121 protein-coding genes (1 of these 121 only partly in view) are annotated in these 106,521 nt (G+C 70.3%); 43 read left to right on the plus strand and 78 right to left on the minus strand.

Annotated elements, in window-relative coordinates:
• The 12 genes from AAHG03_RS03275 to rplN form a co-directional block, all read right to left on the minus strand.
• A protein-coding gene (locus AAHG03_RS03275; protein WP_342148754.1) for an adenylate kinase crosses the window boundary here: on the minus strand, positions 1-443 show its 5' portion. Its footprint begins 160 nt before the window's first position; only the first 443 of its 603 coding nucleotides appear in the window; it begins with the start codon at positions 441-443; its stop codon lies off the left edge, out of view.
• Positions 444-586: 143 nt separating this feature from the next.
• Complete coding sequence (gene secY, locus AAHG03_RS03280) at positions 587-1,936, minus strand: preprotein translocase subunit SecY (protein WP_342148756.1); 1,350 nt, start codon at positions 1,934-1,936, stop codon at positions 587-589.
• 114 nt (positions 1,937-2,050) lie between these two features.
• Positions 2,051-2,560, minus strand: coding sequence for a 50S ribosomal protein L15 (rplO, locus tag AAHG03_RS03285; RefSeq protein ID WP_342148758.1), 510 nt, complete (start codon positions 2,558-2,560; stop codon positions 2,051-2,053).
• A 13-nt stretch (positions 2,561-2,573) separates the two neighbouring features.
• The gene (gene rpmD / locus AAHG03_RS03290; protein ID WP_096485157.1) at positions 2,574-2,768 is read right to left on the minus strand and encodes a 50S ribosomal protein L30; all 195 of its coding nucleotides are present in this window, start codon (positions 2,766-2,768) and stop codon (positions 2,574-2,576) included.
• 12 nt (positions 2,769-2,780) lie between these two features.
• Positions 2,781-3,359 carry a 30S ribosomal protein S5 gene (rpsE, locus tag AAHG03_RS03295; RefSeq protein WP_056247436.1) on the minus strand — a complete coding sequence of 193 codons (579 nt, stop codon included), beginning with the start codon at positions 3,357-3,359 and terminating at the stop codon, positions 2,781-2,783.
• Between the two features lie 173 nt (positions 3,360-3,532).
• Positions 3,533-3,895 (minus strand): 50S ribosomal protein L18, encoded by a 363-nt coding sequence (gene rplR / locus AAHG03_RS03300; RefSeq protein WP_091947080.1) that lies wholly within the window; start codon positions 3,893-3,895, stop codon positions 3,533-3,535.
• 12 nt (positions 3,896-3,907) lie between these two features.
• Positions 3,908-4,441, minus strand: a complete 534-nt coding sequence (gene rplF / locus AAHG03_RS03305; RefSeq protein ID WP_342148760.1) for a 50S ribosomal protein L6 — start codon at positions 4,439-4,441, stop codon at positions 3,908-3,910.
• Between the two features lie 16 nt (positions 4,442-4,457).
• Positions 4,458-4,853, minus strand: a complete 396-nt coding sequence (rpsH, locus tag AAHG03_RS03310; RefSeq protein WP_342148761.1) for a 30S ribosomal protein S8 — start codon at positions 4,851-4,853, stop codon at positions 4,458-4,460.
• Positions 4,854-4,865: 12 nt separating this feature from the next.
• Positions 4,866-5,171, minus strand: a complete 306-nt coding sequence (gene rpsN / locus AAHG03_RS03315; RefSeq protein ID WP_342148763.1) for a 30S ribosomal protein S14 — start codon at positions 5,169-5,171, stop codon at positions 4,866-4,868.
• A 42-nt stretch (positions 5,172-5,213) separates the two neighbouring features.
• Complete coding sequence (gene rplE, locus AAHG03_RS03320) at positions 5,214-5,780, minus strand: 50S ribosomal protein L5 (protein ID WP_056247424.1); 567 nt, start codon at positions 5,778-5,780, stop codon at positions 5,214-5,216.
• Positions 5,773-6,087, minus strand: coding sequence for a 50S ribosomal protein L24 (gene rplX / locus AAHG03_RS03325; protein ID WP_342148766.1), 315 nt, complete (start codon positions 6,085-6,087; stop codon positions 5,773-5,775). Before rplX ends, rplE begins: the two co-directional genes overlap by 8 nt.
• Positions 6,087-6,455 carry a 50S ribosomal protein L14 gene (gene rplN / locus AAHG03_RS03330; RefSeq protein ID WP_012253654.1) on the minus strand — a complete coding sequence of 123 codons (369 nt, stop codon included), beginning with the start codon at positions 6,453-6,455 and terminating at the stop codon, positions 6,087-6,089. The genes rplX and rplN overlap by 1 nt, the downstream gene beginning before the upstream one ends.
• Before the next feature lie 510 nt (positions 6,456-6,965).
• Here rplN and AAHG03_RS03335 point away from each other — a divergent pair.
• Together AAHG03_RS03335 and AAHG03_RS03340 are read left to right on the plus strand one after the other, a co-directional pair.
• The gene (locus tag AAHG03_RS03335) at positions 6,966-7,238 is read left to right on the plus strand and encodes a DUF4926 domain-containing protein (RefSeq protein ID WP_342148767.1); all 273 of its coding nucleotides are present in this window, start codon (positions 6,966-6,968) and stop codon (positions 7,236-7,238) included.
• Complete coding sequence (locus AAHG03_RS03340; protein ID WP_342148768.1) at positions 7,235-7,594, plus strand: DUF6883 domain-containing protein; 360 nt, start codon at positions 7,235-7,237, stop codon at positions 7,592-7,594. The genes AAHG03_RS03335 and AAHG03_RS03340 overlap by 4 nt, the downstream gene beginning before the upstream one ends.
• Before the next feature lie 130 nt (positions 7,595-7,724).
• Here the strand turns inward: AAHG03_RS03340 and rpsQ are convergent, their stop codons facing one another.
• From rpsQ to AAHG03_RS03435, 19 genes are all read right to left on the minus strand, one after another.
• On the minus strand, positions 7,725-8,009 hold the full coding sequence (rpsQ, locus tag AAHG03_RS03345; RefSeq protein ID WP_342148770.1) for a 30S ribosomal protein S17: 285 nt from the start codon (positions 8,007-8,009) through the stop codon (positions 7,725-7,727).
• A 12-nt stretch (positions 8,010-8,021) separates the two neighbouring features.
• The gene (gene rpmC, locus AAHG03_RS03350) at positions 8,022-8,237 is read right to left on the minus strand and encodes a 50S ribosomal protein L29 (RefSeq protein ID WP_091947101.1); all 216 of its coding nucleotides are present in this window, start codon (positions 8,235-8,237) and stop codon (positions 8,022-8,024) included.
• A 13-nt stretch (positions 8,238-8,250) separates the two neighbouring features.
• Entirely contained in the window at positions 8,251-8,664 is a 414-nt protein-coding gene (gene rplP / locus AAHG03_RS03355; protein ID WP_003597105.1) for a 50S ribosomal protein L16, read from the minus strand.
• A 30-nt stretch (positions 8,665-8,694) separates the two neighbouring features.
• On the minus strand, positions 8,695-9,441 hold the full coding sequence (gene rpsC, locus AAHG03_RS03360; protein WP_017485511.1) for a 30S ribosomal protein S3: 747 nt from the start codon (positions 9,439-9,441) through the stop codon (positions 8,695-8,697).
• Positions 9,442-9,451: 10 nt separating this feature from the next.
• Positions 9,452-9,835, minus strand: a complete 384-nt coding sequence (gene rplV / locus AAHG03_RS03365; RefSeq protein ID WP_056247407.1) for a 50S ribosomal protein L22 — start codon at positions 9,833-9,835, stop codon at positions 9,452-9,454.
• Between the two features lies 1 nt (position 9,836).
• Positions 9,837-10,115 carry a 30S ribosomal protein S19 gene (gene rpsS / locus AAHG03_RS03370; protein ID WP_003597098.1) on the minus strand — a complete coding sequence of 93 codons (279 nt, stop codon included), beginning with the start codon at positions 10,113-10,115 and terminating at the stop codon, positions 9,837-9,839.
• Positions 10,116-10,120: 5 nt separating this feature from the next.
• Positions 10,121-10,957 (minus strand): 50S ribosomal protein L2, encoded by an 837-nt coding sequence (gene rplB, locus AAHG03_RS03375; RefSeq protein WP_342148771.1) that lies wholly within the window; start codon positions 10,955-10,957, stop codon positions 10,121-10,123.
• A 25-nt stretch (positions 10,958-10,982) separates the two neighbouring features.
• The gene (locus AAHG03_RS03380) at positions 10,983-11,279 is read right to left on the minus strand and encodes a 50S ribosomal protein L23 (RefSeq protein WP_003597094.1); all 297 of its coding nucleotides are present in this window, start codon (positions 11,277-11,279) and stop codon (positions 10,983-10,985) included.
• Positions 11,276-11,896 (minus strand): 50S ribosomal protein L4, encoded by a 621-nt coding sequence (rplD, locus tag AAHG03_RS03385; protein ID WP_342148773.1) that lies wholly within the window; start codon positions 11,894-11,896, stop codon positions 11,276-11,278. Before rplD ends, AAHG03_RS03380 begins: the two co-directional genes overlap by 4 nt.
• On the minus strand, positions 11,896-12,639 hold the full coding sequence (rplC, locus tag AAHG03_RS03390; RefSeq protein WP_342148774.1) for a 50S ribosomal protein L3: 744 nt from the start codon (positions 12,637-12,639) through the stop codon (positions 11,896-11,898). Before rplC ends, rplD begins: the two co-directional genes overlap by 1 nt.
• A 51-nt stretch (positions 12,640-12,690) precedes the next feature.
• Entirely contained in the window at positions 12,691-12,999 is a 309-nt protein-coding gene (gene rpsJ, locus AAHG03_RS03395; protein ID WP_003597088.1) for a 30S ribosomal protein S10, read from the minus strand.
• A gap of 88 nt (positions 13,000-13,087) precedes the next feature.
• A complete protein-coding gene (gene tuf, locus AAHG03_RS03400; protein WP_342148775.1) occupies positions 13,088-14,278 on the minus strand; it encodes an elongation factor Tu in 1,191 nt (396 codons plus the stop codon).
• Between the two features lie 60 nt (positions 14,279-14,338).
• Positions 14,339-16,414, minus strand: coding sequence for an elongation factor G (gene fusA / locus AAHG03_RS03405; protein WP_342148776.1), 2,076 nt, complete (start codon positions 16,412-16,414; stop codon positions 14,339-14,341).
• 60 nt (positions 16,415-16,474) lie between these two features.
• Positions 16,475-16,945 (minus strand): 30S ribosomal protein S7, encoded by a 471-nt coding sequence (gene rpsG, locus AAHG03_RS03410; protein WP_342148777.1) that lies wholly within the window; start codon positions 16,943-16,945, stop codon positions 16,475-16,477.
• Between the two features lie 115 nt (positions 16,946-17,060).
• Positions 17,061-17,432, minus strand: a complete 372-nt coding sequence (rpsL, locus tag AAHG03_RS03415) for a 30S ribosomal protein S12 (protein WP_004447775.1) — start codon at positions 17,430-17,432, stop codon at positions 17,061-17,063.
• A gap of 384 nt (positions 17,433-17,816) precedes the next feature.
• Positions 17,817-21,287, minus strand: a complete 3,471-nt coding sequence (locus AAHG03_RS03420; protein WP_342148779.1) for an SbcC/MukB-like Walker B domain-containing protein — start codon at positions 21,285-21,287, stop codon at positions 17,817-17,819.
• Positions 21,288-21,582: 295 nt separating this feature from the next.
• Positions 21,583-22,641, minus strand: a complete 1,059-nt coding sequence (locus AAHG03_RS03425; RefSeq protein ID WP_342148781.1) for an alpha/beta fold hydrolase — start codon at positions 22,639-22,641, stop codon at positions 21,583-21,585.
• A gap of 99 nt (positions 22,642-22,740) precedes the next feature.
• A complete protein-coding gene (locus tag AAHG03_RS03430; protein ID WP_342148782.1) occupies positions 22,741-23,382 on the minus strand; it encodes an alpha/beta hydrolase in 642 nt (213 codons plus the stop codon).
• Positions 23,383-23,602: 220 nt separating this feature from the next.
• Positions 23,603-24,532 carry a ring-cleaving dioxygenase gene (locus tag AAHG03_RS03435; RefSeq protein WP_342148784.1) on the minus strand — a complete coding sequence of 310 codons (930 nt, stop codon included), beginning with the start codon at positions 24,530-24,532 and terminating at the stop codon, positions 23,603-23,605.
• Positions 24,533-24,642: 110 nt separating this feature from the next.
• Here AAHG03_RS03435 and AAHG03_RS03440 point away from each other — a divergent pair, with 110 nt between their 5' ends.
• Positions 24,643-25,599, plus strand: a complete 957-nt coding sequence (locus AAHG03_RS03440; protein WP_342148786.1) for a LysR family transcriptional regulator — start codon at positions 24,643-24,645, stop codon at positions 25,597-25,599.
• Positions 25,600-25,608: 9 nt separating this feature from the next.
• Here AAHG03_RS03440 and AAHG03_RS03445 read toward each other — a convergent pair whose 3' ends face one another.
• The gene (locus AAHG03_RS03445) at positions 25,609-25,992 is read right to left on the minus strand and encodes a hypothetical protein (RefSeq protein WP_342148787.1); all 384 of its coding nucleotides are present in this window, start codon (positions 25,990-25,992) and stop codon (positions 25,609-25,611) included.
• A gap of 1 nt (position 25,993) precedes the next feature.
• Complete coding sequence (locus AAHG03_RS03450; protein ID WP_342148789.1) at positions 25,994-26,887, minus strand: hypothetical protein; 894 nt, start codon at positions 26,885-26,887, stop codon at positions 25,994-25,996.
• 106 nt (positions 26,888-26,993) lie between these two features.
• Here AAHG03_RS03450 and AAHG03_RS03455 point away from each other — a divergent pair, with 106 nt between their 5' ends.
• Both AAHG03_RS03455 and AAHG03_RS03460 read left to right on the plus strand, forming a co-directional pair.
• A complete protein-coding gene (locus tag AAHG03_RS03455) occupies positions 26,994-27,563 on the plus strand; it encodes a nitroreductase family protein (protein WP_342148791.1) in 570 nt (189 codons plus the stop codon).
• Between the two features lie 12 nt (positions 27,564-27,575).
• Positions 27,576-28,187, plus strand: coding sequence for a flavin reductase family protein (locus tag AAHG03_RS03460; protein WP_342148792.1), 612 nt, complete (start codon positions 27,576-27,578; stop codon positions 28,185-28,187).
• 4 nt (positions 28,188-28,191) lie between these two features.
• Here the strand turns inward: AAHG03_RS03460 and AAHG03_RS03465 are convergent, their stop codons facing one another.
• Together AAHG03_RS03465 and AAHG03_RS03470 are read right to left on the minus strand one after the other, a co-directional pair.
• A complete protein-coding gene (locus AAHG03_RS03465; protein WP_342148793.1) occupies positions 28,192-28,779 on the minus strand; it encodes a glutathione S-transferase family protein in 588 nt (195 codons plus the stop codon).
• A gap of 128 nt (positions 28,780-28,907) precedes the next feature.
• On the minus strand, positions 28,908-29,516 hold the full coding sequence (locus AAHG03_RS03470; RefSeq protein ID WP_342148794.1) for an aldolase: 609 nt from the start codon (positions 29,514-29,516) through the stop codon (positions 28,908-28,910).
• 74 nt (positions 29,517-29,590) lie between these two features.
• On the opposite strand from AAHG03_RS03470, the gene AAHG03_RS03475 reads away from it, so the two are divergent.
• Together AAHG03_RS03475 and AAHG03_RS03480 are read left to right on the plus strand one after the other, a co-directional pair.
• Positions 29,591-30,655: a transglycosylase SLT domain-containing protein gene (locus tag AAHG03_RS03475; protein WP_342148796.1), complete on the plus strand. Its 1,065-nt coding sequence runs from the start codon at positions 29,591-29,593 to the stop codon at positions 30,653-30,655.
• Positions 30,652-32,346 (plus strand): DUF2336 domain-containing protein, encoded by a 1,695-nt coding sequence (locus AAHG03_RS03480; RefSeq protein WP_342148797.1) that lies wholly within the window; start codon positions 30,652-30,654, stop codon positions 32,344-32,346. Before AAHG03_RS03475 ends, AAHG03_RS03480 begins: the two co-directional genes overlap by 4 nt.
• 11 nt (positions 32,347-32,357) lie before the next feature.
• Here the strand turns inward: AAHG03_RS03480 and AAHG03_RS03485 are convergent, their stop codons facing one another.
• The 5 genes from AAHG03_RS03485 to AAHG03_RS03505 form a co-directional block, all read right to left on the minus strand.
• On the minus strand, positions 32,358-33,935 hold the full coding sequence (locus AAHG03_RS03485) for a UdgX family uracil-DNA binding protein (RefSeq protein WP_342148798.1): 1,578 nt from the start codon (positions 33,933-33,935) through the stop codon (positions 32,358-32,360).
• The gene (locus tag AAHG03_RS03490) at positions 33,935-35,146 is read right to left on the minus strand and encodes a putative DNA modification/repair radical SAM protein (protein WP_342148800.1); all 1,212 of its coding nucleotides are present in this window, start codon (positions 35,144-35,146) and stop codon (positions 33,935-33,937) included. The genes AAHG03_RS03485 and AAHG03_RS03490 overlap by 1 nt, the downstream gene beginning before the upstream one ends.
• A gap of 104 nt (positions 35,147-35,250) precedes the next feature.
• Positions 35,251-35,922, minus strand: coding sequence for a class I SAM-dependent methyltransferase (locus AAHG03_RS03495; protein ID WP_342148801.1), 672 nt, complete (start codon positions 35,920-35,922; stop codon positions 35,251-35,253).
• Between the two features lie 183 nt (positions 35,923-36,105).
• Positions 36,106-36,537 (minus strand): OsmC family protein, encoded by a 432-nt coding sequence (locus tag AAHG03_RS03500; protein WP_342148803.1) that lies wholly within the window; start codon positions 36,535-36,537, stop codon positions 36,106-36,108.
• 88 nt (positions 36,538-36,625) lie between these two features.
• A complete protein-coding gene (locus AAHG03_RS03505; RefSeq protein WP_342149191.1) occupies positions 36,626-37,090 on the minus strand; it encodes a RecX family transcriptional regulator in 465 nt (154 codons plus the stop codon).
• A 261-nt stretch (positions 37,091-37,351) separates the two neighbouring features.
• Between AAHG03_RS03505 and AAHG03_RS03510 the strand changes: the two genes are divergently transcribed.
• Complete coding sequence (locus AAHG03_RS03510; RefSeq protein WP_342149193.1) at positions 37,352-38,758, plus strand: TAXI family TRAP transporter solute-binding subunit; 1,407 nt, start codon at positions 37,352-37,354, stop codon at positions 38,756-38,758.
• A 12-nt stretch (positions 38,759-38,770) separates the two neighbouring features.
• Here the strand turns inward: AAHG03_RS03510 and AAHG03_RS03515 are convergent, their stop codons facing one another.
• The 6 genes from AAHG03_RS03515 to AAHG03_RS03540 all read right to left on the minus strand — a co-directional run bounded on the left by AAHG03_RS03515 (position 38,771) and on the right by AAHG03_RS03540 (position 44,799).
• The gene (locus AAHG03_RS03515; RefSeq protein WP_342148804.1) at positions 38,771-39,985 is read right to left on the minus strand and encodes a GGDEF domain-containing protein; all 1,215 of its coding nucleotides are present in this window, start codon (positions 39,983-39,985) and stop codon (positions 38,771-38,773) included.
• Between the two features lie 128 nt (positions 39,986-40,113).
• Entirely contained in the window at positions 40,114-41,499 is a 1,386-nt protein-coding gene (gene gorA / locus AAHG03_RS03520) for a glutathione-disulfide reductase (protein WP_342148805.1), read from the minus strand.
• Positions 41,496-42,644: an O-antigen ligase family protein gene (locus tag AAHG03_RS03525; RefSeq protein ID WP_342149194.1), complete on the minus strand. Its 1,149-nt coding sequence runs from the start codon at positions 42,642-42,644 to the stop codon at positions 41,496-41,498. The genes gorA and AAHG03_RS03525 overlap by 4 nt, the downstream gene beginning before the upstream one ends.
• A 53-nt stretch (positions 42,645-42,697) precedes the next feature.
• Positions 42,698-43,264 carry a DUF2059 domain-containing protein gene (locus AAHG03_RS03530; protein WP_342148807.1) on the minus strand — a complete coding sequence of 189 codons (567 nt, stop codon included), beginning with the start codon at positions 43,262-43,264 and terminating at the stop codon, positions 42,698-42,700.
• Between the two features lie 47 nt (positions 43,265-43,311).
• Complete coding sequence (gene rpiA / locus AAHG03_RS03535) at positions 43,312-44,025, minus strand: ribose-5-phosphate isomerase RpiA (RefSeq protein WP_342148809.1); 714 nt, start codon at positions 44,023-44,025, stop codon at positions 43,312-43,314.
• A gap of 261 nt (positions 44,026-44,286) precedes the next feature.
• Positions 44,287-44,799, minus strand: coding sequence for a hypothetical protein (locus AAHG03_RS03540; protein WP_342148810.1), 513 nt, complete (start codon positions 44,797-44,799; stop codon positions 44,287-44,289).
• Positions 44,800-45,020: 221 nt separating this feature from the next.
• On the opposite strand from AAHG03_RS03540, the gene gph reads away from it, so the two are divergent.
• Together gph and AAHG03_RS03550 are read left to right on the plus strand one after the other, a co-directional pair.
• The gene (gene gph / locus AAHG03_RS03545) at positions 45,021-45,731 is read left to right on the plus strand and encodes a phosphoglycolate phosphatase (protein ID WP_342148812.1); all 711 of its coding nucleotides are present in this window, start codon (positions 45,021-45,023) and stop codon (positions 45,729-45,731) included.
• A 232-nt stretch (positions 45,732-45,963) separates the two neighbouring features.
• Complete coding sequence (locus AAHG03_RS03550; RefSeq protein WP_342148814.1) at positions 45,964-46,518, plus strand: hypothetical protein; 555 nt, start codon at positions 45,964-45,966, stop codon at positions 46,516-46,518.
• 85 nt (positions 46,519-46,603) lie between these two features.
• Here AAHG03_RS03550 and AAHG03_RS03555 read toward each other — a convergent pair whose 3' ends face one another.
• A complete protein-coding gene (locus tag AAHG03_RS03555) occupies positions 46,604-47,845 on the minus strand; it encodes an argininosuccinate synthase (RefSeq protein ID WP_342148815.1) in 1,242 nt (413 codons plus the stop codon).
• 193 nt (positions 47,846-48,038) lie between these two features.
• On the opposite strand from AAHG03_RS03555, the gene AAHG03_RS03560 reads away from it, so the two are divergent.
• Entirely contained in the window at positions 48,039-48,665 is a 627-nt protein-coding gene (locus AAHG03_RS03560; protein WP_342148816.1) for a 2-hydroxychromene-2-carboxylate isomerase, read from the plus strand.
• Positions 48,666-48,675: 10 nt separating this feature from the next.
• Here AAHG03_RS03560 and AAHG03_RS03565 read toward each other — a convergent pair whose 3' ends face one another.
• Positions 48,676-49,308, minus strand: a complete 633-nt coding sequence (locus AAHG03_RS03565) for a DUF4194 domain-containing protein (RefSeq protein ID WP_342148818.1) — start codon at positions 49,306-49,308, stop codon at positions 48,676-48,678.
• A 3-nt stretch (positions 49,309-49,311) separates the two neighbouring features.
• Positions 49,312-50,727, minus strand: coding sequence for a Wadjet anti-phage system protein JetA family protein (locus AAHG03_RS03570; RefSeq protein WP_342148819.1), 1,416 nt, complete (start codon positions 50,725-50,727; stop codon positions 49,312-49,314).
• A 484-nt stretch (positions 50,728-51,211) separates the two neighbouring features.
• On the opposite strand from AAHG03_RS03570, the gene AAHG03_RS03575 reads away from it, so the two are divergent.
• Positions 51,212-51,607: a hypothetical protein gene (locus AAHG03_RS03575; RefSeq protein WP_342148821.1), complete on the plus strand. Its 396-nt coding sequence runs from the start codon at positions 51,212-51,214 to the stop codon at positions 51,605-51,607.
• A 64-nt stretch (positions 51,608-51,671) separates the two neighbouring features.
• Here AAHG03_RS03575 and AAHG03_RS03580 read toward each other — a convergent pair whose 3' ends face one another.
• The gene (locus tag AAHG03_RS03580) at positions 51,672-52,568 is read right to left on the minus strand and encodes an HpcH/HpaI aldolase/citrate lyase family protein (protein ID WP_342148823.1); all 897 of its coding nucleotides are present in this window, start codon (positions 52,566-52,568) and stop codon (positions 51,672-51,674) included.
• A 168-nt stretch (positions 52,569-52,736) separates the two neighbouring features.
• Between AAHG03_RS03580 and AAHG03_RS03585 the strand changes: the two genes are divergently transcribed.
• Positions 52,737-53,126 carry a tautomerase family protein gene (locus tag AAHG03_RS03585; protein WP_091942617.1) on the plus strand — a complete coding sequence of 130 codons (390 nt, stop codon included), beginning with the start codon at positions 52,737-52,739 and terminating at the stop codon, positions 53,124-53,126.
• Here AAHG03_RS03585 and AAHG03_RS03590 read toward each other — a convergent pair.
• The gene (locus AAHG03_RS03590; RefSeq protein ID WP_342148824.1) at positions 53,110-54,009 is read right to left on the minus strand and encodes a LysR substrate-binding domain-containing protein; all 900 of its coding nucleotides are present in this window, start codon (positions 54,007-54,009) and stop codon (positions 53,110-53,112) included. The two genes, AAHG03_RS03585 and AAHG03_RS03590, sit on opposite strands and share 17 nt — an antisense overlap.
• Positions 54,010-54,371: 362 nt before the next feature.
• Here AAHG03_RS03590 and AAHG03_RS03595 point away from each other — a divergent pair, with 362 nt between their 5' ends.
• The 4 genes from AAHG03_RS03595 (at position 54,372) to AAHG03_RS03610 (ending at position 56,681) form a co-directional block, all read left to right on the plus strand.
• Entirely contained in the window at positions 54,372-55,577 is a 1,206-nt protein-coding gene (locus AAHG03_RS03595) for an MFS transporter (RefSeq protein ID WP_342148825.1), read from the plus strand.
• 125 nt (positions 55,578-55,702) lie between these two features.
• Positions 55,703-56,044, plus strand: coding sequence for a hypothetical protein (locus AAHG03_RS03600; RefSeq protein WP_342148826.1), 342 nt, complete (start codon positions 55,703-55,705; stop codon positions 56,042-56,044).
• Between the two features lie 118 nt (positions 56,045-56,162).
• A complete protein-coding gene (locus AAHG03_RS03605; protein ID WP_342148828.1) occupies positions 56,163-56,399 on the plus strand; it encodes a hypothetical protein in 237 nt (78 codons plus the stop codon).
• Positions 56,400-56,681, plus strand: coding sequence for a hypothetical protein (locus AAHG03_RS03610; RefSeq protein ID WP_342148830.1), 282 nt, complete (start codon positions 56,400-56,402; stop codon positions 56,679-56,681). It abuts the gene before it with no gap.
• Positions 56,682-56,764: 83 nt separating this feature from the next.
• Here AAHG03_RS03610 and AAHG03_RS03615 read toward each other — a convergent pair whose 3' ends face one another.
• Positions 56,765-57,013, minus strand: a complete 249-nt coding sequence (locus AAHG03_RS03615; RefSeq protein WP_342148831.1) for a DUF3297 family protein — start codon at positions 57,011-57,013, stop codon at positions 56,765-56,767.
• A 193-nt stretch (positions 57,014-57,206) separates the two neighbouring features.
• The gene (locus AAHG03_RS03620; RefSeq protein ID WP_342149195.1) at positions 57,207-57,824 is read right to left on the minus strand and encodes a CatB-related O-acetyltransferase; all 618 of its coding nucleotides are present in this window, start codon (positions 57,822-57,824) and stop codon (positions 57,207-57,209) included.
• 75 nt (positions 57,825-57,899) lie between these two features.
• Between AAHG03_RS03620 and AAHG03_RS03625 the strand changes: the two genes are divergently transcribed.
• From AAHG03_RS03625 to AAHG03_RS03635, 3 genes are all read left to right on the plus strand, one after another.
• Positions 57,900-60,233: an NADP-dependent malic enzyme gene (locus AAHG03_RS03625; protein ID WP_342148833.1), complete on the plus strand. Its 2,334-nt coding sequence runs from the start codon at positions 57,900-57,902 to the stop codon at positions 60,231-60,233.
• Between the two features lie 170 nt (positions 60,234-60,403).
• On the plus strand, positions 60,404-61,144 hold the full coding sequence (locus AAHG03_RS03630; RefSeq protein WP_342148836.1) for an RDD family protein: 741 nt from the start codon (positions 60,404-60,406) through the stop codon (positions 61,142-61,144).
• Positions 61,138-62,196, plus strand: a complete 1,059-nt coding sequence (locus AAHG03_RS03635) for a GYF domain-containing protein (protein WP_342148837.1) — start codon at positions 61,138-61,140, stop codon at positions 62,194-62,196. The genes AAHG03_RS03630 and AAHG03_RS03635 overlap by 7 nt, the downstream gene beginning before the upstream one ends.
• Before the next feature lie 79 nt (positions 62,197-62,275).
• Here AAHG03_RS03635 and AAHG03_RS03640 read toward each other — a convergent pair whose 3' ends face one another.
• Positions 62,276-63,028: a phosphodiester glycosidase family protein gene (locus tag AAHG03_RS03640; RefSeq protein ID WP_342148839.1), complete on the minus strand. Its 753-nt coding sequence runs from the start codon at positions 63,026-63,028 to the stop codon at positions 62,276-62,278.
• Between the two features lie 427 nt (positions 63,029-63,455).
• Between AAHG03_RS03640 and AAHG03_RS03645 the strand changes: the two genes are divergently transcribed.
• Complete coding sequence (locus AAHG03_RS03645) at positions 63,456-63,971, plus strand: hypothetical protein (protein ID WP_342148840.1); 516 nt, start codon at positions 63,456-63,458, stop codon at positions 63,969-63,971.
• Between the two features lie 239 nt (positions 63,972-64,210).
• Here AAHG03_RS03645 and AAHG03_RS03650 read toward each other — a convergent pair whose 3' ends face one another.
• A complete protein-coding gene (locus AAHG03_RS03650; RefSeq protein ID WP_342148842.1) occupies positions 64,211-64,606 on the minus strand; it encodes a DUF4174 domain-containing protein in 396 nt (131 codons plus the stop codon).
• A 78-nt stretch (positions 64,607-64,684) separates the two neighbouring features.
• Between AAHG03_RS03650 and AAHG03_RS03655 the strand changes: the two genes are divergently transcribed.
• Positions 64,685-65,701 (plus strand): NADP-dependent oxidoreductase, encoded by a 1,017-nt coding sequence (locus tag AAHG03_RS03655; protein ID WP_342148843.1) that lies wholly within the window; start codon positions 64,685-64,687, stop codon positions 65,699-65,701.
• A 370-nt stretch (positions 65,702-66,071) separates the two neighbouring features.
• Entirely contained in the window at positions 66,072-66,620 is a 549-nt protein-coding gene (ssb, locus tag AAHG03_RS03660; RefSeq protein WP_342148845.1) for a single-stranded DNA-binding protein, read from the plus strand.
• A 179-nt stretch (positions 66,621-66,799) separates the two neighbouring features.
• Here the strand turns inward: ssb and glnT are convergent, their stop codons facing one another.
• The 4 genes from glnT to AAHG03_RS03680 all read right to left on the minus strand — a co-directional run bounded on the left by glnT (position 66,800) and on the right by AAHG03_RS03680 (position 71,116).
• On the minus strand, positions 66,800-68,098 hold the full coding sequence (glnT, locus tag AAHG03_RS03665) for a type III glutamate--ammonia ligase (RefSeq protein ID WP_342148847.1): 1,299 nt from the start codon (positions 68,096-68,098) through the stop codon (positions 66,800-66,802).
• 92 nt (positions 68,099-68,190) lie between these two features.
• Complete coding sequence (locus AAHG03_RS03670) at positions 68,191-69,519, minus strand: FMN-binding glutamate synthase family protein (protein WP_342148848.1); 1,329 nt, start codon at positions 69,517-69,519, stop codon at positions 68,191-68,193.
• The gene (locus tag AAHG03_RS03675; protein WP_342148850.1) at positions 69,519-70,208 is read right to left on the minus strand and encodes a protein glxC; all 690 of its coding nucleotides are present in this window, start codon (positions 70,206-70,208) and stop codon (positions 69,519-69,521) included. The genes AAHG03_RS03670 and AAHG03_RS03675 overlap by 1 nt, the downstream gene beginning before the upstream one ends.
• Positions 70,208-71,116, minus strand: coding sequence for a class II glutamine amidotransferase (locus tag AAHG03_RS03680; protein ID WP_342148851.1), 909 nt, complete (start codon positions 71,114-71,116; stop codon positions 70,208-70,210). The genes AAHG03_RS03675 and AAHG03_RS03680 overlap by 1 nt, the downstream gene beginning before the upstream one ends.
• Positions 71,117-71,337: 221 nt before the next feature.
• On the opposite strand from AAHG03_RS03680, the gene AAHG03_RS03685 reads away from it, so the two are divergent.
• Positions 71,338-71,943: a helix-turn-helix domain-containing protein gene (locus AAHG03_RS03685; protein WP_342149196.1), complete on the plus strand. Its 606-nt coding sequence runs from the start codon at positions 71,338-71,340 to the stop codon at positions 71,941-71,943.
• 270 nt (positions 71,944-72,213) lie between these two features.
• The gene (locus tag AAHG03_RS03690; protein ID WP_342148852.1) at positions 72,214-72,546 is read left to right on the plus strand and encodes a hypothetical protein; all 333 of its coding nucleotides are present in this window, start codon (positions 72,214-72,216) and stop codon (positions 72,544-72,546) included.
• 1 nt (position 72,547) lies between these two features.
• On the opposite strand, the gene AAHG03_RS03695 is transcribed toward AAHG03_RS03690, so the two are convergent.
• The 7 genes from AAHG03_RS03695 to AAHG03_RS03725 form a co-directional block, all read right to left on the minus strand.
• Positions 72,548-73,168 carry a hypothetical protein gene (locus AAHG03_RS03695; RefSeq protein ID WP_342148853.1) on the minus strand — a complete coding sequence of 207 codons (621 nt, stop codon included), beginning with the start codon at positions 73,166-73,168 and terminating at the stop codon, positions 72,548-72,550.
• Positions 73,169-73,182: 14 nt separating this feature from the next.
• Positions 73,183-74,076, minus strand: a complete 894-nt coding sequence (locus tag AAHG03_RS03700) for an ABC transporter permease (RefSeq protein WP_342148854.1) — start codon at positions 74,074-74,076, stop codon at positions 73,183-73,185.
• The gene (locus AAHG03_RS03705) at positions 74,073-74,822 is read right to left on the minus strand and encodes an ABC transporter ATP-binding protein (protein WP_342148855.1); all 750 of its coding nucleotides are present in this window, start codon (positions 74,820-74,822) and stop codon (positions 74,073-74,075) included. Before AAHG03_RS03705 ends, AAHG03_RS03700 begins: the two co-directional genes overlap by 4 nt.
• Entirely contained in the window at positions 74,819-75,025 is a 207-nt protein-coding gene (locus tag AAHG03_RS03710) for a hypothetical protein (protein ID WP_342148857.1), read from the minus strand. The genes AAHG03_RS03705 and AAHG03_RS03710 overlap by 4 nt, the downstream gene beginning before the upstream one ends.
• 169 nt (positions 75,026-75,194) lie before the next feature.
• Positions 75,195-75,629 carry a cupredoxin domain-containing protein gene (locus tag AAHG03_RS03715; protein ID WP_342148858.1) on the minus strand — a complete coding sequence of 145 codons (435 nt, stop codon included), beginning with the start codon at positions 75,627-75,629 and terminating at the stop codon, positions 75,195-75,197.
• Between the two features lie 29 nt (positions 75,630-75,658).
• Positions 75,659-76,645 carry a YVTN family beta-propeller repeat protein gene (locus AAHG03_RS03720; protein WP_342148859.1) on the minus strand — a complete coding sequence of 329 codons (987 nt, stop codon included), beginning with the start codon at positions 76,643-76,645 and terminating at the stop codon, positions 75,659-75,661.
• Between the two features lie 166 nt (positions 76,646-76,811).
• The gene (locus AAHG03_RS03725) at positions 76,812-78,038 is read right to left on the minus strand and encodes an ABC transporter substrate-binding protein (RefSeq protein WP_342148861.1); all 1,227 of its coding nucleotides are present in this window, start codon (positions 78,036-78,038) and stop codon (positions 76,812-76,814) included.
• Positions 78,039-78,690: 652 nt separating this feature from the next.
• Here AAHG03_RS03725 and AAHG03_RS03730 point away from each other — a divergent pair.
• The 7 genes from AAHG03_RS03730 (at position 78,691) to AAHG03_RS03760 (ending at position 84,719) form a co-directional block, all read left to right on the plus strand.
• Positions 78,691-79,227 carry a DUF3280 domain-containing protein gene (locus AAHG03_RS03730; protein WP_342148862.1) on the plus strand — a complete coding sequence of 179 codons (537 nt, stop codon included), beginning with the start codon at positions 78,691-78,693 and terminating at the stop codon, positions 79,225-79,227.
• Positions 79,228-79,291: 64 nt separating this feature from the next.
• Positions 79,292-79,990, plus strand: coding sequence for a (5-formylfuran-3-yl)methyl phosphate synthase (locus AAHG03_RS03735; RefSeq protein WP_342148864.1), 699 nt, complete (start codon positions 79,292-79,294; stop codon positions 79,988-79,990).
• 206 nt (positions 79,991-80,196) lie between these two features.
• A complete protein-coding gene (locus AAHG03_RS03740) occupies positions 80,197-80,721 on the plus strand; it encodes a uridylate kinase (protein WP_342148865.1) in 525 nt (174 codons plus the stop codon).
• Positions 80,718-82,295 carry a DUF6513 domain-containing protein gene (locus AAHG03_RS03745; protein ID WP_342148867.1) on the plus strand — a complete coding sequence of 526 codons (1,578 nt, stop codon included), beginning with the start codon at positions 80,718-80,720 and terminating at the stop codon, positions 82,293-82,295. Before AAHG03_RS03740 ends, AAHG03_RS03745 begins: the two co-directional genes overlap by 4 nt.
• Before the next feature lie 4 nt (positions 82,296-82,299).
• Positions 82,300-82,884 carry a DUF447 domain-containing protein gene (locus AAHG03_RS03750; RefSeq protein ID WP_342148869.1) on the plus strand — a complete coding sequence of 195 codons (585 nt, stop codon included), beginning with the start codon at positions 82,300-82,302 and terminating at the stop codon, positions 82,882-82,884.
• A gap of 153 nt (positions 82,885-83,037) precedes the next feature.
• Positions 83,038-83,568, plus strand: a complete 531-nt coding sequence (locus AAHG03_RS03755) for an SRPBCC family protein (RefSeq protein ID WP_342148870.1) — start codon at positions 83,038-83,040, stop codon at positions 83,566-83,568.
• A gap of 29 nt (positions 83,569-83,597) precedes the next feature.
• On the plus strand, positions 83,598-84,719 hold the full coding sequence (locus AAHG03_RS03760) for a YncE family protein (protein ID WP_342148872.1): 1,122 nt from the start codon (positions 83,598-83,600) through the stop codon (positions 84,717-84,719).
• A 170-nt stretch (positions 84,720-84,889) separates the two neighbouring features.
• Here the strand turns inward: AAHG03_RS03760 and AAHG03_RS03765 are convergent, their stop codons facing one another.
• Together AAHG03_RS03765 and AAHG03_RS03770 are read right to left on the minus strand one after the other, a co-directional pair.
• Complete coding sequence (locus AAHG03_RS03765) at positions 84,890-85,090, minus strand: hypothetical protein (RefSeq protein WP_342148873.1); 201 nt, start codon at positions 85,088-85,090, stop codon at positions 84,890-84,892.
• Between the two features lie 56 nt (positions 85,091-85,146).
• Entirely contained in the window at positions 85,147-86,181 is a 1,035-nt protein-coding gene (locus tag AAHG03_RS03770) for a hydantoinase/oxoprolinase family protein (protein WP_342148875.1), read from the minus strand.
• A gap of 3 nt (positions 86,182-86,184) precedes the next feature.
• Here AAHG03_RS03770 and AAHG03_RS03775 point away from each other — a divergent pair, with 3 nt between their 5' ends.
• Positions 86,185-86,886 carry a HisA/HisF-related TIM barrel protein gene (locus AAHG03_RS03775; RefSeq protein WP_342148877.1) on the plus strand — a complete coding sequence of 234 codons (702 nt, stop codon included), beginning with the start codon at positions 86,185-86,187 and terminating at the stop codon, positions 86,884-86,886.
• Between the two features lie 7 nt (positions 86,887-86,893).
• On the opposite strand, the gene AAHG03_RS03780 is transcribed toward AAHG03_RS03775, so the two are convergent.
• From AAHG03_RS03780 to AAHG03_RS03820, 9 genes are all read right to left on the minus strand, one after another.
• Positions 86,894-87,091, minus strand: a complete 198-nt coding sequence (locus AAHG03_RS03780) for a hypothetical protein (RefSeq protein ID WP_342148879.1) — start codon at positions 87,089-87,091, stop codon at positions 86,894-86,896.
• A gap of 290 nt (positions 87,092-87,381) precedes the next feature.
• Positions 87,382-87,819: a hypothetical protein gene (locus AAHG03_RS03785; protein ID WP_342148880.1), complete on the minus strand. Its 438-nt coding sequence runs from the start codon at positions 87,817-87,819 to the stop codon at positions 87,382-87,384.
• Between the two features lie 177 nt (positions 87,820-87,996).
• Positions 87,997-88,509, minus strand: a complete 513-nt coding sequence (gene fae / locus AAHG03_RS03790; RefSeq protein ID WP_342148881.1) for a 5,6,7,8-tetrahydromethanopterin hydro-lyase — start codon at positions 88,507-88,509, stop codon at positions 87,997-87,999.
• A 231-nt stretch (positions 88,510-88,740) separates the two neighbouring features.
• Complete coding sequence (locus AAHG03_RS03795; protein ID WP_342148883.1) at positions 88,741-89,592, minus strand: triphosphoribosyl-dephospho-CoA synthase; 852 nt, start codon at positions 89,590-89,592, stop codon at positions 88,741-88,743.
• Positions 89,589-90,503 (minus strand): ATP-grasp domain-containing protein, encoded by a 915-nt coding sequence (locus AAHG03_RS03800; RefSeq protein WP_342148884.1) that lies wholly within the window; start codon positions 90,501-90,503, stop codon positions 89,589-89,591. The genes AAHG03_RS03795 and AAHG03_RS03800 overlap by 4 nt, the downstream gene beginning before the upstream one ends.
• Before the next feature lie 274 nt (positions 90,504-90,777).
• Positions 90,778-91,749, minus strand: coding sequence for a methenyltetrahydromethanopterin cyclohydrolase (mch, locus tag AAHG03_RS03805; protein ID WP_342148885.1), 972 nt, complete (start codon positions 91,747-91,749; stop codon positions 90,778-90,780).
• On the minus strand, positions 91,679-92,956 hold the full coding sequence (locus AAHG03_RS03810) for an ATP-grasp domain-containing protein (protein ID WP_342148886.1): 1,278 nt from the start codon (positions 92,954-92,956) through the stop codon (positions 91,679-91,681). Before AAHG03_RS03810 ends, mch begins: the two co-directional genes overlap by 71 nt.
• Positions 92,957-93,054: 98 nt before the next feature.
• Positions 93,055-93,948, minus strand: a complete 894-nt coding sequence (gene mtdB, locus AAHG03_RS03815) for an NAD(P)-dependent methylenetetrahydromethanopterin dehydrogenase (RefSeq protein ID WP_342148887.1) — start codon at positions 93,946-93,948, stop codon at positions 93,055-93,057.
• Between the two features lie 110 nt (positions 93,949-94,058).
• Positions 94,059-95,054, minus strand: a complete 996-nt coding sequence (locus tag AAHG03_RS03820; protein WP_342148889.1) for a beta-ribofuranosylaminobenzene 5'-phosphate synthase family protein — start codon at positions 95,052-95,054, stop codon at positions 94,059-94,061.
• Positions 95,055-95,575: 521 nt separating this feature from the next.
• Between AAHG03_RS03820 and AAHG03_RS03825 the strand changes: the two genes are divergently transcribed.
• From AAHG03_RS03825 to AAHG03_RS03855, 7 genes are all read left to right on the plus strand, one after another.
• Positions 95,576-96,652, plus strand: a complete 1,077-nt coding sequence (locus AAHG03_RS03825; RefSeq protein WP_342148891.1) for a formyltransferase — start codon at positions 95,576-95,578, stop codon at positions 96,650-96,652.
• On the plus strand, positions 96,646-98,292 hold the full coding sequence (locus AAHG03_RS03830) for a formylmethanofuran dehydrogenase subunit A (RefSeq protein ID WP_342148892.1): 1,647 nt from the start codon (positions 96,646-96,648) through the stop codon (positions 98,290-98,292). Before AAHG03_RS03825 ends, AAHG03_RS03830 begins: the two co-directional genes overlap by 7 nt.
• A 12-nt stretch (positions 98,293-98,304) precedes the next feature.
• Positions 98,305-99,240 (plus strand): formylmethanofuran--tetrahydromethanopterin N-formyltransferase, encoded by a 936-nt coding sequence (fhcD, locus tag AAHG03_RS03835; protein ID WP_342148893.1) that lies wholly within the window; start codon positions 98,305-98,307, stop codon positions 99,238-99,240.
• Complete coding sequence (locus tag AAHG03_RS03840; protein WP_342148894.1) at positions 99,237-100,034, plus strand: formylmethanofuran dehydrogenase subunit C; 798 nt, start codon at positions 99,237-99,239, stop codon at positions 100,032-100,034. Before fhcD ends, AAHG03_RS03840 begins: the two co-directional genes overlap by 4 nt.
• Positions 100,035-100,342: 308 nt before the next feature.
• Positions 100,343-100,549, plus strand: coding sequence for a hypothetical protein (locus AAHG03_RS03845; RefSeq protein ID WP_056247344.1), 207 nt, complete (start codon positions 100,343-100,345; stop codon positions 100,547-100,549).
• Between the two features lie 110 nt (positions 100,550-100,659).
• Positions 100,660-102,309 carry a sensor histidine kinase gene (locus AAHG03_RS03850; protein WP_342148895.1) on the plus strand — a complete coding sequence of 550 codons (1,650 nt, stop codon included), beginning with the start codon at positions 100,660-100,662 and terminating at the stop codon, positions 102,307-102,309.
• On the plus strand, positions 102,306-103,010 hold the full coding sequence (locus tag AAHG03_RS03855; RefSeq protein ID WP_342148897.1) for a response regulator transcription factor: 705 nt from the start codon (positions 102,306-102,308) through the stop codon (positions 103,008-103,010). Before AAHG03_RS03850 ends, AAHG03_RS03855 begins: the two co-directional genes overlap by 4 nt.
• Here AAHG03_RS03855 and AAHG03_RS03860 read toward each other — a convergent pair.
• Entirely contained in the window at positions 103,000-103,287 is a 288-nt protein-coding gene (locus AAHG03_RS03860) for a hypothetical protein (RefSeq protein ID WP_342148899.1), read from the minus strand. The genes AAHG03_RS03855 and AAHG03_RS03860 overlap by 11 nt on opposite strands.
• Positions 103,288-103,486: 199 nt before the next feature.
• Between AAHG03_RS03860 and AAHG03_RS03865 the strand changes: the two genes are divergently transcribed.
• The 3 genes from AAHG03_RS03865 (at position 103,487) to AAHG03_RS03875 (ending at position 106,264) form a co-directional block, all read left to right on the plus strand.
• Positions 103,487-103,705, plus strand: coding sequence for a hypothetical protein (locus AAHG03_RS03865; RefSeq protein ID WP_342148901.1), 219 nt, complete (start codon positions 103,487-103,489; stop codon positions 103,703-103,705).
• 148 nt (positions 103,706-103,853) lie between these two features.
• Positions 103,854-105,305, plus strand: a complete 1,452-nt coding sequence (locus AAHG03_RS03870) for a Do family serine endopeptidase (protein WP_342148903.1) — start codon at positions 103,854-103,856, stop codon at positions 105,303-105,305.
• An 11-nt stretch (positions 105,306-105,316) separates the two neighbouring features.
• A complete protein-coding gene (locus AAHG03_RS03875) occupies positions 105,317-106,264 on the plus strand; it encodes an alginate O-acetyltransferase AlgX-related protein (RefSeq protein ID WP_342148905.1) in 948 nt (315 codons plus the stop codon).
• Positions 106,265-106,521 lie beyond the last annotated feature (257 nt).

Consider the following 106,521-nt stretch of genomic DNA (forward strand, 5'->3'; position numbering starts at 1 on the left):
TTGAAAACCTCCGGCGTGTCGTCCTTGCGCACCGGCTGGCCGCGGGCCGCGGTCTCCTCGGCGCGCTTGGCGATGCGGCCGACCAGGGCGTTCTCGTCCACCACGAACTCGACGACAGTGTCGAGCGCGATGCCCTTCTCGGCGAGCATCTTGTCCAGCGCACGCGCCTGCTCGACGGTGCGGGGGAAGCCGTCGAGGATGAAGCCGCGCTTGGCGTCGGCCTCCTCGACGCGGTCGGCGACGATGCCGACCACCACCGCGTCCGGCACGAGGCCGCCGCTCTCCATGATGGACTTGGCTTCCAGGCCGACCGGCGTACCGGCAGCGACCGCGGCACGCAGCATGTCACCCGTCGAGAGCTGCGGAATGCCGTAGCGCTCCACGATACGCTCGGACTGGGTGCCCTTTCCCGCTCCCGGCGGTCCGAGCAGGATGATCCGCATGGCGTCTCCTCGTCATCAGGGCCCGGCGCCGGGCTCGTTCTTCACTGTGGGCGCCCCTTATGGACGGGCGCCCCGATCGCATCGACGTTGATGCGAGAATTCGCGCGGCCCGTCCACCGAACCTTTTGCCGAGAGATGACGATTCAGCGACGTCGTGGCGCGCCGGCGGAGGCGCCGCGCAGCTTCGCCTTCTTCACGATGCCCTCGTACTGGTGCGCCATCAGGTGCCCGTGGATCTGGGCGACCGTGTCCATGGTGACCGAGACCACGATCAGCAGCGAGGTGCCGCCGAAGCCGAGGGCGGCCGAGGTGTAGGAGGCGACGATCTCCGGCACGAGGCAGACGAAGGTGAGGTAGGCCGCGCCGATCACGGTGATGCGGGTCAGCACCTTGTCGATGAAGGCGGCGGTGCGCTCGCCGGGGCGGATGCCGGGGATGAAGCCGCCCTGCTTCTTCAGGTTGTCGGCGGTCTCCTGCGGGTTGAAGACCACGGCCGTGTAGAAGAACGTGAAGAAGATGATCATCGCGGCGTAGGCCAGCATGTAGAGCGGCCGGCCGTGGCCGAGATAGGTCGTCAGCGTGCCCAGGATGCCGGTCGAGCCCTGGTTGGCCGAGAAGCTCGCGATCGTGGTCGGCAGCAGCAGCAGCGACGAGGCGAAGATCGGCGGGATGACGCCCGAGGTGTTGAGCTTGAGCGGCAGGAACGAGGACTGGCCCTCATACATGCGGTTGCCGACCTGGCGCTTCGGGTAGTTGATCAGGAGGCGACGCTGGGCGCGCTCCATGAACACGATGAAGTAGACGAGGCCGACCGCGGCCACGCCCGCGCCGAGCAGCACGGCGGGCGAGAGCGCACCGGTGCGGGTGAGTTCGAGCGCGCCGAAGATCGAGGCCGGCAGGTGGGCGACGATGCCGGCGAAGATGATGAGCGAGGAGCCGTTGCCGATGCCCCGCGCGGTGATCTGCTCGCCGATCCACATCAGGAACAGCGTGCCGCCGGTGAGCGTGACGACGGTGGAGAGGATGAAGAACGGACCCGGGTTGATCACCGCGTTCGAGCCCTGCAGGCCGAAGGCGATGCCCCAGGACTGGACCAGCGCCAGCACCACGGTGAGGTAGCGGGTGTACTGGTTGATGACCTTGCGGCCGGACTCGCCCTCCTTCTTCAGCGCCTCCAGGCTCGGCACCACCGAGGTGAGGAGCTGAACGATGATCGAGGCCGAGATGTAGGGCATGATGTTAAGCGCGAAGACCGCCATGCGCTCGACCGCGCCGCCCGAGAACATGTTGAACAGACCGAGCACGCCGCCCGCCTGGTTCTGGAAGTTCCGCGCGAACTGCTCCGGATCGATGCCCGGAATCGGGATGTAGGTGCCCAGCCGGAACACGATGAGCGCGCCCAGGGTGAACCAGATGCGCTTCTTGAGCTCGTCGGCCTTGGCGATGGCGCCGAAGTTCAGGTTTGCGGCGAGCTGCTCGGCGGCTGAGGCCATGTCATCAATCCCGGAGAATTGCCGTCGGGACGCGTCTGGGCGGTCCCTGAAAGCGGAAGCGGCGGCCGCGTGCGAGCACGGGCCGCCGCTTCGGCGTTGGATTTAAGGGTCGGCTCAGGCCGACGCAACCGCGTCCTTCGGCGTGCCGCGATGGGCCGCGCCCGCAGCGTAGGCCGTGGTGACCGAGCCGCCGGCCTTCTCGACGGCCTCGACGGCCGACTTGGAGGCGCGGGTGACTTCGAAGCTGAGCTTCGCCGTCAGCTCGCCGACGCCGAGCAGCTTCACGCCGTCGCGGGGGCGGGAGATGATCCCGGCCTTGATCAGCGCCTCGACCGTCACGGTGGCGTTGGCGTCGAGCCGACCCGCATCCACCGCCTGCTGGACGCGACCGAGGTTCACCTCGTTCAGGTCGTGGGCGTGGATGTTGTTGAAGCCGCGCTTCGGCAGGCGACGGTGGAGCGGCATCTGACCGCCCTCGAAGCCCTTGATGGACACGCCGGTGCGGGCCTTCTGACCCTTCACGCCGCGGCCCGCGGTCTTACCCTTACCGGAGCCGATGCCCCGGCCGACGCGCATGCGGGCCTTGGTGGCGCCCTCATTGTCGCGGATTTCGTTGAGCTTCATGGTTAAGCCCTCCTCACGCCGCGGCGTCGTCGAGGACGCGCACGAGATGCGCGACCTTGCGGATCATGCCGCGCACCGAGGGAGTGTCCTCCAGCTCGGAAACGCGGTGCAGCTTGTTCAGCTTGAGGCCGATCAGCGTCGCGCGCTGGGAGGCCTCGCGGCGGATCGGCGAACCGATCTGCTCGACGCGGACAGTCTTGGTAGCCATGCTGTCCTCCCCTTACGCCACGGCGGCTTCGGAGGTGTCGGCCGGATCCGCGTCGCGGCGGCGCGACTGGATGGCGGAGACCTTGAGACCACGACGGGCCGCGACGGCGCGCGGGCTGTCCTCGTTCTTGAGCGCGTCGAAGGTGGCGCGCACGAGGTTGTAGGGGTTCGACGAGCCGAGGCTCTTGGCCACCACGTCCTGCATGCCGAGCGTCTCGAACACGGCGCGCATCGGGCCGCCGGCGATGATGCCGGTCCCCTGCGGGGCCGCACGGAGGATCACCTTGCCGGCACCGTGACGACCGTTGACGTCGTGGTGCAGGGTGCGGCCCTCGCGAAGCGACACGCGGATCAGACCGCGCTTGGCGGCTTCCGTCGCCTTGCGGATCGCCTCCGGCACCTCACGGGCCTTGCCGTGGCCGAAGCCGACGCGGCCCTTCTGGTCGCCGACGACGACGAGCGCCGCGAAGCCGAAGCGACGGCCACCCTTCACCACCTTGGCGACGCGGTTGATGTGGACGAGCTTGTCCACGAACTCGCTGTCGCGCTCCTCGCGGTCGTCGCGGCGACGACCCTCGCGTTCACGTGCCATGCTTTTTTCCCGTTATCTCACTGGCGCGGATCGGAAAGACCCGCTCGCTCGATGATTCCCCTCCCCCTTGCGGGGAGGGGTTAGGGGTGGGGGTAGTTCAGGAGGCACCGGAGCGCCTCATCCTGATCGACCCCCGCCTCCGGCTCCTCCCCGCAAGGGGGAGGAGAGGTGCCTCAGAAGTCCAGGCCACCCTCGCGGGCGGCGTCGGCGAGAGCCTTGACGCGGCCGTGGAAGATGTAGCCCGAGCGGTCGAAGACGACCTTGGTGACGCCCGCGGCCTTGGCGCGCTCGGCGACGAGCTTGCCCACGGCCTCGGCCGCCGCCTTGTCGGCACCGGTCTTGAGGCTGGCGCGCAGGTCCTTGTCGAGGCTCGACGCGGCGGCGAGCGTGCGGCCCGCGGCGTCGTCGATGACCTGGACGTAGATCTGCTTGGACGAGCGGAACACCGACAGCCGCGGACGGCCGTTGGCGGTGGCTTTAAGGGCCCGACGGACCCGCGCCTTGCGGCGCAGGAGGGCTTCGTTCTTGTTCGACATGAATCGCCCTCCTTACTTCTTCTTGCCTTCCTTGCGGAAGATGAACTCGCCAGCGTACTTGACGCCCTTGCCCTTGTAGGGCTCGGGGCCGCGATACTCGCGAATCTCCGCCGCGACCTGACCGACGCGCTGCCGGTCGATGCCCGAGATCACGATCTCCGTGGGCTTGGGCGTCACGATGGTGATGCCGGCCGGGATCTCGTACTCGATGTCGTGGCTGTAGCCGAGCGACAGCTTGAGGGCCTTGCCGGCCATCGCCGCGCGGTAACCCACGCCGGTGATCTCCAGCTTCTTCTCGAAGCCCTTGGAGACGCCCTCGACGAGATTGGCGACCTGAGCGCGCGAGGTGCCCCACAGGGAGCGCGCGACCTTGGACTGGTCCTTGGGCTGCACCGAGACGGCGCCGTCCTTGAACTCGACGTTCACCTGGGGCGGGACGACGAACTGGAGTTCGCCCTTCGAGCCCTTCATCTTGACCGTCTGACCCGTGACCGTGGCGGTGACGCCACTGGGAACGGGGACGGGCTTCTTGCCTACGCGAGACATGGAGCTGTCCTCCGGATCAGAACACTTTGCAGAGCACTTCACCGCCGACGTTGCGCTCGCGCGCCTCGTGGTCGGCCATGACGCCCTGCGGGGTGGAGACGATGGTGACGCCGAGGCCGTCGGCGACGCGCGGCAGCTCGCCGACGGACGAGTAGACGCGGCGGCCGGGCTTCGACACGCGCTTGATCTCCCGGATGACCGGGCGACCGTCGTAGTACTTGAGTTCGATCGCGAACTCGGTGCGGCCGTTGCCGAGGTCCTGCACCGCGTAGTCGCGGATGTAGCCCTCGGACTTCAGCACGTCGAGGACCGAGGCGCGCAGGCGCGAGCCGGGGGTCTGGACGACGTTGCGACGGCGCGACTGGCCGTTGCGGATGCGGGTGAGCATGTCACCCACGGGATCGTTCACCATGGATGCCTCCCCTTACCAGCTGGACTTCACGAGACCCGGGATCAGACCCCGGTTGCCGAGATCCCGCAGGGCGACGCGCGAGACGCCGAGCTTGCGGTAATAGGCGCGCGGGCGGCCGGTCATCTCGCAGCGGTTGCGAATGCGGGTGGCCGACGAGTTGCGCGGCAGCTCGGCGAGCTTGAGGCGCGCCTCGAAGCGCTCCTCCATCTCGCGGGACTCGTCGTTGGCGATGGCAAGCAGGGCCTTGCGCTTCTCGGCGAAGCGCTTGACCAGCTCCTTGCGGTGGTTGTTCTTCTCGACTGAGCTCTTCTTAGCCATGTCTTTCTCCAGTGTCCGCGTCTAAGCGGCGTCTTGCGCCGCTTACTGCCGGAACGGGAACTTGAAGTGGGCGAGGAGCGCCTTGGCCTCTTCGTCCGTGGTGGCACTCGTCTGGACGACGATGTCCATGCCCCAGGTCTGCTCCGCCTTGTCGTAGGAGATCTCCGGGAACACGAGGTGCTCCTTGAGGCCCATGGCGTAGTTGCCGCGGCCGTCGAAGGAGCGCGGGTTCAGGCCGCGGAAGTCGCGAACGCGCGGCAGCGCGATCGTGACGAGGCGGTCCATGAACTCGTACATGCGGGCCTTGCGCAGGGTCACCTTGCAGCCGATCGGCATGCCCTCGCGGACCTTGAAGGTCGCGATCGCCTTGCGGGCGCGGGTGATGACCGGCTTCTGGCCGGCGATCAGGGCGAGGTCGCCCGCCGCCACGGTGGCCTTCTTGGAATCGGCGGTGGACTCGCCGACGCCCATGTTGATGACGATCTTCTCGATCTGCGGCACCTGCATCGGGTTCTTGTACCCGAACTGCTCGATGAGCTTCTGCCGGACGACCTCGTCGTAGTGCTTGCGCAGACGCGGGACGTAGGCGTTCTTGTCGGCCTCAGCCATCGATCTGATCCCCCGTCGTCTTGGCGAAGCGGACCTTGCGGCCGTCATCGAGGATGCGGAAACCCACGCGGGTCGGCTTGCCGTTGGCGTCCTGGACCGCGATGTTCGAGAGTTGGATGGCGGCCTCCTTGGAGATGATGCCGCCTTCCTGGGTCTGGCTCTGCTTCTGGTGCTTCTTCACGAGGTTGACCCCGCGCACGAAGGCCTTGCCCTCCTTCGGCAGCACCTGGATGACCTCGCCGGAGCGACCCGAGTCGCGGCCGGTGAGGACGACGACCGTGTCGCCCTTCTTGATCTTGGCAGCCATCACAGCACCTCAGGAGCGAGCGAGATGATCTTCATGTGGTTGCGGGCGCGCAGCTCGCGCGGCACCGGCCCGAAGATGCGGGTGCCGACCGGCTCCTTCTGATTGTTGATCAGGACGGCGGCATTCTTGTCGAAGCGGATGACGGAGCCGTCGGCGCGCTTCACGTCCTTGGCGGTTCGCACGACGACCGCCTTCATGACGTCGCCCTTCTTCACGCGGCCGCGCGGGATCGCCTCCTTGACGGAGACGACGATGATGTCGCCGACGCCGGCATACTTGCGCTTGGAGCCGCCGAGCACCTTGATGCACATCACGCGGCGCGCACCCGAATTGTCGGCGACGTCCAGATTCGTCTGCATCTGGATCACGGGAGTGACCTTTCCTTGTTTCAGGCGGGTTTCCGCACGCGGACGGTATTGCCCGGCGGACGACGCCTGATGGGGATCTGACGTCCCCGGATGTAACGAACCGCGCCACGGCGTCGTTAAAACGCCGGCGCGGTCACCGCGTGTGCAAGGGTGAGAAAACCCCGGCCGAATGTCGCGAAGACCGGCCGCTTACACCGGTCTGAGGGGGAGCGCAAGGCGGGACGCGCAGATCACGCCGCCGTTTCGCGCGACCTCGGGCGTCCCGCGCCGTCATTGCGAGGCGAAGCCGAAACAATCCAGGGCTCCGCATTGGCCGGAGGGGTGCGACGCAGCCGATCAGCGTGACAAGGCTCGAACGTTTCCGCCCTTTCCGGCAGCGTGGCGCCCTGGATTGCTTCGGCTCCGCCTCGCAATGACGATGCGGGTCGAAGATTCGGAGCGATCAACCGGATATGCGCCTCGTCGGCCTGACGCGTTGGCAATCGGACCCGCTGGGCGCATAGTCCCGGCATGTCCGGCCGAAGCCACACCATCAGGCGAGACGGGTCTTGGCCCGAGCGACGCTCGGCGCCACCGGCGGCGTTCCGTGAACTCGACCGCGTCCGCACGCTGGAAGTCGTCGCGGGCGAGGACGGCGAGACCATACCCGTGGGCAGCGAAGGGACCGTCGTCGCCGTCTGGAACGGCGGCGAGGCCTTCGACGTCGAGTTCATGCGGCCGGTCGAGACCCTGGCGGCGATCCTGCCGACGGCGTTGCAGTTGGTCGAGCGCAAAGACGGGTGATCGGGCCGGCGCCGATCCCGACGCGGTTCGTGATCGAGGACGCCAAGGTCCGCGCGTATCTCCTCGACCCGAGTCACGTGGAGGGCGGCGCCAAATGCGCCTTCCTCGTCAGCGTCGGCTTCTCCATCGACGATCCGGAGCCCCTGAAGCAGGCGCTCCTGCGTCATCCAACGTCTGATGGCCTGATACGCACCGTCGTCACGCCGTTCGGGCGCCGGTTTCACTTCGACGGCCCCCTCCCCTGCCCCGGCGGAGCTTTTGCGAATGTCCGGACCGTCTGGCAGGTGGACCGCGACCCGTCGGCGGACATCGCCCGGTTCATCACGCTCAAGCCGCTGCCGAAGCCCACTCGATGACGGAGTTCGAACCGGCATGCCGCGCCGCCGAGGGCGCGAGGAACAGGTCCGCCGAGACGCAAAGAACAAACGAAAAAGGCGGGCGCCGCAGCACCCGCCTCTCACGATTCCAAAAACCCGGCGAAGCCTATCAAGCCTCGACAGTGGCCTCGACGCCGGTGCCGGAGGCTTCGGCCGCGGCGGCCTGGTCCTCGACCAGCTTCCAGGTCTTGGTCTTGGAGTAGGGCCGCGACTCCTCGATGAACACCGTCTGGCCGACCTTGGCGACGTTCGCCTCGTCGTGCGCGTGGTAGTTCTTGGAGCGGCGGACCGTCTTCTTCATCACCGGGTGGGTGAAGCGGCGCTCCACCTTGACGACGATGGTCTTGTCGGTCTTGTCGCTGACGACGACGCCTTGCAGGACGCGCTTGGGCATGGTCGTAACTCCTCAGGCCTTGGCCGCGTCGAGCGTCTTCTGACGCTGCAGCGTGCGGACGCGGGCGATGTCGCGGCGGACCTCACGGACCCGGGCGACGTTTTCGAGCTGGCCCGTCGCGCCCTGGAAGCGCAGGTTGAACTGCTCCTTCTTCAGGTTGACGAGCTCGTCGGAAAGCTGATCCGCCGACAGAGCGCGCAGATCAGACAGTCTCTGATCGGACTTCATGATCTTCCTTCCTTCAGTCGGCGATGCGCTGGATCACGCGGGTGCGCACCGGCAGCTTGGCCGCGCCGAGACGCAGGGCCTCGCGGGCGATGTCCTCGGCGACGCCGTCGACCTCGAACATGATGCGGCCCGGATGGACACGCGCCGCCCAGTATTCGGGGGCGCCCTTACCAGAGCCCATGCGGACCTCGGTGGGCTTGGCGGTGACGGGCAGATCCGGGAAGACCCGGATCCACACGCGGCCCTGACGCTTCATCTCGCGGGTGATCGCGCGGCGAGCCGCCTCGATCTGGCGCGCGGTGATGCGCTCGGGCTCAAGGCACTTGAGCCCGAACTGGCCGAAGTTCAGCTCGAAGCCGCCCTTGGCCGCGCCGCTGATGCGCCCCTTGAACTGCTTACGGAACTTGGTCTTCTTGGGTTGCAGCATGGCAGCCTCTCAAATCCTGCGGTGGCCGGATCACGCGTTGGCGTGATCGCGGCGGCCACGGCCCCCGCGGTCGTCGCCGTCACGCTCGCGGCGCCCGCCGGAACGGCCGCCCTCTTCCTGGGCCTTCTTGTCCTGAGCCATGGGGTCGTGCTCGAGGATCTCGCCCTTGAACACCCACACCTTGATGCCGCAGGTGCCGTAGGTCGTGAAGGCCGTGGCGGTGCCGTAATCCACGTCCGCGCGCAGGGTGTGCAGCGGAACGCGGCCCTCGCGGTACCACTCGGTGCGGGCGATCTCGGCGCCGCCCAGACGGCCGGCGCAGTTGATGCGGATGCCCTCGGCGCCCAGACGCATGGCCGACTGCACGGCGCGCTTCATGGCGCGACGGAAGGCGACGCGGCGCTCGAGCTGCTGCGCGATGGATTCAGCGACGAGCGTCGCATCCACCTCGGGCTTGCGCACCTCGACGATGTTGATCGTCACGTCGGCCTTGGTCATCGTGCCGACGAGCTTGCGCAGCTTCTCGATGTCCGCGCCCTTCTTGCCGATCACCACGCCCGGACGGCCCGAGTGGATGGTGACGCGACATTTCCGGTGCGGGCGCTCGATGACGATCTTGGAGACGGCGGCCTGCTTGAGCTGCTTCATGAGCGCAGCGCGGATGGCCACGTCCTCGTGCATCAGCTTGGCGTACTCGCCCTTCTCGGCGAACCAGCGGGAATCCCAGGTCCGGTTGATGCCGAGACGCAGGCCGATCGGATTGATCTTCTGACCCATGGGTAACTCCTCAGGCCGCTTCAGCGCGCACTTCGCGAACCACGATCGTGAGGTTCGAGAAGGGCTTCAGGATGCGCGCGCCGCGACCGCGGGCACGGGCGTGGAAGCGCTTGAGCACCAGCGCCTTGCCGACGAAGGCCTGGGACACGACGAGATCGTCCACGTCGAGGTCGTGGTTGTTCTCGGCGTTGGCGATCGCGCTCTCGAGGCACTTCTTCACATCGCGGGCGATGCGCTTGCGGGAGAACTCGAGGTCGGCCAGCGCCGACTCGACCTTCTTGCCGCGGATCAGCGCCGCCACGAGGTTGAGCTTCTGGGGCGACACGCGGAGCATCCGCGCGACGGCCTTCGCCTCGTTCTCGGGGAGCGCGCGGGGGGTGGCAGCTTTGCCCATCTCAGCGCCTCTTCGCCTTCTTGTCGGCCGCGTGACCGGGGAAGGTGCGGGTCGGCGAGAACTCGCCGAACTTGTGACCGACCATCTCTTCGGTGACGTAGACCGGGATATGCTTGTGTCCGTTGTGCACCCCGAAGGTGATGCCGACGAACTGCGGGAGGATCGTGGAGCGACGGCTCCAGATCTTGACAACCTCGTTGCGGCTTCCGCCGCGCGCGGCGTCGGCCTTCTTGAGGAGGTAGCCGTCGACGAACGGCCCTTTCCAGAGGGAACGTGCCATGGCGGTTACTTCTTGCGGTTATGGCGGCTGGACAGGATGAACGTGTCGGTCCGCTTGTTGGACCGGGTCTTCTTCCCCTTGGTCGGCACGCCCCAGGGCGTGACCGGGTTCCGGCCGCCCGAGGTGCGACCCTCGCCGCCGCCGTGCGGGTGGTCGACCGGGTTCATCGCGACGCCGCGGACGTGCGGGCGCTTGCCGAGCCAGCGGTTGCGGCCGGCCTTGCCGAGCGAGATGTTCATGTGGTCCGGGTTCGACACCGCACCCACGCTCGCGAAGCACTGACCGTGCACGAGGCGCTGCTCGCCCGAGTTCAGGCGCAGCGTCACGTAGCCCTGGTCGCGGCCGACGATCTGGGCGTAGTTGCCCGCGGACCGGGCGATGGCGCCGCCCTTGCCGATCTTCAGCTCGACGTTGTGGACGATGGTGCCCACCGGCATCGAGCCGATCGGGCCGGCATTGCCCGGCTTGATGTCGACGCCCTCGCCGGCCACCACCTTGTCGCCCGGCTGCAGGCGCTGCGGAGCCAGGATGTAGCTCTGCTTGCCGTCCGGGAACGAGATGAGGGCGATGAAGGCGGTGCGGTTCGGATCGTACTCGATCCGCTCGACCGTCGCCGACACGTTCAGGTTCTCGCGACGCTTGAAGTCGACGTTGCGCAGGACCCGCTTGTGACCGCCGCCGCGGAAGCGGACGGTGATGCGACCCAGGTTGTTGCGGCCGCCCGAGGAGCTCTTGCCCTCGGTCAGCGCCTTGACCGGCTTGCCCTTGTAGAGCTCACGGCGGTCGACGAGCACGAGCTGGCGCAGGCTCGGCGTGACCGGTTTGAATGTCTTCAAGGCCATCGGCTTGATCCTAACGCTTCTCGTCTCAGAGGCCGGTCGTGACGTCGATGGTGTCACCCTCGGCGAGGGTCACGATCGCCTTCTTCACGTCCGAACGCTGCCCGCGCTGACCGCGGAAGAACTTCTTCTTGCCCTTGGTCGTGAGCGTGTTCACGCCCGTGACCTTGACGTCGAACAGACGCTCGACCGCTTCCTTGATCTGCGGCTTGGTGGCCTTCGGGGCGACCCGGAAGACGACCTTGTTCTGCTCGGTGAGGTTGGTCGCCTTCTCGGTGATGACCGGGGAGACGATGATGTCGTAGTGGCGCGGATCGGCACTCATTTGAAACGCTCCTCCAGCGCATCGACGGCCGCGCGCGTCAGGACGAGCGTGTCGCGGCGCAGGATGTCGTAGACGTTGATGCCCTGGACCGGCAGCACGTCGATCTTGGCGACCGAGCGGGCGGCGCGACCGAAGTTCTCGTCGACCTCGGGGCCGCCGATGATCAGCGCGCTCGACCAGCCGAGCTTGCCCAGACGCTCGACCATCGCCTTGGTCTTATGGTTCTCGACCTTGAGGTCGTCCACGACGATCAGGGTCGAGGTCTTGGCCTTCGACGACAGGGCGTGCTTGAGGGCGAGCGCCCGGACCTTCTTGGGAAGGTCGTGGGCGTGGTCGCGCACCACCGGACCGAAGGCCCGGCCGCCGCCGCGGAACTGCGGAGCGGAAGCGGCGCCGTGACGGGCGTTGCCGGTGCCCTTCTGCTTGTACAGCTTCTTCGAGGTGCGATCGACGTCCGAACGGTTCTTGACCGCATGGGTGCCGGCGCGCCGCTTGGCGAGCTGATAGCGCACCATCCGGTGCAGGATGTCGGCGCGCGGCTCCAGGCCGTAGATCGCCTCGTTCAGCTCGACCGAGCCGGCGGTGCCGCCGTCGAGCGTGGTGACATCGAGTTTCATCACGCGTTCTCCTCGGTTGCCGGAGCCTCGGGGGCCGCCTCGGTCTGCGAGGAACCGTTGGACGAGCCGTTCTCACGGAACTTGCCCGGCAGCGGCACCTCGGCGGGCAGCTTGCGCTTGACCGCATCGCGAACCTGAATCCAGCCGCCGGCGACGCCGGGGACGGCGCCCTCGACGAGGATCAGGCCGCGCTCCGGATCGGTGCGCACGACCTTGAGGTTCTGCGTGGTGACACGCTCGACGCCCATGTGGCCCGGCATCTTCTTGTTCTTGAAGGTCTTGCCCGGGTCCTGGCGGCCACCGGTCGAACCGATCGAGCGGTGGGAGACCGACACGCCGTGGGTGGCGCGCAGGCCGCCGAAGTTCCAGCGCTTCATGCCGCCGGCGAAGCCCTTACCCGAGCTGGTGCCCGTCACGTCGACGAACTGGCCCGGGATGAAGTGGTCGGCGGTGATCTCGGCACCCACCGGGATCAGCGCGTCCTCGGACACGCGGAATTCGGCGAGCTTCTTCTTGGGCTCGACCTTGGCGACCGCGAAGCGGCCACGCTCGGCCTGCGACACGTTCTTCACCTTGGCCTTGCCGACACCGAGCTGGAGGGCGACGTAGCCGTCCTTGTCGCTGGTGCGATGTGCCACGACCTGGCACTGATCGATTTGGAGCACGGTCACCGGGACATGCTCGCCAGCGTCCGTAAAGACGCGGGTCATGCCGACCTTCCGTGCGATGACGCCTGAGCGCATAGGTCACTCTCCTCGCGCGATGAAACGGTAAGCTCTAAGCCCCGGATGGGCTCAGAGCTTGATCTCCACGTCCACGCCAGCGGCGAGGTCGAGCTTCATCAGCGCGTCCACGGTCTGCGGCGTCGGGTCGACGATATCGAGCACCCGCTTGTGCGTGCGCATCTCGAACTGCTCGCGCGACTTCTTGTCGATGTGCGGCGAGCGATTGACCGTGAACTTCTCGATGTGGGTCGGCAGCGGGATCGGGCCCCGGATCTGCGCCCCGGTGCGACGCGCCGTGGAGACGATCTCCTTGGTCGACGCATCGAGGATGCGATGATCGAACGCCTTGAGGCGAATGCGGATGTTCTGACCGTTCATGACCTGACCTCGGCGGAAACGTTGGGAAGGGCGTGCGCGAGGGCCCGCCCCTCTTTGCGTCCCCTGTCGATGATGCCTCGAGGGGCTGTTAGTCGTTGATGGCGGCGACGACGCCGGCACCGACGGTGCGACCACCCTCGCGGATGGCGAAGCGCAGCTTCTCTTCCATGGCCACCGGCACGATCAGGACCACGTCCATCGTCACGTTGTCGCCCGGCATCACCATCTCGGTGCCCTCCGGCAGCGTGCAGATGCCGGTCACGTCCGTGGTGCGGAAGTAGAACTGCGGGCGGTAGTTGGTGAAGAACGGCGTGTGGCGACCGCCCTCCTCCTTCGTCAGGATGTAGGCCTCGGCCTTGAACTTGGCGTGCGGCTTCACCGAACCCGGCTTGCACACGACCTGGCCGCGCTCCACGTCCTCGCGCTTGGTGCCGCGCAGCAGCACGCCGACGTTGTCGCCCGCCTGGCCCTGGTCGAGCAGCTTGCGGAACATCTCGACGCCGGTGACCGTCGTCGTCGTCGTCGCGCGGATGCCGACGATCTCCACCGACTCGCCGACCTTGACGATGCCGCGCTCGACGCGACCGGTCACGACCGTACCGCGGCCCGAGATCGAGAACACGTCCTCGATCGGCATCAGGAACGGCATGTCGATCGGACGCTCCGGCTGCGGGATGTAGGCGTCGACCGTCTCCATCAGCTTCAGAACGGCATCACGGCCAATCTTCGGCTCCTTGTCCTCGAGCGCCATCAGGGCCGAGCCCTTGGTGATCGGGATGTCGTCGCCGGGGAAGTCGTACTTGGAAAGGAGCTCGCGCACCTCCAGCTCGACGAGCTCGAGGAGCTCCTCGTCATCGACCATGTCGACCTTGTTGAGGAACACCACCAGCGCCGGCACGCCGACCTGACGGGCGAGCAGGATGTGCTCGCGGGTCTGCGGCATCGGGCCGTCGGCGGCCGACACGACCAGGATCGCGCCGTCCATCTGGGCGGCGCCCGTGATCATGTTCTTCACGTAGTCGGCGTGGCCGGGGCAGTCGACGTGGGCGTAGTGGCGGTTGGTGGTCTCGTACTCGACGTGGGCGGTCGAGATCGTGATGCCGCGCGCCTTCTCCTCGGGGGCCTTGTCGATCTGGTCGTAGGCCGTGAAGGTCGCCCCGCCCGACTCCGCCAGCACCTTCGTGATCGCCGCCGTCAGCGACGTCTTGCCGTGATCGACGTGACCGATCGTGCCGATGTTGCAGTGCGGCTTCGTGCGGGAGAACTTTTCCTTGCCCATCGGGGCCTCCTCAAATGCGAATACGGTTAGGGAAGAAGAAGTGCGGTTAGGCGTGAAGCCTTAGGCGTACTTGGCGATGACCTTGTCGGCCTCACCGCGCGGCACTTCCTCGTAGTGATCGAACTGCATCGTGAAGTTGGCGCGACCCTGGGAGAAGGAGCGCAGCTGGTTCACGTAGCCGAACATGTTGGCCAGCGGCACCATCGCGTTGATGACGTTGGCGTTGCCCCGCATGTCCTGGCCCTGGATCTGGCCGCGGCGGGAATTGAGGTCGCCGATGACCGAGCCGGTGTACTCCTCGGGAGACACCACCTCGACCTTCATGACCGGCTCGAGCAGGACCGAGCCGCCCTTCTGCAGCGCCTCGCGGAAGGCGGCGCGGGATGCGATCTCGAAGGCCAGCGCCGAGGAGTCGACGTCGTGGTAGGCGCCGTCGATCAGCTCGACCTTCACGTCCACCACGGGGAAGCCCGCAAGCACGCCCGCGCCGAGGACCGAGTTGAGGCCCTTCTCGACGCCGGGGATGTACTCCTTCGGCACCGCGCCGCCGACGATCTTCGACTCGAAGGCGAAGCCGGCGCCCGGCTCGTTCGGCTCGACCACGAACTTCACCCGGGCGAACTGACCGGTACCGCCGGTCTGCTTCTTGTGGGTGTAGTCGATCTCCTGACGGCGGGTCAGCTTCTCGCGATACGCCACCTGCGGCTGGCCGATATTGGCATCGACCTTGTAGGTGCGGCGCAGGATGTCGACCTTGATGTCGAGGTGCAGCTCGCCCATCCCGCGAAGGATGGTCTGGCCGGATTCCTGATCGGTCGAGACGCGGAAGGACGGGTCCTCGGCGGCGAGCTTCGAGAGCGCGATGCCGAGCTTCTCCTGATCGGCCTTCGACTTCGGCTCGACGGCGATCTCAATGACGGGCTCGGGGAACTCCATCTTCTCGAGGATGACGGCGTCCTTCGCGTCGCACAGCGTGTCGCCGGTGCGGGTGTCCTTGAGGCCGGCCAGAGCGACGATGTCGCCCGCGAAGGCTTCCTTGACGTCCTCGCGGTTGTTGGCATGCATCAGCAGCATGCGGCCGACGCGCTCCTTCTTGTCGCGCGACGAGTTGATGACGTTGGCGCCCGACTCGACCTTGCCCGAATAGACGCGGCAGAAGGTGATCGTGCCGACGTGGGGATCGTCCATGATCTTGAAGGCGAGCATGGAGAAGGGGTCGGTGTCGAGCGGACGGCGGACCGTCTCTTCCTCGGTCTTGAAGTCGATGCCCTTGATCTCGCCGCGGTCGGCGGGGGACGGCAGGTAATCGACGACGGCGTCGAGGAGCGGCTGGACGCCCTTGTTCTTGAAGGCCGAGCCGCAGAGCACCGGGTGGAAGGCGCGCAGCTGCACGGCGCGGCGCACGAGCTTGCGCAGCGTCGCCTCGTCCGGCTCCACGCCGTCGAGGTAGGCCGTCATGGCGTCGTCGTCGAGCTCGACGCAGGCCTCGATCATCTTGGTGCGGTACTCGGCGGCCTGATCGGCGAGATCGGCCGGAATCTCCTCCTCGGAGAAGTTCGCGCCGAGCGCCTCGCCGGACCACACGATCGCCTTCATCTTGATGAGGTCGATCACGCCCTTGAAGTTCGACTCCGCGCCGATCGGCAGCTGGAGGCAGACCGGCTTGCCGGCGACGCGGCCGATGATGTCGGCGACGCACTTGAAGAAGTCGGCGCCGATCTTGTCCATCTTGTTGACGAACACGACGCGCGGCACGTCGTACTTGTCGGCCTGACGCCACACGGTCTCGGTCTGCGGCTCGACGCCCTGGTTGCCGTCGAGCACGCACACGGCGCCATCGAGCACGCGGAGCGAGCGCTCCACCTCGATGGTGAAGTCGACGTGGCCGGGGGTGTCGATGATGTTCAGGCGCTTCTCGCGCCAGAAGCACGTCGTCGCGGCGGACGTGATGGTGATGCCGCGCTCCTGCTCCTGCTCCATCCAGTCCATCGTGGCGGCGCCCTCGTGGACTTCGCCGATCTTGTGGGACTTTCCGGTGTAGTAGAGGATCCGCTCGGTCGTCGTGGTCTTGCCGGCATCGATGTGGGCCATGATGCCGAAGTTACGGTAGTCCTCGATCGCGTGCGTGCGGGGCATCGGGGTCTCTCCGGGAGAAGGGCGGACGGGGCGCGCCGCGGTCGGCGCGCCCGAAGCGAATTACCAGCGGTAGTGCGAGAAGGCGCGGTTGGCCTCGGCCATCCGGTGGGTGTCTTCGCGCTTCTTGACGGCGTTGCCGCGGTTGTTGGCGGCGTCGAGCAGCTCGGCCGACAGGCGCTCGATCATGGTGCGGTCGTTGCGGCCGCGGGCGGCCTGGATCAGCCAGCGGATGGCCAGAGCCTGACGGCGCTCGGTGCGGACTTCGACGGGGACCTGGTAGGTCGCGCCGCCGACGCGGCGGGAGCGGACTTCGATCGCCGGCGCGACGTTGTCGAGGGCGGCGCGGAACACCTCGATCGGGTTGGCGCGGGCGCGGCTCTCGACGATGTCGAAGGCGCCGTACACGATCCGCTCGGCGGTCGACTTCTTGCCCTCGTACATGATCGAATTCATGAACTTGGTCAGGACGACATCGCCGTACTTCGGATCGGGGATGATCTCGCGCTTCTCGGCAGAGTGACGACGGGACATCTTTTTCGCTCTCGAAAAATTTGACTTAAGCGCCCCACGCAGGCCGCCTTACCTCGATGAGGCGGCAACATCCTTGTGAGGCCGTGGAAAGATCGCGACCTGAAGTCCGAAAAGATTACTTCGGACGCTTTGCACCGTACTTCGAACGGCGCTGCTTGCGGTTCTTGACGCCCTGCGTGTCGAGCACGCCGCGCAGGATGTGGTAGCGCACGCCCGGAAGGTCCTTCACGCGGCCGCCGCGGATCATCACCACGGAGTGCTCCTGAAGGTTGTGGCCCTCGCCGGGGATGTAGCCGATCACCTCGAAGCCGTTGGTCAGGCGCACCTTGGCGACCTTACGAAGCGCCGAGTTCGGCTTCTTCGGGGTCGTGGTGTAGACGCGGGTGCAGACGCCGCGCTTCTGCGGGCAGGCGTTGAGCGCCGGCACCTTGTTGCGCGCCTTCTGCGCCTTGCGCGGCTGGGCGATCAGCTGGTTGATCGTCGGCATCCTGTGCCCTCTTCATCCGGCCGCGACGTGGCGGCCAAAGTCTGAACTCGATGCCCCTTGCGGGGCGCCCGTACCGCGAGCGAGCCCGCGGCAAAACGAATAGCGCCAGAGGCCGACGAGGGCCTTTGGCGATGGTGAGGCAGAGGATCACGCCGTGACGACGCGTTCTTACCCGCTGATCTGACGAAGTCGCCAGGATATGATGCCGGTATCGGTCTGACGACGGTCGCCGAAGCCGGTCGAAGACCCTGGCCTCGACCCGAAAGCGACTCTCGATCCACCGGAGTGGCGCGCTTCTAGACGGGGGCTCCCGAGGCGTCAATGCCCGCGGGGCATAAAGTTCGATGAAGAACCGCCGGTTTTCGCGGCCAAGCCGGCGCTTTTCTACTCTGCGGCGTCGGAAACGCGAAACGCCTCGATTCCCTGCCGCTCGGGATTGATCGCGGCGAGCGCCCGCTTGGCGGTCTCCAGCGGATGCTCCGATTCGATTCGCACCGAGGTCAGGTCCGGGCTCTTGTAGACCGTCACCACGGTGTCCATGACCTCGGTGAGCGTGGTGCGCTTGTCCTCCGGCGCCGCGATGAGGAGCTGCAGGCCCCAGCCGCCGAACAGATCGACCAGCGACTGGCTGTTGCGCACGTCGAGCTTGGAGAAGGCCTCGTCCAACAGGCACAGGCCGAGACCCGGCGCATCCTCGCCGGGGCGGTCGCCGGGATAGTAGGCCGAGGCCATGGAGGCGGCGATCGCCACGTAGAACGGCGCCTGCGCCTCGCCGCCCGAGCCGCGTAGGGCCCGGCTCGACAGGGTGGTGCGGTTGCCCGCGCGATCCCGCATGCCGATCTCGTAGACGAAGTAGTTGCGGTAATCGGCCAGCCGTGCGGCGTTCTCCTCGCCTTCGATGAGGGCCGTGATCTCGGCGAGCGCCGCCGCGAGATGGCCGCCCTCCCCTTGTGAATCGTCTCCTCCCGGCAGCACCGCCTGCGCGGCGTCGGGCGAGCGGGCGACTTCGGTGGCGAGCTGGTGGACGGCGGCGTAGCGGCGGTCCACCGCCGCCTCGAAGGCGTAGGTCTGGCCGGTGAAGGTCTGCGACGACAGGCGCTCGTTCAGCGCATCGAGGCGGGCCTGCATCCGCTCGAACTTGTCGGCGAGCCGCGTCAGCAGATCCTCGGTCATGAGGCGGCGCATCTCGGCCTCGGCGCGCAGCGACTGGTCGCGGTAGCGGCGCAGCTCGTGGCCCGCCACCTCGTCGCGGGCGCGCACCGCCCAGGCATAGCCGAACGAGGCCGGCGTTTCCCCTGAACCCAGCGGATTCTCGACGCGCCACGCGGCGCAGTATTCGGCGAGATCGCGCTCGGCGGCGCGGCCCTGATGGCGGGCGGTCTCGGTCGCCTCGCGGGCGGCGTTGCGAGCTTGCGACGCGAGGGAGGCCAACGCCTTGGCGTCGAGGTCGGCCCGATCCGCGCGGGCGCCCGCGATGCCGGCGAACACGCCCGTCGCGTCGGCCGGGGCCGGGCCGGCGAGACGGATGCGCACCGTGTCGCCCGACGACCAGCGCTTGACCGCCGCGCGATAGGCGGCAAGCGCCGTGCGGGCGGCCTCGCGGCCCTGGTTGAGGCGGGCCTTCAGTCCGGCTTCCTCGGCGAGCAGCGCGTCGCGCTTGGGCTCCAGCACCTGCACCAGTTCGGTGAGGTAGGCCGAGCGCTCTTTTGCCAACTCCTTCAGTTCCGCCTCGATCGCGCCGTTGTCGGCCTTGGCGACCGCCTCCTGCTCGGTCGTCAGCGTGCGGCGGCGGCCCTCGATGGCGTCGGCCTCGGCGCGCAGCGCCGCCACGTCCACGGGGGTCTCGGCGAGCCGCGCGCGGAGTTGGCCGGCGATGCGGGCGGCCTCGCGCATCACGTTGGCCTCGGAGCGCAAGGCTTTCGCCTCGATCTCCGCCTCTTCCAGCCGGCGGCGGGTGTCCTGGGTCGGCCCGCGCTGGCCGCGGGTCATCATCAGCGGCACCGGGCGCACCACCGAATAGGCCATGCCGGAGGTGGAGCGCCCGCTCGGCGCCACCGCCCGGCCCATGCGGGCGAGCGCCGCGTCGTCCGGGGCGAGATCGTAGCCGCCGAGGCGGGCGGCGAGAAACGCTTCGGCGTGCGGGCTGTCGGTTTCGATCAGGCCCATCGGCCCGTCGTCGATCCGCCGCGCGGCGCGCCGCGACGTGTCGGTGGTCTTCACCAAAAGGCAGCGGAAGAACTGGTTCTTCTTCGCGTCGAGAAGCGCGAACGCCCTATCGAGGCGGTCGGGCTCGACCACCAGGGCTTCACGGGCGCGGCCCAAGAGGCCTTCGAGGGCTGGGCCCCATTTGGGATCGACGATCTCGGCGAGTTCGCAGACAGGCACCGCCTCGATCCCGAGCCGGCTCAGTTCCTCGCGGAACGCCTCCGTATCGGCCGAGAGCCGCGCCGCGCTGTTGCGGCCGGACTGGACCTGGCCCGCGAGGCTGCGCACCTCGTTCTCGCGCTCGCGCGCCCGGTAGCCGAGGTCTTCGGCCGCACTCTCCAGGGGGAGCGTCACGTCGGGCATCTGCGCCAGCGCATCGAGGAGGCCCGCGAGGGGGCCGCCTGTCCGAAGAATTTCGTCGGGCGGGGCCTCGCGGCGGAGCCCCGAGCGGGCGCAGGCCTCGACGATGCGGACCGCATCGGGGGCGACCTTGCGCAGCGTCGCAGCGACGCCGGCCAGCCGCCCGGCCTCCTGCACGAGACCGACCACAGCCCCGAGCCGCACGGTCAGGTCGCGCCGGTCGCGGGCCAGCATGGCGAGGCCGGCGTTGGAGGCGGCGAGCCGCGCTTCCGCGGCGCTGCCCGACAGCATTGCCTTGCGGGCGGCGATCTCGGCATCGATCTCGCGCACGAAGCCCTGGCTGGTCGCCACGCTCTCGCGGGCGATGCGCAGGCGCTCCGTCACGTCGGCGAGCGCCGCGCGGGTGCCGGCCCAGTCGAGGACGCGGCGGCGGAGATCGGCGCCGGCCGCGCGTAGCTCGTCGAGGGCGGCGTTCAGGCTCGCCCGCGCCCATTCCTCGTAGCGCCCGCACAGGCGGGTGAGGTGAGAGAGCCGCTTCTCCAGCTCCTCGATGGTCTCCAGCAGGCGCCGCCACGTCTCGATCGATTGGCGGATGCGGGCCACATCCAGCGGCTCGGGCTCCAGCACGAAGGAGCGGACGAAGGCGCTGGTGTCGAAGATCGGCTTGAACGCGACCGCGTTGGAGAAGGTGCGCAGGAACTGGCGCGGATCGGGCACCGGCGCGCCCTCGCGGAGCGTCGCCAGCACGGCCGCGGTGAAGCGCTCGCCGGAGGTGCGGTATTCCTCGAACGTCTCGGAGCGGCGCCGCAGATCCGCGGCGATCTCGGCCCAGGGGGCGACGAAGCTGCCCTGGTCCGTCTCGCGCACGTAGTCGGCGACCTCGAAGCGGTGGCCCACCGCGACGAAGCGCGAGAGCGTCTCTTCCTTGGGCTCCTCGGCCCGCGCCGCGAGCGCGAGGCCCACGGTGACGATGCGCCCGCTGCCGGCATGCTCGAACACCAGCGCGATGACGGTCTCGCACGCCTCGCGGGTCGGGCGCCCGCCCTCGGCCGGGTCGCTGATCCAGCCGAGGCAATAGTCGCGCACGGTGCGGGCGGACCGGCCGGACGCCGAGGCGTTGAGGGCCAGCCGGCTGGCGTTGTTGCCGGCCAGCACCGTGCCGACCGCATCGAAGATCGTGGACTTGCCCGCCCCCGTGGGACCGACGAGCGCCGCCGCGCCCCGAATCCGGATCTGCTCGCGCCGGATGAGGTACCAGTTCGAGATCGCGATGTCGGTCAGGCGATACACGAGCGAAGCCGCCGGGTCCCGAGGTCTCTTGGGTCGAGCGGGGGGAATGGACGCTGGGGGGCTGGGGCGCAAGGGTGGGGGGGGGGCGGGCAGGGCTGCGGACGGGCTGCGATGGCAGTGAGGTGGGGAGGATTTCCCCACCGCCGTCATTCCGGGGCTCGCCGAAGGCGAGAACCCGGAATCCACGACTGGTCTCAGCGGGTTGCAGGGCGTCGCATCACGGGTGGATTCCGGGTTCCGCTGCGCGGCCCCGGAATGACGGCAGTGTCTTACATTCCGCCTTCGGCGACCGCTCTCACTCCTCGCCGCGCGCCAAGCCCCGCGCCATCAGCCCGTCGATGGCCGCCTCCACCTTCGCCCGTCCGGTGTGGTGGATCATGTGGCCCTGGCCGGGCAGGACGGTGAGGGTGCTGTCGGGCAGCACGCCGTGCAGGCGCATCGAATGGATGCGGTGATCGACGAGGCCGTCGGCGTCGCCGGTGAGGATCGCCACGGGCAGGGTGAGGCGGCCGTAGCCGGTCTGGAGCCGGGAGACGGTGGCGTTCATGGAGGCGGCGTCCTCGCTGACCGCGCGCAGTTGCGGCGGGGCGACCGCGATCTCGACGGGGAAGCGTTCGGAAAACTTCGCCGGCACGGCTTGCGGCCAGAACACCTTGCGGAACGATTGCTCGGCCAGCGCCCGGTTCACCCGGTCGGGCACGAGGGCGCGGGCGGCGTCGCCCAGACCCGGCATGGCGAGCGCGTTGGCGAGCCTCGCGTCGGCCCGATTCTCCGGAAAGTAGTAGCCGGAGAGCAGCACCAGACCGCGCAAGGGGCGGCGCGGCTCGGCCGCCATGGCGAGCGCCACGATGGTCCCCCAGGAATGGCCGACGATGAGCGGTCGCTCGACGTTCAGCGCGTCGAGCACGCGGTGGATCAGGGCGGCTTGCGCGGCGGCGGTCCAGATGCGGGCGCGGGGCCGCTCGGTGCGGCCGAAGCCCGGCCGGTCGAGGGCGATGACGCGGGTGCGCGCGGCCAGCCGGTCGATCAGGCCGCTGATCGCAAAGTCCTCCGCCATGGTGCCGTTGCCGTGGATCAGCACCACGGGCCGGCCGCGGCCCTTGACGATGACGTGGACCGGCAGGCCGTCGATGGTGACGAAGCGGCCCGCCGCCGCGCGTCGCACCGGCTTCGGTGCCGGCCGGCTCGCCTGCGCGACGGTGCGGCCGATCTCGCGGGCGGCGTCCTGCGCCACGTCGCGGACGATGTCCTTGGCGGTCTTGTCGGCCTGCCGCAGGGCCGCCTGCGTGGTCCGCGTCGCGGCCTTGAGGGTCTTCTTGACCTGCGCCGCCTGCCGCCGCTGAAGGCTGGCCATCCCGCGCTTGGACAGGAACGGGAACACGGCATCTCCTCGGCAATCGGCGCCCGGCTCCGGCCCTCCCTGCCACGAGGGCGGGCCGGAACCAAGGCGCCGTCAGGGGGCTGGGACGTGCGCCAGCCTTGCAAGCCACGCGCCCGCCGCCGCGAGGTCGGCCTGCGACAGGTTGTGGCCGGCCGGCTGGACCGTATGGGTCACGCTCGCCCCCGCCGCCTCCAGCCCGGCCGCGAGCCGGGCGGCGTTGTCGGCGGGCACGATCGGATCCATGGCGCCCGACAGCAGCAGCACCGGACGGCCGGCGAGGTCGGCGGGCGGCGGCGCCTTCAGCGGCACCATCGCCCGCAGCAGCACGGCGCCGGCCAGGGTCGCGGGATGCAGGAACAGGCTGGCGGCGGCGATGTTGGCGCCGTTCGAGAACCCGACCGCCACCGGCGCGCCGATCCCGTAGGCGTCCCGCGCCTGCGCGACGAACGCGGCCAGCTCGCCCGCGCGGCGCACGACGTCGGCCTCATCGAACACGCCCTCGGACAGGCGCCGGAAGAAGCGGGGCATCCCGTTCTCCAGCACCGGCCCGCGCGGCGACAGCAGCGCGGAGTTGGGCGAGAGGGCGCGGCCGAGCCCGATCAGGTCGTTCTCGTCGCCGCCGGTGCCGTGGAGCAGCAGCAGCGGCGGGGCGGCGGCGTCCGTGCCGGGCTCGAAGCGGTGCTGGAAGCCGGCGAGGGTTTTGAGGGTCGTCATGGTGGCCTCCGTGAGAATGCGTTGACGAAAGACGCGCCTCTCCTCCCCCTTGCGGGGAGGAGATGGAGGTGGGGGTCGGGCAGAAGGCACCTCAAGCGGTTCCTCCTGAACCACCCCCACCCCTAACCCCTCCCCACCCAGATCGGGCTTGCCCGATCTGGGCAGGTAAGGTGCGAATCTCGGGCAAGCCCGAGGTTCGTGGGGAGGGGAAGCGCTAGCGCTACGCCACCTTCGGCAGCACCGCCTCGATCCGCCCGCGATGCGGTTCGAGGAAGGCCGGGAGCTTGAGCGCCGTGCCGAGCGCGTCCGTGGGCTCGTCGATGGAAAAGCCCGGCGCGTCGGTGGCGATCTCGAACAGCACGCCGCCCGGCTCGCGGAAGTAGATCGAGCGGAAATACTGCCGGTCGCGCTGCTCGGTGACATCGAGGCCGTGGTCGCGGCGCAGCGCCTCGGCCATCGCCGCCTGCGCCGCGTCGTCCCTGGCCCGGAAGGCGATGTGGTGGACCGAGCCCGCTCCCTGGCGGCCGGGCAGGAAGTCGCCCACCGCCCGGATCGTCACGAAGCCGCCGAGCGCCGCGCTGCCCTTGAGCCGGACCGCGCTGCCCTCCTTGCCGACCTCTTCGAGCCCGAGCACGCCCGTCAGGATCGCCGCGGTCGGTCCCGCCTCGCGCAGCAGCAGGGTGACGCCGTGGAAGCCGCGGATCGCCTGCTCGGGGGCGATGTCGCCCGCCGCCCAAGCGGCTTCCGCCTCCGCGCCCTCGACGCCGACGAGCGCCAGCGGCATCCCGTCGGGATCGCGGAACCGCAGCACCGTCTCGCCGAACGCCGTGACCGGCGCCTCGTGGGCGACGTTCATGGCGACGAAGCGGTGGGTCCAGGCGCCGATCGACGCCTTGGGCACCCGGAACGCCGTCTCCGACACCTGACCGATGCCGACCCGACCGGGGGCGGCGTGCGCGATGGGGAAGAAGGTCAGGATCGTGCCGGGCGTGCCGGCCTCGTCGCCGAAATAGAGGTGGTAGGTGCCCGGATCGTCGAAGTTGACAGTCTTCTTGACGAGCCGCAGGCCGAGCACGCGGGTGTAGAACTCGACGGTGCGGGCGGTCGGGCCGGAGAAGGCCGTGACGTGGTGGAGGCCGTGCTCGGACATGGGGAAACTCCTGCTGAAGGATCGTGACCGATCCGCGTGAGCCCAATCTGGCCCTTGCCAAGCCGCGGTGAAACGGAAACGATCGAAACGCATCGTTTCGGATTTATCGCATGGCACGTCTTCCCGATTTCGAGGCCTGGGCGGTGTTCGCCGCTGTCGCCGAGGGCCTGTCCTTCTCCCGCGCGGCGGACGATCTCGGCCTGTCGAAAGCGACCGTCTCGAAGGCGGTGGCGCGGCTGGAGGCGCGGCTCGGCGCCCGGCTGTTCCACCGCACCTCGCGCCGCCTCGCGCTGACGGAAGCGGGCCGGGCCGCCCGCGAGGATGCCGCGGCGTTGCTCGCAGCGGGGGAAGCCGCGGAGGCCCGCGCGCTCGACGCCAACGGCGCGCCGCGGGGGCGGGTGCGGCTCGCAGCCCCCATGTCGTTCGGGGTCGCCCACGTGGCGCCGGTGCTGCCGGAGTTTCTAAAAGCCCACCCGGAGGTCTCGGTCGATCTGCACCTGTCCGACGCACAGGTCGATCTCGTCGGCGGCGGGTTCGATCTCGGCCTGCGGATCGCGGCGCTCGCCGATTCCTCGCTGCGGGTGCGGCGGCTCTGCGGGGTGCGCCGCTCGCTGGTGGCCACGCCGGAATACCTCGAACGCCACGGCCGGCCGGAGCATCCGGACGACCTCAAGCGCCACGCCTGCCTCGGCTACGCCTACCTGCCGACGCCCGACCGCTGGCACTTTTTCGATGCCGCCGGCGCCACCGCCTCGGTCGCGCCGGAGGGGCCGCTGCGCGCCAACAACGCCGACGCGCTGGCGCCCGCGCTCCGGGCCGGGCTCGGCCTCGCGGTGCAGCCGGACTTCACGGTGTGGGACGACCTGCGCACCGGCCGCCTGGAGCGGGTGATGCCGGGCTGGCAGCCGCCGCCGATCGCGCTGAACCTCGTGATGCCGCCGGGCCTGCCGCGGCCGGCGCGGGTGAGCGCGCTGATCGCCTATCTGGAGCGCGCCTTCGCGGCGGTGCCGTGGGCGCAGGAGGTGCCGGTCTCCCCTCCCCCGTCCCGCGACGCCGCGCCGGGATGAGGGCGGCCCTCACTCGGCCGCGCAGTTCGCCTCGTACAGAACCTTCGCCCGCTGCATCGCCTTGAAGTCGGCGGGGCTGCCGGAGCTGCGCAGCTCCGGCCCCTCGGGCAGGCGCGCGAGGACGTTTTCGGCGAGGTCGGCGACGAAGGGCCGGGGGCCGGCATGGGCGCCCATGCGGTTGCGGACATCCACCGTCCCGCACACGGCCCCGTCCCGCCCTCTTCGCAGGCCGGCGATGCGGGCCTCCGGATCGCGGAACTGGCGACCGACCAGCACGAGGATCGTGCTCGCCGCCGCCGGCCCGATGACGGCATCCGTGCCGTCGACGACGGATTGCGCGCGCGCCGCCGGGGCAGCCGCGAGGAGCAGGACGGCCGCGAGGAACCCGCGCATCTCAGCCCGCCTTCGCCAAGACTTCGATGTCGCGGTCCATGCCGCTCTCGACCTTGAACTCGCGGGTGTAGACCTGCCCGTCGTGGCGGGCGATCAGCACGTAGTCGCCCTCGGCCAGCGTCACGGACGGGAAGGCGCCGATCGCCTCGCGGATGGTGTCGCCGCCCGGCGTCAGCACGCTGAAGGCGGTGCCGGCGAAGGCCTCGGTGCCCGGTGCCGCGACGAGCTTCAGGGTCACGGTCGCGGCGCGGTGGTTGAGGGTGGCGTCGGTGATCTTGCCGGTCTCGACCTTGAGATCGGCCCGCTGGATCGCGTTCGATTCGCCGTAATTCGAGACCACGTGATAGATGCCCTCGGGCAGACGCACGATCTCGCCGGCCTTGATGCCGCTGCGCACGAGCCGGCCTTCCGAGTTGGTGCCGGCGGGCACGAACACCGAGAAGGCGAGCTGATTCGGCGCGATCTTCATGTCGCCGATGGCGCCCGAGAGCTTGAGCGCGCCCGCCGCCACCTTGAGCTGCTCGCTCACCGGCTGGCCCGAGAGCGTCACCCGCTTCGAGGCGCTGGCATAGCCGTAGGTCACGGTCGCGACGTAGGCGCCCGCGGGCAGCTTCAGGGTCGGGGCCGGCTCGTTCGAGCGGGCGACGATGACGGGGCGCCCGGTCTCGCCCTTGTCCTCGAAGATGCGCCAGCTCAAGCCGGAGCGCACCGGCTGGTTGGCGCCGACGAAGCTCGCCGAGAGCGAGAGATCCGATTCCGCCTCCGGCACCGGCGGCGGCAGCATCGGCGCGGTGATGCCGGGGGACGGCAGGCCGGGGCCGAACGGGTCCTGCGCCTGCGCGGTGAACGGCGTCAGGCCGAGAAGGAGCGTCGCGATCCGGCAGCCGCGTCCCATCGTCCCGTTCTCCCGCACGAAGCCCCCGAATGTGCCGCGGCTCTTGAAACCCGACCGTGGCGGCGGCAAGGCCAGATCAGTTTCAGACCGAGCCCGCGGATTGTCCATGACCTCCCTCGCGACGCACGACATGCTGCGCACCCGCCGCTCGGTGGCGCCGATCAACCTCGACGGCCCCGGCCCCTCGGCGGAGGAACTCGACGCCTGGCTCGCCATCGCCTCGCGGGTGCCCGACCACGGCAAGCTCGCCCCCTGGCGCTTCCTCGTGATCGAGGGCGAGGCGCGCCACCGCCTCGGCGACGTGATCGCGAACACCCACGCGGCGGATTTCCCCGACGCCGACGCCAAGCGCCTCGAACTGGAACGCCAGCGCCTCGCCCACGCGCCGCTCGTCGTCGCGGTCGTCTCCCGCGCCGGCCCCCACGCAAAAATTCCGGAATGGGAGCAGGTGCTGTCGGCGGGTGCGGTGTGCATGAACTTCGTGGTGGCGGCCAACGCCGCTGGCTACGCCACCGCGTGGCTGACCGAGTGGTTCGCCTACGACCGGCGCGTGCTCGACGCGCTGGGGCTGGAACCGTCCGAGCGGATCGCCGGCTTCATCCATGTCGGGCGCCCGCGCGAAGTGCCCTCTGACCGGCCGCGGCCGGAGCTGGCGCAGATCGTCACCCGGCTCTGAAGGGTTTTTCCGATGTACTACGAGGCGGATAACCCGAGCCTGCCGCACAACCCGCTCAAGGCCATCGTCGCCCCGCGCCCGATCGGCTGGATCAGCGCCATGGACGCACAGGGCCGGGTGAACCTCTCGCCCTACTCGTTCTTCAACGCGGTGGGGGGCGAGCCCGACATGGTGATGTTCTCCTCGGTCGGCCGCAAGGACGCGATCACCTTCGCGGAAGAGGGCGGCGAGTTCGTCTGCAGCCTCGCGACCTTCGATCTGCGCGAGGCCGTCAACGCCACTTCGGCGCCGCTGCCGCGGGGCGAGAGCGAGTTCGGCTTCGCCGGCCTCACCCCCGCGCCGTCGCGCAAGGTGCGCCCGCCGCGGGTAGCGGAATCGCCCGCCGCGCTCGAATGCAAGTGGCTCCAGACCGTGCCGCTGGTGCCGTTGAGCGGGGCCGAGCCCAAGTGCTTCCTCGTGATCGGGCAGGTGGTCTCGCTCTACATCGACGACCGCTTCGTGCGCGACGGGCGCGTCGACACGGGGGCGATGCGCCCGATCCTGCGCGGCGGCTATTTCGACTACTTCACCGCCGAGCCCGAGACCCGGTTCGAGCTGCGCCGGCCGAAGGGCGGGGGCGGCTGAAACGTCAGCCGACAATTTTCAGCGTGCTCTCGACGCGGGCGATCCAGGCGCGCACGCCCGGATACGGCGCGAGGTCGAACCCGCCCTCGTGGGCGAGCCGAGTGTAGGCGACGAGCGCCACGTCGGCGAGGCTGAGCGCCGCCCCGACGAGGAACGGCTGCGCAGCCAGCGCTCCCTCCATCAGCGTGAGCGCCGCGTGACCGCGCTCGGACAGCTTCGGATCGATCTCGGCCTCGGACCTGCCGAGATAGAGCCGCTGGAACCGGCGCACGGCGATGTAGGGCTCGTGGCTGTACTGCTCCCAGAACAGCCATTGCAACATCTTCGCCTGCGCGAAGTCGTCGGCCGGGATCAGCGCCGAGCCGCGGGCGAGATAGCCGATGATCGCGTTCGACTCGGACAGCGCCCGCCCGTCCTCCAGCACCAGCGTCGGCACGCGCCCATCCGGGTTGAGGGCCAGGAAATCGGGCGTGCGGGTCTCGCCTTTGAGGATATCGACCTCGCGCCAATCGAGTCCGAGCCCGAGATGGGCCGCGACCCAAGCGACCTTGAGGCAGTTTCCGGATTTGCGGTCGCCGTAGACGGTGAGCATCGAAGAGCCTCGGTTGCGCGAGGCCTCAGCTGAACCGCCGCGCCGGGCCGTGGCAACACCGGATCTTTATCGGCCCGGAACGATCGCGCGACCGAGAGACGCCGGCTTCCGCGTCCGGTGCCGCTCCGTCACGGCGATGCGGCCGAGAGCGCCGCCGGATCGCGGGTGATCAGCAATCCGAACCCGTCCCGGCGCGCGCCCGCGATTTCGTCCGGCCTAAGCGTCGCAAAGGCTGTCACCCCCGCCGCCGCCGCGGCGAGGCGGACCAGGGCGCGCGCTTGGGCCAGCGTCTCTCCCGCCGCCTCGGCTGCGAGAGCCCCTGCCAGCGCCGCCTCGTCGAGCCCGAGCCCGTCGAACCGCGGGCTCGCGCCGACGAAACTGCGCGCCTCCAGCACCCCGAGGGGATCGCGAATCTCCGCGAGGATGCGCAACCGCCCGTCCGGCCAGCCGCGTTCGGCCTCGTGCACCGCGAGCCGGGCGCCGAGCGCCGCCACGTCGCGGCCGGTGCGGGCGGCGAGCAGCACCGCGTCCGGCCTCTCCGCGGGCAGCGGCGCGCCGGCGCCGTCGAGGGCGAGGATGAGGCGCGTCGGCTCGATCCGGTCCCGAAGACCCGGCGGAAGCGGGCCCTCGATCACCCACGCGTCCACCCGGTCCGCAAGGCGGACCGCTTCCTCGGCCCGGCCGCGGAGGGCGAGGCGGGGTGTGCGGGAGCGGGCGTCACAAGCTGCGGGGATCATTCAACGTTTCTTTACCATGCCGAGCGGAAAGTCCCGTTTCGGAGGATCGATCGCCGATCCTCGCGGGCCGCGTCATGTTCCTGTTCACCAATGCTCCCGTTGGCACGCGCGAGACCGGCCCCGCCGTCTCGTCGGCGCGCCCGGCCAACGGCGAGGTGATCGCGGCGATCCGCGACGGGGCGGAGACCAGCGGCGTCGGCTTCGAATACCTGCTCGCTACGGCGCAGCGCGAATCGAGCCTCAACCCCACCGCCAAGGCCGGCACCTCGACGGCGACCGGTCTGTTCCAGTTCATCGAGCAGACCTGGCTCGGCGTGATGAAGAACGCAGGGACCAAGCTCGGGCTCGGCTCCTACGCCGACGCCATCACGGCGCGTTCCGACGGCACCTACACGGTCTCCGATCCGGCGACGCGCCAAGCCATCCTGGATCTGCGCCGCGACCCGAAGGTGTCGGCGACGATGGCCGGGGCCCTGACCCAGCGCAACCGCGACGCCCTCGGCACCGCGCTCGGGCGCGAGCCCACCTCCGGCGACCTCTACGCCGCCCATGTGCTCGGCGCGCGGGGCGCCACCACGCTGATCAACTCGGCCCAAGGGAGCCCGGCGCGTTCCGCCGCCCTCGACCTGCCGGAGGCGGCCGCCGCCAACCGCAGCCTGTTCTACGACCGGGTCGGGCGCCCGCGCTCGTCCTCGGAACTCTACGCGCTGCTCTCGACCGCGACGGCGAGCGCGCCGACCCCCGTCGCGACGGGGGCTTCCGAGCCGCCCACGGCTTACGCCTCGCTGGAGGGCGGCATCCGCTCGCTGTTCCAGACCGACCGGCGCCAGGGCGCGATCTCGGAGGGCGTGGCCAAGATCTGGCAGGGCCGCGCGAACGGCACCGAGGCGGCCCGGCCCGCGCCGACCTATTTCCCGCGCTCCGATTCCTCGGACGACGTCACCCACACGGCCTCGATCCCGGACGCAGGCGGCGATGCCGTGCTCTCGACCCCGATCGTCGTGCCGCTGCCGCCGCGCCGCCCGGCTGGGCTCGGAACGGTGGCACCTTCGGGCGCGGAGCCGGCCGCCGCCGCGGCGCTCCCGTCCAAAAAAATCTTCTTCGACCTGTCCTCCTACAACCTTCGGAACGGCTCATGATCCTCCGCCAGTTCCTCACCCTGACGCAGCACGCTTCGGCCGAGCGGCGGGCCGAGGCCGCGGGCACCCTGGCGCAAGCCACTCTCGACGGCAGCCTCGGGCCCGACGCCGCCTGGGAGGCCAAGACCGCGCTGCTGGCGCTGCTCGACGATCCGGCGCTCGCCGTGCGCCGTGCGCTGGCCGAGGCCTGCGCCGATTCGGCCGGGGCGCCGCGACCGCTCGTGGTGGCGCTCGCCTCCGACCATCCCGAGATCGCCTGCCTCGTGCTGGCCCGCTCGCCCGTGCTGATGGATGCCGACCTCGTCGATTGCGTCGCCATCGGCTGCGAGGCGGCGCGCTCGGCGGTCGCGTCCCGGCCCGACCTGTCGAAGCCGGTCGCCGCCGCGCTCGCCGAAGTCGCGGGCCTGCCCTCGCTGACGGCGCTCGCCAAGAACCCGCGCGCCTCGATCGGCACCGCCGCCTTCCTGCGCATGGTCGAGCGCCACGGCGCGGACCCGGAGCTGCGCCGCGCGTTGCTGGCCCGGCACGACCTCGCCATCGAGGTACGCCACGCCGTGGTCGCGCTGCTCGCCGAACAGCTCGCCCGCGCCGGCCAGGACGAGGGCTGGATGAATTCCGAGCGCGGCGCCCGCGTCGCCCGCGAGGCCCGCGATGCAGCGGCCCTGGCGCTCGGCGACGAGTCCGGCGAGACCGGGCTCGCCCGGCTCATCGCGCATCTGCGGGTGCAGGAGCAGCTCACCGCCGGGCTGATCCTGCGGGCGATCCTGTCGCTGCGCCTGCCCTTCGCGGAAACCGCGCTCGCCGAACTCAGCGGCCTCAGCCGCGCCCGCGTCGCCGGGCTGATGTTCGAGCCGCACAGCGCCGGCTTCATCGCGCTCCACCGCCGGGCAGGGCTCCCCGCCCTGCTGCTGCCGGGCATCCAGGCGGCGCTGACCGTCTGGCGCGAGGCCGCCGACGGCCGCGGCGGCCCGAGCGGCCCGCGGCTCGCCCGCTCGATGATCGAGGCGGCGCTGACGGCCTGCGAGACCCTGCCCTTCACCGAGGCCCGCGGACTGGTGGCGCTCCTGTCCCGCTTCGAGGCCGAGGCGGCGCGCGACGAGGCGCGCCTGTTCGCGCAGACGCAGATCGAGGCCCACGCCCGCGACGAGGCCGCCCATCTTCTCGCCGCGCCCGAGGCGCTCGCCGAGACCGACGATTGGGCCGAGGTTCTGGCCGATGTTTCGGAAGAACGCGAAGTCCCGGCGCTGCCGGAGGTGATCGAGCTGCCCGCACCGGAGGCCGTGACCGAGCCGACGGCCGCCGAACCGATGGCCGCCGAATCGATCCTGGCCGAACTGCGCCTGTCCGAGCCGGAGCCGAGCGCGTCCGGGCCCGCCCTGCCGGATGCCGCCGCCGCGTGGCCGCTGGCGCCGCGGCCGGAGGAGCGCCTGGGCGCGCCGGTCGCCGCCGCGGCACCATCCGCGCTCACCGCCGCGGCGACCGAGACGCTGCTCGCCGGCCTCACGGAAGCCCTGATGGAGAGCGTGCTCTCCGTCCGCCCAGGCCCGCAGGCGGTTCCTGAAGTCCGGCCGGAGCCGAAGCCCACGGCCCGCCCGCGCGAGATCGCGCTGGCCGTCGCCGCCGGGATGATCCCGCAGGATCTCGTCCTCAGCTACCGCGCCGACCGCCGCCGCGAGCGGCTGGCGGCCTGAGTCGCGAGACATCAAGCCGCGAGATCGCGCACCCGCCGCAGGTCGGCGACGAAGGCGTGGTAGGCCTCCTCCTTGGCCTCGTCGGGCAGGCGCAGCAGGTAGGACGGGTGCACCGTGATGAACCCGCCGAACGGGCGGTCGAACGCCGCCGGCCCGCGGGCGCGGGTGATCGGGATCTGCTTGCCGGTCAGCGCCAGCACCGCGGTGGCGCCGAGCGCCACGACGAGCTTGGGGGCGACGAAATCCAGCTCCCGGTCGAGCCACCAGCGGTAATGGCTGACCTCGCCGGCCGTGGGCTTCTCGTGGATGCGGCGCTTGCCGCGCAACGTGAACTTGAAGTGCTTGACGGCATTGGTGAGGTAGGCGCCTGAGCGCTCGATCCCGGCCTCTTCCAGCGCGCGGGACAGCAACTGCCCCGCCGGCCCGACGAAGGGGCGGCCCTGCCGGTCCTCCTGATCGCCGGGCTGCTCGCCGACGAAGGCGATGGCCGCGCCCAGCGGGCCCTCGCCCAGTACGGCCTGGGTGGCACCCGGCACCAGCGGCTCCGAGCGGGCGATGACGGCGTTCAGCGCCTCCAGCGACTCCGGCTCGTCCCGCGCCATCCGCTCCACCGCCCGGACGGGATCGCGCTTCTCCGGCATCGTCGGCGCCTTCTCGATCATCGCTTGCGCGCGGGCGCCCGCGGCCCGCACCAGGGCGGGAATCGCCGCGGTCTCCGGCATGTTCCGCCAGTACTTGCGGGGCATCTCGGCGCGCATCGCGTCGAGGTTCAGCCGGGCCGGGTTGAAGGTGCTCTCGTAATAGTCGCGCCAGCCCGCCTCGAACCCGTCGCCCTCCGGCGCGTCCTCGCGGCGGCCCGGCGGGCCGAAGCTCAGCGCCCCGTCCCAGTGGGCGGAGCCCTCCGGCGTCAGGATCGACCAGCGAAGATTGCGGAAGCGATCGACGAAGAACGGGGCCGCCGCCGCCAGGATGTAATGGTCGGGCTCGAACCACGCGACGTAGCGCTCGGGCTCGTCCGGCACCCGGCGGAAGCGCAGGAAGGCGTGCATCTTGTGGAGGTCGCGCCCGATACCCTTGCGCATCCGGTGGAGCCGGTGGACCAGCGGATCGCTCGCCACCTCCATCAGGGCGCGCTCGCCGTGCAGCACGCGCCAGATCAGGGCGTAGAGCAGGCCGTAGCGCTCGGGATCGCGGTGGGGGACGACCATCGGGATCAGGTCTGTGACCGGGCGCGGGAGCGCCAGCGGCGGGGCCTCCGCGGGGGCGGTGTCGGAGCCGAACAGGCTCAGCGCCTCGGTCTGCCAGACGATGGCCTCGGGCGGGACGTTCGCGGCGACGAGGCGGCGGGCGGCGGCACGGAAGCCGGGCAGGTCGGCGCCGGGCGAGAGGGTGGCGACATGGATGCCGCCGGATTTCCCTCCCCCCTCTGCGGGGGAGGGTGCCCGCGGAGCGGGCGGGAGAGGGGAACCACGGTCCCGCTTAGCCGCCTTCGACGGGAAATCTCCGGAAGCGTCGCTCCCCTCTTCCGACCCCCTCCGGGGGCCACCCTCCCCCGCGGAGGGGGGAGGGTTTTTCGCGGGGGCGCCCATCAGAACAGACTCAACTGTTCCGCCGGCTCCGCCAGCTTCGCCCGCAGGTCCAACCGATCCGTGAGGGTCGTCGGCCGAAAGTCCTCGGCGATGAGGAAGGGCCGCGCCCGCTTCAGCCCCGAGGTCAGCCGCGCCACGTCGTCGAGGCGCAGGCGCGAATGGCGGCGCGCCTTGACGATGGCGTCGACCGCCCGCGCCCCGAGTCCCGGCACCCGCAGCAGCATGGTCCTGTCGGCGCGGTTCACGTCGACGGGGAAGAGATGGCGGTTCTTGAGCGCCCAGGCGAGCTTGGGATCGATGTCGAGGGCGAACATGCCGCCATCCGCCGCGTTCGCCACGTCGTCGGGGGAGAACTCGTAGTACCGGATCAGCCAGTCGGCCTGATACAGCCGGTGCTCGCGCCGCAACGGCGGGGCCTGCGGCGGCAGGGCGGAGGACGCGTCGGGGATCGGACTGAAGGCCGAGTAGTAGACCCGGCGCAGGCCGTAACTTCCATACAGAAGCGCGCTCTTGCGGATCAGCGCCTCGTCGGTCGTGGCATCCGCGCCGACGATCACCTGGGTCGATTGCCCGGCGGGCGAGAAGCGGCGCTTCTCCTCCTTGGCCTGCGCGATGCGCTCGCCGATCTGCCCCATCGCGCCCTCGATCGCCGCCCCGTCCTTCTCGGGTGCGAGGCGGATCAGGCTCTCTTCGGTCGGCAGTTCGAGGTTGATCGACAGGCGGTCGGCGTAGAGCCCGGCCTCCTCGATCAGCCAGGGGCTCGCCTCGGGGATCGACTTGAGATGGATGTAGCCGCGAAACCCGTGCTCGCGCCGCAGCTTCTTGGCGACGCGGGTCAGCATCTCCATCGTGTAGTCGGGCGAGCGGATGATGCCGGACGAGAGAAACAGCCCCTCGATGTAGTTGCGCTTGTAGAACTCGACCGTGAGCGTCACCACCTCCTCCACCGAGAAGCGGGCGCGCGCCACGTTCGAGGAGCGCCGGTTGACGCAATAGGCGCAGTCGAACAGGCAGTAATTCGTCAGCAGGATCTTGAGCAACGAGACGCAGCGCCCGTCCGGCGTATAGGCGTGGCAGATGCCGGCCCCCGTGGTCGAGCCGAGGCCGTCCGCGCCGGCCTTGCGCTTGGGTGCGCCGGACGACGCGCACGACGCGTCGTACTTGGCGGCGTCCGCGAGGATGCGCAGCTTGCGCGCGAGTTTCTCGTCCATCGAACGGAAGATGAACGCGCCCGCGTGCGGATCAATGCGGCGCGTTGCCTTTCACACCGGAAAACCGGTTTTCGCGCTCCGGTTCCGGTGGGGCCCCGAGCGGGTTAGCGACCCGAGGCCGCCCACGCGGCGCGGGACTGCCGGTAATCCTCGAGGATGCCCTCCAGACCGGTGGCGGCGAAGTTCTTCTTCGAAAGCAGGAATTGCGGGTATTGCGCCGCGGCGACCTCCTCCAGGCGCGCGGCGAACGGCTTCTCGACCGGTCGCGCCTTGGTCCGCTTCCAGCAGACGACGAGGTTGGGATCCTCGGCGGGGATGCGCAACTCGATCGACGGGAAGAACGTCTCGATCAGGTAGAGCAGCTTGAACACGTCGCCGGTCCAGCCGGTATAGGTGCCCTCGGCGAGGGGCCGCACCTTGACCCAGAGATCGAGATGCAGCGCCTCGACCCAGTTGCTCGGCCGGATGTCGTCGATGAAAATCACGGCGTCGTGCTTGGTGAAGTTCAGGACGTTGGTGAAGTCGCGCAGCGTCTGCTCGACCGTGTGCAGCCCATCGATGAAGGCGACATCGAACGGCCGGCCGATCTCGACCGCGTCGGTGAAGTATCGGTCCGACGGCATGCGGAAGAGCTCGAAGTCCTCGCCGAGGAAGGAATCGTCCTCGAAGCGTGGATAGGGCATGACGCCGACCCGCCAGTCGGCCTGAATTGCCTTGAAGGTGTGACCTTCCTCGACGCCGATTTCCAGATACCGCGGCTGGTCGAACAGAGACACGAAACGATTGATCAGTTCGGGCCGCCGCATGTGTCCCCGCCAGCACTCACGCCGAATCGCGATTGTGCCGGGTGGTACGAAACCGCCCCCCTCAAGGCAAGGGCGCCGGGGACGGTCGAGCACCGTCGGTCGTCGCCGCGTGGCGGGGCCCGATCCATGATCCGGCCCCGCCCATCCGTCGGGTCAGCCCTGGGACAGCGTCTTGTCGAGCGTGATCTCGGCGTTCAGGAGCTTCGAGATCGGGCAGCCCTTCTCGGCGTTGCCGGCCAGCTCGTCGAACTTCGCCTGATCGATGCCGGGGATCACGGCCTTGAGGGTGAGGGCCGACTTCGTCACCTTGAAGCCGTCGCCGTCCTGCACCAGCGTCACCACTGCCTTGGTGTCGAGCGAGGTCGCCGTGAGGCCCGCCGACTGGAGCTGGAAGGCGAGCGCCATGGTGAAGCAGCCCGCATGTGCGGCGGCGATCAGCTCTTCCGGGTTGGTGCCGGGCTCGTTCTCGAAGCGGGTGTTGAAGCCGTAGGGATTGTTCGAGAGCACGCCCGACTGGGTCGTGATCTGACCCTTGCCGGTCTTGCCGTCGCCTTCCCAGTGGGCGCTCGCGTGGCGGTCGGTCATGCTGTCTCGTCCTCGAATTCGGGTGCGGGCGATTCCCGCGTCGGGGGCGAGGTGGGGCGAGACGCCCGGAAGTCGAGGAATTTTTGCTTCACGTCTCGTCCGGTGAATCGTCGGCTTCCGCTTCGAGGACGGCGCGGGCCAGCGCGTAGGGGAAGCCGGCCCGCGCCATGGCGGCGAGGTCGCGCTCGCGGTTCGCCGCCCGCGCGCCCGGCGGGCGGTGGGGGCCGAGGCGGCGGCGGCGGGCGTAAGCGAGCGCTGCCTGCCGCTCGGTGTCGGCTTCTTCCCCAGCATCCTCGCGCTCGTCGGTCATGGCGGACGCGATCGTGTCGGCGTCGATGCCCTTCTCGGACAGCTTGGCCCGCGCCTGCCGGGTCGAGGCGCCGCGGCGGCGCAGGGTCGCGAGGCGGGCGGCGGCAAAGCGCGCGTCGTCGATCAGCCCGGCGCGCTGGGCACGCGCCACCGTCTCGGCGATCAGCCCGGCATGGGCGTCGGACGCCTCGTCGCGGGAGCGGCAGCGCCGGTCCACCCGCCGGGCCAGCACCCGGCGCAGCATCTCGGAGGAGGCGCCGTAGCGGTCGAGGTAATGCAGGGCCACGCGCTCCAGCCACGCGGCGGTGACGGGCGGCTCGGGTCTTGCCTGTCCTGCGGGGCTTGCCTCCCGCCCACCCGTCTGCGGCCCCTCGCCACGACGATCGCGTGAACCCTTCGTCGGGATCATCCGTTCTTCACGGTCCTGCCTTGGTTGTCGTCCCATGCTTGTCGGATGGATCGCTCTGGAATGCGAGGGCTCGGCTTGCGGGCGGCGGCCGTCCTGATGCGGCGAGAGTGGCTGTTCGTGCTGCTCGCCCTGGGTCTGGCGGCGCTCGCCGGCCTCGTCGTCACCCTATCCCGCCCCACCGTGCTGACCGTCGCCGTCGGCCCCCGCGACGGCGTCGAGGCCGCGCTGGTCGAGGCTTATGCCAAGGCGCTGGTACGCAACCACGAGGACGTGCGGCTGCAGGTCACGCCCTATGCGGACGTTCGCGACAGCGCGCTTGCCCTGCAGAAGAACCGCGCGGACCTCGCCGTGGTTCGCCCCGACGTGCTCCTGCCCGACAACGGGCTGACACTGGCCATCCTGCACGACGAGGCGCTGATCGTCGCAGCACCCGAATCGGCCGAGATCGAGAGCTTTTCCGATCTCTCGACGCGCCGCCTCGGCGTGGTGGTGCGCCACGACGCCGACCTGCCGTTTGTGACGAACCTCCTCGACTTCTACGACTTCAAGCCGGCGAGCGAGGCCGAGATGGCGGGAAGCGAGCCGCTCGGGGCCGGCCGCGTCGGGCTGGTGCCGCTGAAGGCCGGCGAGGTGACGCAGGCGCTGGAGGCCAAGCGGGTCGATGCGGTGGCCGTCATCGCGAGCCCCACGGCCAAGGCGACGCTCGGGATGCTGCGGGCGGTCGAGGGCGCCTCGCCCGAGCGCAAGATCGCCTTCGTCGGCGTGCCGGACGGCAAGGCGATCACCCAGCGCCTGCCCGAACTCCAGACCATGACGCTGAATGCCGGCACCTTCGGCGGACGCCCCAAGCGCCCGGAGGAGGATGTCGAGACGGTCGGCGTGTCCTACCGCCTGATGGCACGGGGCTCGGTCAGCCGCGTCGCGGTGGCGTCGGTGGTGCAGCACCTGTTCGAGTGGCGCTCGCGGCTCGCCGCGGTCGCCCCCGTCGCCAACGCGATGAAGCCGCCGGACTACGACACCACGGTCACGGCCACCAGCGCGCGCCTGCCCAACCATCCCGGCGCGGTCGATTATTTCGAGCGCGAGCAGCAGACGTTCCTCGACCGCTACGAGGACTGGATCTACCTCCTGGCTTTCTTCGGCGGCACGATCGGCTCAGGGGTCGCGTGGCTCGGCCAGCGGCTCGCCCGCAAGCGGCGCGAGCGCATCGACGTGGTGCTCGACCGCCTCCTCGACATCCTGGCCGAGGCCCGCGACGCCCGCGAGGTGGCGCAACTCGACGCCCTGACCCGCGAGACCGACGCCCTGATCGCCGACGTGGTCCGCCACGCCCGCGAGCGTACCATCGACGGCCGGATGATCTCGGCCCTGATCCTCGCCATCGACGCGGTCAACGGCGCGCTCGACGACGGGCGCCGCGTACTCGATCCGGGGGCGGATGTGGGGGGCGGGCGCTCGCGCACGGCGCGGTTGCTGTCGCTGAGTTTGCCCGCGGCGGAGTAGTCGCCCTTCGCTTCACGCCTCCGCGGCGAACGCGGGCCGGTCCTCGCCGAAGGCAAAACCGTTCCGCCCGCGCCGCTTGGCGGCGTAGAGCGCGCGGTCGGCTGCCGCGATCAGGTCCGCCGCCGGGATCGCCGCGCCCTCGGGCCGGCGCGCGACGCCGATGCTGATCGTGGCGATGCCGGGGCCGTCGGCGCGGGCCGGATGGACGATGGCGAGCGCCTCGACCGCCTTGCCGAGTTGGCGGGCGCAGCGCGCGAGCGCCAGTTCGCTCGCGCCGTCCCGGATGAGGACAGTGAATTCCTCGCCGCCGAAGCGGGCGCAGAAGGCGTCGTGGCGCCGGGCGAAGTCCGCGAAGGTTTCGGCGATGCGCCGCAGGCAGTCGTCGCCCGCCGGGTGGCCCAGCGCGTCGTTGTAGAGCTTGAAGTGATCGATATCGATCATCATCAGCGCCATCGCGTCGGGGCGCGACAGCCACGTCTCCAGCGTCTCCGCGAGGTGGCGGCGGTTCGGCAGGCCGGTCAGGGCGTCGGTGTGCGACAGGTTCTCGAACTCGCGCCGGGCGGCGTCGGCGCTCCGGGCCTCGAGGCTGGCATCGAGCGTCGCGATGTAGTCGCGGCAGCGCCGCCGCTCGATCACGTGGTTGGCGTAGAGGCTGAAGATGCAGGCGGTGGCGAACTGCACCGCGAAGGCGATCTGGAGCGCCGGCGCGAGGTCGGCCTTCGTGGCGACGGCGAGCAGGGTGATGGCGAGCGCGCTTCCCGTGAACACGACCGCGTGGCGGAAGCGCAGGGCCAGCAGCATGTCGGCGAAGACGATCGTCAGGGACAGCTCGCCGAAGGTGAACAGCCCGAGCGGATCCTGCGTCAGCCAGAACAGGGAGACCGGGATCAGGTAGGCGTTGAGGATGCCCGCGAGCACCAAGCGCTCGGTCCAGAGCGGGCTCGTGCGACCGATCACCCAGGCGAGGCCGAGGGAGACCGGGGTGACGAGCCCGACGCGGAGCGCCACCGACAGCCACAGCACATCCGGCAGGAGGACGAGGCTGGTGAAGTTATAGATGTTGTAGAGCGCGATTCCGACGAGGATCGCCGCGCGCAGCTCCGCCCTCCGCCGCCCGGCATGCTCGGCGTCGTAGCGGTCCTGGATGGGGGGAGCCAGGCGCAGCCAACGGTCGAGCAGCGGTTTCCCGCCGAGATCGTAGGTGCGCCGGACCGTCGGGGCCGGCATCGTCGTATTCCCTCGCGACGGAGGGAGCCTGCGCCGAACCTTCTAACGTTTGTTTATTCGATTCCGTCGAACCGGCGGCATCGATCCGGCGAATTCGCTCGGCTCCCCATGCGGATGCAGCGGGCGGCCTACCCCACCCCGACCGGGTGTTTCACCACGAAGGGCGTGCGCATCGTCACCAGCTCCTCGCCGAGCGTCGGATGGACCGCGATGGTGCGGTCGAAATCGGCCTTGGTGGCCCCCATGGTGACAGCGATGCCGACCGCCTGGATGATCTCGCCCGCATCCGGCCCCATCACGTGGACGCCGACCACGCGGTCGCCCGCGCGCTCGACCAAAACCTTTATGATGACGCGCTCGTTGCGGCCCGACAGCGTCGCCTTCATCGGGCGGAAAGCGGCCTTGTAGACGTCGATGTCCTCGTAGCATTCCCGCGCCACGTCCTCGTTGTGGCCGATCACGCCGATCTCGGGCGTCGAGAACACCGCGGTGGCGATCAGGCGGTGATCGACGCACCAGGGTTTTTGGCCGAACACCGTGTCGGCGAAGGCGTGGCCCTCGCGGATGGCGATGGGGGTGAGGGCTGCCCGCCCCGTCACGTCGCCAACGGCGTAGATCGAGGGCACGGTCGTGCGCGAATCCGCTTCCACCGGAATCGCGCCGCGGGCATCGAGGGTGATGCCGACCTTGTCGAGGCCCAGGCCCTCGACGTTGGGGCGCCGGCCGGTCGCGACCAGCACGCAATCGACGTCGAGGGTCTCGCCGTCGCTCAGCGTCGCCCGGATGGCGCCCCCGGAGCGGTCCAGCCGCTCGACGGTGCGGCCGAGGCGCAGGTCCATCCGCTCGGCATAGGCCTCGCCGAGCGCGGTGGCGATCTCGGGATCGAAGCCGCGCAGCAGCGTCTTGCCGCGGTGGAGCAGGGTCGTCTTGGTGCCGAGCGCGGCGAAGACGCCCGCGAACTCGACCGCGATGTAGCCGCCGCCGACCACGAGGATGCGCGCGGGCTGAGTCTCCAGATCGAACACGCCGTTCGAGTCGATGGCGAGTTCCGCGCCGGGGATCAGCGGCTCGTGGACAGGGCTGGCGCCGACCGCGATCAGGATGAATTTCGCCCGCACGGTGCGATCCGAACCGAGGAGGCGCACCGTGTGCGGGTCCTCGATGACGGCCCGCTCCGCCACCACCTCGACGCCGGAGCCGGCGAGGTTGCGGCCGTAGATGCCTTCCAGCCGCGCCACCTCGGCATCGCGCGAAGCCTTCAGCGCGGCCCAGTCGAAGCGCGGCGCCTCAAGGTGCCAGCCAAAGCCCGCGGCATCCGCGAACTCGTCGGCGAAGCGCCCGGCATAGACCATCAGCTTCTTGGGCACGCAGCCGCGGATCACGCAGGTGCCGCCGACGCGGTACTCCTCCGCCAGCATCACCCGAGCGCCGTGGCCGGCGGCGATCCGCGCCGCCCGCACGCCGCCGGAGCCGCCGCCGATCACGAACAGGTCGACGTCGAAGCTGTCGCTCATGGGATTCTCACTCGTTCGGTGTCGGCGGTGCGCAGCCATGTCAGGGCGGCGCCCAGGCCCGCGGTCCACCAAGCCTGCCACGCCCCGTGCTCGACGAACATGATGGCCACCGCCGCGCCGAGAAGCCCGAGCGCCGTCGCGAACAGGCCGCGCGGCAGGCTGGCGGCCGCCCTTAGTCCCAGGAACGCCGCCCACGCTGCCAGAACCGCGCCGACGAGGCCGAGTTCGGCCCAGATCTGGAGGAAGCTGTTGTGGGGGTGGCCCACTGCCAGCATCGTGCGCATCTCCGGTGCGAGGCCGGCCGCCGCTGGAACCTCGGCGAAGCGAAGGCCCGTGCCGTAGCCGGAGCCGATCAGCGGCGCCTCCGCCACCGCCGCCCCGAAGCTCTGGGCGATGGCGACGCGGGCGCGCGACGAACTCTGCACCAGCCGCTCGTGCGCCGCCTCCGGCATGAAATGGACGAGGATGTCGCCCTCGATCGGCGCCAGGGCGAAGGCGAGGAAGACGATGAGGGCCGCGCCCGCGAGGACGAGGCGCCTGGGGGCGAACCACGCCACGGCGAAGAGCCCGGCGCCGGCCAGCATCCCCATCGCGGCCGCGCCGCTGATCGAGCGCAGCACCGCGAAGGCCGTGACGGCCAGCAGCGCGAAGGCAGCGAGCCGCCGTCCGCGCAGGGCCAGCAGGGCGGCAAGCGGCCCGGCGAGCAGCACGGCGGTCAGCAGCGGCCGGTTGAACATGAACAGGGCCACCCGCTGCCCCAGCGCCTGCTGCAGGGCGAGGTCGGCGGCCAGACTGCCGGCGACGAACAGGCAGGCGGCGGCCAGCCCCGCGGCGGCGAGCGCCGGCCCCCAATCCGGCATCCGCCCCGGCGCGAGGCGGATCAGCAGATAGGCTGGCAGCAGGGCGAGGACAAACTCGGAAAGAACCCGCGCGGACAGGCCGGGGAACGGGCTCCAGGCGAAGGCCGCGAGGCACCATGCCAGGAAGGCGAGCCCCGCGATCCCGAGCGGCGCGGCGAGCGGGCGAAGGACGAGGCGCAGCGCCCCCGCGCCGTGCTCGGCGACGGTGCCGGAGAGGAACAGCAGCGCGGCGATGCCGGCCACCAGCGGGCTCGACCGGTTGGCGAGCGCCATGATCACCGGCATCAGCGCCAGCGCGACCGTTCCGGCAGCGTCGAGGCGCGCCGCGCTAGCGAACGTCACTGGAGCGAGTGGCCGCGCTTGCCCATCTCGGCGCGGGTGCGGACCATGATGTATTCCGAGACCTCCTGGGTCCAGTCCTGCATGGCGCCGACCATGTCGTCGAGGATCTGCGGCTGGGTCTCGACGTAGCGCTTGCCCGCGGGCGAGCGGAAGAAGGTGATGATCTCCTTCAGCTCGGCCTCGCTCAGGCGCTTGGCGTAGATGCGCGCGGCGATCTCGATCAGCCGGTTCTTCTGCAGCGTCATCTCGGGTTCGAGGCTCTTGAGCACCTCGTCGAGATCCTTGCCGAGATCGGGCCGGGTGACCGCGTTCTTGCGGATCTGGTCGGCCATGGTCGGAATGATCGAATCGAACGAGCGGCTCATGCCCGAGCCCAGCATCACCTCGCGGGCGAGCGCGAGGTGGGAGGGCGTCAGCTCCGGCTCGGCCGGGGGCTGCGGCGCGGGCGTGCCAGGCTTGGCGGTCGGCTTCTGCGCGGGGGCCGGGGGCTTGGCGGCCTGAGCGAGGGCGGCCTGGGGGGCGGCCAGGACGAGGGCCGCCAGGACGGCGAAACGGGGCAGCATGCGCAAAAGGCTCCGAGGAATGCGAAGGACGGCGACCGCGGCAAAGATCACGGGCGGCTCAGAACGATGACGCGGGCCTCCGAACCGGAGGCTTGCGCCAGGTACGCGGTGTCGGCGATGCCGAGGAACAGGCCATGCTCGACCACGCCGGGCACCGCCCAGAGCCGGGCCGAGAGCCCTTCCGGATCGGGAATGCTGCCCAGATGCGCGTCGAGGAGCGCGTGGCCGCCATCGGTCAGAAGCGGCTCGCCCGCGCCGTCGAGCCGGCGGGTGAGCGGCTTGCCGGCGCAGCCGCTCTGGGCGAGCGCCCGCTCGACCCCGCGCCACGTCGCACCGAGGCCGAAGACGTTGACCTCGATCGGCAGCGGGAAGGCGCCCAGCCGGTCCACGCGCTTGGCGGCGTCGGCGATCACCACCATGCGCCGGCTCGCCATCGCGACGATCTTCTCGCGCAACAGGGCGGCGCCGCCGCCCTTGATCAGGCGAAGGTCGGCATCGACCTCGTCGGCCCCGTCGATGGTGAGATCGAGTTCGGGCAGCTCGTCGAGGGTCGCGAGGCGGATGCCCTCGCGCTCGCACGCGATCCGCGTCGCCTCCGAGGTCGGCACGCCGATCACGTCGAGGCCGGCCCGCACCCGCTCGCCCAGCAGCGCGATGAAGGCGGCGGCCGTGCTGCCGGTGCCGATGCCGAGCCGCATGCCGGGCTCGACCAATTCGAGCGCGCGGGCGGCCGCCGCGCGGCGCAGGTCGGGCGCGCTCACGAGACCATCTCCGGAAACAGATGCGTCATGGGCGGAAGGCCCCGGTTCGCGTGCTGAAGGACGGGCAGGCCCCTAGCACGCCTCCCCGCTCCGGCAAAAGCCGGGCGGGGCGGGTGCGAAGCTCGGTCGCTCGCTCGTGAAACGTCTCTTTACCAAGCTGCACGGAACAGGACCGGTGGTCCTGTTCCGTGCGTCCGGCGGACGACCGCTGCCGCGCATTCGCGCGGGCAAGCGATGATGAGTGGTCATCTTCGCTTGGGGTCAGGGCCGGCCCTGCCCCCCGCTCTGCCCGCCCTGCGGCGGCGTGGCGCTCGGGCCGGCGCGGCCGGGCGCCGGGCCGGTCGCCGCCGCGCCCGCGCCGCTCGCCGTGCCCGCGGGCGGCGGGCCGGCCTGCTCGGTGCAGACCACCAGCTCCTGGCGGATCTGGACGTAGCAGGCGCTCATCGTGCCGGTACGCAGGTTGACCCGGTAGATGCCCGACTCGCGGGCGTGGCGCGAGGCGATCAGACCATATTCCCCCGGCGCCTGCGGCCCCGCGCCCTCGCCGGCGGCGAAGCACAGGGTGACGCCGACGCTGTCGTCGCGCAGGCCGTACTGGCACGAGGTGACCTCGCCGGTGGCGCGGTCGATCCGGTAGATGCGGTTGAGATCGACCGCGGGCGCGGCGACGAACTCGTAGGAGCCCGCCGCATGCGCCGCCCCCGTCGCGGCGAGCGCGGCCAGCAGCGCGCAGCCGGCGAGACGGGCGGGGAGAAGAGCCGTAAGCGAGCGCATGGATCAGCCGGAGTGAGGAGCGGGGATAACGGGGACAAGTCGGAGCCTGTGACACCGCCATCAGACCCGGTTTCCATGGCGGAGCTTGGGCAGAACGCCAAGATCGAGGGGCGGCAGGAACGCAACAGCGGCGCGCGCGCTAACGCTCGGTCAACCGTCGGGGTTGATCGTCGGGGAGACGACCGCTAGCCAGCTTGACAGTGTTTCGATTTGGGACGCCGATGACCGTTCTTCCCCCGATCGCCGTGTTCGATCTCGACGGGACCCTCGCCGAGACCGCGGGCGACCTCGTCGGCACCCTCAACGTGATCCTCGCCCGCGAGGGCCACGCGCCGCTGCCGCTCGAACAGGCCCGCGACCTTCTGGGCGCCGGCGCCCGTGCGCTGATCCAGAGGGGCTTCTCCGCCTCGGGCGCCGAGCTGAGCCCCGAGCGCCTGGAAGTGCTGTTCGAGGCTTTTCTCGAACATTACGGCGCGCATCTCACCGACAATTCCTACCTGTTTCCGGGCGTCGTCGCGGCGCTCGACCGGCTGGAGGCCGAGGGCTTCGTGCTCGCGGTCTGCACCAACAAGGTCGAGGCGCACGCCGTCGCGCTGCTCGCCGAACTCGGCGTGCGCGACCGTTTCCCGGTGATCGTCGGCAAGGACACCTTCGCCTTCTCCAAGCCCGACCCACGCCACATCACCGCGACCATCGCGCGCGCGGGCGGCGATCCGACCCGCGCCGTGATGGTGGGCGATTCCCGCGCCGACGTGGCCGCCGCCCAGGCCGGCGGCATCCCGGTCGTCGGCGTCACCTTCGGCTACACCCCGGTGCCGATGCGCGAGCTGAAGCCCGACTGGGTCATCGAGCATTTCGACGAGCTGGTGGACGCGGTCGCCGCGCTGGTGCCCGACGCCTTTCGCGGCGTGGAAGTGAAGCCCGCGGCTTAGTTTTTTGCTTGGCCTCAGCCGCCGGCGCCCGCATCCGCGGGCTTAGGCTTCTCGCTCCGTTAGACGCCTCGGCGTAGCCGAGGCCCACTGCGCGGGGCGCTCTTCGCGCCCGGCCATACGGCCGTTCCTTCTGCGAGCGGTGGCTCGGCCGATGCTGAGAGGCTGCGCTTGCGTCCGGCTTGCCGGTGGGCCACTGAGCCTCGACCGGGCGGCCCCGGCGGCGAGAGGCACGATGAGCGATCCGACCCCCTTCGAGCTAACGCTGGAGCGCATCGCCCTGATCCGGCGGCTGGTCGTCGCCTGGAACCCGGCCGGGATGGGCGCGCCGATCGTCCATCCGGACGCGCCCTACGGCAGCGGGAACCGCGACGACGACATCTTCAACGTCACCGGCGACGACGAGGGGGCCGAAGAGGAGCACCGGGCGATGAGCGACGCGCTCGCCGTGTTCCTGCGCCACGCCGTGCTCAAACCGGGCCGCTACCAGTACCACAACCCGCTGGCCAAGCTGACCTCGACGGCGCTGGGCGACGTCTTCCGCGACGACGAGACCGGCGAGACGCCTGAGCACATCACCTTCGAGGTGACCGACGCCCACCTCGCCCTGATCCCGCGCCTCCAAGTGCGCTGGGACTGCGCCGCCGACGTCCCCGCCATCGACACCGCGCAGCCGTACGGCGCCGGCACGCAGGCGGAATCCGAGCGCCTGCACCGGGAGATGCAGCCGGCGATGCAGATTTTTCTGCGGTACGGCGACCTCGCGCCGGGGTTTTTTGCGAAGGGGTAGGCGGGCTGAGCCTCCCCACCGTCATTCAGGGGCCGCGCAGCAAAACCCGGAATGACGGCGGAGGGTTGGCCTCAGCCTGCCGGCCTCACCCCTCCCGCTTCTTCCGCTGCGCCAGCGTGCGCAGCCGGAGCGCGTTGAGCTTGATGAAGCCCGCGGCATCCCGGTGGTCGTAGGCCACCGCGCCTTCCTCGAAGGTGACGAGGTCCTGATCGTAGAGCGAGTGCGGGCTGGTACGGCCGATGACGTGGACGCCGCCCTTGTAGAGCTTCAGTCGCACCTCGCCGGTGACCTTCTCCTGGCTCTTGTCGATCAGCGCCTGGAGCATCTCGCGCTCGGGCGAGAACCAGAAGCCGTTGTAGATCAGCTCCGCGTATTGCGGCATCAGCTGGTCCTTGAGATGCGCCGCGCCGCGATCCAGCGTGATCGACTCGATGGCGCGGTGGGCCGGCAGCAGGATGGTGCCGCCGGGGGTCTCGTACATGCCGCGGCTCTTCATGCCGACGAAGCGGTTCTCGACGAGATCGAGCCGGCCGATGCCGTTGGCGCGGCCGAGTTCGTTGAGCTGGGCGAGCAGGCTCGCGGGCGAGAGCGCCTCGCCGTCGATCGAGACCGCGTCGCCCCGCTCGAAGCCGATGGTGATGATCGTTGGCTGGTCCGGCGCCTCTTCGGGCGAGAGGGTGCGGGAATAGACGTAGTCCGGCACTTCCACGGCCGGATCCTCCAGCACCTTGCCCTCGGAGGAGGCGTGCAGGAGGTTGGCATCGACCGAGAACGGACTCTCGCCGCGCTTGTCCTTGGCGATCGGGATCTGGTGAGCTTCAGCGAACGCGATCAGCTGCTCGCGCGAGCGCAGGTCCCACTCGCGCCAGGGGGCGATCACCGTCACGTCGGGCTTGAGCGCGTAGTAGCCGAGCTCGAACCGGACCTGATCGTTGCCCTTGCCGGTGGCGCCGTGACAGACGGCGTCGGCGCCGACGCGTTCGGCGATCTCGATCTGCTTCTTGGCGATGAGCGGCCGGGCGATCGAGGTGCCGAGCAGATACACGCCCTCGTAGACGGCGTTGGCGCGGAACATCGGGAAGACGTAGTCGCGGACGAATTCCTCGCGCAGGTCTTCGATAAATATGTTTTCCGATTTGATGCCCAAAAGCTCGGCCTTGCGCCGGGCCGGCTCCAGCTCCTCGCCCTGGCCGAGATCGGCCGTGAAGGTCACGACCTCGCAGCCGTAGGTCGTCTGCAACCACTTGAGAATGATCGAGGTATCGAGCCCGCCCGAATAGGCGAGCACGACCTTCTTGACGGGCTTGTTCGGGCTGGCGTCGGACATGGTCGAGAGTTCCGAAGAGGGATCGGGCGCGCGGACCCGGTTGGGTGCGGCTTAACAGCAGGCCGGAGCGGCGCGCAACCGCGGCGGCATGGCCAAGGTTGTCCGGTGCGGCCCGCCTCTTGCGGCGCTGCCGTCCCTTGCGGCCGAGCGGCTCCGGGGCGACGATGCGGACACCCGGACGGAGACAGGCTGAATGGCGCGGCGGCCGACCCTGGAATTCTGGTACGAGTTCGCCTCGACCTATTCCTACCTCGCGGCGATGCGCATCGAGGCGTGTGCCGAGGCGGCGGACGTCGAGATCCGATGGCGGCCCTTCCTGCTCGGGCCGATCTTCGCCGCGCACGGCTGGACCAACTCGCCGTTCGTCCTCTACCCGGCCAAGGGCCGCAATATGTGGCGCGACCTCGACCGCGAGGCGGCGCGCCACGGCCTGCCGCCGGTGACGCGCCCGAACCCGTTCCCGCAGAACTCGCTCGCCGCCACCCGCGCGGCGACCTACGGCGCCGACCACGACTGGCTGGTGCCGTTCTCCAAGGCCGTGTTCGAGGCGAGCTTTTCCCGCGGCGAATCGATCGCCGAACCGGCCTCCGTCGCGCGCATCCTCGACGGGCTCGGCCTCGACGGCACCGCGATCCTCAAGGCGGCCTCGGCCGAGAGCAACAAGGGCCGCCTCAAGGTCGCGGGCGAGGAGGCGCGCTCCCGCGGCATCTACGGCGCGCCGAGTTTTCTGGCGGAAGACGGCGAGCTGTTCTGGGGCAACGACCGGCTGGAACAGGCGCTGGCCTGGGCCGCGGGCGACCGGCCCGCGGGCCTGCGGTAAGGGCCCCTCTTCAGCCCCCGCCGTCCTTCGCCGCCGCCCAGGCCCGCACCTGATCCATCCAGGCGTCGGGCGAGAGCACGGCGATGCCCGGCATCACGGTGAGCGGGGTGACGCGCTCCAGGCGGTCGCGCTCGCCGAGTCTGAGGGCGCCCTTGCGGGCGAACAGGCGCAGGATGTCGATGAGGCGGGCCTCGTCGGGCGGGTCGGAGCGGGCGGCGGAGCGGATCGAGTCGGCGATGTCGTCGGTGGTGCATTCCACCGTGCCGTCGGTGGCGACGCGCGAATCGCGCAGGCCCTCCTCGTAGGCGAGCCGCAGCGCCAGCAGCACCAGCGTCTCGTCCTTGCGCAGGCGCTCCCCTTGCGCGTCGTGGCGTACCCCGTCGGGCGGCAAACTCAAAAAGACCATCTGGTCGCGGTGGGCGACCTCGAAGCGGTAGCCGAGGCAGGCGAAGTAGTCGCGGAAGAATGGCGCGTAGTGGCGGGCCAGCTCGTAGGAGCGGCCGATGCCGGGCGTCGCCGCGTAGACGCACTGACCTTTCAGCACCACCTGAAGCGCGCGGGTCAGCTCCTCCTCGCTCGGGGCGGGGCTGCCGGGCGGGGGCGGCTCGTCCCCGTCGAGGATGGCGCGGAAGGCGTCGAGCATGGGTCAGCGGGGGCCAGTTGCAGCGCGGCGCCCCTTGGGCTCGGCGACGCGCTCGATGGAAAAGTCCGGACAGTCGATCCAGCCGTTGGCGAGCCGGCCCTCGCCCGGCGCGAGGCGATAGCGCTCGCGCAAACTCCCGTCGAACAGCACGTCGATCTCGCGCAGGCGCTGGAACACCACGAAGGCATCGACGTCGGCAATCGTGATGTCGGAGCCGCGTAAACGACGGCCGGGCTTCAGGTGCGCGTCGAGGAAGGCGGCGATGCGCTCCGGCGTCACGGTGGTGCGGCGGCGGAAGGCGTCCTTGGCGATCACGAAGGCCTCGATCGCCGGATCGGTCTCGATCTCGGGCAGCGGCTCGGATTCGATGGCGCGGCGCGGCATGCGCGGGTTGGTGAGCTGCGGCGGGCCGATGGGCGGGCGCAGCAGCGACACCTCCGGGGCCGGCATGGCGGGAAACGCGTCCTCCGGCGCTGCGCCCGCCGCGCGGAGCGCCGCGGCGGCGCGCTCGATCCGGGCGGAATCGCGCGGCTCGCGGTAGCGGAGCGTCGCCGCGATGCGCCGCTCCAGCCGCGCGACCACCGAGGCGACGGCGTCGAGATGCGGGTCGAGCCCCTCGAAGATCGCCAGGATCTCGACGAGGTCGGTGCGCGCCATCCGCTCGGCGGACGCCAGATCCCCGGCCCGGCCCTCGCGCAGGTTGCCTTCCGCCAGCGCCCGCAGCGTCAGCGGATCGCGCAAGGCCCGGCCCGCCTCGCGGACGATGCCGGAGCGGAAACGGAACGGGTTGAAGCGGGTGTGCAGCGTACGGTAGTCGGAGACGAGGTGGCGCTCGACGAATTCCTCGAAGTAGAGCCGCAGCGCCGCGCCGACGTTGGGTTCGCGCAGGATGCGCTCCTCGACCTTGCGTAGGCCCCCGGCCAGCCCGCGCAGATGGGCCAGGAAGGTACGGGCGGCCTTGGCCGCATTGCGCAGCGCCTCCGAGCGGTCGGCCGGGTTGGCGATGGCGCTTTCCAGGGCGCCCAGCACCTCCAGCACGGCGCCGCCGTAGGAGCGGGTCTCGCCCCGGTCGATCCGCGCCAGCTCCTCGATCAGCAGGCGGGCCTCGGGGTCGAAATCCACCACCGGCACGTAGCGCTCGCGCCGCTCCACCAGCCAGCCGGCCTCGACGAGCCGCCGGTAGACGTAGGAGCGGCGCTCGATGGGGTCGGCCGGCGCGGTCTCGTCGTCGGCGATCTCGGCCTGCGACCAGCCGCCCGAGAACTCGCCGATGGCCACGATCAGGTCGGCCTTGCGCAGAGGCTCGGCACTGTCCCCGAACACCGTAGCGTGCAGGTGCAGCAGCAGGGCCGCGTTGAACACGCGGCTCGGCGCGGCGAGCGGGCGAAACAGTTCGTCGGCGAGGTGGGTGAACAGCATGGCGGGTCTTCGGGGGAGCCAAAGCCCGCGGCGTCGCCGGGGTCAATGCCGGACGCGGCGGTGTCCAAAGCGTTGCGGCCGCGGCGGGCAGTTTTACGCGCCACACTTTAATCACGCACCGCCGTCATTCCGGGGCGCCGAAGGCGAACCCGGAATCCACCCGTGATGCGCGGCCTGACGAAGCGTCGCGGCCAGTCGTGGATTCCGGGTTCCGCTGCGCGGCCCCGGAATGACGGCGGTGCGTGTTGGCGAGCAAGGTCGAGGCTCGGCCGTAGAGCCAAGGTCAGGCGGGACGTGCGCTCACGTTCCGGTGAGTCAAATCTCATCCGCTCAAGCTGACGATTGGATGAACGGCCGGTTGAAGGGTCGTTCATGCGACAGAACGTACTGTCTCCTTCATCAACACGGGATTGAACCGATTCCGGGGCTAGCCCGTTGGGCTGCCATCGGATCGATGATCCACTCTCATGGAGAACTCTTCGCGATGAAGAAGCTCGCTATCCTCTCCGCCGCCGCCGTGCTGGGGGTCGGCGCCCTCACTTCGACCGGCGCCGAGGCGCGCTGGCGCGGCGGTGGTGGCGGCGCGATCGCCGCCGGCGTGATCGGTGGCCTCGCCGCCGGTGCGCTCGTGGGCGCGGCCGCCTCGAACAGCTACGGCTACGGCAGCGGCTACTACGGTGGTGGCTACGGCGGCTACGGCGGTGGTTACGGCTACGCCCCGGCCTACGGCTACAGCTACGCGCGCCCGGCCTACGGCTACCGCTCGGTCGGCTACTACGACGACGGCTACTACGCCCCGCGTCGCGCCTACCGCCGCAGCTACTACGACGGCGGCTACGGCTACGGCGGTGGGTACGGCGGCTACGGCTACGGCTGGTAAGACCGCTCACGCCCCGGCGTGAAGCAGGCCGTGTCCCGCGAGGGGCACGGCCTTTTTGCTGAGTTTAAACCTTGGCGCCGCCGTCCCGCGCCGCGATCGTCTCCGACCACACCACCGAGCGCCGGGCCATGCCGATATGCTGGCGCTCGTACATGCGGCCCTCGACCTTGATCGCCGCGCGCTTGGCGTTCTCCGGCAGGTTGAAGGCGTCGATGACGAGGCGAGCGCGGCGCACCTCCTCCTCGGTCGGGGCGAAGGAGGTGTTGGCGGGCTCCAACTGATTGGGGTGAATCAGCGTCTTGCCGTCGAAGCCGAGGTCGCGCGCCTGACGGCACTCGGTGCGGCAGCCGTCGACGTCGGAAATGTCGTTCCACACGCCGTCGAGGATGGTCAGGCCCTCGGCCCGGGCGGCCGCGAGCGTCAGCATGATCCAGGGCAGCATCGGCACGCGGCCGGGCACGAGCTGCGCCCAGGTGTCCTTGGCCAGATCGTTGGTGCCGAGCACGAAGCAGGTCAGCCGGGTGCGCCGGTCGCGCCGGGCCTTGGCGATCTCGTGGATGTTGAGGATCGCCGCCGGCGTCTCGATCATCGCCCAGACCGCGATGGAATCGGGGGCGTCGAGCGCCTCCAGATGGTCGGCGATGCTCTCCAAGACGGCCGGCGACGACACCTTCGGCATCAGGATCGCGTCGGGCTTCGCCTCGATCGCCGCGCGCAGGTCGCCCTCGCCCCAGGGGGTCTGCGGGGCGTTCACGCGGATCACGAGTTCGCGATGGCCGTAGCCGCCGCCCTTCACCGCGGCGCAGACCTGCTCGCGGGCCAGCTCCTTCTCCTCCATCGAAACCGCGTCCTCGAGATCGAGGATCAGCGAATCGGCCGGAAGGGTCTTGGCCTTCTCCAACGCCCGCGCATTCGAGCCCGGCATGTAGAGCACGCTGCGGCGCAACCGCAAATCCGACATCTGTGGTCTCCTCCGTGGGGGCCGGCGCCTTTGCCGCGCCGCACCATTTTGCATACGGGATACGGGAGAACCGGTTCGGTTGGAAGCGGCCGGGCGCGGTTCTACCTTAACCCCGCGGCCGGCGACCGCCAGAGGCCGCTTATTTCTCTCATTCTGCCGGAGTCCCCCATGCCCCTCATGCGCTTCGACCTCTTGGAAGGCCGCAGCGACGCCGAGCTGAAGGCCCTGCTCGACGCGGCGCACGAGGCGATGCTGGAGGCGTTCAACGTGCCCCCCGGCGACCGCTACCAGATCGTGACCGAGCACAAGCCGACCCGGATGATCGTGGAGGATACCGGCCTCGACATCCCGCGCACGAAGGACGTGGTCGTGGTGCAGATGATCACCCGGCCGCGGGGCCGCGAGAAGAAGGAGCTGTTCTACCGGCTGCTCACGGAAAAACTCCAGGCCGCCTGCGGGATCGCACCCGCCGACGTGATGGTCTCGACGGTGGAGAACACCGACGAGGACTGGTCCTTCGGCCACGGCCGGGCGCAGTTCCTCACCGGGGAACTGTGAGCGAGGCCGCGCCCTCCGCCACCAGCCAGTCGATGAAGGCGGAGAGTGCGGGCGACTTGTCGGCGTCGAACGGCGTCAGCACGAAGTAGCCCGGCCGCTCGACCGCGATTTCGGGGAACGGGGCGGCGAGCCGGCCCTGCGCCACCGCGCGGTCGAGCACCGGAAACGGCCCGATGCCGAGCCCGGCCCCGTCCTCCACCGCCTGGAGCGTCACGAAGAAGTGGTCGAAGATTCTTGGGCGCGCGCCCTCGGGCCGGTGCGCGCCCGCCGTCGCGAGCCACGCGCCCCAGTCGTCCGGCCGGGTCTGGGTGCCGAGCAGGACGCGGCTGTCGAGATCGCCGGGATGGGCGAGCGGGCGCCGCGCCAGGAGCGCGGGGCTCGCCACCAGGGTGTCGAACTCGGGCAGGAACGGCACGGCCCGGTGCTGCGGCCAGGGCTCGGGCCCGCGCCGAATCGCGATGTCGAAGCCGCCGCGCAGCTCTTCCTGCAGCGTCGTGGTCGTCGTGACCGTTACCTCGGTGTCGGGCCGCAAACTCCGAAAAGCATCGAGCCGCGGGATCAGCCAGCGCATGGCAAAGGTCGTCGGCGCACTCACCCGCAGCACCCGCGGCGCCGCGGGCTGGCCGCAGGCTTCCGCGGCCTCCGTCAGCCGGTCGAAGGCGAGGCTGATCTCGGCGGCGAACACCCGCGCGGCTTGCGTGGCCACCATCCGCCGCCCGACGCGGGCGAACAGCGGCTGCCCGAGCCACGCCTCCAGCGCGGCCACCTGACGGCTGACCGCGCCGTGGGTCAGGCCGAGTTCGGCCCCGGCCGCCGCGTAGCTCCCGGCCCGCACCGCGACCTCGAACACACGCAGGGCATTGAGCGGCGGCAGGCGGCGCATGCGTGAGGTTTTAGCACGGTACGCGTGAGAAGGATGGGGCTGATCGCGGAAAGCTCACGGGTTTAGAGGTGGTGACGGATCGGTTCGATCCGTTCGGATGACTGAACTTCGCTCGCAATCGCGAGGCGAGCCGGGAATGCGCCTCTCCTCCCCCTTGCGGGGAGGAGCCGGAGGTGGGGTCGGGCAGAAGGCACCGGAACGCCTCATCCTGAACCACCCCCACCCCTACCCCTCCCCGCAAGGGGGAGGGGAACACGCGCTCGACGCGGCCACGATGGCGGCACGCGGGGAGAGGGGGCGCTGCCGCATCCGGGCGGATCGATCCGCTTCCGTTCGCGCCCATCGCTTCGGAGAAGCCCCCTGTGAGCCGAGCCCAGCCGCTCACCGACACGCCCCCCGACGAACGCACCGCCACTCAACGGCGCAGCCTCGGCGGGGCCTGCCTCGCCCACGCCTTGCACGACGGCTACACCGATCTGCTCTACGTGCTGCTGCCGGTCTGGCAGGCGGAGTTCGGGCTGTCCTATGCCGGCGTGGCGGCGCTCCGCAGCCTCTATTACGGCACCATGGGCGGGCTGCAGATCCCCGCCGACCGACTGGCCGGGCGCCTGTCGATCCGCGCGGCGCTCGCACTTTCCACGCTGGTCGCGGCCGTGGGCTTCGTCGTGATGGGCCTGAGCGGCGGGTTGTTCGGCCTCTGCGCCGGCCTCGTGCTCGCCGGGATCGGATCGAGCATCCAGCACCCGCGGGCCTCACTCCTTGTCTCGGACGCCTACGGGCGCGCCGCACGCGGACCGCTCGGCATCTACAACTTTGCCGGAGACCTCGGGAAGGCGACGTTCCCGGTCGTCGTCGCCTTGCTGCTCGGGCTCATGGCGTGGCGGCCGGTCGCCGGGCTGATGGCGCTCGCCGGCCTCGCCGCGGCGGTCGCCCTCGTCGCCGTGCTGCCGCGCCGGCCGCTGCCCCCGGCCCCCGCGAGGGCCGCGGGCGGCGACACGGGCCAATCCCGAAAAGATTTCAATCTGCTGATGGGCGTCGGCGCCCTCGACACCGCGACGCGGATGGGCACGCTGCTGTTCCTGCCGTTCCTGCTGGAGGCCAAGGGCGGCACCGGCGCCACCACCGGGCTTGCGCTGGCGCTGGTCTTCGCGGGCGGCGCCTTCGGCAAGGCGGTGTGCGGCTGGCTCGGCGAGCGGGTCGGCGTGGTGCGCTGCGTGATCGTCACCGAGATCGTCACCGCGGCGCTCGTCGCCGCCCTCCTGCCGCTGCCGCTCGGGCCGACGCTGGTGCTGCTGCCGCTGCTCGGGATCGCGCTGAACGGCACCTCCTCGGTGCTGTACGGGACCGTGCCGGACCTCGCGCCGCGGGGCGATACGGGCCGAGCCTTCGCCCTGTTCTACACCGCGGTGATCGGCTCCGGCGGGCTCGCCCCCATCGCCTACGGGGCCTTCGCCGACCGCGCGGGCGAGACCGCGGGCCTGCTGGCGGCGGCCGCGACCGCGCTCGCCACCGTGCCGCTGGCGCTGGCCCTACGCCGGCCGCTGAAGGAGGCGGAAGCTCAGCGTTAAGCCCAAGAACAAGCGCGACTATTCAGGCTTCCTGAAGTTGCCGCGCGAGACCTGGGGTCACCCTTTCGTCAAGATCGACCGTCAGAGCCCTCCCCGTACTTTCAAAGGGGACGAACCTGATGCGAATGACCTGTCTCGGCCTCGCCGTGATCGCCGGCCTGTCGGTCTCCGCGCCCGCGCGGGCCGAGAGCCGCACCGCGGTGGGCGTCGGCGCGGGCGCCGTCGCGGGCGCGCTGGTGGCCGGGCCGATCGGCGCCGTGGTCGGCGCGGTCGCCGGCGGCGTCATCGGCTCGAACAGCGACACGCGTCCGCGCCGGGCCCGCCGCGCCCGCGCCGCAATCCGCCAGCGTCAGGCCCGCGGGCCGGCCCCGCGCCGCTCGGCGATGGCCGAGCCGCCCGCCGCCATCGAGCCCGCCCGCACCGGCAGCACCGCCCCCGCAGTTTCGGGCTGGCGCGATCCGCGCTGAGGTCGGGCGGGGGGGACTCGAAGTGTTACCCCCGCGCCACAGCCAGGGAAATGCGCGAGCGAGACCGGCCGCTTGCCATTTTCATGACGCGTTGCGGCGCGCAAATTCGCTCCACGCCATGTCCGTCAGCGAGGAAGCGATGGTCGATCCCGACGAGCCGGACAGATTTCCCTCCCCGATCCGCGAGGCCGATCTCTCGGTCGGCCGGGTGACCAAGGGGGTCGCCTACGCCATCGGCAAGCGCCTCTCGGTCGAGCGCGACGGCGCCCTGCCCGACCGCCTCGCCCACCTCGTGGACCACCTTCATGCCGGCCCCCTCGGCCGCTCCGCCCTCAAGCCTCGTCGAGTCGCCTGAATGTCCAAGATCGAACGCGCTCTCACCGACGCCAACGTGGTCGCCTTCCCGTCCGCCGCCACCGAGGCGGTCGCCGACGAGAACGTCGCCTCGATCATCGAGGTGCTTCAGGACCAGCTCAAGCTCGCCCGCGAGGGCAAGCTGCGCTCGGTCGCGGTGGTCTCGGTCTCCCAGGACGGCGGCGCCATCGGCACGCAATGGTCCTGCGCCCACGGCGACGTGGCGAGCCTCATCGGCAAGCTCACCGTCCTGTCCCACGACATGATGGCCGCCCGTAATTAGTTTTCGGATTTTTCCGGGGCCCGACGAAAAAAGGCCGGCGCCCCGGGGCGCCGGCCTTTTTCGTGTCGCATGCGGTGGCCGGCTCAGGCTTCCGGCGTCTCGCGGAAATACGGCTCGACCGGACCCTTCAGCTTCACCGTCATCGGGTTGCCGGCCCGGTCGAGGGTCTTGCCCGCGGAGAGCCGCACCCAGCCCTCGCTGACGCAGTATTCCTCGACATTGGTCTTATCGACGCCCTTGAAGCGGACGCCGACGCCCCGGGCGAGGATCGCCTCGTCGTAGAACGGGCTGTTCGGGTTGACCGAGAGACGGTCGGGAAGCTGGTCGGACATCGGCGGCGGCTTCGTTCGTGAAGGGATGCGGGCCGGTTACGGCAATCCCGGCGGCGTCGCAACGGCCGGGCGCGCCCGCGGCCGTTGAGCCGGGCCCGGCATGTCCAGTTTGCTGAAGCCGCGGGATTCTGGAGCAGTCGGTCAAATCTTGCGACAGTTTGGGAGGAGCGCCGTATCGAACGAACGCGTCGCCTCACTCCCCCGCCGACGACGCCCGCTCCGCCCGCACCGCCGCGATCAACGCCTCCACCCGCCCGCTCTGCAGCAGCGGCACCCATCGCGTCACGGTGGCGGGCGGAAACTCCCACCACGCGGTCTCGACCAAGGCTGCGACCGTCGCCTCGTCGAAGCGCCGCCGCACGATCTTTGCGGGATTGCCCGCCACCACCGCGTAGGGCGGCACGTCGCGGGTGACGACGGCATGCGCCGCGACCACCGCCCCGTGGCCGAGCGTGACGCCCGACAGGATCAGGCAGCCCGAACCGAGCCAGACATCGTGCCCGATCACGACGTCGCCGCGGGAGGCGTGGTAATCATCGGGTGCACCCGCGCCCGGCCACAACCCCGGCATCGCCGCGAACGGATAGGTCGAGACCCAGTCGAGCCGGTGGTCGCCGCCGAGCAGGATTTCGACCTTGTCGGCGATGGAACAATAGCGGCCGATCGTCAGTCGCCGCCCGGATTCGGGGAAGCGCACCTTCGGACGGCCGTAAGAGTAGGCGCCGATTGAGAAATTCCAGCGCCGGGCCAGGCTCTCGAGGTGCAGCCGGGTCTCGTTGTGCGGGTTGCGCCCCCGCCTCAGCCGTTGCAACAGATGCCTCAACGATGCGCTCCTCCGCGGAAGGGGGGCGCGACCGATACGGCACGAGCGGGAGAGGACGGCGTCATGGCCGACAACATGTCCGAGGATCTGAAGTCCGGGGCGCTCGTCTACCACCGCCTGCCCAAGCCCGGAAAGCTGGAGATCCAGGCGACCAAGCCGCTCGGCAACCAGCGCGACCTCGCGCTCGCCTACTCGCCGGGCGTGGCCGCCGCCTGCATGGCGATCCACGAGGACCCGCAGGAGGCCGCCACCCTCACGATCCGCCAGAACCTCGTCGCCGTGCTCACCAACGGCACCGCGGTGCTGGGCTTAGGGGACATCGGCCCGCTCGCCTCGAAGCCGGTGATGGAGGGCAAGGCGGTCCTGTTCAAGAAGTTCGCCGGCATCGACGTGTTCGACGTCGAGGTGAACGAGAAGGACGTGGACAAGCTCGTCGACGTCGTCTGCTCGCTGGAGCCGACTTTCGGCGGCATCAACCTCGAGGACATCAAGGCGCCGGAGTGCTTCGAGGTCGAGGAGCGCTGCCGCGAGCGGATGAACATCCCGGTCTTCCACGACGACCAGCACGGCACCGCCATCATCGTCGCGGCCGCCGTCCTCAACGCGCTGGAGCTTGCCGGCAAGCAGCTGTCGGATGCCAGGATCGTCACCTCGGGCGCGGGCGCCGCGGCCTTGGCCTGCTTGAACCTGCTGGTGTCGCTCGGGGCGACGCGCGAAAACATCACGGTCACCGACATCAAGGGCGTGGTCTACAAGGGCCGCGCCGAGCTGATGGACCGCTGGAAGGACGTCTACGCCCAGGAGACCGAGGCGCGCACGCTGGCCGAGGTGATCGGCGGCGCCGACGTGTTCATCGGCCTCTCGGCGGGCGGCGTGCTCAAGCCCGAATATCTGGAAAAGATGGCGGACAAGCCGCTCATCATGGCGCTCGCCAACCCCTACCCCGAGATCATGCCCGATCTGGCGCAGGAGAAGCGCCCCGACGCGATGATCTGCACCGGGCGCTCGGACTTCCCGAATCAGGTCAACAACGTCCTCTGCTTCCCCTACATTTTTCGGGGTGCACTCGATGTCGGTGCGCACGCGATCAACGAGGAGATGAAGAAGGCGGCCGTGAAGGCCATCGCGGCTTTGGCCCGCGAGACGCCTTCGGATGTCGTCGCCCGCGCCTATGGCGGCGAGGCCCGGCCGTTCGGCCCGCACTCGCTGATCCCGAGCCCGTTCGATCCGCGCCTGATCCTGCGCATCGCGCCCGCCGTCGCCCAGGCGGCGATGGACTCGGGCGTGGCCGGGCGGCCGGTGGAGAACATCCAGGCCTACGCGGATTCGCTCGACCGGTTCGTCCACCGCTCCGGCTTCATCATGAAGCCGATCTTCTCCAAGGCGAAGGAGAACCCGAGGCGCGTTGTCTACGCCGAGGGCGAGGACGAGCGCGTGCTGCGCGCCGCCCAGGCTCTGTCCGAGGATCAGGTCGCCCGGCCGATCCTGATCGGCCGCCCGCGGGTGATCGAGACCCGCATCAAGCGCTTCGGCCTGTCGATCCGCGCGGGCGAGCATTTCGACCTGATCGACCCCGAGGACGATCCCCGCTACCGCGCCTTCGTCTCGACCTATCTCGAGGTGGCGGGCCGGCGCGGCATCACCCCCGATCTCGCTCGCACCCTGGTGCGCACCAACAACACGGTGATCGGCGCGCTCGCCGTGCGCCGCGGCGAGGCCGACGCGCTGATCTGCGGCCTGGAAGGCCGCTTCGAGACGCGCCTGCGGGTGATCCGCGACATCATCGGCCTGAGCCCGGACGTGCTCGACTTCGCCGCGATGAGCCTGATCGTGACGAAGAAGGGCGCCTTCTTCCTCGCCGACACGCATGTGCGGCCCGATCCTTCGGCCGAAGAGATCGCCGACGTGGCCTTGGCTTGCGCCAACCACGTCTCGCGCTTCGGCCTGACGCCGAAGATCGCGCTGCTCAGCCACTCGGATTTCGGCCAGTCGGACTCGGTGAGCGCCCGCAAGATGCGCGGCGCTCTCGAACGCATCCGCTCGCGCGCCCCGCAGCTTCAGGTCGACGGCGAGATGCAGGCGGATTCGGCCCTGTCCGAGCTGGTGCGCGACCGGGTGCTGCCGGGATCGAGCTTCAAGGGCGCGGCCAACATCCTCGTCTTCCCGAACCTGGATGCGGCCAACATCGCCTTCCAGTTCGCCAAGGTGCTGGCCGACGCGCTCCCCGTCGGCCCGCTGCTGATCGGCCCGGCCAAGCCCGCCCACATCCTCACCCCCTCGGTGACGGCCCGCGGCATCGTCAACGTCACCGCCGCCGCGGTGGTGGAGGCCCAGGCCGGCGCGGTGGACGAGGTCGCCATCGTGGCCGAGCCGGGCGCCGGCCCGGTCTCGGAGTAAATCCGGCCTCCGTGCCGCGATCGGGCGTGATCCATCCACGCCCGATCGCGGTGCACGGCTTGCCGCACGGCCACGGTTCGATACCTTGCCGATCATCATCGCAGGACGAATCGCCGGCCCATGGATCGCGCCAGAGTCGCAGTCGCGTCGTTGACCGGATCGGTCGTGCCGTGACCGGCGCGGTCGGGGTTCGGACGGACGAACGCGGCGTCGGTTCCCTCGTGCCGACCTCCGTCGCCCGTGCGGTGCGCCGCGGCGCGATCACGCCCGAGACCCTGCTCGACGGGCCTGAGGCCGTCCGGGCCAGCGACGCCTATCCCCTGCTGTTCGTGGTCCCGCCCGCGCCCGCCGGCCTCCCGGCCCGGCTCGATTGGCGCGAGACCGCCCCCCATTCCTGGCGACGCCTCGCCGCCCGCCTCGTCGATACGGCGTTGCTCGGCTATCTGCTGTTGATGCTCGTGCTCGGAACCTTCGCCCTCGTCCGGCCCGACGAGGGTGGGGCGGTCCTGCGCTTCCTCGACACGAAGCTCGGCCTCGCGGTCTCCTCGGTCCTGGAGACCGTCCTGACGATCCCGCTCTGCGCGCTGGCCGTGGCCCGATGCGGATCGACGCCCGGCAAGTCGTTGTTCGGCATCCGGCTGAGGCAGGACGGGCGGCGGCCGGACCTGCGGACGATGCTGCGACGGGAATGGTCGGTCGCCGCGCGGGGACAGGCCTTCGGCGTGCTGCTCCTCGCCCAACTGGCCAATGCGAGCGCCTATCGGCACCTGAAGCGGGAGGGCCGCACGCCCTGGGACGCGGCGAACGGGCTGACGGTCCACCATCGGCCCGCGACGTGGGGGATGACGCTCCTGCTCCTGATCCTGCTCCTCTTCGCCCTGGTCGGCACGATGGCCTTCCTGCCGTGGTGACGGCGGACGGTCCCTGGTGGCGGATCGGCCCCGACGGGCGGCCGAAGGGCCCCTACGCCGCCGACGAGATGCGCGCCCTGCTCGAGCGCGGCCGTGTCTGGTGCTCCGATCCGGTCTGGTCGCCGGTCGGCGGCCAGTGGACGCCGCTGGATCGGACGCCGCTCCTCGACGGCGCCCAGCCCTCACGTCCGCCGATCCTCGCTCTCGCAGCCGCAGCCCTGGCCTACGCGGCCGTGGTCGGTGTTCTCGTCTTCGTCGGAACGGGCAACCTCATCGATCCGAAGAACCCGCCTTCCCTTTGGATCCTGCGCTCTCTCTGGATCGGCCCCGCGCTGGTCGTGACGCTTGCCAGCGTCGCCCTGGTCCGGTTCGCACGGCTCACGGCAGCCCGCCTCCGGTATCGGCCGCGGCTCTCCGCCGGCCTTCGGGCGGCGGCGACGGTCGGCGGCGTGGTCGGCGGATTCCTGGCGCTCGGCTCCCTGAGCGATGTGACGACCGCGCCGCAAGCGATCGTTCGCGCGGCGCAGATGCGCTACACGGTCGAGGTCGTCCCCGACACGAACCGGATCGTGGTGAGCGGAGGCATCGGCTTCGATTTCGCGCAGGCGGTGCGGGAGGCGCTCGGCAAGGTCGCCGACCCGGTCCGGATCGAGATCGACAGCACCGGCGGCCTCGTCAACGAGGCCGTGCAGGCAGCCCAGGCCATCGAGGCCCGTCCGGGCGCGACCGTCGTCGCCGGTGAGAGCTGCGACAGCGCCTGCATCGTCGTGCTCATGGGTGGCACGAACCGCCTCGCCTCCGCGGGCAACGTCCTCGGTTTCCACGCCAGTTCGAGCGTGGCGGCGGAAGCCGAGCGGTTCATCGTGCTCGGGTTCGATCTCGACCGTTACCTCAACGAGGATCAGGCGGACGCCTACATGCTCCGGCGGGGCGTCCCGGCCGACATCATCGCGGAGACCAACCGGCGCGGGACCGCATCCGTCTATTTCGTTCCGGCCGAAACCCTGTTGGAGCGGGGCGTGCTCACCGGCTTCACCGCGCCGGAGGAGTGACCGGCGACCCGGCGATCCCGGCTTCGGCCGGCCCTCTCCCCTTTTCCGGCCGCCATCCCGCAAGTGGAAGGAACGCGCCCTACTTCGCCACCGCCCCCACCAGCGGCCCGAGCGGGCGGCTGAGGTCGGAGCGGCCGAGGCCGGGGGCATAGAGGCTCGACACGCTGCCGTCGAGGAACAGCGCGTTGCGGCAGCCGAGTTCGTCCTTGAACAGCCGGGCGAAGGCCCCGAACGTCACCGGCTGCTCGGAGATGGCGAAGATCGCCGTGCGCCCGTCGTCGCGCACGCCGACGCCGTTGCGGATCTTCTGGCTCGGGCCGTCCTCCGAGATTTTGGGGTGGATCTTGCCCTCGATCACCAGCATCGGCCCGGATTGCGTGGCGAAATCGGGGCTCGGCTTGGCCTTGAGGTAGCGGACGGTGTCCATCACGCCGGCCCGGTCGCCCTTCACATAGAACACGCCGTTGGGCTTGAGATGGAAGTTGCCCGGCCCGTTGGCGGTCGAGACGCCCTTCAGCTCACGCCCCTCCTCGACATAGAGCCCGACCGGCGCCTGCCCCTTGTCGTACATGCCGGCGTTCATCGCGAAGCTGAGGCGGGCGCCCTGGCGGTCGGCGAGGCTGCCGAGGGAGGAATAGGGCAGGCCGTCCGGCCCGAGCCAGAACAGCCGCACCCGCTCGCGCCGCAGATCGACGGTGCAGACCGTGAAGGGCTGGCCCTCCGCCTGCACCGCGCGGCACGGCCCCTTACCGGCCGCGGGCGCCGGCTGGGCGAGGGCCGCGAGCGGGCCGGACAGGACGAGGCAGGCGGCGAGGAGGGCGAGGCGCGTCACGGGTTCCACGGTCCCTGTCGATCGGCGGCCTCAGCGAGGCTCGGCCGTACGCGCCTCTCCTGGCCCGAAAGCATGGCGGCATTCAAGCAGGCTGAGCCGTCGCCATTCGGCGACGGCTCAGCCTGCTCGTTCTCTTTGTTCTGGCCTCAAGCGCTGGCGGCCGCGTCCGCGGACATCGCGGCCCCTTGGGCTTCTCGCTCCGCTAGACGCCTCGGCACAGCCGAGGCCGCTCAAGCGGGGCGCTCTGCGCGCCCGGCCATACGGCCGTTCCCTCGTCGAGCGTGCTCCCGAGACATCTCCCACACGCTCGGGAAACGATTTTCATCCCGCCTCACGCGATTGAGACCGTAGGTCGCGTGAACCCTTCTCCGGCGGCGCACGTTCTGAGCGCACGGGGGACCCTTCATTCCCTGTTGGAGATGGTTCGATGAAACGGATTGTTCTGGCATCGGCCGCCATGGTCGGCGCGCTGGCGATGATCCCGGCGACCGCCGACGCCCGCGGCTTCGGCGGTTTCCATGGCGGCGGTTTCCACGGTGGTGGCTTCCACGGCGGCGGCTTCGGTCGCGGCTTCGGCGGCCCCCGCTTCGGTGGCGGCTTCGCCCGCTTCGGCGGTGGCGGGTTCGGTCCCCGGTTCGGCGGCTACGGCGGCGGCTTCCGTGCGGCCCGCTTCGGCTACGGCGGCTACGGCTACCGCGGCGGGTACGGCTATCGCCGCGGCTACGGCGGACTGGGTCTCGGTCTGGGCCTCGGCCTCGCGACCGGCGCCGTCCTCGGGGCCGGCTATTACGGCGGCGGCTACGGCGGCTATTACGGCAGCCCCTACGGCTACTCCACCGTCGGCTACGACCCCTATGCCTACGGCGGCGGCTGCTACACCGTCGAGCGCACCCGCTGGACCCCCTGGGGCCCGCGCCGGGTCTTGGTCGAGCGCTGCTACTGAGCGCCGTAACGGCAAGACGATCGATGAGGGGCCGCCACGTGCGGCCCCTTCTCGTTTCGGTGAACCGTGGCCTTCCGCGCGAGGCTTCTCCCCCTCCCACCCCCTCATCCTGAGGTGCCCGCGCAAGCGGGCCTCGAAGGAGGGCTCCAGCGATCACTGAGCGAACTGGAGCCCTCCTTCGAGGCTGCGCTGCGCGCAGCACCTCAGGATGAGGGGATTGGGTTGGGAGGGGCCGGCTCTCAGCGCCGCATCTCGTCCTTGCGCATCGGCATCGCGTCGATGGTCGAGAACAGGCGTTGCGGCGGGATCGGCTCGGCGGATGTCAGCTTCGCGCCGCCGTCCTTGCCGACCAGCACCGCCCGGAACGCGTCCGCGGGCAGCCCGAGCCGCTTGCGGATCGCCATCGCCTCCGCGTCCCCACCCACGGCCTCGACGGTGACGAGGTCGCGCTCCGACACACCCGTCCGGGCCGAGGCCAGCGCCTGTCGCTGGGCCGCGAGCCGGGCATCGCCCGCGTCGGGCGCCGACACGACCAGCACCCGCGCCTGCCAGACATACCGTTCCAGCGGGTTACCTTCCGCCATCGCCGCGCCTCCCGTCATCGCCAGCGCGGCGGCCACGACCATCGCCCGCATCGCATCGCTCCCGCGTGATTGCCGGGACCGACGTGCGACCCATCTGCCCGGTTCCCTCCTCATCACCCGGAGACGCCCATGACCGTCGTCAACCGCCGGATCGTCCTGGCCTCGCGCCCGCACGGCGAGCCGAAGCCCGAGCATTTCCGCATGGAGGAGAACCGCGTGAACGCGCTGCGCGACGGCGAAATCCTCCTGCGCACGCGCTGGCTCTCGCTCGATCCCTACATGCGCGGGCGCATGAGCGCGGCCAAATCCTACGCCAAGCCCGTCGAGATCGGCGAGGTCATGGTCGGGCAGACGGTGAGCGCCGTCGAGGCCTCGCACCATCCGGATTTCGCGATCGGCGACCTCGTCCTGACCCCCGCGGGCTGGCAGGATTACCTCGTCTCCGACGGCCGGGGCCTGCAAAAGCTCGACCCGACGGAAGCGCCGCCGAGCGCCTTCCTCGGCGCACTCGGCATGCCGGGGATGACGGCCTATGCCGGCCTCCTCGAGATCGGCCGCCCGCAGGCCGGCGAGACGGTCGTGGTCGCCGCCGCCGCCGGCCCGGTCGGCTCGATGGTCGGCCAGATCGCCCGCATCAAGGGCGCCCGCGCGGTCGGCATCGCGGGCGGGCCAGAGAAATGCGCCTACCTCACCGACACCCTAGGCTTCGACGCCGCGGTGGATCACCGCGCGCCCGACTTCCCCGACGCTCTGGCGCGGGCCTGCCCCGACGGCATCGACGTGTATTTCGAGAACGTCGGCGGGGCGGTGTTCGACGCGGTGCTGCCGCTCCTGAACGACTTCGCCCGCGTGCCGGTCTGCGGCCTCGTCTCGGGCTACAACATGAGCGAGCTGCCGCCGGGCCCCGACCGCTCGGGCCTGCTGATGCGCAACGTTCTGACCAAGCGCCTGACGCTGCGCGGCTTCATCGTCTGGGACTTTTCGGAGCTGCACGGCGCCTTTCTGCGCGACGTCGGCGGCTGGTTGAAGGCGGGCCGGGTCAAGGCGCGGGAGGACGTGGTCGAGGCCTTGGAGAGCGCGCCCGCGGCGTTCATCGGGATGCTGAAGGGGGCCAATTTCGGGAAGCTGGTGGTGAAGGTGTCGTAAAGCGATTCACCCCTCCCCCGTCATTCCGGGGCCGCGCAGCGGAACCCGGAATCCACCCGTGATGCAGGAAGCCCGGCTGAAGTCGAACCGTCGCGGCCAGTCGTGGATTGCACGCCGCTGGCGCGCCCCTTCGGGTCCGGGTTCTCGCCTTCGGCGAGCCCCGGAACGACGGTGAGGTTTTTTGCAACCCTCCGGCACCTTGCCCGGCATTCCGAACAAAAGTAGAACAAATTCGCGGCGCGGCGCACCGGTGTGAAGCGGGCACAAGCCGCGCCGACGGCTTGCTCCGCAATGGCCGGACCGCCAAGGTCACGCCATCGCGGGCGAGACGAACAAGCCCTGTGAGATCGGATCGGATGGAGAGAGTGGGATGGCGGGCAGCGTCAACAAGGTGATCCTCGTCGGCAATCTCGGGCGCGATCCCGAGACTCGGCGCCTGTCCTCGGGCGACCCCGTGGTGAACCTGCGCATCGCGACGTCGGAGTCGTGGAAGGACAAGGCGTCGGGCGAGCGCAAGGAGAAGACCGAGTGGCACTCGGTCGTGATCTACAACGACAACCTCGCCCGCGTGGCGGAGCAGTACCTGCGCAAGGGATCGAAAGTTTACATCGAGGGCCAGCTCCAGACCCGCAAGTGGACCGACCAGTCGGGCGTGGAGAAGTACACGACCGAGGTCGTGCTCCAGCGCTTCCGCGGCGAGATGACGATCCTCGACGGGCGCGGCGGTGGCGGCGGCGGCGACTTCGCGGGCGAGGACGACCACGGCGGCGGCGGCCAGATCAGCCGCGGCGGCGACCGCGGCGGGCGCGACGATTACGGCTCGGGCCGCTCCTCCGGCGGCGGCGACCGTCGTCCCTCCGGCGGTGGCAGCGGCGGCAGCAAGCCGAACTACGACCTCGACGACGACATCCCGTTCTAGTCATCGGTTTCGAAAGGACCGGTCCTTTCGCGGGTCCAGGGCGGAGCCTTGGCCGGCGGAGCCGTCATGGGGCTCCGCCCCAAACCCCGCCAAAGGACTTGTCCTTTGGGAACCATGACGAGAGCGACAGTAAAAGCAGAAGGACCTGCCCGATCCTTGATCGGGCAGGTCCTTCTGCGTCAGCAATCCAGCGTCGTGTCGCGCTCCCACTGGGTGAGGTGGCGGCAGTAGCTGTTCCACTCCTCGGTCTTGAGCTTGAGGTAGCTCGGCACGAACGAGCCGAAGGCCTCGTTCAGCACGTCGCAGCGCTCCAGCGCCCGCATGGCGTCGAGCATGTTGAGCGGCAGGCGCTTCACGCCCTCCACCGTGTGGCCGTCGGTGTACATATTGATGTCGAGGCGTTTTCCGGGATCGCGGCGGTTGCGGATGCCGTCCATGCCCGCAGCCAGGATCGCGGATTGCAGCAGGTAGGGGTTGGCGGCGCCGTCCGCGAGGCGGAATTCGAGGCGCCCGCCGTCCGGGATGCGGATCATGTGGGTGCGGTTGTTGCCCGTGTAGGTCACGGTGTTGGGCGCCCAGGTCGCGCCGGAGGTCGTGCGCGGCGCGTTGATGCGCTTGTAGGAGTTGACGCAGGGGTTGGTGATCGCCGCCAACGCGTCGGCCGAATGGATCAGGCCGCCGATGAAGTGGTAGCCCTCCTGCGACATACCGATCTCGTCGGAGGCGTCGGCAAAGACGTTGCGGCCGTCGCGCCAGACCGAGACGTGGGCGTGGCAGCCCGAGCCCGTCAGGTCCATGAAGGGTTTCGGCATGAAGGTCGCCCGCAGGCCGTGCTTCTCGGCGATCGAGCGGGTCATGTACTTGAAGAAGGCGTGCCGGTCGGCGGTGACGAGGGCGTCGTCGTAGTCCCAGTTCATCTCGAACTGGCCGTTCGCGTCCTCGTGGTCGTTCTGGTACGGCTTCCAGCCGAGCGACAGCATCGCGTCGCAGATCTCGGTGATGACGTCGTAGCGGCGCATCAGGGCCGATTGGTCGTAGCAGGGCTTGATCTGCTTATCGGCGGTGTCGGCGGGCTCGGAGCCGCAGGGCGTGATCAGGAAGAACTCGCACTCGACGCCGGTCTTCATCTGGAGGCCGTCGCGGGCGGCGTCCTTGATCAGGCGCTTGAGGATGTTGCGCGGCCCCTGCTCGACGGGCTTGCCGTCCATCACGAGGTCGGCGGGAAGCCAGCCGACCTCCGGTTTCCAGGGGAGCTGGATCAGGCCGTCCGGGTCCGGCACGGCGAGCAGGTCGGCATCCGCCGGGCTCATGTCGAGCCAGGTGGCGAAGCCGGCAAAGCCCGCGCCGTTCTTGCAGGTGCTCTTGATCGCGGCGGCCGGGACCAGCTTGGCGCGCTGCGTGCCGAACAGGTCGGTGTAGGAGACGAGGAAGTACTTGATGCCGCGTTCCTTGGCGGCAATCTCAAGATCGAGCGGCATGATGGTCCTCCCGTCTGCGGGCCGAGCCACGGCTCCAGGCCCTCGCATTCAAGAAAAAGGCCGCCCCCTTCGGCGGGGCGGCCTCGCGTCGTTCAGAGGCCGGTCTGGCCCGGAACCCAGTTCGTGCCGGCGAGCGGCACCTGGGCCATGGCGGCGGCCTCGATGGTGAGCGCCACGAGATCCTCGGGCTCCAGGTTGTGCAGGTGGCTCTTGCCGCAGGCCCGCGCGATGGTCTGGGCCTCCAGCGTCATCACCGCGAGGTAGTTGGCGAGCCGCCGCCCCGCGAGTTCGGGATCGAGCCGCTTCATCAGCTCCGGGTCCTGGGTGGTGATGCCCGCCGGGTCACGTCCCTCGTGCCAGTCGTCGTAGGCGCCGGCGGTGGTGCCGAGCGCCTGATACTCGTCCTCCCAGCGCGGGTCGTTGTCGCCGAGCGCGATCAGCGCGCCGGTGCCGATGGCGACCGCATCCGCCCCGAGCGCCAAGACCTTGGCCACGTCGGCGCCCGAGCGGATGCCGCCGGAGACGATGAGCTGCACCTTCCGGTGCAGGCCGAGATCCTGCAGCGCCTGCACGGCGGGGCGGATCGCGGCCAGCGTCGGCAAGCCGACATGCTCGATGAACACGTCCTGCGTCGCCGCGGTGCCGCCCTGCATGCCGTCGAGCACCACCACGTCGGCGCCGGATTTCGCCGCGAGCGCGGTGTCGTAATAGGGGCGCGAGGCGCCGACCTTCACGTAGATCGGCTTCTCCCACTCGGTGACTTCGCGCAGTTCCCCGATCTTGATCTCAAGGTCGTCCGGGCCGGTCCAGTCCGGGTGGCGGCAGGCGGAGCGCTGATCGACGCCGGGCGGCAGGCAGCGCATGCCGGCGACCCGCTCGGTGATCTTTTGCCCCAGCAGCATGCCACCGCCGCCGGGCTTGGCGCCCTGCCCGACCACGACCTCGATGGCGTCGGCCCGGCGCAGGTCGTCGGGGTTCATGCCGTAGCGCGAGGGCAGGTACTGGTAGACCAGGGTCTTGGAGTGGCCGCGCTCCTCCGGCGTCATGCCGCCGTCGCCCGTGGTGGTCGAGGTGCCGGCGATGGTGGCGCCGCGGCCGAGCGCTTCCTTGGCGTTGGCCGAGAGCGAGCCGAAGCTCATGCCGGCAATCGTGATCGGCGTCTTGAGATGGATCGGCTTCTTGGCGAAGCGCGAACCCAGCACGACCTCGGTGCTGCAGCGCTCGCGGTAGCCCTCCAGCGGGTAGCGGCTGATCGAGGCACCGAGGAACAGGAGGTCGTCGAAATGGGGCAGCTTGCGCTTCGCGCCCGCGCCGCGGATGTCGTAGATGCCGGTCGCCGCCGCGCGGCGGATCTCGGACATCACCTCGGGGGTGAAGGTCGCCGAATAGCGCGGCGCCGTGCGGGGTGCCTTGTCGGCCATCAGTAGGCTCCGGCGTTGTCGACGTGGAAGTGGTAGAGGGTGCGGGCCGAGCCGTAGCGGCGGAATTCCGACGGATCGACCTCGCCCAGCAGGCCGGCCGCCTTGAGCTTCTCGGCGAGCTGCGCGCGGTGCTCGTCGCGCATGGGCTTCTCGATGCAGTCGGCGCCCAGGCTCTTCACCGAGCCGCGGACGTAGAGCCGGGCCTCGTAGAGCGAGTCGCCGAGCGCCTCGCCCGCGTCGCCCAGCACGGTCAGCGTGCCGGCCTGCGCCATGAAGGCCGACATATGGCCGATCGACCCCTTCACCAGGATGTCGATGCCCTTCATCGAGATGCCGCAGCGGGCTCCGGCATTGCCGTCCACGACGAGCATGCCTCCGTGGGACGTGGCGCCCGCCGACTGGCTGACATCGCCCTTCACGTGGACGAAGCCGCTCATCATGTTCTCGGCCACACCCGTGCCGGCGCTGCCGTGGATCACGACGCTCGCCAGCTTGTTCATGCCGGCGCAGTAATAGCCGACATTGCCCTCGATCTCGACGGTGACGGGCGCGTCGAGCCCGGCCGCGATGGCGTGCGCGCCGTCGGGGTTCTGGACCGTCCAGTGGGTCTCGTTGGTGTCGGGGCGCAGCGCGTGGAGCTGGCGGTTCAGGTCGCGCAGGCCGGCGCTTCTCAGATCGTAGACGGGCATCAGTGGCGCTCCCCAGAAACGCGCTCCCAAGCGTAGACCTTCGCGGGCTCGGGCTCGAAGACGCGGGCCTTGTCGATGCCCGGCAGGCCGATCAGCGCCCGGTACTCGGAGCCGAAGGCGACGTAGTCGTCGGTCTCGGCCATCACGGCGGGCTTGCAGGCGATCGGGTCGCGCACGACGGCGAAGCCCGATTCGGTGCCGACCACGAAGGTGAAGAAGCCGTCGAGGTCGGTCAGGCTCGATTCGAGCGCGTCCTTCAGCGAGGCGCCCTCGCGCATGCGCCAGCTGAGATAGCCCGCGGCGACCTCGGTGTCGTTCTTGGTGGCAAACGTGATGCCCTCGCGCTGGAGGCGGCGGCGCATGTCGTTGTGGTTCGACAGCGAGCCGTTGTGGACGAGGCATTCGTCGAGGCCGGTCGAGAACGGATGCGCACCGTTCGTCGTCACCGCGCTCTCGGTCGCCATGCGGGTGTGGCCGATGCCGTGGGTGCCGGTCATCGTCGAGAGGTCGAAGCGCTTGGCGACGTTCTCAGGGAGCCCCGTCTCCTTGTAGATTTCCATGCGCTTACCCGCGCTGACCACGTCGATGCCGGGTGCGTTGGCGGAGAGCCACTTGCGGGCCGTCTCCTCCTGATCGGCGGCGAGCGCGATGACGCTGTGGGTGTCGCGCGCGGTCGCCTCGACGCCCCCGCCGAGCGCGTCTTCCAGCCCGGACACCGCCCCGGCGAGCGCATCCGCATCGGGGCCGCGCAGAGTCAGCTTCACGCCCGCGCCGTCGGAACCGTAGACCGCGAAGCCCGCGCTGTCGGGGCCGCGATCCGTCATGGTCTTGAGCATGGCGGCGAGCAGCGCGCCGAGTTGCGGTTCCAGCTCCGGGTTCTTCAGAAAGAGTCCGACAATCCCGCACATCGCGTCCACCCTCCCGCGCCGCCTCGCCCGTTGCCGGATTGCTCGCATGGGCCGCCGGCCCTGTCAATTGAAGGGAACTAATATTTCTTGATGGGAAACGAGGCAGGAGTACCGGTGGTGGAACCAACCCGCTGCGACCGGCGCTTCACTGGCGGCACCCGCGACGGCGCTGCATAGTGCCGGCTTGCCGACCGGAGAGCGAGACGGTGACTGCGGGCCCCATACTGAACACCGCCTCGAACGCGCCCATCGCGGAAGAGCGCCCGCTGGAAAAGGCGCTCGGCCATCAGGTGCGGGTGCTGCGGCGCGAGCGCGACCTGTCGGTGGCCGATCTGGGTGCTGCGGCGGGCATCTCGCCGGGCATGATCTCGAAGATCGAGAACGGGGCGATCTCACCCTCGCTCGCCTCCATCAACGCCATCGCGCTGGCGCTCAACGTGCCGATCACCGCGCTGTTCGCCGCCTTCGAGGAGACCCGCGACTGTAGTCACGTGAAGAGCGGCCAGGGCGTGCTGATCGAGCGGCGCGGCACCAAGGTCGGCCACATCTACGAGCTGCTGGGCGCCGGCATCCGCGGCGACGTGGTGGTCGAGCCCTACCTGATCACCCTGCAGGAGGAGGCCGAGGCCTATACCAGCTTCCGCCATGTCGGCACGGAGTTCATCTACATGCTGACCGGCGAGGTGGTGTATCACCATTCCGGCCTCGACTATCATCTCGGCCCCGGCGACGCGCTGATGTTCGACTCGAACGGCCTGCACGGCCCGGCCAAGCTGTTGAAGACGCCGATGACGTATCTGTCGATCATCGTCTATCCGCGGGGGTGAGGCGCCATTCTCTTCACCGTCATTCCGGGGCTCGCCGAAGGCGAGAACCCGGAATCCACCCGTGATGCGCGGCCATACGGACGGTCGAGGCCAGTCGTGGATTCCGGGTTCCGCTGCGCGGCCCCGGAATGACGGGCGTGGGTTGTTCTGTGGAGGTTGGTGATCTCGCAGGCGCAGCCTTAACGCGCCGCCCCGTGGCCGGCACCGCGGTAACGAACCGTTCACCACAAACTGCGACGGCTTTTCCGGTTTTTGCACGGGGGAGCGACGATGACGGGCGGACGGCTATGGGCAGCGGCCCTTCTCGTCCTCGCCGTCGCGCCGGTCCAGGCCGCCGACCTGCTCGGCCTCGAACCGCCCCCGGGCCCGCAGGCCCCGCGCTTCTTCCCCCGCGCCGAGGGCGATTCCATCGGCGAGCGCCTGCCGCCGCCGCACCGGCTCGCGGGGTGCGCGCCGCGGATCGCACCGGTGCCGACCGACGCGCCCGACGATCCGAGCTATGTCGGCTCGGCCTACGGCCTGGGCAAGCCGAGCTATTACGGCTTCCGCCCCGGCCCCGGCTTCGACGACCCGTTCGGCCGTCCGCTGCGCTACTGCCCCTGACTCAGAGCTTCGCCTGAATCCGTTTCGCGATCTCGCCGAGGCGCTGTTCCAGCAGGGTCGGCACTTCGCAGACGTAGGAGACCGACTGGTTGCGCTCGTCGAAGATGCGGCGGTCCCAGTTAAACTTGGTCTCCAGCTCGGCGACTTCCTTCGAGGACACCTTGGTGGTGTCGTTGTCGGGCGAATCCTTCAGCTCGCTGACCTTGTCGGCCTCGTCGCGGATGCGCTCGGCCAGCCGCCGCTGGCCCTGCGCGTAGCGGACGATGCCGTTCATCACCGTCGAGCGCTCGCCGGTGACGATCTCGTAGACGCCGGCGAAGACGTGCGTGAGGCGCTTCTGCTTCTCGGCCGGATCGAGTTTTTCGGCGAACTCGTCGATCAGGGTGTCGGCCTCGCGCAGTTCCGTGCGGCGGGAGGCGAGCTTGCGGGCGAGCTGCGCCGCCTCGCGGTCGTTGCCCCACTCGCTCGCGGCCCCGGTCGGGTCCGGCCCGGTCCAGACCGCGCCGTAGCCGATCGTCGGCACCCGGCGCTGGGCGCAGGGCCAGTCCGGGTCCTGCCTCTGTTGCGCCAGCGCCGGCCCGGCGGCCATCGCCAGCAGGAGGGTGAGGGTGAACGCGCGCATGAAAAGAAATCCTCTCACGGGGTTTCGCCGGCCGGTCCGCCGCGACGAGCCATGATGCCCCGGCCCGGGTCGTAGGCGATCACGGCGAGCGTGAAGAACAGGAGGCCGGTCCCGACCACGACGGCAAAGCTCAGCGGCTCGAACTTCCCGTAGAGGGCGAAGCGCACCAGCTCGACGGCGTGGGTGAACGGGTTGGCCTGGCAGATCCAGTAGAGCGTGTCGCTCGATTCCCGGATGCGCCAGAGCGGATATAGGGCGGAAGAGGCAAAGAACATCGGGAAGATCACGAAGTTCATCACGCTGGCGAAGTTCTCCAATTGCCGCACCAGCGACGACAGGAACAGGCCGATGGCCCCCAGCATCATCCCCGCGGCCAGGAAGGCCGGCAGCGCGGCGAGGTAGCCGATGGTCGGGATGTCGGTCTCCCAGAAATACGCGATGGCGAGGAACGCGTAGGCCTGGACGATGGAGACGCACACGCCCGCGATCAGCTTGGCGAGCAGCAGCAGCCAGCGCGGATAGGGCGAGGTCAGCAGCACTTTCATCGAGCCGACCTCACGGTCGTAGACCATCGACAGTGAGGACTGCATGCCGTTGAACAGCTGGATCATCACGGCGAGCCCCGGCACGACGTAGACCTCGTAAAGCACGTAGGTCTCGTAAGGGGGCGTGATCGAGACGCCCAGCGTGTTGCGAAAACCCGCGGCGAAGATGAACAGCCACACCAGCGGGCGCACCAGCGCGGAAAAGAACCGCTCCTTCTGATTGAAGAAGCGCAGCAGCTCGCGGCGCACGATGCCGCCGAGCGCGATCAGATAGCCGACGGCATCGAGCCGGCCGGCATGGGGCACGGGCTTGACGCCTGCGTCGGCGGGGGCCGCCACGGCGGGATTCGTCGGGACGCTCATGCGGCAACCTTTCCGGTCGGCTTGCCCGGCTCGGAGACGAGGCGGCGGAAGGCGGCCTCCAGGGTCTCGCCCGGCGCGCCGATCTCGCCGGCCTTGCCGCGGGCGACGATGCGGCCCTTGTGCAGGACCACCGCGTCGTCCTCGGGCGAGATTTCCTCGAAGATGTGGGTCGCCCACAGCACCGACAGGCCCTCTTCGCGCACCAGGGCGCGGACGATGGCGACGATGTCGGCGCGGGATTCGAGGTCGAGGCCGACCGTCGGCTCGTCGAGGAGCAGCAGGCGCGGCTCGTGGATCAGCGAGCGGGCAATCTCGATGCGCCGGGACTGGCCGCCGGACAGCGTCCTGATCTTGTCGTCGCGCCGCTCCGACAGGCCGACGCGGGCGAGCAGGCTCTCGATGCGGACGCGCGCGGCCTTGCGGGCGATGCCGTGCAGGCTCGCGTGGTAGTGCAGGTTCTGCGCGACGGTGAGGTCGGTGTCGAGGGTTCGCGCCTGGAACACCACGCCGAGGCGGGCGAGCGCGCGGGACGGCTCCCGGTCCAGGGGATGGCCGAGGATCGACACCCGGCCCTCCTGGTTGTTGTAGAGCCGGGTGATGACCGAGAACAACGTGGTCTTGCCCGCGCCGTTCGGCCCGAGCAGCGCCATGAAGCGCCCGCGCTCGACCGTGATCGACACGTCCGACAGCGCGGCGCGCTGGCCGAAGCGGTGGCTCACCTGCGCGACGTCGAGGGCCGCGCTCATCGCGGCAGCGCCCGCTTGGCGTCGTCGAGCGCCTCCACGCACTCGTCGAACTCGCCCTCCCCCTGCTCGCGCTCGGCCACCCGCAGGGCCTTCTTCAGTTTCTGCGGGACGGCGTCGGGGGCGAGGCCCGCGACCTTTGCCTTGATGTCGGCGATCCCGGCCGCGCAGTCGGTCTTGTCGTCGGCGAGTGCGGGCGCTGTCATCAAGAAAAGCGCGACGACCGCCGACGCGCCTCTCCTCCCCCTTGCGGGGAGGAGCCGGAGGTGGGGGTGGTGCAGGATGGAGCGCGGCGGTGCCTTCTGCACCACCCCCACCCCTACCCCTCCCCGCAAGGGGGAGGGGATCCGGCTCACTGAGCGCATGACCATCATCTCACTTCACCGAAATCTTGCCGGCCATGCCCTTCTCCTCCAACCCCTGCGCGTACCACCGGTACTCGCCGGGCTTGATCGCCACGAACTCGATGGCGATCTCGCCGGGATCGTCGAATTCGAGGTGATCGGGCGGGCCGCCGCCGTGGATCTCCTTGTGCTCGATCACGATCTGGTTGAGCCAGATGTAGCGGAAGAACTCGGGCGCGTAGAACTTGTATTCCTGCCGGCCCTTGGCGACGATGCGCAGGCGATAGGCCTTGCCGGCCTCCAATTCGATGTCGCGGTTCTCGACCACGAAGTCGTTGCCCTCCTCGTTGCCCAGCACGAGGTCGGGCAAGTTCTGGCGCTTCTTCGTCAGGTCGAGAGCGCCCGCGGGCGCGAGACCGAGCATCAGGGCCGCGGCGGCGAGGCCGAGGCGCGTGGTCCATGCCATGTCGTTTCCTCCCGAGACTTTTTGCCGGCTTATTTCTTCGAGATCGCCACGCCCCAGGGCAGCAGGCCCACGGGGATGCTTTTGACTACCTTCAGCGCCTCGACATCGATCACCGAGACATCGTTCGAGGTGCCGTTGGTCGAGTAGAGCTGCTTCTCGTCGGGCGTGAAGGCGAGTTGCCAGACGCGCTGGCCCACGGGCAGGTACTTCTGCACCTCGTAGGTCTTGGCATCGATCACCGCGACGCGGTTGGCCGGCCCCAGCGCGACGAAGGCCTTGGTGCCGTCGCTGGTCAGGCGCACGCCGACCGGCTGGATCTGCTCGTCGGTGACGCCGGGGATCTTGAAGCTGATCTTCTTCACCACCTTGCGGGTGCCGGTGTCGATGATCGAGACGGTGCCGCCGACCTCCGAGGAGACCCAGAGGATTTTTCCGTCCTTCGAGAACTCGGCGAAGCGGGGGCGGGCATCGACCAGCACGTTGTCGATCACCTCGAAGGTCTTGGTGTCGATGAAGTGGGCCATGTTGGTGGTCTCGGAGGTGTTCACGAGCACCTTACCATCCGGCGACAGGCCCATCCCTTCCGGCTCGACGCCCACCGGAATCTCGGCGAGCACCTTGTTCTTCTCGATGTCGATGATGGTGACCTGGCTGTCGTCCTCGTTGGCGACGTAGAGCGGGTTGCCGCTCTGATCGAGGATGAACTGCTCCGGATCGGGGCCGGAGCGCAGCGAGCGGATCACCTTGCCGGTGGCGGTGTCGAGCACGTCGATGCGGTCGTCGTCGCTGGCGCAGACGAACAGCTCCTTGTCGTCCTTCGACAGGGTCACGCCGCGGGGCCGGCGCCCGACCTTCCACGTCCCGGTCACCGCCATGGTGGTGGTGTCGATCACCGAGACGGTGTTGGCCTTCTCGTTGGTGACGTAGGCGGTGAAGGCCTGCGCGCCCTGCCCGCCCGCGAGCCAGACGCTGGCCAGCGCCGCCACACCCAGTCCCGCCCTGACGCGAGCGACCATCGGCTTCCTCCCTGTCGTTCCGGCGCTTGGCCGCGCCTTGGTTCGAGTCGTGTCCTTAAGGCCGAGATGGCGAACTAGGGCGCCCGGCACAAAGGGAAAATCGGCGCACCCGCCCGCTTGGGCCGGGCGGTGGATTGCCGCAAGGGCTCGGGCGATCAGCCCCGGGTCACTTCAGCTTGCACGTCGTCTCCGGCTCGTCGGTGCCGAGCGTATCGAGCGGGGTGCGCTGGTGGATGAAGCCCTGCTCGGGCGCTACCGAGACCATGGCCTTCGGCTGCACTACGATCACCGGCTGGCGCAGCTGGTGGTCCCAGGGGCGGTAGGTGAGCGAGACGCCCTTGTAGGCCGGCAGCGAGAACTCGGGCGTCGTCAGGTAGGGGCGGATCACGCCGACCTCGGTGCTCTTCTTCTGCGTCGCTGCCTCGCCCACGGTGCGGATCGCCGCCCAGGCCTGATAGTCGAGCGGGCGCATCAGCCGGCCGGTCTGGCGGCGGAAGCGGTTCTGCGCCTGGGCCGCGCCCCAGGTCTCCAGCGTCGGGTGCCACGTGGTGGCGATCAGGCCCTGCGTGCCGGCCACGGGCCGTGGATCGACGGTGCGGAACGGGACGTAGTCGCCCCAATCGCCCTCCTCGTCGGCGACGATGGCCATGTCGTAGTCGAGGCCGCGGGTGAACACCATCGCCTCGGCCCGGGTCGGCGTATCGCCCCGCGCCTTGGCCAGCGGGCCGAAGGTCCAGGGCTTCTCCGCCGTGATCTTCAGCCCGAACTTTTTCGCCGAGTTCTTCAAGGCGTCGGCGTAGGCCTTGTCGCGCTCGCTCGGGCCGACGATCAAAAAGATCTTACGCCAGCGCATCAGCGTCATGTACTGCGCCAGCGCGTCCGTCTGCATCGCGCGGCTCGGGATCGTGTGGAACACGTTGACCCGGCAATCGGCCCCGCGCAGGCGGTCGTCGGGGGCGCCCGCGTTGAGGATCACGACATCCTGATCCTTCAGGGCATCGGCCACCGCCAGCACCTCTTCCGCCGGCAGCGTCAGGGCGAAGTACTTCACGCCCTTGGCGGCCAGCTCCCTGGCCGCGGCCACCGCATCCTGGCCCGCCTCCAGCGCCACCTCGTCGAGGGCGTAGGTCTGCTTGGTGAAGCGGCCGGTGGTGTTGTTGTCCTTCACCGCCATGCGGGCGCCGGCGACCCCCAGATCCTCGGGCTCGGCCTCGGCGTCGTAGGAGGACGGCGGCGGCACCGGCCGGTAGATCATCGCGATATGCGTGTCGCTTAGCCCCGCCTGTGGGGGCGGCGGCGATTCGCCGGTCGCCGCCTTGGGCTCCTGCGCCTGAGCGAGCGGGATGTTCGCGAGAACCGCGAGGGCGAGGAGGAGAGTGGGGGAAACGCGCATGCGCGATAACGCTAGCAACATTGCCCCGGCCGCCTCAACGACGAAAACATAAGTTTTTTCTAAGACATGGGCGCCGCCGGACTCGATTCACGACTCCGACGCTTCGCATTGGCATTCGGGCCAACGCACGCTAACTTGTGAAGTGAGGGCCGGCAGGTGGCACCCCGCCGGCCCTCTTTGCTCAGGCTACGAGAGCATCATCCACGCCAGCGTGATGGTCATGGACCACGCGCTGGCGTTCTTGCTCAGGGTGATGGTCACGACAGGATAGCCGATCACATTTCGTCACCTCCCCTCCGACCGAGCCTACTCGCCAAATGGCGTCGGCGGCCGGCCCACCGCCGCAAGCCCGGTGCCCAGGCGTTCGTGATCGGAGAGGTGCGCTGAGCGAAATCAATTTAGCCAACCTAACGCTTAGCGCAATCTCTTTTCGAAAATGCGCCCCTAAATCAACCCCTGGTAAATATCGTCCCGGTTTCAGCGGAAAGCAGACGATCAACGCGCAACCTTTGATTTGCGAGCCGGGAAGCATTGTTCCTTCGGCAGGTCGCGCAGGCTGAAGCCCGACCCGTTGCCAAATCCTCCGGCCGCCCGAGATATTTTGCCGTGCGGCCCCTCGCGCCGCGCGAAAAGACGTCGAGGTTTCTTCCGCATGACCCTGCGCGTTCCTCCGGCCGTCCGCCGTCATGCCCTGGCGCTCGCGCTCGTGCCGCTGCTCGGCGGCGCGGCTGCGGCGGAGGACGCCCGCAAGGCGGCGATCTTCCCCGCCGAGATGAACGACCCGACGCTGGCCTACGGCCGCAAGAACCTGCCCGCCGACCAGAAGCGGCTGGGCCTCGTCACCGACGTGCTGAAGGCGCAGCTCTCGGAAAAGGCCGGGATCGAGAGCGTCGATCTGGGCCCCCAAGCGGACGAGATCCGCAAGGAGAGCCCGCTCTACAAGTGCAACGGCTGCGTCCCGCCGATCGCCAAGGCGCTCGGCGCGGACCTCGCCGTCACGTCGTTCGCCGACAAGGGCGCCAACCAGCTGTTCAACCTCATGATCGTCATCAGCGAGGCCGAGAGCGGCAAGGTGGTGCGCCAGGGTCAGGTGACGATCCGAGCCAACACCGACGACGACTGGTCCCACGCCGTGCGCTGGATCGTGAAGAACCGCCTGCTGGCCGAGCCGCTGCCGGGCCGCTCGTAAGCGCGCCCCGCATGCTCGCGACGGGACTTGCGCCGACGCCCCGTCCGAGCGTTTAAGCGTTCCCGTGTCCCAGGTTTGCGCCCCCGTCCGCCTCCTCGTCAGCGTCCGCGACGCCGCGGAGGCGCGCGTCGCGCTCCGCGCGGGCGCCGACCTGATCGACGCCAAGGACCCCGAGCGCGGCGCCCTCGGGGCGCTGCCGCCCGAGACGGTGAGGGGAATCGTCGCGACGATCGACGGGCGGGCGATCACCAGCGCAGTCGCGGGCGACGGCACCGGCGCCGACCTCGCGGGCGCGGTCCGTGCGATGTCCGAAGCGGGCCCGGGCTGGATCAAGATCGCGGTCGATGACGCCTCCGACGCGGCGCTTGCCGACGCTGCTGCGGCAGCGCCGGGCCGGCTGATCGGCGTCGTCTTCGCCGAGGATTCCTTTTCGAACGATCTCCCGGCGCGGCTGGCGGCGGCGGGGTTTTCCGGCGCGATGATCGACACGCGGGGCAAGCGCGGCACCGGCCTGCGCGATTGTTTGCCGGCTGCGACGCTCGCCGCGTTCGTCGCGTCTTGCCGCGCTCACGACCTGATGAGCGGGCTCGCCGGCTCCCTGCGGCTCGCCGACATCCCGGCGCTGGCCGCGCTCGGACCCGATTATCTCGGCTTCCGCGGCGGCCTGTGCCGCGGCGGCGACCGGCGCCAGGGGCTGGACGAGGCCCGGATCAGCGAAGCCGTGGCCGCGCTGCGGATGCCGCGCCGCGCCGACGCCGCGTGATGACCCGCGCCGCCAATCCCCCTCCCCCCTCCGCGGGGGAGGGTGGCCCGCGAAGCGGGCCGGGAGAGGGGAGCGACGCTTCCGGCGAATTCTCTTTCGACCGCGGCCAAGCGGCGCCGTCGCTCCCCTCTCCCGCCTGCTCCGCAGGCCCCCTCCCCCGCAGAGGGGGGAGGGAATGGAGCGTCGTCAAACTCGGCGGCAGCCTTTTGGCTGACCGCGCGCGCCTGCGCACCCTCCTCGCCGCTTGCACGACCACCCCCACGGCCATCGTCCCCGGCGGCGGCCCCTTCGCCGACGCAGTGCGCACGGCCCAATCCGCCCTCGGCTTCGACGACGCGCTGGCCCACCGCCTCGCCCTCGACGCCATGGGCCGCATGGCCGAGGTTTTTTGCCATCTCGAACCACGCCTCGCCGTCGCCGCGAGCCTCGACGCCGTGGCCGACGCCCTCGCCCAAAACCGGTCCGTCGTCTGGGACCCGGCCGCGCTGAAAGCGGGTTGCCCCGACATCCCGGAGAGCTGGGCGGTCACCTCCGACAGCCTCGCCCTCTGGCTCGCGACGCGGCTCGGCGCCCAATCCTGCATCCTCCAAAAATCCGCGCCCGTGCCCGCCGCCGACCCGCAGGCGCTCGCCGCCGCCGGGCTGGTGGACGCGGCCTTCCCGCGTTTCGCCGCCCTCTATCCCGGCGCGATCGTGGTGCGCGGCCCCGTTTCCGTCAGTGAGGCCGCATGAGCGCGCCCGAGCATCTCGTCTTCATCACCGGCAAGCTGGCGCATGCCCGGCTCGAAAAGGTCGCGGCAACCCTGCCGCCGGAGCGCTACCTCTGGTCGATCGCCGACGCCGGCGTGAAGGTCGCCGCGCTGATGACGGAAGAGATCATCAAGCGCCGGATCACGATGCCCGAGGGCGCGACCCGCATCGTGCTCCCCGGCCGCTGCCGCGCGAACCCTGAAGCGCTGAGCCTGCATTTCGGCCTGCCCGTGGAGCGGGGGCCGGACGAGGTGGTCGATCTGCCGGCCTATCTCGGGCTCACCGCTCGCAAGGTCGATCTGTCGCGCCACGACCTGCGCATCTTCTCCGAGATCGTCGATGCCTCGAAGATGACGCCCGAAGAGATCGTCGCGAAGGGCCGGGAGCTGGCGGCCAAGGGCGCCGACGTGATCGATCTCGGCGGACTGCCCGACACCGATTTCCCGCATCTCGAAGAGAGCGTGCGCGGCCTGAAAGAGGCCGGGCTGAAGGTCAGCGTCGATTCCTTCTCGCTCGACGAACTCACCCGCGGCGCGCGGGCCGGGGCCGACTTCCTGCTCAGCCTCAACGAGGAGACGCTGGACCTCGCGTTCGAGACCGACGCGGTCCCCGTCCTCGTGCCGATGCGCCCCGACGACCTGCCCTCGCTGGATCGGGCCATCGAGCGGATGGTGAAGGCGGGAAAACCCTTCCTCGCCGACCCGATCCTCGAGCCGATCCATTTCGGCTTCGTCGATTCGATCGCGCGCTACCGCGACACCCGCGCCCGCTGGCCCGACATCGCGATGATGATGGGCACCGGCAACCTCACCGAACTCACCGAGGCCGACAGCCTCGGCGTCACGGCCCTGCTCGTCGGCATGTGCTCGGAACTGTCCATCGGCAACGTGCTGATCGTGCAGGTCTCGAACCACACCCGCCGCACCGTCGAGGAGCACGACGCGGCCCGCCGTATCATGTACGCGGCGAAGGCCGACGCGGCCCTGCCGAAGGGCTACGGCCGGGAGCTACTGGCACTTCACGACAAGCGCCCCTTCGTGCAGACCCCCGACGAGATCGCGGCCCAGGCGGCGGACGTGCGCGACCCGAACTACCGCATCGCGGTGGCGGAGGACGGCATCCACGTCTTCAACCGCGACATTCACAAGACCGGCACCGACGCCATGGCCTTCTTCCCCGATCTGAGCGTGGAGAGCGACGGCGCCCACGCGTTCTATCTCGGCGGCGAGCTGACCAAGGCCGAGACCGCGTATCGGCTGGGCAAGCGCTACGTGCAGGACGAGCCCCTCGACTGGGGCTGCGCCGCCGACCGGACCCAAGAGGACACCACCGCCTTCAAGCAGGCCGGGCCGACGAAGAAGGCGGCGCATACGCGCCACAGCGGCCCCGCCGCGCCGGAGGCCGCGCGTGCGGCTTCGGTGCCGCCGGAGCAGGATGCGGAACGGCCCGGGATCGAGACCGGCCGAGGCTCGGACGCAGCCGGCGATCCGCTGAGCGAGCCGCGCGGCGGACGCATCGTCTGCGGCCGGCTGGTGCCGGACGAGGAACGGGGCTGAACCGATGCCGCTGATCCTGGAGACCGTCGTCACCACCCTCTCGTCCGACGGGGCGATGCATCTCGTGCCGTTCGGGCTGATCCGCGAGGGCGAGGATTTCGTGCTCGCCCCATTCCGGCCCTCGCCGACCATCACCAACCTGACCGAGCGGCCCTATTTCTGCGCCTCGGCCCCGAGCGACGTGCGGGTGATCGCGGGCGTGGTCACCGGCCGGCGCGACTGGCCGGTGGTGAATTGCGAGAAGATTCCGGGAAAGCGCCTCGCGGAGTGCTTCGGCCATGCCGAGTTCGAGGTGGCCTCGGTGGAGGACGACGAGACCCGCCCGCGCTACCGGGGCCGCATGGTCCACGCGCAGAGCCACGTGCCGTTCATCGGCTATAACCGGGCGCAGGCGGCCGTGATCGAGGCGGCGATCCTCTCGACCCGGCTGCACATGTTGGAGCCGGAAAAAATCCTGACGGAGATGGCCTACCACGCCATCGCCATCCAGAAGACCGCCGGTCCCGCGGAGCGCGAGGCCTGGGACTGGATCGAGGACAAGGTCGCGGCCGCGCTCGGGCGCAGCGAGCGGGTTCTGCCGGCCCCGTGACGGGATCGCGGCCGGTGGGCCGCAAATTTTTCGCGAGCGGCGGCTCGGGCCCTCTGGCCAAGTCGACGCCGCGGGCGATGTGTGGGAACGCATCGATTGAGGGGTGACGCGGCGCCGCCCTCCGGCAGCGCCCCACGGGAGGAGAAGAAGAGAATGCGATTCAGGACGCTCGCCGCGGTCGCGGCACTGGCCACGGTGACCTTCGCGGCCCAGGCCCACGGCCCGACCCGCCAGAAGGTCTCGGAGTCGATCGAGATCAACGCCCCCGCCGACAAGGTCTGGGCCATCGTCGGCAACTTCCAGGACGGCAGCTGGATTCCGCCGGTCGAGAAGACCGAGGGCAAGGGCGGCAACGAGGTCAAGGCGACCCGCACGCTGACCCTCAAGGGCGGCGCCACGGTTCAGGAAGAACTCGCCAAGTACGACGCCGCGAAGATGACCTACATGTACCGGATCGACAAGGTCGACGTGAAAACCCTGCCGGTGAACGACTATTCCTCGACGATCGAGGTCGAGGGCAACGGCGACAAGACCAAGATGACCTGGCGCGGCGCGTTCTACCGCGGCTACATGAACAACGATCCGCCGCCGGACCTCAACGACGAAGCCTCCAAGAAGGCCGTCTCCGACCTGTACAAGGCCGGCCTGCAGAACGTGAAGGCCAAGGCCGAGAAGGGCTCGTAGGTTTTAGGATGATGCAGGCGGCGCGCTCGATGATTGTGCTCGGACAAGCGCGCCGCCCCTCCCCTCCCCCCTCTGCGGGGGAGGGTGGCCCCCGAAGGGGATCGGGAGAGGGGAAACCCCGCTTCCGGAGATGGCTGGTCGAGGGCGGCCAAGCGGCACCGTCGCTCCCCTCTCCCGTCCGCTCCGCGGACACCCTCCCCCGCAGAGGGGGGAGGGTTACCCGGCGGCTCTCGCTGAGCCTGCTCCTGCTGGCCACCCCCGCCCTGGCCCAGGAAGCCATCGTCACCACGCAACTCGGCAACGCCGTCGAGATCGTCGATCTTGCGTCCAAAAGAGTCCTGCACACGATCCCGGTCGCGGGCGCCCCCGCCGGCATCGCGCTGTCGCCCGACCGGGCGCGCGCCTACGTCACCCGGCCCGAGGGACACGGGATCACGGTGATCGATCTCGACTCGCAAAAGGTCCTGTCCGAACTCGCCCTGCCCGGCGGGCCGCTCGGCGTCGGGGTCAACCCGAAATCGGGCGAGGTCTACGTCGCCGATTGGTTCGCCGAGCGGGTGTTCGTGCTGCGCCCCACGCCCGAGGGCCTCAGCCTCGACGGCGAGATCGCCACCGGCCAATCGCCCTCCGGCATCGCCGTGACGCCGGACGGGGCGACGCTGCTGGTGGCCAACCGCGAATCCGATTCCGTCTCGGTGATCGACGTGGCGACCCGCAAGGAGACGCGGTGCATCGCGGTCGGCACCCACCCTTTCGGCCTGACGCTCTCGCCCGACGGCACCCGCGCCTTCACCGCCAACGTCCTGTCCGACGACGTCTCGGCCATCGACCTCGCGGCGGGCCGCGAGACCGGCCGGGTCAAGACCGGCCAGCGCCCCTACGTCATCGCGTTCGCCGGCAACCGCGGCTTCGTCACCGACCAGTATTCCAACACCGTGACGGCGTTCGACCCGGCGACGATGCAGACACTCGGCACGGTCGATGTCGGCGACCACCCCGAGGGCATCGCCGCGACCCGCGACGGTAAGACCGTGGTCGTCGCCAACTGGGGCGACAACTCCCTCAGCCTGATCGACCCGGAGAGCCTCAAGGTGACCGCGACGATCGAGACCGGCGACGGCCCGCGCGCGTTCGGGGATTTTTTGCGGTAGGCCCGTCCCACTCAACCCCCTCATCCTGAGGTGCCGCGAAGCGGCCTCGAAGGAGGGCTCCAGCCAGCCGCGAGACTTCTGGAGCCCTCCTTCGAGGCTCCGCTACGCTCCGCACCTCAGGATGAGGGTGTGGGTGGGAAAACGCGTGGTAACGCGCGAAGAACCGGCGCTCAGGCCGCCGCGGGCGGCTCGCCGGTCTCGCCCTCGGCCGGCGAGTTCAGGATGTCTTCCAACTCGTCCACCAGCAGGTCGATCTGGTCGTCGCTCGCCAGCACCCGCGTGGTGCGGCCGTCCTCGGTGACGAAGGCCAGTTCGATGTCCGCCCCCGTGCGGGTCGCCAGGATGCGGGTGAGTTTCTGGGCTGCGCTCATCTGAACCCCTCTCCTCGTTGTGCGTCCCGGTCAACGCGCGGGACGGGCCGCGTTCCTCACGCGATCAACCCGACCGCCACCGCCGGCCCGCAGGTCGAGACCCACTCGGACCCCTCCGCCGCGACCCGATCGGCGATGAGGGAGGCCAGCGGCACGGCCGTGCGCCCGAGCCGGGCGGCCAGCCGCTCGGCCAGGAAGCGGCCGGCGCCACAGACGACGAGGGGGGCGTCCGGCGGCAGGTCGGGCCGCGACAGCAGCACCGACGCCGCATCGTGCAGGGGGCGCAACTGCGCCTCGGCGAACCACGCGGCGAGCGCGCGCCATTCCTGGCTCGTGCCCTCGCCGCGGTCGCGGCCGACCATGCGGGCGAGCCGCGTCTCGGTCTCGGCGAGCGATTTTCCCTTGAGGTCGGCGCTGTGCTGCTGGTCGGCGCCCTCGGGCAGGTCGCCGGTCAGGCGGTGGATGTCGGCCGCCGTGGCGAACGTCTCGGCCATCAGCGCGGTGCGCCGCCCGCGCCAGGGGGCATGGGTGGCAAACGCCAGGATCGGCGTGCGGACGACGCCGGTATAGACGAGTTCGCCCGTCTCCAGCCGCTCGGCGTCGCTGTAGCCGGTGGCGGCCGGGCGCCCGTCCACGATCGGGATCAGGTCGGCGGTGGTCGAGCCGATATCGACCAGCAGCGCCCGGGGCAGGCCGCGGCCGACCAGCGCCGCGGTGGCGTGCCAGTTGGCGGACGCGATTTTTTCGCAGACGCCGCGCGCCTCCTCGGGGGCGACGAAGCCGGCGCTGCCGGCATAGATGCGTACGCGGCCCTGGAGCGTCGCGGCGGCCCAGTCCGACAGGTTTTGGACACCGTCCGCCCTGTCGGCAAAACAATCGGTCAGCTCGCCCGTCATGGTGACGGCGTGGTCGGCTTGCCCCCGCGCCCAGTCGGGCAGTTCGGAAAACGTCCGGTCGAGGGCCGGGATGCCGCGCCAGAGCGGGCAGGCCGCCTGCACCGCCTCGACCACGCGCCCGTCCACGACGAGGGCCGCCTTGACATGCACCCCGCCGAGATCCCACCCGACGACTCTGCTGTTGGTCCGGTTCACGCGATGTCTCACGCTCTGCAAGGTCGGGCAGCGCCGTTCCGGCTGATCCCGGTGATCGATCTGCGCCGCGGCGTCGTGGTGCGCGCCCGGGCGGGCGAGCGCGATGCCTATGCCCCGATCCTCACCCCCTTGGCCAGGGGCTCCGCCCCGGCGGACGTCGCCCGCGGCCTGCTCGACAGGATCGCCGCCGACACCCTCTACGTCGCCGACCTCGACGCGATCATGGAGGGCACCGAGCCCGACCGCGCCAGCCTGGAGGCCGTGGCCCGCGCCTGCTCCGGCGTGGCTCTGTGGGTCGATGCCGGGTTCTCGGACGCGGCGGGCGTCGAGCGCTTCCTCGCCGCGGGGCTCGGCCGCCCGGTGATCGGCAGCGAGAGCCAGCGCGACGATCGGCTCGTGCGGGCGCTGGGCAACCGCGCCATCCTCTCCCTCGACAGCCGCGGCGCGGAACGGCTCGGGCCAGACGCGCTGCACGAGACGGCGGAAGCGTGGCCCGACGAGACCATCGTGATGACGCTCGCCCGCGTCGGCACCGGCACGGGCCCCGACTTTTCCGGGATCACGCAGGCCGTCGCGCGGGCGGGCGTGCGAAAGGTCTACGCGGCGGGCGGCGTGCGCGGGCCGGACGACGTGACGCGGCTGACGGAAGCGGGTGCAGCCGGGGCGCTGGTGGCCTCGGCGATCCATGACGGGACGCTGCGGTAAAGGCCTCCTACAGGGTGAGAGCCGCCTGGATCGCATACATCTCGCCGACGACGGCCGTGACGTCGATGCGATCGAGCCGCAGCCGGCCATGGGCGATCTGGTTGCGCAGCGCGTAGTAGAACTGCACCCGCGCCCAGGGACTCCCGGCACCGCCCTGCCGGTCGAGGACGAGGGCGGTGCGATCCTCGAACGTCAGGCCGGACAACCGCCGGTCGTCCGGGTTGTAGAGGTCCCAGGCCCGCCGGACCGTCCAGTCCGCATCCGTGCGCCGCTTCCGGATCGCGGCCCGGCAGGCGTCGTCGATGGCGCTTTCGAGCTGCCCCCAGCAGAGGATGAAGTAGGCCTGATCGTTGAGAGGCGCTGCCGCATCTCGATACGGTCCGCGCCGTTCGCGTCGCCCTCCGCGATCGCCCGCGCCCGAAGCATGGTGAGATAGGCGTCGAGTTCGGCATAGAGGGCAGCCAGGGCCGCCAGATCCCGCATGGCCGCCCGCGCTCAGCGCAGCAGCGAGATCACGGCCGCCCGGTCCAGCGGGACGGCCCGGTTGCGATCCGAGATCGGCACCACGAACCATTCGGGAGGTTCGAAGATCGCCGACCGGTCGAGCAGGAGATGATTGACCGACCCGCGCCGGAACTCGAGACGCCCGTTCGCGCCGACGATCCAGAGCGACCGCGGCTCGACGGTCGCGGCGAGCGTGTCGCCTGTCATCAGATCGAGGATCGGGAGCGTGTGCGGCGGCAGCCCGACTTCGCGCATGGGCTCCTCGAACAGGCGCGTGCGCCGATCCCGGACCGAGCGCCAGCCCTCGGGCAACCACGCGTCGATCCGATCGTAGAGATCGGCGATGCGCCGCGTCCAATCGTCGATGCGCCGCTCGACCTGCGCCCGCGTGAGGGTGTCGGCGGTCAGTTCTTCGAGAACGTCGGCCATCGCGGGCTTCCTCCCGGCGCTCGTCCGCCATGGGGTGCCACGGCACCGCCCAAAAAGAAAGGGACGGCCCGAAGGCCGTCCCGATCCGTGTCAACGTCCGAGGAAGATCGAAGCCAGTCGCTGGAGCAGGCCCCGCGGTGCGGGCGGAGGCTCGCTCTGCCCAGGACTGTGTCCGATCTAAGCGTTGGCGGCGAAGGGGTGGGTCGCCGACTTGCGCTGCTCGGTCACGGCCGCGGCCTTCGGCTCGCCGTTCACGGCGCGCTGGATCGACAGCTTGGTGGCCTCGTAGTTGTACTTCTGGATCTTGGCGTCGTCGGCCGCCTCCCAGTGGATGAACACGCCGACCAGCACGAACACGTCGTCGGCCTCGTCCGCCGGGATGATGCCCTCGGCGACGGCATCCTGCACCGCCATGGCGACGCCGTGCTGGGCCGGGCCGAACATCTGGACGGCCTGACGGGCGTCGTTGATGGTGACCTTGTTGAACATCAGGGTGTTCGGCTTGCACGGCAGGTTCGGCGCGATCACGGCGAGCAGGCTGGTGAAGCCGTGCTTGTTGTTGATCAGGCCGTTGGCGAAGGCGGTCTCGGCGGCCGAACCGCGCGGTCCGATGATGAGGTCGATGTGGGCGACTTCGTTGCCGTCACCGACGAGGGCTTCGCCGACCTGAAGCTTGTTGATCTTGGCCATTCGGGGTCTCTCCCTGAATTCATGGAAAAAAGGCCCACCCTTGGGGGCGGGGCCGAAGGCCATCCTTGTTCGCGGCGCCCGGCAGGGGGCCGAGCCGGTTAGCCCGGATAGCGGGGCGGACCCTACAGCGGGCTTTTGCCCCGAACAACCCGCGCCGGAGCCCGAAATCGGCGATTTTTGAGCCGTTTGGACCCTTGACGGGAGAAGACTTCGTTCCTTCGCGGGCGGGGGTCAGCGCGCCTCGCCGCGGGCGCGGAGCAGGGCGTCGAGAAACAGGGTGGCGACCGTGAAGTCGGCGCTCGTGCCGGGGTTGAGGCCGGCGTCCTTCAGCGCTCGGTCGTAGTCGAGCAGGGCCGCGACCGGCTCTCGCGCGAGGTCGAGCCCGGCGAGCCGCGCCGCAGCCTCCGCCCGCACCGACTCGGCACGCGCGGGGCCGTGCTTGCGGGCGATGTGGCTGTCGGGGACTTTGGTGAGGTAGGCGAGATGCACCGCGGTCGTGGTCCAGGGCGCGGCGAGGCCTTGTGCCCGAGCCCGCGCCAACGCGGGCAGGCCAATGTCGAAAAAATCGCGAAAACCGTCGGTGTAGGCGCGGGCGATGCGGTCGCGCGGGCTGCCCTCCGCCATCGCCTCCGCCAGCGAGGGCGTCGGGCCCGCGTCGGTCACGTCGTGGCGGGCGGCCTTTCCCAGGCCGCCGGGATTGGCGTGGCGGATCGCCGCGAACACGTTCGCGGCATCCGACGCGTCGAAGTCGGCGAGAACGGCCGACAGGCTTTCGGTGAGGGGGCCGTGGCCTTCCGCGGCGCCGGCGAGCGGCGCGCAGAGCAGCAGGATGCCGAGATTGGTGTTCTGGCCGACCGCGGCGAACGTCGCCTCGACGCCGCCGCGCACCCGCGCGCCGACCCGTGCGCCTTCGGCCGCGAGCGGCGGGGCCGAGACCTCGGCGCTGGTGACGAAGTCCGCCGTCACCATGCGGTGGCCGGGGGCGTAGGCGTGGACGTTGCCGGGCTTGAGCGCGTCGAGTTCGGCCAGACACGCGGCGCGGTAGAGGTCGGCCACCGTGGCGGCGGGCAGCCCCGTGCTCATCCGAGCGCCGAGACCAGCCGCGGCGGGCGAGCGGCGCGCACCGCGTTGAGGAAGCCGCGGGCGACCGCGCCGGCGATGTCCACATCGGTCACCTGCTGCAGGCCCGACCAGGCCGGCATCGAGTTGACCTCGAGCACCATGAAGCCGCCCTCGCCGTCCTCGACGAGGTCGATGCCGGTGTAGTCGACGCCGACGGCAGCGGCTGCGGCCTCGGCGAGTTCGGCGGCGCGGGGCGGCACGTCCCAGGCGTGCGGGCGACCGCCGCGATGGACGTTGGTGATCCAGCCGTCGCCCTCGCGGATCATGCCGGCGATGGCCCGGCCCTCGCAGACGAAGACGCGGTAGTCGCGCCACAGCCCGTCGGCGCGGGGGATATAGCGCTGGAGATAATAGACGCCGCTGACCGCCTCCGGCGTCGGCAGTTGGTCGGGATGCTCGATCAGCATCAGCCCCTCGCCTTGCGAGCCGAACAGGGGCTTGAGGACGATCGGCGTGCCGGGCCGGGCCTCGCGGGCGACGATCGCGGCGGCGGCCTCGCACTTCGACACCACGAAGGTGTCCGGCGTCGGCAGGCCGGCCCGCGCGATCAGCAGCGAGGTCGCGGCCTTGTCCACCGAGCGCTCGATGGCCACGGGCCCGTTCCAGACGGTGACGCCGGAGGCCACCAGAGCGTGCAGCACGCCGAGCCGCATGGTGGTGGCCTCGAACGTGCCGCCCGCGATGGTGCGCAACAGGACGCCGTCGGGCAGGCCGTCCTCGAAGCCCGGCACGCGCAGGGGCTCGCCCCCGCCCGTCACCACGGCCACGTCGGCGAGCGAGAACAGCACCGGCTCGACGCCGAAGGATTGCAGCGCCGCGCGCAAGCGCGCCTTATGCCAATTGCCGTTGTCGGCCGCGAGCCCGATGCGCATGAACAAACCCGGTTTCCGCTTCGTCCCTCCCCCCTCTGCGGGGGAGGGTGGGCCTCGCGTCAGCGAGGGTCGGGAGAGGGGAGCGACGGTGCCGGAAAGGTCACTGCGTCGGATGACGCGCACCACTTTCTGAACCGTCGCTCCCCTCTCCCGCCTGCTCCGCAGGCACCCTCCCCCACCTCAAGTCGGGCCTGCCCGACTTGAGCACTTAGTATGCGGATATCGGGCAAGCCCGATATCCGTGGGGGGGAGGGTTATCTTGGCGCCGCGCTTCTTACGTGAACGAGGCGTCCACCAGCGTCGGCTCAAGCCGCCCACCCCGGAACGTGTGCCCCGTCCTGACCGACGTCACGATGGCCTCGGCCGGCGAGAACAGCGCCCCGTCGATCTTGTAAAAATCGCCGTTCACGCGTGAAAAAATGTCGGCGAAGGGGGCGCCGTGGTCGGCCGAGGTGGTCGAGGGCAGTTGCTCGGCGAGTTGCTTGGCGTCCGCGTCGTCAGCATCGACGTAGAGTTGGACCCGGCCGCCGTAGATGATGGCGTCGTTGGTGCGGCCCATCGCCTGGATGAAGTCCGGGTGCTGCGGCGAGAGCGGGGCCGAGCCGATGCCGTCGAGGATGCGGTGGAGGTCGAAGCCCACCGTATGGGCCTTGTGCAGCGCCACCTCCAGCACGCGGGCGACGACCTGGGTCGCCCCCGCGAGGCTCTGGGTCGGGGCGTAGATGAAGGTGACGTTCTCCGCCGCGATGCCGGTGGCGGCGGCGACCTTCTGCACCACCGAGGCCGGTGGGGCGGAGGCCGATTCGAGCACGAGCGCGGTCTTCTCCGCGTTGTCGCGGTAGTTCAGCTCCTTGTAGAGTTCCTCCACCACGGCGATGGCGCGGCCGGGGCCGGAGCCCAGCGCGAAGAAGCCGGAATCGCCCTCCTCGTCGGCCAGCGACCAGCCGGCATACTGGCTGCCGAGGCAGGCCAGCACCGGGTCGGCGGAGTGGACGACGATCGAGTAGGGCCAGGAGGCGATCGGGCCGGTCGGCGCGATCGACACGGTGCCGAGGCCCCCGAGGCAGATCTCGGCAATGCGCCGGCCCGCCTCGATGGAGCCGCGGGCGTTGGCGCCGGCATCGACCGTGCGCGCGCCGTTCTCCTGCGCGACGACGAGCCGGAGCTTGGCCGCGTCAGCGACGAGGCTCTCGACCAGCGGGCCCGCCAGCGCGTTGAGGCTCGGGACGGTCGTGTTGGAACTCATGCCTGTTCTCCGTGTCGTCGAGGCGGGCGCGGAGCGCATCCGCCCGCTCCCGCAATTTTTTTGTCACAGCTGCCGCGTCCGGCCCGGTCGCGGTGACCGTGCAGAGCGGCGCGTCACGGCCCACCCGGCTGCCGGCCCGCGGCCGGTCGTGGACATGCGCCGGCCAGTCGAGCGGCGGCAGGGCCGCGTAAGTCCGGGCCGCGTAACAGATCTCGGCGCCTGTTGCATCCGGGGGAGCGGGTTCGAGGGTCGGCAGACGGCCGAGGCCCGCCTCGATATGCGCGAGAAGCAGGGGGGTCGGGCGCCGGTCGAGCACGTCGAGGGTCGCGCCGGGGCGCGGGTTGATCTCGATGAGCCACCAGCACTCGCCGTCGATCAGCAGGTCGGCGCTGGCGAGGCCGGTCAAGCCGGTGGCCGCGACGATCCGGGCGACGGATTCGGCGATGTTTTCGTAGAGGGCTGAGGCAACCGGATGCGCCTCGTCCCGGCCGCGGGCCAGCGCGCCGCCGTAGCGGAACGGGCGCAGGTGCGAGGGCGCCTGCCATTGCTCCGTGAGCGCCAGGGGTTCGATGCGCCGGCCATCAGCGAGGAAGTTGAGGGCGAAGGCGCGGCCGGGCACCTTTTGCTGGAGGTAATGGCCCGGCGGCACCGCGCCGGTGGCGCTCACGCGGATATGCGACCCGCCGCAGCCGCCGACGCGCTTGAGGAGCCACGCGCTGCGTTCCGCTCCATCGCGCTCGGCAGGATACGGCGCTTCTCCTCCCCCTTGCGGGGAGGAGGTAGGAGGTGGGGGTGGTGCAGAAGGCACCGCAACGCTCGATCCTGCACCACCCCCACCCCTACCCCTCCCCGCAAGGGGGAGGGGAACGCGCGTTTCACGCGGCCCATGGGTGATCGCCGGATGCGGGATCGCGAGGCGTTCGCAAAGGGCGGCGAAGCCGACCGGGTTCTTTAGAGTCGCCACCGAAACCGGCGTCGCGCCAAGCAGCGGAAACCGCCCGGCGATCTCTGCCATCATCTCCGGCGCGCCCTCGAACCCGCTGCCGAGCACCACGCCGAGCGGCGCGCCGCCGGCCTCCGCGGCAAGAGCGTCGAGCCCCGAGAGCACAGCGGCCCGGTCCCGCCGCCCCGCCCCGAAGCGACCCGGCAGCGGGCGATGCGCCTCACTGAGCGCCAGCGTGTCCTCATCCCCGAAGAGATCGAGCACGAACGGCCGCAGGCCCGCCCGGCGCGCGGCCTGGGCCAGCGCCCGGCCGGACTGGGCGGCGATCAGCAGCGCGCCGCCCTCGCGGATGCGGGGGCTGGTCAGCCGGCGATCTCGACGGCGAGCGTGTAGGCGTCGCGGAAGTCGAGGCAGAGCGGTTCGTCGGCTTCCAGCATCTTGCGGAAGAGCCGGCACTGGGTCTGGTACTTGACGTTGCCGACCGCGAGCGCACCGATGCCGACGCCCTTGCCGACCGGCAGGGGCACGTCCTTGGCGTTCACGTCGATGCCGGCGATGCCGGCGGGCGGCACGGCGTTGACGTCGGAGGCGACGAGCAGCTTCGGCGCGGATTCGAGGTCTTCCGCCGTCAGGATCGGGATGCCGGCCGGGCCGGCGGACAGGATCACGTCGGCGTCGGTGATGGCCGCGCGGCGCGCCTCGGGGAGCGTGCCGTCCACGGCGCCGACCTCGATGCCGAAGCGCCACTTCATGGTGAAGGCGATCTTCGAGACGCGCTCCTCGCCGTCGTGTCCCACGAGCACGGTCTGCGCGCCCTCCAACGCGCCGATCACCGCCGCGACGTAGGCGACGACGCCCGCGCCGCCGAAGATGACGATGCGCTTGCCCTTGAGATCGGTGCCGAACTTCGCCTTCAGCGCCCGGTTCACCTCGGCGACCATCGCGGCGCCCGTGGTGAAGGAGCCGGCCGGGTCGGCGAAGACGTGGTTGACGAAGGGCGGCACGAACGCCTTCTTGGCCCGGTCCACCATGTCGAGGGCGTCCTCGGCGTTCTTGCCGCCGATGAAGATGCCGGTGCGGATGCCGTCCTGCGGCGCGCGGGAGAAGATCGAATCCTGGGTCAGCGACACCACGTCGGCCAGGGTGACGCCGGTATAGGGGATCAGGGTCTCGAAGCCGGCATCGATCGCCATGTTCACGTCGAACGGGCTCATGTGCTTGAGCGGCGTCAGCATGTGCAGGATCGAGCGGGCCATGGTGTTCGTCTCCCGTGATCGCGGCCTTGAATCGCCGTCTCAGGTGCAAAGCCGATCGGACTGGGGCCGGTCAAGCCGATTTGTCGGAAATGGGTCTAGCGAAAAAATATCTAAAGATCGGTCACCGAGGCGCCGTCGTTGCGCCCCCGCGCGATGACGAAGCGCAGCCGCCCCGGCCGGGCGAGGCTCGCCACCAGCCGCTCGGCCTCCGCTTGGCTCGGCATCAGCGCGAAGCCGGTCGGGCCCCAGGAACTCTGGCCGTAGCCCGGCACGCCGGCCTGCGCGATGGCGGCGAGCGCCTCCGCCACCGCGGGGCTGGCGTAGCGCCCGCCCTGGTGCGGGGCGAAATGGTCGCCGATGCGCTTCTGGATCTCGGTGATGCCCGCGCCGAAGCCGGTGGGCTCGGCGGTCGCGGCCGCCGGCAGGATCTGCATCAGCACGATGCGGCAGATCTCGGCGGCCTGCCTCGCATCGAAGGGCGGGAGATCGCGGAAGGCTTCCGTCTCGCGCGAGCCGTGCACGCCGGTCATGCCCTCGTCGAGGATCAGCACGACGCGCCACTCCTCCGGATAGGGCAGCCGGGAAATCACGGGCGGCGGCGCGCCGGACTCGTCGCGCCCGCCATCGACGATCAGCCCGCCCTCGGTGAAGGCGGCGAGCCCCACGCCGGAGCGGTTGCCGCGGTCGAGCACGTCGGCGAAGTCTGAAGGCAGAAACGGTCGGCCGTTGAGGCGCGCCAGCGCAGCGGCGACCGCGAGCGCGAGCTGCGTCCCCGAGCCGAAGCCGGCATGGGGCGGGATCGCCTCCTCGACCTCGATGGCCACCGTATCCGGCACGTCGAGATAGGAGGCCGCCGCTAGAAGGTTCGCCCGCACCCGCTCGGCCTCCGGGCCGGTGGCGGCGACGCGCTTGGCGGGCCGCGCCACGAGCTGCACCGCGGGCGCATCGAGGGCGAGCCCGATGCTGCCGAAGCGCCGCCCCAGCCCGCCGTTGAGATCGAGGAAGCCGAAATGCAGCCGCGCCGGGGCGCGGACGCGGACCCCCGCCAAAGGTCCTGTCACAGGGCCGGTCGCGGTCTCACCCGTGCGTTGCGGGACCTCGGCCACCGTCGCTTCCCTCATTCGTCATGCTGCTGGGACCGGTTCGGACCCGGCGCGCGGCTTGTCCCATGCGGCGGCGCCCGCGACAACCACGAAGGCGCCGCCGGTACGGTACCACCCTCCTCCGCCGTCATTCCGGGGCCGCGCAGCGGAACCCGGAATCCACCCGTGATGCGCGGCCTCACGAGGCGTCGCGGCCAGTCGTGGATTCCGGGTTCTCGCCTTCGGCGAGCCCCGGAATGACGGGGGAGCGGGATCGCCGCCATTTTCCCATCCCCTGCCCGATGGGCCGGAATTCCCATTCGGAAAACCGTGGCGGGATCGGCGCGGGGGGACTTGCGGGCGCGGTGACAGGAATGCAAAACCATCACGCTCCTTCGCGGAGCCGGTCCGAGCATCTGCCCGCCCCGTCACGGCGCGGGACATCGAGGCTCCACCAAGGGCGCTTCTCCGGCGTCCCTCGGACACGGCCGTCTTTCGCCCCGCTCATCCCGCGGGGATGCCCGAAGAAACGACGGTGAGGAATCATGGCAGCCTGGGTGAAGGGGGGCGCGGCGGATGTGGACGCGGCGGTGGCGGCCGCCGCCGACCTGCTCGCAACGGCCCGCGTGCCGGTGCTGGCCGGCCTGAACGCCGACGTGGCGGCCCTGCGCGCCGCCTACCGCCTCGCCGAGACGCTCGGCGCCTCGCTCGATCCGGTGGCCGGCCCCGGCATATACGCCGAACTCGGCGCGCTCAGCGCGGGCGGCGCCATGACGACGACGCGGGCCGAGACCACGGCACGGGCCGACGTGGTGCTGATCCTCGGCAATCGCCCGTGGGACGGCGACCTGATCGCCGAGATCGCCGCCGCCCCGATCCGCCGCGGCCGGGCGACCGGTTCCGAGCGCGCCCTGCTCTCGCTCGGCGGCCCGCAGAACGGCGCGATCCGCCACGTCGCCTACGGCGCGGACGAGGGCGGGCTCGCCGTCTCCCTCGGGCACCTGCGCGCCTTCGCCAAGGGGCATCTGGCCGGTGAAGAAGCCTTCGCCGACCTCGCCCGGCGCCTGTTCGCCGCGCAATACGGCGTCGTGATCTACGACGCGGAGGAACTCGGCGAGATCGGCGTGGAGATGCTGCAGGGTCTGATCCGCGACCTCAACGAATCCACCCGCTTCTTCACCCTGCCGCTCGCCGACCCGTTCCAGGGCCGCGCCACGGTGCAGCTTTCCGCCTGGACCACCGGTCAGGCGCCTCGCGTCGGCTTCGGCCGGCATCTGCCCGAACACGATCCCTGGCGCTTCGACAGCGCCCGCCAGATCGCCGCGGGCGAGGCCGACGCCGCCCTGTGGCTCGCCGCCCTCCCCGCCCCGCGTCCGGACTGGCTCGGCACGCTGCCGACCGTCGCCATCGTCGGCGAGGGCTCGACCGAGGCCGCGGGCGAGACCGCGGAGGTCGTCATCACCGTCGGCGTGCCGGGCGAGTCTGTGGGCGGCGCGCTGTGGAACCAGCGGCGCGGCGTCATCGCCTACGCGGACGCCACGAGTCCGGCCGAGGCCGAGACCGCCGCGGGCGTGCTCGCCCGCATCCGCGACCGCCTCATCGAGAAGGGTGTCTCATGCTGATCCGCATCCAGGGCGGACGGGTGGTCGATCCGACCGCCGGGCGCGACGGCGTCGGCGACGTCTGGATCGAGGACGGCCGCGTCGTCGCCCCGTCGGAGCGTACCCCCGACGAGACCATCGACGCCACCGGCTGCGTCGTGATGGCCGGCGGCGTCGAGGTCCACTCGCACATCGCGGGCGGCAACGTGGTGATGAGCCGCCTGCTCCTGCCCGACCTCTACGTCAGCGAGTCGGCGCCGAACGGCCATCCCTTTGCCCATGCCGGCGGCTCGGGCAGCTGGGTCGGCGCGAACTATGCGCGGATGGGCTACACCACCGCGGTCGAGCCGGCGCTGCCGCCCTCGAACGCGCTCGCGACCCATCTCGAACTCGCCGACATCCCCCTGCTCGACCGCGGCGGCCTCGCGGTACTCGGCAACGACGACCACCTGCTGCAATTGCTACGCGACGGCGAGGGCAAGGCGGCGGTGCGCGATCTCGTACAGCAGACGCTCGCCCATTCGCGGGGCTTGGGCGTCAAGTGCATCAACGCGGGCGGCGCCTCGGCCTTCAAGGACGGCGTCTTGAAGCTCAGCCTCGACGACGAGATTCCCTGCTACGGGCTCTCGACGCGCACGATCATGTCGGCGCTGCTCGACGCGGTGGAGGAGATCGGCGTGCCGCATCCGCTGCACGTCCACTGCAACAACCTGGGGCTCCCCGGCGCCGACGACTCGCTCGTCGCGACGCTGGAGGCCGCGGAAGGCCGGCGCATCCACTTCGCCCACGCCCAGTTCTACGCCTACGGCGTCGCCGACCCCGAGAACCCGATGACCGGCGGCTTCCGCTCGGCCGCCGAGCGGATCAACGCGGCGATGGAGGCCCACCCCAACGCCACCTACGACGTCGGTCAGGTGGTGTTCGGCCAGACCGTGACGATCTCGCTCGACATCCTGCGCCAGTTCGGCGGCCGCAAGGGCGCGAAGCCGAAGAAGTGGGTGCTGTCGGCGGGCGATGCCGAGGGCGGCGGCGTGGTGCCGTTCCTCTACCGGCCGCGCGGCCCCGTCTCGTCGCTGCAATGGGCGATCGGCCTGGAGCTGATGCTGCTGTCCTCGAACCCCGAGCGCACCATCCTGACCACCGACCATCCCAACGGCGGCGTCTTCACCGAGTATCCGCGCATCATCCACCTGCTGATGGATGCCGAGGAGCGGGCGCGTGAGATCGCGACGCTGCCCGCGGTCGTCGGCGAGCGCTCGGGCCTGCCCAAGATCGAGCGCGAATATACGTTGAGCGAGATCGCGCAGCTGACCCGCTCGGGTCCGGCCAAGCTCCTCGGGCTGACCGATCGTGGACACCTGCGCGAGGGCGCGAAGGCCGACATCGCGATCTACCGCGACGACAGGAACCGCACGGCGATGTTCTCCCACGCCAAGCTGGTGCTGAAGGACGGCCAGAGAATCGTCGAGGACGGCGAGGTGGTGGCGTGGTTCTCCGGCAAGACGCTGTCGCTGAACGTCGAAGCCGATGCCGGGATGGAGAAGCGCGCCGAGAGCTACCTGCAGGACCGCTTCGGCGCCGGCCTCGACACCTTCGCGGTGCCGGACGCCGCGTTCCCGGAGCAGACCAGGACGTTCGAAGACGTGGCGTGCCGGGCGTGAGGAACTGATCTGATGGCTGACCTCACCCTCAACGGCATCAAGGTCGAGGACACCTTCGCCGAGGCCTTCGACGTCGCGGGCACCGCGATCATCGTGACCAACGACACGCCGAAATGGGCGATGATCGCGGCCACGGTGATGACGGGCTTCGCCACCTCGGTGATCGGCTGCGGCGCCGAGGCCGGCATCGACGCCGAACTCTCGCCCGACGAGACCCCCGACGGGCGCCCCGGCGTGCGCATCCTGCTGTTCGGCTTCGAGCCGAACGGGCTCAAGGAGCAGCTCCTGAAGCGCGTCGGCCAGTGCATCCTCACCTGCCCCGGCACGGCGTGCTTCGCCGGCGTCGAGGGCCCGCACACGATCAAGCTCGGCGGCGCGATCCGCTACTTCGGCGACGGCTTCGCGGTCGCCAAGCGCCTGCCCGACGCGAGCGGGAAGATGCGCCGCTACTGGCGCATCCCCGTGATGGACGGCGAGTTCCTGTGCGAGGATTCGACCCGCGCGGTCGACGGCGCGGTCGGCGGCGGCAACCTGCTGTTCCTCGGCCGCAAGCATTCGGACACGCTCATCGTCGCCGAGATCGCGGTGGAGGCGGCGAAAGCCATTCCCGGCGCGATCCTGCCCTTCCCCGGCGGCATCGTCCGCTCCGGCTCGAAGGTCGGCGGGCGCACCAAGGGCATGATGGCCTCGACCAACGACGCCTATTGCCCGACGCTGAAAGGCCGCGCCGGCTCGGCGCTGCCGCCCGAGTGCGGCGTGGTGCTGGAGATCGTCATCGACGCGCTGACCTCGCAAGGCGTCGCCGAATCGATGCGCGCGGCGCTCCACGCCTCGACCGAGATCGGCGCCAAGTACGGGCTCGTGGCGGTCACCGCCGGCAATTACGGCGGCAATCTCGGCCGGCACCACTACCACCTCCGCGACCTGTTGGAGAAACCCGCCGCATGAGCACGCTGAGACTGCGCGGGGCGCCGCCGGAGCGGATCGACCTCCTCAACGTGACGCCGCTGGCGCTCAAGGGCCTCTCCGAATCGGAAGCCGGCAAGCTGGCCGTGGGCACCAGCCGCCGCGGCGTCAGCCTCGGCGACCTGTTCGAGATCAGCCTCGACGGCTCCGACACCCTGGTGATCGAGGGCGGCTCGGACCGGCTCGACCGCGTCGGCGCGGCACTCTCGGAGGGGACGATCCGCGTCGAGGGCGATGTCGGCCAGCGCCTCGGCGAGGGCATGGCCGGCGGCACGCTCACCGTCACCGGCTCGGCCGGCCCGTTCGCGGCGACGGCTGCCACCGGCGGCACCATCACCGTCGAGGGGGATGCCGGCGATCACGCGGGCGGCGCCGTCTACGCCGCCAAGGCCGGGCTCGACGGCGCGACGCTGGTCATCAAGGGCGCGGCCGGCGCCCATCTCGGCGACCGCATGCGCCGCGGGATCATCCTGGCGGGCTCGGCCGGCGCGCAGACCGCCTCGCGGATGATCGCCGGCACCATCGTGGTCTCCGGCGCGATCGGCGATCATCCGGGCTACGGCATGCGCCGCGGCACCCTGATCGCGGGCGGCCACGGCGCCCTGCTCCCGACCTTCGTCGAGACCGGCACATCGGACCTCGTCTACGTCCGCCTGCTCGCCCAGACCCTCAAGCGCCTCGGCGCGGCGCAAGCCGGCCTGCTCGGCGGGACGCTGCGGCGCTACTCGGGCGATCTCGCGACGCTGGGGAAGGGCGAGATGTTCGTGCCGGCGTAAAGCCGGACCGCTCGCCCCTACTCCCACCGGCCGTCATTCCGGGGCCGCGCAGCGGAACCCGGAATCCACGACTGGCCGCGACGGTTCGACTTCAGGCGGGCTTCCCGCATCACGGGTGGATTCCGGGTTCTCGCCTGCGGCGAGCCCCGGAATGACGGCGGGAGGCTGGTCGAACCGGCACGATCCTGCCCCTGCGCCCATCCGCCCCTGCATGAAATCCCTTGCCGGCCTGCCGCTTCGTCCCACTTGTCCCCGGACGCGGCGCGGGCGTTCAGCCTTCAGCCGCTCACCCTGCGAGGTCGTGCGGCATGTTCCTGCTCCTGTCCGTCTGTCTCATCGCCGAGCCGACGAAGTGCCACGACGAGCGGATCAACCTCGCCTTCGACAACCCCAATCCGTTCCTGTGCCTGCGCAACTCGCAGGCGACGCTGGCCGCGTGGCAGGAGGAGCATCCCGATCTGCACGTGAAGAGTTGGCGCTGCGCGCCGAAGGGCAGCGTGCCGGACAAGACGTGAGACGGCCCTAGAGGAGGCGAACAGCCGGACATCGTGCCCGCGCTTGAGCCCCCCGCCCCGCGGTGGCAGGGTCCACCCGCCGCCCTCAGCGGCGGGAACACTGAAAACCCATGCGTTCGCTCAAGGTCCGGTTCGCCCTGTTGCTCGGCGGCACGGCGCTCATCGCGCTGATGGCGGCAGGCGGCGTGCTGTGGTCGACGCGGCTGTCCGAGCGCGTCATCGAGCGGACGCTCGCCGCCCAGCACCGGCTGGAGCTGATGGCGGAACTCTCGGGGCGGCTGGCGCAATACGGGCTCGCCGCGATCGAGAGCGTCAACAACCCCGACGCGCCGCCCGAAGCCCTGTCGGTGACCCGCGACCGGGTCGATCAGGCGCTCACCGCCGTCGACGACGCCCTCGGGCGGGGGCTCGGGTCGAGCAGCGACCCGGAGGACCGCATCCAGTATCTCGCCCGCACCCGGCCGCTCGCCAGCGTGCGCGCGGCCCGGGCCATGCTGGACCGGCAGGTGCTGAGAGCGCAGCGCGAGGGCGAGCCGGAGCGGCGGCGCAACGCCATGCAGGGGGCGCTCAACGGCTTCGGCGCGATGACCGGCCCGCCGCTGTCGCTGCTGATCGAGGCCGAGCGGCGCAGCATGAACGCGGGCTCCGAGGACGCCCGCAACCTGTCGCAGCGGCTCACCGCCGCCTCGCTCGCCGCGATGGCGCTGGCGCTCGCCTTCGTCGGGCTGCTCTACCGCACGGTGACGCGCCCGACCCTGGCGCGCATCGCCGAGATCCGCCGCGCCGCGACCGCCGTCGGCAGCGGCGCGCTCGACACCCGCCTCTCGGTCGAGACCCGCGACGAACTCGGCGTGCTGGTGGCGAACTTCAACCGGATGGTGGCGCGCCTGTCGCGGCGCGAGGGGCGGCTCGCCGCCGACCGCGCCGCCCTGGAGGACACGGTGCAGGCCCGCACCGCCGACCTTCGCGCGGCCAACGAACGGCTCGAGATGGTCGATCGCTCGCGCCGCCGCTTCTTCGCCGACGTGAGCCACGAACTGCGCACGCCGCTCACCGTCATCCTCGGCGAATGCGACCTCGCCCAGCGCTCGATCGAGCGGGGAAGCCCGCGGCCGACCGACTTCACCTCCGTCTTCGGCACGATCCGCAAGCGGGCGCAGGGGCTGAAGCGCCGGGTGGAGGACCTGCTGCGCGTCGCCCGCTCGGAATCGGGCCAGATCGAACTCGACCGGCGCCCGGTCTCGGCGGTCGCCATCGCCAGCGACGCGGTCGACGGCCTCGCCTCCGAGGCCGCGCGCCGCCGGATCGAGCTGGTGCTGGAGCCCGGCGCCCGCGACATCGAACTCTCCGCCGACCCGGAATGGCTGCGCCAAGTCATCGAGAGCCTGATCGACAACGCCTTCCGCCACGCCAGCGGGCTGACCCGCGTGACCGTCTCGGTGGACGAGCGGTTCGGGGCGCACGGCGAGCGCGCCCTCATCGCCATCGAGGACGACGGGCCGGGCTTTCCGGCGGACGCGGAGGGGCTGTTCGAGCGGTTCCGGCGCGACAACCATTCGGGAGAGCCGGGCTTCGGCATCGGTTTGGCCCTGGCGCGCTGGGTCGTTGAGCGGCATGATGGCACGATCAGCCTCGGCAAGGCCGGGCCAGGACTCAAGTCGAATGCAGGCGCACGGGTGGTCCTCGACCTGCCCGCGTTCGACCTGAGCGCCGGTCCGGCTGGACACGGGGCGTCACGGGAGAGGATCGACGCCGTATGACGCGCGTTCTGATCGTCGAGGACGACATCGACATCCGCGGCATGCTGGCCCGCGGCCTGGAGGCGGAGGGGTTCGACGTGGGCGTCGCCGGCCGCGTCGAGGACGCGCTGAGCGCCGCCCGCGACGCCGCCCCCGAGGCGGTGGTGCTCGACATCACGCTCCCCGACGGTTCGGGCCACGACGTCTGCCGCTCGTTGCGCGAGGGCGGCTATCCCGGCGCGATCCTGTTCCTGAGTGCCCGCGACGAGGTGCGCGACCGCGCCGAGGGGCTGGCGCTCGGGGCCGACGACTACATCGTCAAGCCGTTCGTGTTCGACGAATTGCTGGCCCGCTTGCAGGTCCACCTGCTGCGCCGCCGCGAGGCCGACACGCCGCGCACGGTGTTCACCGCGGGCCGGCTGACGCTGGACGTGAACATCCGCCAGGTCAGCTTCGGCGAGGCCTCGGCCCGGCTGACGCCGCGGGAGGCGGAGCTGCTCGCCCTGCTGATGCAGGAGGTGAACCGCCCGATCTCGCGCGGCGAGATCTTCGACCGCCTCTGGGCGAGCCAGGGCGGGCTCTCGCTCAACGTGGTCGATGTCTATGTCGGCTATCTGCGCTCGAAGCTCTCGGACTTCGTCCGCTTCGGCGGCCCGGTCATCACCACGGTGCGCGGCAAGGGCTTCATGCTCGACCTGAGGGGCCAGGACTTCAAGCACTAGGTTCTTGTGCCGCTCTCTTGCCGCGCTCTTGCCGCTCTCGCTCCGAGGGTGGGAACATGGTTCTGAGAGCCTGGGCGACGCCGTTCTGGATCGGCCGACATTCCTGCATGCTCATCGGCGATCCGAACGGCGCGCGATAGGCGAGATCCACCGCATGCCAGAAGGCGACGCGTTCGCCCGGCGTCAGTCGGCTCAGGACCGTCCGGATCTCGGCCATGGCCGCGGCGGCACGCAAACCCAGCTCATCGGACGTGTACGGAACCTGCGGAATCGTCATTGTGAAGTCCTACCGGACGCTTCGGGTCTCCTCGGCAGGTAAGAGGGCGGCTCCCGGCAGCCATTGAGGCGGCCCCTAGGGACACATACCGGGCTTCGGCCCGACCGACATCTCACCTAGGAAGCATCCGGCTATCCCGCCGATCGGCGGACACCATCTGACCGTGCCTTGCTGAGGCAGACCGGAACAGGATGGATCCATGACCAACACCGGACAAGCGCGGCCACCCACCGCCCATGACGGCCACGCTCAGCGCATCTCGAACCGGGGAGACCCCGACCGGGCCGCGGACGCGGCCCCCGGGCCCCGCGTGCCCGACGAGGATATCGAGAAGCGCCAGGACCAACTACTCGATGAGGCCGTGGAAGAGACCTTCCCGGCGAGCGACCCCATCGCGCCGAAGCGCATCACGAAATAGGCATCCCGTTCCCCCGTGTCGTGGTTTCGAAAGGACAAGTCCTTTCGCGGGGACCGGGGCGGAGCCCCGGACGGCGCCGCCGGCCCTCGCCCCCCGCGATCACCGGGGCTACATAGCCCGGAGTTCAGCCTTCTCCGGGAGACCCGACATGCCCTTCTCGCCGCTTCGGCCGGCCGGCCTTCTGTCCGTGCTGCTGCTCGCCGCGTCGCCTGCGGTCGCGCAGGAGAAGACCTTCCAGGACAAGGCGGTGCCGCTCTCCAAGGGCGACATCCAGTTCTCGCTGGCGCCCGTCGTGAAGCGGGCGGCGCCCTCCGTCGTCAACGTCTACGCCACCCATGTCGAGAAGCGCTCGGCGCGCTCGTCGGCCATGGACGAATTCATGCGCCGGTTCTTCGGCGAGGACCGGCCCGGCGGCAACGGGCGCGGCGGCCCCGGCGGGGCGCCCGGCGAGCGGGCGCAGCGCTCGCTGGGCTCGGGCGTGATCGTCGATGCGTCGGGCCTCGTCATCACCAACAATCACGTCATCGCCGAGATGAACGAGGTGAAGGTCTCGCTCGCCGACAAGCGCGAGTTCGAGGCGCAGATCGTGCTGCGCGACCCCCGCACCGATCTCGCGGTGCTCAAGATCAAGACGCCCGCCGACATCGCGCCGATGCCGATCGGCGATTCCGACCATCTCGAGGTCGGCGATTTCGTGCTGGCGATCGGCAACCCGTTCGGCGTTGGCCAGACGGTGACGCAGGGCATCGTCTCGGCGCTGGCGCGCACGCAGGTCGGCTCGTCGGACTACCAGTTCTTCATCCAGACCGACGCGGCGATCAATCCGGGCAATTCCGGCGGCGCGCTGGTCGATCTCCAGGGGCGCCTCGTCGGCGTCAACACCGCGATCTACTCGCAGTCCGGCGGCAGCCACGGCATCGGCTTCGCGATTCCGGCGAGCATGATCCGCGCGGTGGTGGAGGCCGCCAAGGGCGGCGGCAGCCTCGTGCGCCGGCCCTGGCTCGGCGCGCGGGTGCAGAGCGTGACCAACGACATCGCCGAGAGCGTCGGGCTCGACCGGCCGACCGGCGTGCTGGTGGCGAGCATGCAGGCCAAGAGCCCGGCGGAGGAGGCGGGGCTGAAGCGCGGCGACGTGATCCTGTCGATCGACGGGCAGAACGTCGACGACCCGGAGGCGTTCGGCTACCGCTTCGCGCTCAAGGGCATCACCGGCACGACGCAGTTCGGCATCCTGCGCGGCACGCGGCGCCAGACGATCCCCGTGAAGCTCACCGCGGCGCCGGAGACGCGCCCGCGCGACGTCCTCAAGGTTCGGACGCGCACGCCGTTCGCGGGCGCAACACTGGTGAACACCTCGCCCGCCGTCGGCGAGGAATTGCAGGCCGACCTGCCCGAGGAGGGCGTGGCGGTGAGCGCGGTCGAGGACGGGTCGCTCGCCAACCGCGCCGGCTTCAAGAAGGGCGACGTGATCGTGGCGGTCAACGGCATGCCGGTCACCTCGACCAAGGACCTCGACCGGCTGACTCAGCGCAGCTTCGGCCTGTGGGAGGTCTCGATCAACCGCGGCGGCGAGACGCTGACCTCCGTGTTCGGGGGCTGAGCCCGCGGCCCATGGAGATTCAGGGGACCGAGCACGTTCATGTCGGGCGGGACGGCTGGCTGTTCCTGACGGCGGGCAGCAACAACGTCGTCGGCCAGTTCAGCCGCTCGCGGCTGATGGCGCGGCGGGTGCGGGGCTGGAAGCGGCTGGTGATCGCCCGCGTGCGCGGCTGCAAGCAGTTCGGCGCCCCCTATCTCCACGTGATCGTGCCGGAGAAGCTGACGGTCTACGACCACCGGCTCGACGGGCTGAAGGTGCGGGTGCGGCTCTCGCCGGCCCTGCGGCTGCGCCGGGCCCTGTTCTGGCATCCAAAGGCGCGGCGTGCCTGCCTCGATCTCGTCGGCGCCTTCCGGGCCGAGCGCGACGCCCGCGACCTCTATCACCGCACCGACAGCCACTGGTCGTTCGAGGGCTGCGAGACCGCCTACCGCCTGATCTGCGCCGCCTGCGGCGCTACGCCGAAGGATCTGCGCACCGAGCCGCACGAATGGCTGGAGCGGGCGGGCGACCTCGGCGGCAAGCTCATTCCGCCCCGGACCGAGCCCTGGCCGATCCGGCAAATCCAGCGCGACGCCGTGCGGGTCCATGCCAGCCCGATCGTCAGTTTGCGCGAGCGCCTGGGCCGGGCCGACACGCTGCATGTCGGCTCGCACGTGATCTACCGCAACGAATCGCCGGGGACCGACCCGCGGAGAGTGGTGCTGTTCGGCGATTCCTACGCGCATTTCGCGCCGATCATGCTGACCGCGCTCATCGCCGAGACGTTTGCCGAGGTACACTTCATCTGGTCGTCGTCGCTCGACTGGCACTACCTCGAACGGGTGCGGCCCGATCTCGTGATCGGTCAGGTGGCCGAGCGCTTCATGTTCCAGCTCCCCGACGACCGGTTCGATCTCGAGGCCTACGCGGCGGAGCGGTTCGGGCCGGAATTGCGGGCCGCCGAGGCGGTCCAGGCCTGAGCGCCGACTCAACCCCCTCACATCCCACCCCTTCCCCTCATCCTGAGGTGCGCAGCGAAGCGGGGCCTCGAAGGAGGGCTCCAGTTCGCTCAGTGATCCCTGGAGCCCTCCTTCGAGGCCGCTGACGCGGCACCTCAGGATGAGGGGGATGGGTGGGAGGCGCCGGGCAAGCCGGTCCCGATACGGCGGTCCCCCGGCAAAAATTTCGTTCAGCCTGTTTCGGGAATGTTGCGTCGGCCGCGTCGGGCTCCGCGCGC

The sequence above is a fragment of the Methylorubrum subtropicum genome (assembly GCF_038442325.1).
Taxonomy (GTDB): Bacteria; Pseudomonadota; Alphaproteobacteria; order Rhizobiales; family Beijerinckiaceae; genus Methylobacterium; species Methylobacterium subtropicum.

Excerpts from the sequence above, each read along its gene's own strand:
- AAHG03_RS03475 (WP_342148796.1), top strand. The coding sequence starts at position 29,591 with ATGTTCCTGTTCACCAATGCTCCCGTTGGCACGCGCGAGACCGGCCCC.
- AAHG03_RS03505 (WP_342149191.1), bottom strand. The coding sequence starts at position 37,090 with ATGCTGCGCCGGGTGCTGGCCCGGCGGGTGGACCGGCGCTGCCGCTCC.
- AAHG03_RS03525 (WP_342149194.1), bottom strand. The coding sequence starts at position 42,644 with ATGCCGGTGATCATGGCGCTCGCCAACCGGTCGAGCCCGCTGGTGGCC.
- rplP (WP_003597105.1), bottom strand. The coding sequence starts at position 8,664 with ATGCTGCAACCCAAGAAGACCAAGTTCCGTAAGCAGTTCAAGGGGCGC.
- AAHG03_RS03580 (WP_342148823.1), bottom strand. The coding sequence starts at position 52,568 with ATGTCGGATTTGCGGTTGCGCCGCAGCGTGCTCTACATGCCGGGCTCG.
- AAHG03_RS03585 (WP_091942617.1), top strand. The coding sequence starts at position 52,737 with ATGCCCCTCATGCGCTTCGACCTCTTGGAAGGCCGCAGCGACGCCGAG.
- AAHG03_RS03605 (WP_342148828.1), top strand. The coding sequence starts at position 56,163 with ATGTCCGTCAGCGAGGAAGCGATGGTCGATCCCGACGAGCCGGACAGA.
- AAHG03_RS03705 (WP_342148855.1), bottom strand. The coding sequence starts at position 74,822 with ATGAGCGCGGCCCTCGACGTCGCGCAGGTGAGCCACCGCTTCGGCCAG.
- AAHG03_RS03860 (WP_342148899.1), bottom strand. The coding sequence starts at position 103,287 with ATGACGATTCCGCAGGTTCCGTACACGTCCGATGAGCTGGGTTTGCGT.
- AAHG03_RS03785 (WP_342148880.1), bottom strand. The coding sequence starts at position 87,819 with ATGGCCGACGTTCTCGAAGAACTGACCGCCGACACCCTCACGCGGGCG.
- fae (WP_342148881.1), bottom strand. The coding sequence starts at position 88,509 with ATGGCCAAGATCAACAAGCTTCAGGTCGGCGAAGCCCTCGTCGGTGAC.
- AAHG03_RS03515 (WP_342148804.1), bottom strand. The coding sequence starts at position 39,985 with ATGCCGGCCCCGACGGTCCGGCGCACCTACGATCTCGGCGGGAAACCG.
- AAHG03_RS03445 (WP_342148787.1), bottom strand. The coding sequence starts at position 25,992 with ATGCGCGGGTTCCTCGCGGCCGTCCTGCTCCTCGCGGCTGCCCCGGCG.
- AAHG03_RS03455 (WP_342148791.1), top strand. The coding sequence starts at position 26,994 with ATGACCTCCCTCGCGACGCACGACATGCTGCGCACCCGCCGCTCGGTG.
- fusA (WP_342148776.1), bottom strand. The coding sequence starts at position 16,414 with ATGCCCCGCACGCACGCGATCGAGGACTACCGTAACTTCGGCATCATG.
- mch (WP_342148885.1), bottom strand. The coding sequence starts at position 91,749 with ATGAGTTCCAACACGACCGTCCCGAGCCTCAACGCGCTGGCGGGCCCG.
- rpsS (WP_003597098.1), bottom strand. The coding sequence starts at position 10,115 with ATGGCACGTTCCCTCTGGAAAGGGCCGTTCGTCGACGGCTACCTCCTC.
- rplX (WP_342148766.1), bottom strand. The coding sequence starts at position 6,087 with ATGGCTGCCAAGATCAAGAAGGGCGACACGGTCGTCGTCCTCACCGGC.
- AAHG03_RS03335 (WP_342148767.1), top strand. The coding sequence starts at position 6,966 with ATGTCCGGCCGAAGCCACACCATCAGGCGAGACGGGTCTTGGCCCGAG.
- rpsE (WP_056247436.1), bottom strand. The coding sequence starts at position 3,359 with ATGGCACGTGAACGCGAGGGTCGTCGCCGCGACGACCGCGAGGAGCGC.
- AAHG03_RS03500 (WP_342148803.1), bottom strand. The coding sequence starts at position 36,537 with ATGACCGACCGCCACGCGAGCGCCCACTGGGAAGGCGACGGCAAGACC.
- rpsJ (WP_003597088.1), bottom strand. The coding sequence starts at position 12,999 with ATGAACGGTCAGAACATCCGCATTCGCCTCAAGGCGTTCGATCATCGC.
- rplR (WP_091947080.1), bottom strand. The coding sequence starts at position 3,895 with ATGTCGAACAAGAACGAAGCCCTCCTGCGCCGCAAGGCGCGGGTCCGT.
- AAHG03_RS03625 (WP_342148833.1), top strand. The coding sequence starts at position 57,900 with ATGGCCGACAACATGTCCGAGGATCTGAAGTCCGGGGCGCTCGTCTAC.
- AAHG03_RS03570 (WP_342148819.1), bottom strand. The coding sequence starts at position 50,727 with ATGCTGTTCACCCACCTCGCCGACGAACTGTTTCGCCCGCTCGCCGCG.
- AAHG03_RS03460 (WP_342148792.1), top strand. The coding sequence starts at position 27,576 with ATGTACTACGAGGCGGATAACCCGAGCCTGCCGCACAACCCGCTCAAG.
- rplC (WP_342148774.1), bottom strand. The coding sequence starts at position 12,639 with ATGCGCTCAGGCGTCATCGCACGGAAGGTCGGCATGACCCGCGTCTTT.
- AAHG03_RS03875 (WP_342148905.1), top strand. The coding sequence starts at position 105,317 with ATGGAGATTCAGGGGACCGAGCACGTTCATGTCGGGCGGGACGGCTGG.
- AAHG03_RS03510 (WP_342149193.1), top strand. The coding sequence starts at position 37,352 with ATGCGGCGAGAGTGGCTGTTCGTGCTGCTCGCCCTGGGTCTGGCGGCG.
- AAHG03_RS03700 (WP_342148854.1), bottom strand. The coding sequence starts at position 74,076 with ATGAGCGTCCCGACGAATCCCGCCGTGGCGGCCCCCGCCGACGCAGGC.
- AAHG03_RS03435 (WP_342148784.1), bottom strand. The coding sequence starts at position 24,532 with ATGTCCGAGCACGGCCTCCACCACGTCACGGCCTTCTCCGGCCCGACC.
- AAHG03_RS03675 (WP_342148850.1), bottom strand. The coding sequence starts at position 70,208 with ATGCCCGTCTACGATCTGAGAAGCGCCGGCCTGCGCGACCTGAACCGC.
- rpmD (WP_096485157.1), bottom strand. The coding sequence starts at position 2,768 with ATGGCTACCAAGACTGTCCGCGTCGAGCAGATCGGTTCGCCGATCCGC.
- rplB (WP_342148771.1), bottom strand. The coding sequence starts at position 10,957 with ATGGCCTTGAAGACATTCAAACCGGTCACGCCGAGCCTGCGCCAGCTC.
- AAHG03_RS03760 (WP_342148872.1), top strand. The coding sequence starts at position 83,598 with ATGATTGTGCTCGGACAAGCGCGCCGCCCCTCCCCTCCCCCCTCTGCG.
- ssb (WP_342148845.1), top strand. The coding sequence starts at position 66,072 with ATGGCGGGCAGCGTCAACAAGGTGATCCTCGTCGGCAATCTCGGGCGC.
- AAHG03_RS03470 (WP_342148794.1), bottom strand. The coding sequence starts at position 29,516 with ATGATCCCCGCAGCTTGTGACGCCCGCTCCCGCACACCCCGCCTCGCC.
- AAHG03_RS03715 (WP_342148858.1), bottom strand. The coding sequence starts at position 75,629 with ATGGCATGGACCACGCGCCTCGGCCTCGCCGCCGCGGCCCTGATGCTC.
- AAHG03_RS03725 (WP_342148861.1), bottom strand. The coding sequence starts at position 78,038 with ATGCGCGTTTCCCCCACTCTCCTCCTCGCCCTCGCGGTTCTCGCGAAC.
- AAHG03_RS03680 (WP_342148851.1), bottom strand. The coding sequence starts at position 71,116 with ATGTGCGGGATTGTCGGACTCTTTCTGAAGAACCCGGAGCTGGAACCG.
- AAHG03_RS03850 (WP_342148895.1), top strand. The coding sequence starts at position 100,660 with ATGCGTTCGCTCAAGGTCCGGTTCGCCCTGTTGCTCGGCGGCACGGCG.
- AAHG03_RS03380 (WP_003597094.1), bottom strand. The coding sequence starts at position 11,279 with ATGAGTGCCGATCCGCGCCACTACGACATCATCGTCTCCCCGGTCATC.
- AAHG03_RS03610 (WP_342148830.1), top strand. The coding sequence starts at position 56,400 with ATGTCCAAGATCGAACGCGCTCTCACCGACGCCAACGTGGTCGCCTTC.
- tuf (WP_342148775.1), bottom strand. The coding sequence starts at position 14,278 with ATGGGCAAGGAAAAGTTCTCCCGCACGAAGCCGCACTGCAACATCGGC.
- AAHG03_RS03440 (WP_342148786.1), top strand. The coding sequence starts at position 24,643 with ATGGCACGTCTTCCCGATTTCGAGGCCTGGGCGGTGTTCGCCGCTGTC.
- AAHG03_RS03465 (WP_342148793.1), bottom strand. The coding sequence starts at position 28,779 with ATGCTCACCGTCTACGGCGACCGCAAATCCGGAAACTGCCTCAAGGTC.
- rpsQ (WP_342148770.1), bottom strand. The coding sequence starts at position 8,009 with ATGCCCAAGCGCGTCCTGCAAGGCGTCGTCGTCAGCGACAAGACCGAC.
- rpsN (WP_342148763.1), bottom strand. The coding sequence starts at position 5,171 with ATGGCTAAGAAGAGCTCAGTCGAGAAGAACAACCACCGCAAGGAGCTG.
- glnT (WP_342148847.1), bottom strand. The coding sequence starts at position 68,098 with ATGCCGCTCGATCTTGAGATTGCCGCCAAGGAACGCGGCATCAAGTAC.
- AAHG03_RS03765 (WP_342148873.1), bottom strand. The coding sequence starts at position 85,090 with ATGAGCGCAGCCCAGAAACTCACCCGCATCCTGGCGACCCGCACGGGG.
- AAHG03_RS03600 (WP_342148826.1), top strand. The coding sequence starts at position 55,703 with ATGACCTGTCTCGGCCTCGCCGTGATCGCCGGCCTGTCGGTCTCCGCG.
- AAHG03_RS03750 (WP_342148869.1), top strand. The coding sequence starts at position 82,300 with ATGCCGCTGATCCTGGAGACCGTCGTCACCACCCTCTCGTCCGACGGG.
- rplV (WP_056247407.1), bottom strand. The coding sequence starts at position 9,835 with ATGGGCAAAGCTGCCACCCCCCGCGCGCTCCCCGAGAACGAGGCGAAG.
- rplO (WP_342148758.1), bottom strand. The coding sequence starts at position 2,560 with ATGAAGCTCAACGAAATCCGCGACAATGAGGGCGCCACCAAGGCCCGC.
- AAHG03_RS03795 (WP_342148883.1), bottom strand. The coding sequence starts at position 89,592 with ATGAGCACGGGGCTGCCCGCCGCCACGGTGGCCGACCTCTACCGCGCC.
- secY (WP_342148756.1), bottom strand. The coding sequence starts at position 1,936 with ATGGCCTCAGCCGCCGAGCAGCTCGCCGCAAACCTGAACTTCGGCGCC.
- rplE (WP_056247424.1), bottom strand. The coding sequence starts at position 5,780 with ATGGCTGAGGCCGACAAGAACGCCTACGTCCCGCGTCTGCGCAAGCAC.
- AAHG03_RS03655 (WP_342148843.1), top strand. The coding sequence starts at position 64,685 with ATGACCGTCGTCAACCGCCGGATCGTCCTGGCCTCGCGCCCGCACGGC.
- rpsH (WP_342148761.1), bottom strand. The coding sequence starts at position 4,853 with ATGGTGAACGATCCCGTGGGTGACATGCTCACCCGCATCCGCAACGGC.
- AAHG03_RS03615 (WP_342148831.1), bottom strand. The coding sequence starts at position 57,013 with ATGTCCGACCAGCTTCCCGACCGTCTCTCGGTCAACCCGAACAGCCCG.
- AAHG03_RS03590 (WP_342148824.1), bottom strand. The coding sequence starts at position 54,009 with ATGCGCCGCCTGCCGCCGCTCAATGCCCTGCGTGTGTTCGAGGTCGCG.
- AAHG03_RS03845 (WP_056247344.1), top strand. The coding sequence starts at position 100,343 with ATGTTCCTGCTCCTGTCCGTCTGTCTCATCGCCGAGCCGACGAAGTGC.
- AAHG03_RS03775 (WP_342148877.1), top strand. The coding sequence starts at position 86,185 with ATGTCTCACGCTCTGCAAGGTCGGGCAGCGCCGTTCCGGCTGATCCCG.
- AAHG03_RS03430 (WP_342148782.1), bottom strand. The coding sequence starts at position 23,382 with ATGACGACCCTCAAAACCCTCGCCGGCTTCCAGCACCGCTTCGAGCCC.
- AAHG03_RS03650 (WP_342148842.1), bottom strand. The coding sequence starts at position 64,606 with ATGCGGGCGATGGTCGTGGCCGCCGCGCTGGCGATGACGGGAGGCGCG.
- AAHG03_RS03530 (WP_342148807.1), bottom strand. The coding sequence starts at position 43,264 with ATGCTGCCCCGTTTCGCCGTCCTGGCGGCCCTCGTCCTGGCCGCCCCC.
- gorA (WP_342148805.1), bottom strand. The coding sequence starts at position 41,499 with ATGAGCGACAGCTTCGACGTCGACCTGTTCGTGATCGGCGGCGGCTCC.
- AAHG03_RS03870 (WP_342148903.1), top strand. The coding sequence starts at position 103,854 with ATGCCCTTCTCGCCGCTTCGGCCGGCCGGCCTTCTGTCCGTGCTGCTG.
- rpmC (WP_091947101.1), bottom strand. The coding sequence starts at position 8,237 with ATGAAGTCCGATCAGAGACTGTCTGATCTGCGCGCTCTGTCGGCGGAT.
- AAHG03_RS03645 (WP_342148840.1), top strand. The coding sequence starts at position 63,456 with ATGAAACGGATTGTTCTGGCATCGGCCGCCATGGTCGGCGCGCTGGCG.
- AAHG03_RS03855 (WP_342148897.1), top strand. The coding sequence starts at position 102,306 with ATGACGCGCGTTCTGATCGTCGAGGACGACATCGACATCCGCGGCATG.
- AAHG03_RS03485 (WP_342148798.1), bottom strand. The coding sequence starts at position 33,935 with ATGGGCGCCCCCGCGAAAAACCCTCCCCCCTCCGCGGGGGAGGGTGGC.
- rpsG (WP_342148777.1), bottom strand. The coding sequence starts at position 16,945 with ATGTCCCGTCGTCACTCTGCCGAGAAGCGCGAGATCATCCCCGATCCG.
- AAHG03_RS03575 (WP_342148821.1), top strand. The coding sequence starts at position 51,212 with ATGAAGAAGCTCGCTATCCTCTCCGCCGCCGCCGTGCTGGGGGTCGGC.
- AAHG03_RS03730 (WP_342148862.1), top strand. The coding sequence starts at position 78,691 with ATGACCCTGCGCGTTCCTCCGGCCGTCCGCCGTCATGCCCTGGCGCTC.
- AAHG03_RS03670 (WP_342148848.1), bottom strand. The coding sequence starts at position 69,519 with ATGGCCGACAAGGCACCCCGCACGGCGCCGCGCTATTCGGCGACCTTC.
- AAHG03_RS03720 (WP_342148859.1), bottom strand. The coding sequence starts at position 76,645 with ATGGTCGCTCGCGTCAGGGCGGGACTGGGTGTGGCGGCGCTGGCCAGC.
- AAHG03_RS03550 (WP_342148814.1), top strand. The coding sequence starts at position 45,964 with ATGAGCGATCCGACCCCCTTCGAGCTAACGCTGGAGCGCATCGCCCTG.
- mtdB (WP_342148887.1), bottom strand. The coding sequence starts at position 93,948 with ATGGCCCGCTCGATCCTGCACATGCTGACGCCGCTCAAGCACATGAGC.
- AAHG03_RS03755 (WP_342148870.1), top strand. The coding sequence starts at position 83,038 with ATGCGATTCAGGACGCTCGCCGCGGTCGCGGCACTGGCCACGGTGACC.
- AAHG03_RS03710 (WP_342148857.1), bottom strand. The coding sequence starts at position 75,025 with ATGACAGCGCCCGCACTCGCCGACGACAAGACCGACTGCGCGGCCGGG.
- AAHG03_RS03450 (WP_342148789.1), bottom strand. The coding sequence starts at position 26,887 with ATGGGACGCGGCTGCCGGATCGCGACGCTCCTTCTCGGCCTGACGCCG.
- AAHG03_RS03560 (WP_342148816.1), top strand. The coding sequence starts at position 48,039 with ATGGCGCGGCGGCCGACCCTGGAATTCTGGTACGAGTTCGCCTCGACC.
- rplF (WP_342148760.1), bottom strand. The coding sequence starts at position 4,441 with ATGTCTCGCGTAGGCAAGAAGCCCGTCCCCGTTCCCAGTGGCGTCACC.
- AAHG03_RS03555 (WP_342148815.1), bottom strand. The coding sequence starts at position 47,845 with ATGTCCGACGCCAGCCCGAACAAGCCCGTCAAGAAGGTCGTGCTCGCC.
- rplD (WP_342148773.1), bottom strand. The coding sequence starts at position 11,896 with ATGAAACTCGATGTCACCACGCTCGACGGCGGCACCGCCGGCTCGGTC.
- rpsL (WP_004447775.1), bottom strand. The coding sequence starts at position 17,432 with ATGCCGACGATCAACCAGCTGATCGCCCAGCCGCGCAAGGCGCAGAAG.
- AAHG03_RS03540 (WP_342148810.1), bottom strand. The coding sequence starts at position 44,799 with ATGCGCTCGCTTACGGCTCTTCTCCCCGCCCGTCTCGCCGGCTGCGCG.
- AAHG03_RS03690 (WP_342148852.1), top strand. The coding sequence starts at position 72,214 with ATGACGGGCGGACGGCTATGGGCAGCGGCCCTTCTCGTCCTCGCCGTC.
- rpsC (WP_017485511.1), bottom strand. The coding sequence starts at position 9,441 with ATGGGTCAGAAGATCAATCCGATCGGCCTGCGTCTCGGCATCAACCGG.
- AAHG03_RS03800 (WP_342148884.1), bottom strand. The coding sequence starts at position 90,503 with ATGCGCATCGGGCTCGCGGCCGACAACGGCAATTGGCATAAGGCGCGC.
- fhcD (WP_342148893.1), top strand. The coding sequence starts at position 98,305 with ATGGCTGACCTCACCCTCAACGGCATCAAGGTCGAGGACACCTTCGCC.
- AAHG03_RS03425 (WP_342148781.1), bottom strand. The coding sequence starts at position 22,641 with ATGGCCAGCCTTCAGCGGCGGCAGGCGGCGCAGGTCAAGAAGACCCTC.
- AAHG03_RS03865 (WP_342148901.1), top strand. The coding sequence starts at position 103,487 with ATGACCAACACCGGACAAGCGCGGCCACCCACCGCCCATGACGGCCAC.
- AAHG03_RS03490 (WP_342148800.1), bottom strand. The coding sequence starts at position 35,146 with ATGGACGAGAAACTCGCGCGCAAGCTGCGCATCCTCGCGGACGCCGCC.
- AAHG03_RS03480 (WP_342148797.1), top strand. The coding sequence starts at position 30,652 with ATGATCCTCCGCCAGTTCCTCACCCTGACGCAGCACGCTTCGGCCGAG.
- AAHG03_RS03745 (WP_342148867.1), top strand. The coding sequence starts at position 80,718 with ATGAGCGCGCCCGAGCATCTCGTCTTCATCACCGGCAAGCTGGCGCAT.
- AAHG03_RS03830 (WP_342148892.1), top strand. The coding sequence starts at position 96,646 with ATGCTGATCCGCATCCAGGGCGGACGGGTGGTCGATCCGACCGCCGGG.
- AAHG03_RS03840 (WP_342148894.1), top strand. The coding sequence starts at position 99,237 with ATGAGCACGCTGAGACTGCGCGGGGCGCCGCCGGAGCGGATCGACCTC.
- gph (WP_342148812.1), top strand. The coding sequence starts at position 45,021 with ATGACCGTTCTTCCCCCGATCGCCGTGTTCGATCTCGACGGGACCCTC.
- AAHG03_RS03695 (WP_342148853.1), bottom strand. The coding sequence starts at position 73,168 with ATGCGCGCGTTCACCCTCACCCTCCTGCTGGCGATGGCCGCCGGGCCG.
- AAHG03_RS03825 (WP_342148891.1), top strand. The coding sequence starts at position 95,576 with ATGGCAGCCTGGGTGAAGGGGGGCGCGGCGGATGTGGACGCGGCGGTG.
- AAHG03_RS03565 (WP_342148818.1), bottom strand. The coding sequence starts at position 49,308 with ATGCTCGACGCCTTCCGCGCCATCCTCGACGGGGACGAGCCGCCCCCG.